The following is a 115,343-nucleotide window of genomic DNA, read 5'->3' as shown; positions in this document are numbered from 1 at the left end:
CCCCGATCCGGCCGCCGCGGCCCAGGCGGTGCTCGACGAGGCGCTCGCCGCCGGGCACGAGGGCGTGGTGGTCAAATCACTTGCCGCCCCGTACGCCGCCGGGCGGCGCGGCGCGCACTGGGTCAAGGTGAAGCCGGTCTTTACCTTCGACCTGGTGGTGCTCGCCGTCGAACGAGGTTCCGGCCGGCGTTCGGGGTGGCTGTCGAATCTGCACCTGGGTGCGCGGGATCCGGAGGGACGGTTCGGCGATCCGGGCGGGTTCGTGATGGTCGGCAAGACGTTCAAGGGCTTGACCGACGAGCTACTGCGCTGGCAGACCGAGTACTTCCCGACGATCGCCGAGGGCGACGACGGATACGTGCTCGCGCTCGAGCCGACGACCGTCGTGGAGATCGCGATCGACGGCGTGCAGCGGTCGAGCAGGTATCCGGGCGGCATCGCCCTGCGGTTCGCGCGCGTCAAGCGCTACCGGATCGGCGACGACGCCAAGCCCCCGAGCGAAGCCGACACTGTCGCCGATCTGCTGCGCAACGCGCCGGGCCCGGCCGGGCTGGCACAATGAGCCGCGTGAACATCCACTCGGCCCGGCCCCGACGACGACTTCTCCGGCTGCTGTCCCTCGGCGCCGCAGGCGCGGTGGCGGCCGGGCTCGCCGCTGCGCCGGCGAGTGCCGACCCGGTGCAGGCCGCTCCCGCCTCGACCCAGCGCGCGCAGCTCCTGGGCATTCCGCTGGCGGCGGGCACTGCGGGTCTGGCGACCGACCTCGCGGTGGCCTACACGCTCGCCGAGCGCGACGCCCGCGCGGCCGGGGTGCCGCTGCGGATCAACTCGGGCAAGCGCAGCCGTGCCGAGCAAGCAGTGCTCTGGCGTGAGGGCCTGCGCATCTACGGAAGTCCCGGCGCGGCGCGCCGGTGGGTCCTGCCGCCGACCGAGTCGACGCACGTCACCGGGGAGGCGATCGACGTCGCACCGCGTGCCGGCGCGGCCTGGCTGCAGCGGCACGGGTACCGCTGGGGTCTGTGCCGCACGTTCGACAACGAGTGGTGGCATTTCGAGCGGCAGACCCTGCCGGGGACCCCGTGTCCACCGCGATGGGCGGACGCCTCGGTCCGGCCCCGCCGGTGATCAGGGACTTTTCCGTGATGGTTCGCCAATCGCCCACATATGCGCAAGGATGTACCGGTGCCTGAATACCTCACTTACGAAGAATTCGGCCGCAACTTCTTCGAGATCGCGGTGACCGAAGCGCGTATCGGTGCCGCTTTCGCGGCGATCGCGGGAGAAGAGTTCCAGGTCGGACCGCTGCCGGCCGGTCCCGGCGGGATGGTCAAGGTGGTGGCGGATGTGAAGATCGCCGAACCGGAGATCTCCCGCGAAGTCGGCGAGCTGATCACGTTCACCGTGCGGCTGCCGCTGGCCATCGGCCTGCTGATCGACCTCAAACTCGATCGTCTGCAGTACGACGTCGACGGTCTCATCACACTGCCGCTGACGGTGCGCTGCGCCGAGCCGCTCGAGCTCCGCATCGAGGTGGATCCGCCGGCGCCGCGCGACGTGTTCGTCGACGTGGCCTCGCGCAACATGCGCGGCGAGATCATCCGCAACCTCGCGCAGGTCGACTCGGAGATCCGCCGGGTGATCGCCAAGACCGTCGCCGAGGAGATCGACAAGCCCGAGGTCCGCAAGGCGCGCTACATCGACGTCGCCGCGGAACTGGCCCGCGCGCTGGAAGGCCCGATTGAGGAGGAGGCCGAGGCGATCGCCGACGTCTCCGGCGATCTCGAGGAGGCCATCGCCGAGGTCTCCGCCGAAGACACGGAGGGCTTCGTCGACGGAACGCTTTCCGGCGACGCCTCCGCCGCCGCACGGAAGTAGTCACTACCCTGGAGTCATGGCGACTCCGGACGATTCCCAGACCAGCGAGCAGGGCGCCTACGTCCTGGCCGACCAGCCGTACGAGCGCGACACCCGCTACATCGAGACGCGGATCACCCGCGACGGCCGCGACGGCTACCCGGTGGAGCCCGGGCGCTACCGCCTGGTGGTCTCGTACGCGTGTCCGTGGGCCAACCGCGCGATCATCGTGCGCCGCCTGCTCGGTCTCGAGCGAGTGATCTCGATGGGCGTCTGCGGGCCGACCCACGACAAACGATCGTGGACCTTCGACCTCGATCCCGGCGGCGTGGATCCGGTTCTGGGCATCCCGCGCCTGCAGGACGCGTACTTCACGCGGATCCCCGGCTACGAGAAGGGCATCACGGTGCCTGCCGTCGTCGACGTGCGCAGCGGCGGCGTGGTGACCAACGACTTCCCGCAGATCACGCTGGACTTCGAGACGGAGTGGGTGGACTATCACCGTCCGGGCGCACCCCGGCTGTACCCGGAGGACCTGCGCGAAGAGATCGACGCGGTCAACGCCGTGGTCTACCGGGACGTGAACAACGGCGTGTACCGGTGCGGCTTCGCCGGATCGCAGGAGGCCTACGACGCCGCCTACGACCAGCTGTTCGCCCGGCTGGACTGGCTGTCCGAGCGCCTGGCCGATCAGCGCTATTTGGTGGGGGACACGCTCACCGAGGCCGACATCCGGCTGTTCACCACCCTGGCCCGATTCGATGCCGTCTATCACGGGCACTTCAAGTGCAACCGGTCCAAGCTCTCCGAGATGCCGGTGCTCTGGGCGTACGCGCGTGATCTCTATCAGACCCCCGGGTTCGGGGACAGCACGAACTTCGACCACATCAAGCGGCACTACTACGAGGTCCACCGCGACATCAATCCGTCCGGGATCGTGCCGAAGGGCCCCGAGCTGGACGGCTGGAACACCCCGCACGGCCGGGAAGCGCTCGGCGGTCACCCGTTCGGCGACGGTGAGCCGCCCGCGCCGCTGCACTGAACCTTCCGCGCTACCGGCGGCGCCGCCGGAATACCCGGAGCGTCCTCGTCGTTGTACTACTTCGGGTAGCAGAGGAGGTCGGCGACGGTGGGATCGGTGCGCAGTCAGACGTTCGCTGCGCTGTCGGTACCCAATTTCCGGATCTACGCCTCCGGAGCCCTGATCTCCAACATCGGCACCTGGATTCAGCGGGTGGCCCAAGACTGGCTGGTGCTGCAGCTCTCCGGCGGTTCGGCGATGGCCGTGGGAATCACCACTGCATTGCAGTTCCTTCCCGCACTGGTGCTTTCGCCGGTCGGAGGACTGCTGGCCGACCGATTCGACAAGCGCAAGCTGCTCATCGTCACGCAGTCGTGGATGGCGCTGTCCGCGCTTCTTCTCGGCGTCCTCGCCGTCACGGGGACGGCCGCCACGATCCACGTCTACGCGTTCGCGTTCCTCTTCGGGATCGGCGCCGCGCTCGACGCGCCCGCACGACAGTCCTTCGTCTCCGAGGTGGCCGGCGCCGATCATCTGACCAACGCGATCGGGCTCAACAGTTCGTCGTTCAACGCGGCGCGCCTGATCGGGCCCGGGATCGCTGGACTCATCATGGCGTGGGCGGGCCCCGGCTGGGCGATCCTCACCAATGCGGTGAGCTACCTGGCCTTCCTCCTGGCACTCGTCGCACTCGACCGGCGCAAACTCGCCCGATCGGTGCCGTTGCCGCGCGCGAGAGGTCAACTGCGCGAGGGTTTCTGGTACGTCTTCCGGCGGACAGACCTGATGATCGCGCTCGGGGTGGCGTTCGCCGTCGGCACGTTCGGGATGAACTTCCAGATGACGAACGCACTCATGGTGCAAGGCGAGTTCCGGCTCGGTGCGGCGGCGTACGGGCTGCTCGGGTCCATCATGGGAGTCGGCACCCTGCTGGGCGCACTCCTCGCCGCCCGCCGGAGCCGGGCGCCGAGCCTGCGCTTCCTCGTGTCGACGGCCATCCTGGTCGGCGTGCTGATCGCGGTGTCCGGGCTGGCGCCGAACTATGTCTGGTACGCGATCAGCTTGCCTGTGGTGGGACTGTCGGTGCTGCTCACCCTGACCGCGGCCAACATGTACATCCAGACCAGTGTCGACCCGCAGGTGCGCGGTCGCGTGATGGCGCTCTACATGACGGTCCTGATGGGCGGCACACCGCTCGGTGCGCCGCTGCTGGGCTGCTTCGCCGAACTGTACGGGCCGCGCGCCTCATTGATCGGCGGGGGAGTGCTTCAGGTGGTCACCATCGGCCTCGTGCTGCTGCTCGCGCTGCGTCGTCGTGCGGCGGAGGGCTCGGACGCCCAGGCGGAATACGACGACGCTCCGCGCGAGATCGAGGAGCCGGTCCGTACCGCTCAGCCGGTGGGAGTCCAGCCGGTGAGCAGGGCGAGGAGTGAGCCGCCGAGCACCACCACGGCCGCCGCCAACGACCACGCCGTCACCAGCACCACCAGCCAGAGCGTCTTGAGGTAGACGGGGGTGAACGCCGCCAGCAGCGGATGCCGCTTCGGGTCGGGCACGACGCGGGAGGTGAACGACGCGACCAACCGGGACATCTGCCAGAGACTGCGCGGCTTCCACACCTTGTCCGGACCGGATGCGATCGCGATCACGTCGGTCAGCTCGGTGCCTGCGCGGACGTCGCCGACGTAGTCTCTGGTCTGCTCGGCGAGGACGCCGGGGCGTTCGATCGCCCGGGTCAGCGGGGCCAGGCGCCGGTGCACCACAAACGGGAGCGTCACCGCGGGCAGACACAGCAGTACCACCACCATCACACCGATCGGGATCCGCCATTGATCGGCATGCCTCCAGATCAGGACTCCGACGACCATCGCCACCAGCCCGACCAGGGCCGCCAGGGTCGCGAGGGTAAAGATCACCAGCCGCAGACCGCGGCCGGTGATCGACAGGGCACGCGCGACGCGCCGCGCGTGCGGAGCATCGTCGAGAGTACGAGCGTGAGAGCGTGCGACGACAGGAGCTCGCGCGGTCGTGTCCTCGGGGCGGGCGCGCGGAGAATCGACCATGGCTCCACTGTAACCGGGCGCAGAAGCTGCCGGGACCGGCGCAGACGCGGCCGGCGGCGGCCCGCTGGTGCATCCCGCGCCGCGCGCCCGGTAGCCTTTCGCGCGTGCCCGGAACTGATGCAACGCCCGTGAACCCGCTGCCGCTCAAGTCGGTCAACGCCCGGATCGCCGAGGAACTCGGCGTCGCCGAGGGGCGGGTCGCCGCCGCAGTGACCATGCTCGATGAGGGTTCGACGGTGCCCTTCATCGCCCGGTACCGCAAGGAGGCGACCGGCAGTCTCGACGACGCGCAGCTGCGCCTTCTCGAAGACCGGCTCACCTATCTCCGTGAGCTCGACGAACGCCGTGCCGCGGTGATCGCCTCGATCGATGAGCAGGGCAAGCTGACCGATCAGCTGCGTGCCGCGCTGCTGGCCGCCGACACCAAGGCGCGGGTCGAAGACATCTACTTGCCGTACAAGAAGAAGCGCCGCACCAAGGCTCAGATCGCGCGCGAAGCCGGCCTGGAGCCGCTCGCCGAGGCGCTGCTCGCCGACCCGGCGCTGGTTCCGGAAGACGCGGCGTCGTCGTACGTCGGCGAACAGGTCCCCGATGCCGCGGCCGCTCTGGACGGCGCCCGCCACATCCTGATCGAGAAGGCATCCGAGGATGCCGAACTGGTCGGTGCCGTCCGCGAGAAGTTCTGGGCCGCAGGACGTCTCGGTACCGAAGTCAAATCCGAGCAGATCGCCGCGACGCCGGCCGCACAGAAGTTCCGCGACTACTTCGACTTCAGCGAGTCGCTGGAGACCATGCCGAGCCATCGGGTGCTCGCGGTGCTGCGCGGCGAGAAGGAAGGCGCACTGGCGCTCTCCTTCGACGGCGGAGAGGACGAGGACTACATCGCACTGGTCGCTCAGAGCCTCGGCATCGATCGCTCGGCGGACGGGCCCGCCACCGACTGGCTCGCCGCCACCGCGCGCTGGGCCTGGCGCACCAAGCTGCTGATCTCGGCGACCATCGAGGCGCGCCTGAAGCTGCGCAGCCGGGCCGAGGAGCAGGCTGTCGCCGTGTTCGCGACCAATCTGAAGGATCTGCTGCTGGCGGCGCCGGCGGGCACGCGCCCGACTCTCGGTCTGGACCCGGGATTCCGGACCGGGGTCAAGGTGGCGGTGGTCGACGGCACCGGCAAGGTCCTCGACACCTGTGCGATCTACCCGCATCAGCCTGCCAACAAGTGGGATCAGGCCAAAGCAGTCCTGGCCTCGCTCGTCGCGAAGCACGACGTCGAACTGGTCGCGATCGGCAACGGCACCGCCTCGCGCGAGACCGACGCCCTGGCCTCGGAGCTGATCGCCGATCTGCGCAAGGCCGGGCGGCCCGGGCCGGCGAAGGCAGTGGTGAGCGAGGCGGGCGCGTCGGTGTACTCGGCGTCGGAGTACGCCTCGCAGGAGCTGCCCGACATGGACGTGTCGCTGCGTGGCGCGGTGTCGATCGCGCGCCGCCTGCAGGATCCGCTGGCCGAGCTGGTCAAGATCGATCCCAAGTCGATCGGGGTGGGCCAGTACCAGCACGACGTCACGCCGGGCACCCTCGCCAAGAGCCTGGACGCGGTAGTGGAGGACGCGGTGAACGCGGTCGGCGTCGACCTGAACACCGCCTCGGTGCCGCTGCTGTCGCGGGTGTCGGGGGTGACGCCGACGCTGGCCCAGGCCATCGTGACGCATCGCGACGGCGTCGGCGCCTTCCCCAGCCGCAAAGCCCTGCTCGACGTCCCGCGCTTGGGGCCCAAGGCATTCGAACAGTGCGCGGGCTTCCTCCGGATCCGCGACGGCGAGGATCCGCTCGACGCCTCGGGTGTGCATCCGGAGGCCTATCCCGTGGTCCGCAAGATCCTGGACCGGACCGGCCTCGCGCTGGGGGAGTTGATCGGCGACACCCGGACCCTGCGCACGCTGAAGCCCGCAGACTTCGCCGACGAACGCTTCGGCGTGCCGACGGTCACCGACATTCTGGCCGAGCTGGAGAAGCCTGGCCGCGATCCGCGTCCGGCGTTCGCCACCGCCACCTTCGCGCGCGGCGTGGAGAAGGTCGGGGACCTGAAACCCGGCATGGTGCTGGAAGGCGTCGTGACCAATGTGGCGGCTTTCGGGGCGTTCGTCGACGTCGGCGTGCACCAGGACGGACTGGTGCACGTCTCGGCGATGAGCGACAAATTCGTCTCCGATCCGCACGAGGTGGTCCGCTCCGGGCAGGTGGTGAAGGTCAAGGTGATGGAGGTCGACGTCGACCGCCAGCGCATCGGGCTCTCGCTGCGGCTGAACGACGAGCCCGGCACCGAGCGCAAGGGCGGCCGCGGCCGGCCGCGCGGCGATCAGCGTGATGATCAGCGCGGGGGTCGTGGCCGCGGTGGGCGAAATCAGCGCGGCAACGATCAGGGCGGCGGCCGGCGCGGAGGCGGTCAGCGGCAGGAGCGGCCGGCCACCGGCTCGATGGCGGACGCGCTGAGGAACGCGGGATTCGGCCGATGAACCGGTGGGCGCACAGATGTTCGAGTAATATGCGTGTATGTCTACTACTGCATTGAAGCTCGCGATGGTCACCGTCGACACCGACGACGCACTCGGCCTCAGCAACTGGTGGCGGGACGCGTTCGACGCCACCGTGCTCGAGGAGAACGAAGGCTGGTTCGTCGTCCTCTCGCTCGGCGAGGGTTCGCCGCTGCTGGCCTTCCAGAAGGTCGACGACCCGACTCCCGGCAAGAACCGGATCCACCTGGACGTGGTCGCGGAGGATCGCGCGGCGACGGTGCAGAAGCTGGTCGATGCCGGAGCGACCCTGATCGCCGAACGGGAGATGCCGGGCATGAGCTGGGTGACCCTCGCCGATCCGGCGGGCAACCAGTTCTGCGTGGCCGCCGCCGCCGATCACTGACACCGCCTCCGACGTCCGGTGTCTGGGCAGGTACGGTGACTGGGCGGCGTACGGCGGCTACAGGTCCTCGGACGAGGTGTACCGCGCGCGGGCCGACAGCAGTTGCATCTCCGGCCGGGACGCCGCGAGACGTTCGACGGCGTCGAGCACGTCCACCGTGTGCGAACGGTCCGCGCTCACGACGGCGACGCCGATCCCGGTGCGCCGGTGCAGATCCCGGTGTTCTACTTCAGCGACCGAGACGTCGAACCGGCGCCGGACCTCGGCGATCAGCGGGCGAACCAGTGAGCGCTTCTGCTTGAGCGAGTGCACGTCACCGAGGAGAAAATCGAGTTCCAGAGTTCCTATCCACATACGGCGAGCAACCCTAGCGCAGGTTCACCCCGGACGGATAGAGGTCCTTGGCCAGATTATGCTTGCGCTCCGTCGCGGCACCGGCGGCCAGTGGTGCGAAGCCCCCGCCGGTGGGGCGGTCCGGCACCGTCTGGCCGTCGGTCAGCAACGTCCAGCGGCTGCCCGCCGAGATCAGCGACGCGTGCTTGGTGTCGTAGTAGTCCGGCTTGGGCACCACCGCGACTCCTGAGTCGCCGGCCGCCGCGGCCAGCAGGTGCGGATGGAACCGGGTCGAGAGCCACACGCCGCCGCGCCCGGTCGGCAGGCCGTCGCGCCAGACGTCCGCGAACGTGAGACGCCGGGCGCCGCTCAGGCGATCACCCATCAGATCGGGCACTGCCATGTCTTTTCCCGGAATCGCCTCGACCACGGTGACCCGGTGTCCGGGCACCTCCCACGCGTCGAGGGTGTCGGTCAGCAGTGCCGCTAGGGCCTGAGCGCCGCGCAGGTCCCCGCGGCGGAAGTCCTCGGTGAGGTCGCTCTGCGCACACAGGATCACTTCGCCGGAGGGGTTCACCGCGGACTCGGGCGCCTGGATGCGCGGCGAGAGCCAGGCGTCGTCGCCGTTCTGCACCGCCCCCGGCGCGCCCGCGATCAGATCGAACGACGGCCGGTCGCGGACGTCGAACACGTCGAACTGCGCGGCGTCGGAGATCAGCCGCTCGCGGGCCGCGCCCTCCACCGGAGGCATCAGGCCCTGTCCGGTGGCGACGGCGCGGGCGCCCGTCACGCGGGAGACCTCGGCGATCGCCGCGATCAATCCGACGTGCTCGGGCCAGATGTCGTTGACGTAGCCGCCGCCCACCAGGTGAATCGTCTTGGCGCGCAGTAGCAATTCGACGCCGGCGCTGGACAGGGGCGCGGGTCCGAATCGGCTGGCCGCCGCGGCGACCCACTCCCACGGGCATTCCGGATCGACCTCGGGGTTGTCCGGTCCGGAGTGCGCGTACCGAGTCAGCTCCCACAGGGTGTCGACGAAGATCGCTCGCGGGTTCGCTTGGCGCAGAATCAGGTTCGCATTGCCTGCGCGACCGCAGTCGACCACGACGGTGGCCAGTGGCCGATGCCGGGCGAAGTACCGAAGCCATGCTTCGGTGATCAGTTCGTCGCCGTAGTTCGGGTACCCGGCCGGGCCGACGAGGTAGATGAGATCGTGGAACTCGAACGCTCGCCGCGCCTTCCGGCGCAGGGCAGAGAGACCCGAATGGGGGTTTCTGGTCACTGTCGCTCGCGTCTCAGTCTTCGGTGTCGCCGAGCAGCGTGGCGACGTGATCCGGCACGAACTTGCTCAGCGACCGCGGCGGACGATGGTAGTTGCCGGTGGTCAGCGGCTTCTTCGGGAGCTTCACCTCGGGGCTCGGCACCGGCGTGTACGGAATCGTCGAGACCAGGTGCGAGATCATGTTGAGGCGCGCGTGCTTCTTGTTGTCCGACTCGACGACGAACCACGGACTCGCCGAGGTGTCAGTGTGCACCATCATCTCGTCCTTGGCGCGCGAGTAGTCCTCCCACCGGTAGATGGACTCCAGGTCCATCGGGGAGAGTTTCCACTGACGCACCGGATCGTCGCGGCGCGCACGGAACCGGCGCAGTTGCTCGGCATCGGAGACCGAGAACCAGTACTTGCGCAACAAGATTCCGTCGTCGATCAGCATCTGCTCGAAGATCGGCGTCTGCCGCAGGAACCGGGTGTGCTCTTCCGGGGTGCAGAAGCCCATCACCTTCTCGACGCCCGCGCGGTTGTACCAGGAGCGATCGAACAGGACGATCTCGCCGGGCGCCGGCAGATGCGCCACGTAGCGCTGGTAGTACCACTGGCCCTTCTCGCGGTCGGTGGGCGCGGGCAGCGCGGCGACACGGCAGATGCGAGGGCTCAGGTACTGCGTGATGCGTTTGATGGCGCCGCCTTTGCCCGCGGCGTCGCGGCCTTCGAAGACGACGACGACCCGAGCTCCCGTGGCGCGTACCCACTCCTGCAGAGCGACCAGTTCGGTCTGCAGCCGGAACAGCTCGGTCTCGTACGCGGCCTTGGAGAGCTTGATTCCCTTGTCGGCCTTCTTCGATTTGCTCATGGAGCAATCCTAGAACGCCCGCCGTCGCGGGCGAGCAGGGTTCACCGCGTACCCGCGGCCGACACGACGGGCTCCGGGCGATCCCGGGCGATTCTGACGGTCTGGGTGAGGACCAGCGGGACGACGGCGACTGCCAGAGCAGCCGCCCACGCAGTCGGCGGCAGGACGGTCAGCCCCAGAATGTCACGTAGGGGCCGGATGCCGAGGGCGGCGGCTTCGAACGCGACGGCGACGACCAGAGCCGTCCACAGGAACGGATTCTTGTGGGCGCCGGCGAATCCGGAGCCCGTCCTTTGACCACGAGACCGGACCGGGGGCGAACCGCCATGCGCTTGGCTGCCGAGTCGAAGGGGATCTCGTCTGTGCGGGGGGACTCCTCACGCAATCGCCGCCAGTCGAGGCCGGCTGCACCGGCTCCGGTGAGCAGCGCGGCCTCTGTCGGGTCTCCGACGGGATCGCCGTCGGGGGCGATGTCCGCGTCGTTGCACAGCGTTGCGGCGGCCCAGAAGTCATGCGCATCGACGCCGTCGCAGAGCCACACGTCGGCGACGGTCATCATGTTGCGGGTGAGCGTGCCGGTCTTGTCGGACGCGATCACCGTCGTGGAACCGAGTGTCTCGACGACCGGAAGTCGCCGGACGAGCGCGTTGCGGCGGGCCATCCGCGCCATGCCGACCGCCAGCGTGAGGGTCGCCACCGCCGGGAGCCCTTCGGGGACGATCGCGACGGCGAGGGCGATCGAAACCTCCAGCACGCCGTCCAGCGGTAGGCCGCGGAGCAGTCCGATCCCGGTGAGTGCGAAGGCCAGCACGATGACGACGACGGTGAGGATGCGGCTGAGACGTTCCAGTCCGGCCTGGAGCGGCGCCTGAGCCTTGCGGGTGCCGCTGGTCAGCTCGGCGATCTGCCCGACGACGGCGCGGGGACCCGTGGCGACCACCACGCCGCGGGCTCGGCCGGCGAGGACGGTGGTGCCCATGTAGGCCATGCCGGAGCGATCACCCAGCGCGGTGTCGGCCTCGACTCGGTCGGTGCCTTTGAGGACCGCCTCGCTTTCGCCGGTGAGGGCGGCTTCTTCGATGCGCAAGTCCTCGGCTTCCAGGAGACGCAGGTCGGCGGGTACGGCGTCACCGGCTTCGAGCGCGACGAGGTCACCGGGTACGAGTTGCTCGGCGTCGACCTCGTCGCGGCGTCCGTCGCGTTCGACGTCGGCGACGGTGCGCGCCATCGCATCCAGCGCCTCGATCGAGCGGATCGCTCGCAACTCCGTCACGAACCCGACGATCGTGTTCGCGACGAGGACGATGAGGACGGCGAATCCCTCGATGGGCTTCCCGATGGCGAAGGCAGCCGCGGCGGCGAGAATCAACAGCACCACGACCGCGCTACGCAGTTGGTCGATCAGGATCGTCCAGCGCGAGGGGCCGTCCGCCCGATCGAGAAGGTTCGCGCCGATCTCCCGGCGCCGGGTCTGCACCTCCTCAGTGCTGAGCCCGTCCTCTTCGTCGACGCCGAGCCGCACCAGCACCTCGGCGGCGGTCATCGCATGAGCGTCGTCCACGCGGCGGGTCAGCGCGTGTCGTGCCGGTTCGGTCATCGTCCTCACGCTCCGGGCTGTGCCCTGGAACGCGGTGCCGGCGAGGCGGACCGAGCCCTCGGGCCGGAAAAAGCGCCCATACGGCAAATATACCGCGCTATGCCCGGGTGAGGCTCCCTCGACAGGACGATCGCCGGGCGTCGATGTCTCCGGGGGTGCCGAGAGATCTCAGGGGGCGCCGAGGGCGTCGACCGCGGCGATCTCGGCCTGGAGTTCGGCGACGGAGGCGTCGATCCGGGCTCGGGAGAAGTCGTTGATCGCCAACCCTTCCACGATCTGCCAGTCGCCCCCCACGGACCGGACCGGGAACGAGCACACCAGGCCCTCGGGCACGCCGTAGGCGCCCGGGGAGACGATCGCGGCCGACGTCCACGAGTCGCCGGGCGTGCCCAGCACCCAGTCGTGCACGTGGTCGATGGTGCCGTTGGCCGCCGAGGCCGCCGACGACGCGCCGCGAGCGGCGATGATCGCCGATCCGCGCTGCGCGACGGTCGGGATGAAGTCGTTCTCCAGCCACTTCCGGTCCGCCGCCAGCTCGGCGCCGGTGCGATCGCCGACCCGGGCGTGGAAGATGTCCGGGTACTGGGTGGCCGAGTGGTTTCCCCAGACGGTGACCCCGGAGATCTCGGTGACCGGCACGTCTGCGCGGTGTGACAGCTGCGCGACGGCCCGGTTGTGATCGAGGCGGGTGAGCGCCGAGAAGCGCTCCCGCGGAATGTCCGGGGCGTGGCGTGCTGCGATGGCGGCGTTCGTGTTGGCCGGATTGCCCACCACGGTGATCCGCACGTCGGGCGCGGCGACGTCGTTCAGCAGCCTGCCCTGCGCGGCGAAGATCGACGCGTTCGCCGAGAGCAGGTCGGCCCGCTCCATTCCCTTGCTGCGCGGTCTCGCCCCGATCAGCAGCGCGTGGTTCACGCCGGCGAAGGCGGCGCGCGGGTCGTCGTACACCTCCACCTCCGCCAGCTGGGGCAATGCGCAGTCGTCGAGCTCCATCGCGATGCCCTCGGCGGCGGCGACCCGGTCGGGCAGTTCGAGCAGTCGCAGGTATACCGGCTGGTCGTGTCCGAGCATGGCGCCCGCGGCGACGCGGAACAGTGCGGCGTAACCGATGGTGCCGGCGGCTCCGGTGACGGTGACGACGACGGGCGGCTTGGGATCGATCATCGCGGGCATGGGAGTCCTTCGCATCGGGGATGGGTCGAGAGCGTTCGGGCGTCAGCCCGTCTTCAGCCGAAGCCCGATCGCGGGGTCGGCGCCGTTGGTCAGGGCGAGCGACTGCCCGTCGATCCGGTAGGTGGCCGCGCCCCGCAGGGTGTCCAGCACCGCCTTCTCGATGCGGTTCACCTCGGGTTCGCAGGCCTTCTTGGTGGTGGCGACCGCCCGGAACTCGATCTTGTTCCCGGTCACCGTGGCGGTCCCGTTGAGGGAGTTGCAGCCGGTGAAGCCGGTGACGGTGCCGTCGGTCCCGAACCTCAAGGTCGGTGTGACGCGCTCGATCGTCGCCGACGACTCGATCCCGGACGAGTGCACGATCGCGTCGACCGTCCAGGTGGGGCCGACCAGGGCCGCGTTCTTGCGCTCGACGAGTTCGACGGTCTCTGCTCCACGCCGAAGGGTGAGTGCGTCGCCGGTGGCCGACCAGGTCAGCGGCTCGGCGAAGAAGTCCGCCAGCCAGGCGTCCGCCCGGCCGCGCTCGCCCGGGCACGCCATCATGGTGGCGGCCAGCTGACCGGTGATCAGCCGGTCGCCGTCGAACGTGACCTCGCCCATGTGCCGGTTGCAGCCCGCAGTGGCGGCGATCCTGCCGGGAGTGAAGCTCACCTCCAGCGGCCCACCGCCGGGTATCGGATCGCCGTCGACGCGCGTCGACAGGAAGGTCTTGTCGTTCAGGACCGAAGGATCGCGCGAGGGCTGCGCCTCACCCGAACCGCAGGCGGTCAGCACGGCGCCGGAGGCCAGAACCGCGACAGCGGTCAGGGCGGTGATCATGCGGTGTGCGCTCACCTGTTCCACGGTAGTCCACCGGCGCGCTGTCTCCGCGGACACGGAGCCGCGTACGGTAGATCACGATTCGCCCCCGGACCGGGCTCGCCGATCGGGGGCCGGGCGATGCAAGGAGTGAGAAAGTCACCGATGGGTAAGTTCTCGAACGCGATGTGGCGCATGCTCGGTGCACAGGCCACCCGGAACCAGTCGAAATCGGTCGAGCTGATCGAGGCGTCTGCCGAGCACGACGAATGGGCCAAGGGTCTGTCCGACGAGGAGTTCGCCGAAGCCGCGGCGGAGTTGGACGTCACCACCGAGGGCGGGCGCGCCAAGTTCCTGGCGCTGGCGCGGGAGGGCGGCGCCCGGGCCCTGGACATGACGCCGTTCGACGTCCAGTTGCAGGGCGCGGTGCGCATGCTCGAGGGCGACGTGGTGGAGATGGCCACCGGTGAGGGCAAGACTCTGGCCGGCGCGATCGCCGCCATCGGCTTCGCGCTGACCGGGCGTTCGGTGCACGTGATCTCGGTGAACGATTACCTCGCCAACCGCGACGCCACGTGGATGAAGCCGCTCTACGACCTGTTCGGCATCGAGGTCGGCGCGCTCTCGGAGAAGTCGACGCGTGAAGAACGCCAAGAGGCTTACGGCTGCGCCGTCACCTACGGCTCGGTCAACGAGATCGGCTTCGACGTGCTGCGCGATCACCTCGCACTGGCCGCTGAAGAACTCGTCGCCCCGACCCCGGATGTGGCCATCGTGGACGAGGCGGACTCGGTGCTGGTCGACGAGGCGCTGGTGCCGCTGATCCTCGCCGGATCCACCCCGGCGGCCATCCCGAACAGCGCCATCTTCGACGTCGTCGCCCGGCTCAAGAGCAAGCACTACGAGGTGGACCCAGACGGCCGCAACGTGCACCTGACCGACGAGGGCGCGCACCTGGTCGAGCGCACCCTGGGCGGCATCAACCTCTACAGCGACGAGCACGTGGGCACCACCCTGGTGCACGTCAACGTCGCCCTGTACGCCTACTACCTGCTCGAGCGCGACGTCGACTACATCGTCCGCGACGGCGGCGTGCATCTGATCAACGCCTCACGCGGCCGCGTCGCCCGGCTGCAGCGCTGGCCCGACGGTGTGCAGGCGGCCGTCGAGTTCAAGGAGGGACTGGAACTGACCGAGGCCGGTGAGGTGATCGACACCATCACCGTGCAGGCCCTCATCCGCCGCTATCCGACGCTGGCCGGGATGACCGGCACCGCGATCGCCGCCGGCGAGCAGTTCCGTCAGTTCTACGATCTCGGCGTCTCGCAGGTGCCGCCGAACACGCCGAACATCCGTGAGGACGAGCCGGACCGCGTCTACGACACCAAGGCCAACAAGGTGGAGGCCGTGGTCTCCTACGTCGCCGAGGTGCACGAGACCGGCCAGCCGATCCTGATCGGTACCCACGATGTCGCGCAGTCCGAGGAGCTCGCCTACTTCCTGGAACGGGCGGGCGTGCAGGCCGTCGTGCTCAACGCCAAGAACGATGCCGAGGAGGCCGCGATCATCGCCGAGGCCGGACGGAAGGGCGCGGTCACCGTCTCCACCCAGATGGCCGGTCGCGGCACCGACATCCGGCTCGGCGGTTCGGCCGGCGACGAGGAGGCCCGCGACGAGGTCCTCGAGCTCGGCGGCCTCTGCGTGGTCGGCACCGGCCGGTACGACACCGAGCGCCTGGACAATCAGCTGCGCGGGCGCGCCGGCCGCCAGGGCGACCCGGGCCGGTCGGTGTTCTTCTCCAGTCTGGAGGACCCGCTGGTCACCAAGAACCTGCCGCACATGCGGGAGATCACCTCGACCGAGCCGGACGGGCTCCTGGGTCAGAAAGGCGTCGAGACCGTCGAGCACGCCCAGCGTGTCGCCGAGGCCGCGATGCTGACGCTCCATTCGAACACCTGGAACTTCAACAAGCAGGTCAACGAGCAGCGCGAGGCGATCGTGCGCCGCCGGATGACGATCCTGAAGACCGACGAGGCGGCCTCCGAACTCAAGGCGCTCGAGTCCGAGCGCTGGGAGGAACTGGCGGAGAAGATCGACGACGAAGTGCTCGTCGACGTCGCACGCGAGATCGTCCTCTACCACCTGGACCGCGCCTGGGCGGACCACCTGGCCTACGTCGCCGACGTGCAGGCCAGCATCCACCTTCGGGCCCTCGGTCAGCAGAGCCCGCTGGAGGAGTTCCACAAGCTGATCTTCGCCGAGTTCACCAAGATCGTGGAAGAGGCGATGACCGCGGCTCGGGAGACCTTCACCACGGTCACCATCACCGAGGACGGCGTGGACCTCGCCGACGCGGATCTGCATCGGTCCACCATGACGTGGACCTATCTGGTGCACCAGAATCAGTTCTCCTCGGGATCGCAGGCCATGCAAGGCATCGCGGGCATCTTCCGGTGACCGTCGAGACCGAGGCTCCTGACCGTTTCTGGACGGTGCCCAACGCGCTGAGCCTGATGCGGCTGGCGCTGATCCCGGTCTTCATCTGGTTGCTGATGGTGGTCGATTCGCCGGGCTGGGCGTTCGTCGTGCTCTTCGTGTCCGGTGCGTCGGATTGGCTCGACGGCAAGCTGGCGCGCTGGCTCGACCAGTCCTCCAAGATCGGCGCGCTGCTCGACCCGGCGGCCGACCGCCTGTACGTGGTGGTGATCCCGGTCTGTTTCGGTCTCAAGGGCTACGTGCCGTGGTGGATCATCGGCGTCGTGATCGCGCGCGACGTGCTGCTGCTGGCCACCGCACCGCTGTTGAAGAGCCGCGGGATCACCGCCCTGCCCACCCTGTACATCGGCAAGGCGGCCACCTTCGCGCTGATGAGTTCGTTCCCGTGGCTGCTCGCCGGTCAGATCGACGGCATCGTCGGCACGATCACCTTCCCGATCGGCTGGGCCTTCCTGATCTGGGGCGTCGCGCTGTACGTCTGGTCGCTGATCCTGTACTGGATCCAGACCGTCGCCGTCGTACGCCGGATGCCCAGGGTTACCGGGGCATAGAGATTTCCCGACCGATAGAGTTCTACCCGTCGCACGCGGGCGTACCGCGCGCGAGATGCCGACCACCCCGGGCTGCCCGGGGCCTGTCTGAAAGGTGAGAACCGTGACTGCGACCCAGGTTCCCGAGGAACTGCGTTACACCGCCGAACACGAGTGGATCCGCAAGGTCGGACCGTCGACCGTGCGCATCGGCGTGACCGATTTCGCGCAGAACGCGCTGAACGAGGTGGTCTTCGTTCAGCTGCCGGAGGTCGACTCCGAGGTGGTCGAGGGCGAGTCCTTCGCCGAGATCGAGTCGCACAAGAGCGTCTCGGACATCTACGGTCCACTGGCCGGCACGGTCTCCGCGGTCAACGACGCCGTCGAGGCCGCGCCGGAGCTGGTCAACTCCGATCCGTACGGGGACGGCTGGCTGCTGGAGATCACGGTCGCCGACGAGGCCGACCTCGACGCGCTGTTGTCGGCGCTGCTCGACGCCGACGGATACCGCGAGGTCATCGCCGACTGAGACCGGCGGACTCGCGGGAAGTAAGATTCGACCCGAACCCGAACGTCGGCGACTCGCTGACGGCGACGGGTGGGAACCGGTAGGTTCTCCAGTGAGAGAACCACCCGCGGACGCACTCAACGGAGAGAAGCGTCTGCTGCCATTTTTGTGCTGAACGGACCGGCCCGAGGGCCGGCGAAGGAGTAGTGGTGAGCGGTAACGACGACGGTTTTGAAGCCCCGGTGGAGACCACCTCGGTCTTCCGCGAAGAGTTCATCAAGGAGATCGACGCGCCGGCGACGAGTCCGGAGCCGGCCGATACCGGCGTCGAGCGTCTGCTGCCCGGTACGGCTCTGCTGGTGGTCAAGCGCGGCCCGAACGCCGGTTCCCGCTTCCTGCTCGACCAGCCGACCACCGCGGCCGGCCGTCACCCGGACAGCGACATCTTCCTCGACGACGTCACGGTCAGCCGCCGCCACGCGGAGTTCCGCCTGTCCGGCAACGACTTCAAGGTCGTGGACGTGGGCAGCCTGAACGGCACGTACGTCAACCGCGAGCCGGTCGACGACGCGACCCTCTCCAGCGGCGACGAGGTCCAGATCGGCAAGTTCCGGCTGGTGTTCCTGTCCGGTCCGCGGGCCGGCGACTGAGCCTCGACACGGTTGTGACGGGCAACGCAGCACGCGCGGACGACGCGCGTCCGCATTCGGGCGACCGGTCGATGTCGATCGGCGCGGTTTTGGCGATCCTGCGCGAGGACTTCCCGGATGTCACCATCTCCAAGATCCGGTTCCTGGAGGCCGAGGGGCTGGTCACACCTGACCGGGCGCCGTCGGGCTACCGCCGGTTCTCGGATGCGGACTGCGAGCGCCTGCGCTTCGTGCTCACCGCGCAGCGGGACCGGTACCTGCCGCTGAAGGTGATCAAGGAGCAGCTCGACGCCATCGACGCATCGGGGGTGCAGGCGCCGAGTACGCGGCTGCTCTCCTCCGCCCGGACCGCGGTGGCTCCGGCCACCGACTTCTCCGAGCGCGGCGGCCGCGTGTCGCGGGAGGCGCTGATCGAGCGGACCGGGGTCGACTCGGCGTTCATCTCGGAACTGATGCGCAACAGCCTGCTGTCGGCCGGGCCCGGGGGCTTCTTCGACGAAGACGCCGTGCGCCTGGTCGAAGCGGCGGCCGCCCTGGCCAACTTCGGTCTGGAGACCCGGCATCTGCGGGCCTTCAAGGTGAGTGCGGATCGCGAGGCCGGGCTCGTCGCGCAGATCGCCAGCCCCATCGCCAAGGGCAAGGGCACCGGTGCGCGTGACCGCGCCGAGGAGCTGATCCGGGAGATGGCGGCGCTGTCGGTGACGCTGCATACTCAGTTGGTGAAGGCCGCCGTGCGCGGCGTCCTCGACTGACCGGTTTCGGGCCGGCCGGCACGACGAGAAGGAGCGAACCATGGGTGAGATGCGAATCGTCGGCATCCGGGTGGATGCTCCGCAGAACCAGCCCGTGCTGCTGCTCCGGGAGGCGGAGGGGCCGCGATACCTCGCGATCTGGATCGGACAGAGCGAAGCGGCGTCGATCGCCTTGCAGCAGCGGGGAATCGAGCCGCCGCGTCCGCTGACGCACGATCTGATCGTGAATCTCTGCGCGGCCTTCGATCAGGAACTCAGCCAGGTCCGGATCGTGGACATGCAGGAGGGCACCTTCTTCGCCGAGATGGTGTTCGATTCGGGCGTCGTCGTCTCGGCACGCCCCTCGGACGCGATCGCCGTCGCGATGCGGGTCGGCGCCGCCATCGTCGCCAGTGAGGAAGTGCTCGCCGACGCCGGTCTCGACATGCCCGAGGAAGACGGTGCCGGCGGTGACGAGGCTCCGACCGAGGAGGAGCTCGAGGCGTTCCGGGAGTTCCTCGATCACGTCTCGCCGGAAGATTTCCTCGGCCCGGAGAACCCCGGCACCTCGTGACCGAGGGTCACGGAGCGGTCTCTGCGCGGTCACCATTGATCTACACCTGAACTTTAGGTTGAGGCTTACCCGCGCGTCGCGTTGTGCCGGACGTGGCGAGTCCCTAGTTTCAAAGGCGACAGTTACCCAGGCCGGAAGCGGAGTATCCTCGAATGAGGGACCCCATCCGCCGGTCCGACTTTTGCGTGAGGGAGACACCGTGGGCGATCAGCCGTCCGATCCGCGTCCGGAGGACCAGACCGCGCTCGAGGATCAGGTCACCGTGCCCGTCCAGGGTGGGCTGGACGAGGTCGCCCCCGGCCTGTTTCCGAACGACACCGTCCCCGACGAACTGGTGGGGTATCGGGTGCCGAGCGCCTGCCAGATCGCCGGGATCACCTACCGTCAGCTCGACTACTGGGCCCGCACTTCGCTGGTGGTGCCGTCCATTCGCGGTGCGGCCGGCTCGGGCAGCCAGCGGCTGTACTCGTTCAAGGACATCTTGATTCTGAAGATCGTCAAGCGCCTGCTCGATACCGGGATCTCGCTCCAGAACATCCGCGTCGCCGTCGACCATCTGCGTCAGCGCGGCGTCGAGGACCTCTCCAAGATCACCCTGTTCTCCGACGGCACCACCGTCTACGAATGCACCTCCGCCGAGGAGGTGGTCGACCTGCTGCAGGGCGGCCAGGGCGTGTTCGGGATCGCCGTCTCCGGCGCCATGCGTGAGCTGACCGGCACCATCGTCGACTTCCCCGGCGAGCGCGCGGACGGAGGCGTCTCCGAGACCGCTCCGGAGGACGAACTCGCCGCACGACGCAAAAACCGGACCCGCCGCACCGGCTAGCACGCACCGGCCGAGCCCCACGCCGCTCCGACACCGCCGAGACCACCCGGTACACTGGGCGCACGTCGCTGCGCTGCGGGAGAGCGTCCCTTCATGGGGCCGCCGAAGGAGCAACACCTCTCCGTCAAACTCTCAGGCACCCGGACCGTGGCAGCTGCCGGCGTCTCTGGAAAGCGACGGGTCCGCCCGTCCGCCCACGGTGAAAGGCGAGGTCGTCGACGGCCGCCGCTGAATCTCTCAGGCATCGCGCTCGCCGCGATAGGACAGAGGGGGAGGGCCCGCATCCGGCGTGCGTCCGGATCTGACCAGCTGCTCGCTGAGCCCAGCTTGCTCTTGAGCCCAGCGTGCTGCTTGAGCCCAGCTTGCTCCTTGAGCCTGTCGAAAGGTCGCCCCATGTCCCCCGACTCCGTGTCGCTTCCCGAATTCGCCGCCCGCCATCTGGGCCCCGACGCCGCCGAGACCGCCCGCATCCTCGAGGTGCTCGGCCTCGACTCGCTCGACGACCTCGCCTCCGCCGTGGTTCCGGCGGCCATCGCCGACCCGGCCGGGGCGCTCGCCGCGCTCGATGCTCCGCTGACCGAAGCCCAGACCACCCGGCGCCTGCGTGAGCTCGCCGAGCGAAACACCGTGGCCCGGAGCATGATCGGCCTCGGCTACTACGACACCTTCACGCCCGCCGTGCTCAAGCGGAACATCGTGGAGAATCCGGCCTGGTACACCGCGTACACGCCGTACCAGCCGGAGATCAGCCAGGGCCGCCTGGAGGCGCTGTTGAACTTCCAGACGATGGTCGCAGACCTCACCGGGATGGAAGTGGCCGGCGCATCGATGCTCGACGAGGCCACCGCGGCCGCCGAGGCGATGACGCTGCTGCGGCGGGCCGGCAAGTCCAAGTCCCCGCGCCTCGTGGTCGATGCCGACCTGTTCCCGCAGACCCGCGCCCTCATCGACACCCGCGCCGAGCCGCTGGGCATCGAGGTGGTCGAAGCGGCGCTGGATCCGTCCGCTGAGGATGCCGGGCTCCCGGACGGTGAGTTCTTCGGCGTCATCCTGCAGGTGCCCGGGGCGAGCGGCCGGATCGTCGACGCAGCCCCGATCATCGCCGCCGCCCACCAGCGCGGCGCCCTGGTCGCCGCAGGGCTCGACTTGCTCGCAGCCACGCTGATCACCCCGCCCGGCGAGCAAGGCGCCGACGCCTGCTTCGGCACCACTCAGCGATTCGGCGTCCCGATGGGCTTCGGCGGCCCGCACGCGGGCTACCTCGCCGTGCACACCAAGCTGACCCGTCAGCTGCCGGGCCGCCTGGTCGGCGTATCCAAGGACGCCGACGGCAACCTCGCCTACCGGCTGTCACTGCAGACGCGCGAACAGCACATCCGGCGGGAGAAGGCCACCAGCAACATCTGTACCGCGCAGGTGCTCCTGGCGGTGCTCGCCGCAATGTACGCGTCGTACCACGGACCGGCCGGTCTCAAGGCGATCGCCGAGCGGGTGCACGGCCGCGCCGCCGAGCTGGCGAACCGTCTCACCGGCGCCGGTCGCACCGTCACGCACGCGAAGTTCTTCGACACCGTGGTGGTCGAGGTCCCCGGCGAGGCCGAGGCCGTGGTCGCCGCGGCCAAGGCGGACAAGGGCATCAATCTGCGGCTGATCGACGCTGATCGCGTCGGCATCGCCTGCGACGAGACCACCACCGAGACCGATGTCGCCGACGTGCTGGAGATCCTGCGCGCGGCGGACGCCGAGCCCGCCGAGTTCGCCGCGCCGATCGCCGACCGCACATCGTCGTACCTGACGCACCCGGCGTTCCACCTGCACCGCACCGAGACCGCCATGCTGCGTTACCTGCGCATGCTGTCGGACAAGGACATCGCCCTCGACCGCAGCATGATCCCGCTCGGCTCGTGCACCATGAAGCTCAACGCGACCACCGAGATGGAGCCGATCACCTGGCCCGAGTTCGGCGGTCTGCACCCCTTCGCGCCGCTGAGCGACAGCGAGGGCATCCGTACGCTGATCACCGATCTGGAGTCCTGGCTGGTCGCGATCACCGGCTACGACCGGGTGAGCCTGCAGCCGAACGCCGGCTCGCAGGGCGAGTACGCCGGCCTGCTGGCGATTCGCAAGTACCACCTGTCGCGCGGCGACGACGCCCGCGACGTCTGCCTGATCCCGTCGAGCGCGCACGGCACCAATGCCGCGTCCGCGGTGATGGCGGGCATGCGCGTGGTGGTGGTCGGCTGCCGGGAGAACGGTGACGTCGACACCGATGATCTGCGGGCCAAGATCGCCAAGCACCGCGACGAGCTCGCCGGCATCATGATCACCTACCCGAGCACGCACGGTGTCTTCGAGGACGAGGTGACCGAGATCTGCGCGGCGGTGCACGACGCCGGCGGGCAGGTGTACGTCGACGGCGCCAATCTGAACGCGCTCGTCGGGCTGGCCCGGCCGGGCCGGTTCGGTGGCGACGTCTCGCATCTGAACCTGCACAAGACGTTCTGCATCCCGCACGGCGGCGGCGGTCCGGGCGTCGGCCCGGTGGCGGTGCGCGAGCACCTGGCCGCCTTCCTGCCCAGCCACCCGCTCGCACCGGAGCTGCCGGACACCGGGATCACCATCTCGGCGGCGCCGTACGGTTCCGCGTCGATCCTGCCGATCACCTACGCCTACATCGCGATGATGGGTGCGGTGGGACTGCGGACCGCGACGCTCACGGCCATCGCCTCGGCCAACTACATCGCGCGACGGCTCGCCGATCACTTCCCGGTGCTCTACACCGACGAGAACGGCTGGGTGGCGCACGAATGCATCCTCGATCTGCGCGATCTGATCAAGGAGACCGGGGTCAGCGTCGACGATGTGGCCAAGCGGTTGGCGGACTACGGATTCCACGCTCCTACGATGAGCTTCCCGGTGGCCAACACCCTGATGGTGGAGCCGACCGAGAGTGAGAACCTGGCCGAACTGGATGCGTTCGTCGATGCGATGACCGCCATCCGGGGCGAGATCGCGAAGGTCGCCGACGGCACCTGGTCCGTGGACGACAATCCGCTGGCCGGCGCCCCGCACACCGCCGAGTGCCTGACCGCCGAGTGGGACAAGGCGTACGACCGGCTCACCGCCGTCTATCCGGCCGGTCTGCCGTCGGCTGGCGCGCGCGCCAAGATCTGGCCGTCGGTGCGGCGCATAGACAACGCTTTCGGCGACCGCAACCTGGTGTGCAGCTGCCCCTCGGTGGAGGCTTTCGCCGAGTAGTCGCGGTACTGGTTTCGACTCGCTGCGCTCGCTCAACCGCCGAGAAGGCGTGGCTCCATGGTCGATGGCTTCGTGTGTAGCTGCCCTTGGGTGGAGGCCTTCGCGGAGTAGTCGCGGTACTGGTTTCGACTCGCTGTGCTCGCCCAACCGCCGGGAAGGCGTGGCCTCATGGTCGATGGCTTTGTGTGTAGCTGCCCTTGGGTGGAGGCCTTCGCTGAGTAGTCGCGGTACTGGTTTCGACTCGCTGTGCTCGCTCAACCGCCGGGAAGGCGTGGCTCCATGGTCGATGGCTTTGTGTGTAGCTGCCCTTGGGTGGAGGCCTTCGCTGAGTAGTCGCGGTACTGGTTTCGACTCGCTGTGCTCGCTCAACCGCCGGGAAGGCGTGGCTCCATGGTCGATGGTTGAGCGAGCGTTCGTGTTTCGATGGTTGAGCGAGCGCAGCGAGTCGAAACCAGTACCGTCAGGCGGCGGAGGTCGCGGCGTCCGACAGCTCGAGGGTCAGTCCGCGGGCGGCGAGCAGCGGCACCACCTCCGTGAGCAGGCGTTCGGTCAGCGCGGCGGGATCGGTGGCGTAGAGCGTTACGCCCGGTGCCACGCGTGCCGCCCAGATGTCCCACAGCAGCCCGGCGAGCGTCGCGGCGGTGCCCGGGTGCACGATCGCCTCGACGCGTGCACCCGGCGACCAGCCGGGGCGCTGCTCGGTGAACGCCAGGAAGGCCTCGTTCACCGAGCCGGCCAGCAGCACGTCGATGTCGACGAACGCCGGGCTCGGGGCGGCAGCGGCCAGACGCGCGGCCTCGGACAGGCTGCCCGAGCGCACCCGGCTGACCTTGTCGGCGGTGTGGCGGGGCGCGGTCAGCTCGGTCCAGCCGTCGTCGTAGTGGACGGCCAGGCGGAGCGGCGGGGGAGTCATCAGGAGGTCTCCTTCTCGAGTCGGTGAAACCGGCTGTGGTGGAACACCAGCGGGGAGCCGGCGGAATCGGTGAGGTTGTAGGCGTCGACGGCGAGAACCACGATGACGTGGTCCCCGGCCTGGACGAACTCGGTGGGCCGGACGGTGAGCGTCGCCAGGGAGTCGTCGACGTGGACGGCGCCCTCGGCGGTGGTGGTCCATCCGGTGCCGGCGAAGCGCTCGTCGCCGGGCAGCCGGAAGCGGTCGGCCACCTCGCGCTGGTGGTCGCCGAGCACACTGAGGCCCCAGTGCGAGTGACGGCGCAGCGCCGGGAAAGTGGTCGACGTGTGCGCGACGTTGACCGCGACCAGCGGCGGATACAGGGACACCGGTGTGAACGTCGCGACGAGCAGTCCCACCGGTCCGTCGTCGTCGAGCGCGGCGACGGTGACCAGACCGGACGGGACGTGCGCGTAGACCTTCCGGAGCGTCATCGGGTCGATCGCCGTGGCGGGGGCGCTCATCGGGCTCCCGCCAGGAACGGCTGTCCGGTGGATGACGCGGCAGGCCGGCCGGCGTCGAACAGCCCGCGCCGGCGCAGTTCGGGGATCACGCCCTCACCGAACCAGTAGAGCTCCTCCAGGTGCGGGTACCCGGAGAGGACGAACTCGGAGATGCCCAGGTCGGCGTACTGCTGGATCAAGTCGGCGACCTCACTGTGGCTGCCGACCAGTGCGGTGCCGGCACCGCCGCGGACCAGGCCCACGCCGGCCCAGAGATTGGGCACCACCTCCAAGGACCGCGGATCGCGCCACGAGCCGTCGGTGCGACGGTCCTCGTGCAGGGCGCGCATCGCGGCCTGGCCGGTGGACTCGCTGCGGGCGAGCCCGTTCTGAACCCCGGCGACGGTGTCGTCGTCGAGTGCGTCGAGCAGACGGCCGGCCTCGGCCCAGGCCTGTTCGGCGGTGTCCCGGGTGATCACGTGCAGGCGGATGCCGAACCGCACGTTGCGACCCTCGTCGGCGGCGAGCGACCGGATCCAGGCGATCTTGGCGGCCACCGCCTCCGGGGCCTCGCCCCAGGTCAGGTAGACGTCGCTGTGTCGCGCCGCGACCGGCCCGGCTTCGGGTGATGAGCCGCCGAAGTAGATGGGCGGGGTCGGCAGCGGGACGGTGGCCAGGTGGGCGGCGTCGACCGACAGGTGCTTGCCGCGGAAGGTGACCGTCTCGCCCCGCCACAGTCCGCGGACGACGGTCAGGAACTCGTCGGTCCGTTCGTACCGGGCCGCCTTGTCGAGGTGATCCCCGTATGCGCGTTGTTCGACGGGCTCGCCGCCGGTCACCACGTTGAGCAGGATCCGCCCGGGGGCGTGCCGGTGGAAGGTGGCCGCCATCTGGGCGGCCAGCGTGGGGCTGACGAGGCCGGGCCGGAACGCGACCAGGAAGCCGAGCCGCTCGGTCTCACGTGCGACCATCGCGGTGGTGAGCCAGGCGTCCTCGCACCAGGCGCCGGCCGGGGTGAGCGCCGCGGTGAACCCGAAGTCCTCGGCTGCGCGGGAGATGGAGGCGAGATAGCCGATCGAGGCATCGCGATCGCCGCCGGCGGCGCCGGCGGGCAGACCGTGGCCGCCCCCGACGATGAACCGCGAGTCACCGTAGGTGGGGAGGAACCAGTGCAGTGTGAGGGACATCTGTCTTTCTCAGCCTTCGCTTGTCGTGTCGGGGCGTTCTACAGGGCGCCGTGTCCGCCCGGCAGGTGCCGGGCCAGCGCCCATCTCCCGAGGTGGTGAAGCTTCCAGCGCTCGGGGTCGTGCAGGGTGTGGGTACGGGCATCGCGCCAGTATCGGGAGAGGTTCGACGACTCCGCGGCGGCCCGGGCGCCGCCGAAGGCGAACAGCTCCGACGCCGCCTGTCGCGCCGCGCGCCCGGCGGCGACCTTGGCGGCCGCGGTGGCCAGGGACGCCTCGCCGATCGCCGCCCGGTCCGGATCGGCGGCGGCGTCCGCGTCGTCGATCCGCTCGGCGGCGACGGCCAGCAGTGATTCGGCGGCGCGCACCGCGAGCTCGGTCTCCCCGGCCTGAGCGAGCAGGAGCGGATCGTCGACGGCGCGGTCCACTCCGGCCTCGAACCACGGGCGGGCGCCGGCGACGGCACCGGCCGCCGCGTCCAGTGCGCCTCGGGCGATACCTGTGTCGATCGCCGCGTGAATGAGCTGGGCCCGTGCGCCGTAGGTGCCGGGTGCCTCCAGCAGCGCCGTGAAGTCGACGAGCCGGTCGCGCTCCACCGGTGTCCGGTCGAAGGTCACCGTACCGCTGCTGGTGGTGCGCTGCCCGAATCCCTCCCAGTCGGTCTCGATGGAGATCCCCGGCGCATCGGCGTCGACGTAGGCGATCACCTTCCGGCCGTCGTCGCCGACCGCGCGGACCGCGAGCACGTCGGCGAACACCGCTCCGGTGCAGTAGTACTTGGTGCCGGACAGTAGCAGGCCGTCCGGGCCGCGGACGATCCGGGTGGCGTCGTCGCGGACCGTCGGCGAGTTCCGTTCCGTCTGGGCGTTCGCCAGCCTCGCCCCGTCGAGCACTCGCCCGAACACCTCCGCCTGGAGTTGCTCGGATCCGGTACGCCCGAGTGCGTCGAGGAACACGAAGTGGCTCTGCGGGATCTGCGCGATGCTCGGGTCGGCGGCAGCGAGGATCGCCACGATGCGGCTGAGGACTCCGGCACCGAGCCCGGGCCCGCCGAAACGTTCCGGCACGGTGATGGTCAGCAGCCCGGATTCGGACAGCGCGGCCACCTCGGCGTATGGCAGGCGGCGATCCCGGTCACGGTCGCTCGCCCCCGCCGCGAGGGCGGGGGCGAGCTTCGCGGCCCGGTCCAGTGCCTGTTCGGCGTCTCCGATCGGCTCCGGCACGGCGACTCCGTTCTTCCTCTCGAGTATCAGCTGTAGAGGCTGAATTGCGGTGCGCGGTGGTTCAGCGTCCAGTCGCCGATCTCACGCGCCTTGTATGCGACCGGATCGTGCACAGTGTGGGTGCGCAGGTTCCGCCAGTGCCGGTCGAAGCCGTACGCGCTGGTGGTGGCGCGGGCGCCCTGGATCTCGAACAGGCGCGACGCGGCCTCCAGCGAGACCTTGGTGGTCAGATACTTCGCCTCGGCGATCGCGATCGCCGCCTCGGCCCGCTGCTCGGCGCTGAGCTCGGGACCGAAGTCGAGCGCCTGCTGGAGGACGTCGCCGGCCCGGTCGGCCAGCAGTGCCGCCGCGGCGATCTGCGAGCGCAGTTCGCCGACCAACTCCAGGATGTACGGGTCGTCCGTGGCCGCCTCCAGGCCCGAGGTCTCCCAGGCGCTCGCGTGCAGGCGGGTCCAGTCGAGGGCCTCGTCCAGCGCGCCCTCGGCCGTGCCGATGTAGAAGTTCGCAAAGGCGAGTTGCCAGTGCGGAGTCACCAGCTGCTGGTAGGCGCTGAGCTCTTTGCCGGTCAGCGGGTCGCTGCCCAGGATCTGATCGCGCGCCACCGGGGTGTCGTCGAACTCCACGCCGCCGGAATCGGTGAGGCGCTGACCGATGTTGTCCCAGTCGCCGAGGGGAGTGAAGCCCTCGACCCCGGCGGGCAGCGACAAGAACACCAGGTCGCCCTCGAAGACGGCCGTCACCGACAACTGGTCGGCGATGCTCGCCCCGGAGGCGAAGGTGCGGCGGCCGTTCAGCCGGAAGCCGTCGCCGTCGCGAGTCAGCTCGAGGGCCGAGCCGCCGCGCGGGTTCTGCACGCCGCCCCAGAAGAGCTTCTCGCTCGCGTTCCGCCGGGAGAGTGCCTCGGCCTGCTCGCGTGTGCCGAACAGGTGCGGAATGCGTTGCTGCGCATAGTGGTAGCCGAGCAGGTGCGCGACCGAGGTGTCGCCGCGGGCGATGCGCCGGGTGAGTTGCTGGGATTGCGCGTAGTTCAGGCCGTCGCCGCCGAGTTCGACCGGCTCGCCGACCTGCAGGAGGTCGTGGGTCCGGAGAAGCTCGACTTCGGCGACCGGCGCGGCATTGGCGCGATCCCGCTCGGCGGCGCTTGCGCGGAGCTCGGCCGCGACCAGGTCGGCGCGGCGTAGGGCGTCGGCGAAGCGGGAGGCGTTGTCGGACGAGGACGGAGTGTCGGCGCCGGGGCGCTGTTCGGTGGTGGTCATGGAAGGGGTTCCTTTCGGGGAGGCGTGGGGAGTGAATGGATGGGGAGTGAATGATCGTGGGTGATCTCGGTACCGCGCGGCTGGGTCTCGATACGGCTCGGCTGGCGCCTCGCCTACTCGACCACCGAGCGGGCGAAACGGATCCGCGAACGACCGGTCTGAGTTGTTGGTCGAGTAGGTCCGAGGCGCTAGCCGAGGGCCGTATCGAGACCCGCGAGAACTCCGTGGCGAGCGAGTTCGGATTCCAGGCGACCGCTGCCGGCGAGATCGGCTTCGAGTTCGCGGACCAGAGGCAGGATCTTCTCACCGAAGTAGGCGACGTCCTCCAGGTAGTGCAGGAAGCCGAGGAGGAAGAGATTCACCCCGCGGGTCTTGTAGGCGACGATCCGCTCGGCGATCTGTTCGGGTGTGCCGATCAGCCCGGTGCGGAAACCGTCGTTGTACTGGACCAGGTCGGCGAGTTCCGAATCCTGCCACATGCCCTTGCCGTCGGCGGCGGACCGGCCGGCCTGCTTCACTGCGGAGCCGAATCCCGCGACTGCGTCGCGGTCGGCCTTGTCGACGATCTCCCGGAGCATGTCGCGAGCCTCGCGTTCACTGTCCCGCGCGATGAGGAATCCGTTCAGACCGAACTTGACGGTCCGGTCGTGCAGGGCGGCCTCGGTGTTGACGTCGATCACCTGCTCGGTGATGCCGTCGAAGTCCTTGCCGTTGCTGAAGTACCAGTCCGACACCCGGCCGGCCATCGCGCGGGCGGCCGTGGAGTTGCCGCCCTGGAAGATCTCCGGGTGCGGCCGCCCGGGAACGTCGACGGGCTTGGGCTTCAGGTCGAAGTCATGGAGGCGGTAGAAGTCGCCGGAGAGCTCGGCGTGGTCGCTGGTCCAGATCTCGCGCAGATAGCCGATGAACTCCTCGGCGCGCCGATAGCGTTCGTCGTGCTCCAGCCAGGGCTCGCCGAGCTTGGTGAACTCGTCTTTGAACCAGCCGCTGACCACGTTCACCGCGGCCCGGCCGCCGGAGAGCTGGTCGGCGGTGGCGATCAGCTTGGCCAGCACACCGGGCTGCCAGAGTCCCGGGTGGACGGCGGCGATCACCTTCAGCCGCTCGGTGGCCAGGAGCAGGGCGAGCGAGAAGCTGGTCGACTCGTGCTGGTAGGCGGCACCGTACGAAGCGATGTACCGGACCTGGGTGAGCGCGTAGTCGAAGCCGTTGTTCTCGGCGAGGACCGCGAGTTCCCGGTTGTAGTCGTAGCCCCAGTCGGTGCGCTGTTCGATCTTCGAGACCACCAGGCCGCCGCTCACATTGGGCACCCAGTAGGCGAACTGGAGCGGTTGATGGGCTGCTTCGAGGCGGGCGTGCGTGGCCGCAGAACTGTTTTCGGGCATGACGGAATAGACCTCCTTGAGGCCGGAGAGGGAAGGGAGCGGATGCGTTGCGGCAGACGCGCCGTCAGGACGACGGCGCAGCGGCTGGCTGACATCGCCGGGATGCGGCGGCGCGGTGCGCGAATGCGGGAAGCATGTCACGAGTGTGCGCCGCAGCCGCCGGCAACGGCAATCGTTGCGCCCAGCATGACCGAAACAAAGCCCGACGACGCGGTCGAGGGGTGAACGGTCGCGAGGTCAGCTCCCGGGGACCGCGGAGGGCAGAACGATCCGGTTGATCGCGACGGTCGCCTGGGGGACGGGTACCGGCAGAGTGTCGCCGAGTTCGCCGAACTTCACCGTCGCCGTGTCTGAGGGCAGGGGACCGGGCCCGCGGAAACCGGACTGGGTGAGCAGTTTCATCTGGTCCGGCTTGCGCGCGAACGCGACGAACTCGGCGATCGTCTTGGTCATCGTGGCGCTCACCTCGCTGCCGGTCAGCGACACGACCGGGTAGTCCAGGACCGGGGTGAGACCGCTCGGAGCGACGACGGCCACCTTCGCCTGGGCGTCGTCCTTGGTGACGGCGTAGAGGCGCTGCTCGCTGATCGGCACGGCCCGGACCGGCGCCGTCGCCGGGTTCGTGGTCTCGGCGATCTCCTTGACGGCCGCCTCGGCGCTCCCGTCGCCGACGCGCGGGGGCGCCGAGACGAGCTCGCGCATCGCGGTCGTCACGGCCGACGATCGAGCCTGCTCGAGCGTCAGCGGTTCCCGCGTGCCGACCGTGGCCGCGGCCACTGCCTGGCCGGTGAGCGACGTCGCGTCGGACTGCGCGCCCTGGGGCATCGCCATCCGCAGCGAGCCCCACGAGCCGTACCCGTAGGCGCGGAGCGAGTTCGCGCGGGTCAGACTCGGCAGGTCGGCCCACGAGATCCCGCTGTCGGCGGCGGCCCGGGCGAGCACCGGCTCGGTCGCGATCCGAACCGGCGAACTGACCAGATGCTCGGGTCGACCGGTGAACTTTCCCGGATCGGCGGCCGCGACGGCGGCGGTCCACACCGAGGACTCGGGGACCCAGGCCGCCGGGTAGACGCCGTACGCGTGAGCGTTCCAGGAGTCGGCGGTCAGCCCTTCCATGATCGTGCGGGCGTCGGCGGGCCGGACCTGCACTTCGACGCAGTAGTCGTCGAGGACGGGTGTCTGCGCGAAGTACGACTTGGCGATCTCCTGCAGGGCCGGCGCGATGGCGGGATCGGCCGCGACGGGTACCACCAGCGGTCCGGCGGGACAGGGCAGGACCTTAGTGGTCGACGTGGCGCGCTTGGGAAAGTTGACGACGGCCACGGTGACGGCGACGACGAGGATGATGAGCAGAATGCCCGCCGTCATGGCGACGGTGTACTTGGTCCGGCCCGTCGTTCCGCTCTGATGCTCGCCCACTCGTATCCCTTCCCCTGCACACCGATGCTCACCTCGTCTATATCAGACGTGTGCGGCACCGTGGGGCGGCCGCGCGATCAGGAGGCGGGAACGGCCGAACGCAGCACGATGCGGTTCGTCGCGATCACCGCTTCCGGCTCGGGCTGCGGCATCTCCTGAGGGACGTCGGGGAAGTCGACGGTGGCGGTGGCCTCCGGCAGCGGACCCGCGCCGCGGAATCCGGCCTGGGTGAGAATCCGCATCTGCTCGGGTTTGCGCGCGAAGGTGAGGAATTCGGCGACCGCATCGGATGCGTGCGCCGGAGTCTCCCCGGCCAGGCGGATCACCGGGTAGTCGAGCATCGGTGTGAATCCGCGTGGTCGGATGATCGCGATGCGCGCCTCGTCGTCGTCTTTGGTGGCCAGATAGAGGCGCTGCTCGCTGATCGGAACCGAGCGAACTTGCGCCGCATCGAGGTTCGGGGCCGAAATGATCGCGCGGACGGCTGCTTCGGCGCTCCCGTCCCCGGCGCGCGGAGGATTGCGCATGAGCTGCCGGAGGCCCAGCTGGATGTTCGGCTTGCCGACACCGTCGACGGTCAGCGGCCCCGCCCCGTCGGGCTCGACGGTGTTGTAGACGTAACCCTGGGCGGCGAGCGACGTCGCGTCGGACTGTGGGCCCTGCGGCATGGCCAGCCGGGCCGAGCCACGAATGGCGGTGTGGCCGTAGGCGGCGAAGGCGTCGGCATAGGTCAGGAAAGGCATCTGGATCCACATCACCCGGCCGCCCGCGGCGGTGGCGAGCTCGGGCCGGACAGCGAACAGCACGGGTGACTTCACCAGCGATTCGGGCGCGCCTTGCAGGGCGTCCGGTTCGGCGGTCTGCAGCGCCGCGACCCAGACGGAGGATTCCGGAATCCACGCGGCGGGCCGGGGACCGCCCGCTTCGGTGTCCCAGGACTGGGCGGTCAGCCCGTCGAGGGTCGCCCGGGCGTCCCCGGGGCGCACGTCCATCTCGATGCAGTAGTCGCGGACCGTCGGACGGAGCGCGTTGTAGCTCTTCGCGATCTCCTGCAGCGCGGGCGCCACACCCGGGTCGGCGATCACCGAGACCTGAGCATCGCCCTCGAGGCAGTCTGCCGAGGTGCTCTGCGTGGTCGCGTCGTCGTCGATCCGGTCGCCCAGCCCGATCCATGCGACCGCACCGGCGACGACGAGAATCACCGCCAGGGCGACGGCCAGCACTGACCGGCTCACCAACTGACTGGTGCGGTTGGAACTGTGTGTTCCCACTGTGCTTCTCCTTGGTTCCTCCGTGACAGCCGAGGCGCCCGCTCGCGCGCTCGTGCCGATCCGTCATCGCTGACGGGCCGAGCCCGGACCTGAGACAGGTCCGGGCTCGGTGACGCGATCATCAGGCGTTGGCGGCCTTGTAGTCGCGGCGTGCCTGGTGCAGCAGCGGCTCGGTGTACCCGCTGGGCTGCGCGGCGCCTTCCAGGATGAGGGCCTTGGCGGCCTGGAACGCGATGTTGGAGTCGAAGTCCGGGGCCATCGGCCGGTAGTCCGGGTCGCCGGCGTTCTGCCGGTCGACCACCGGGGCCATCCGCTCCAGCGCGGCCACGACGTCCTGCTCGCTGACGATCCCGTGCCGCAGCCAGTTCGCCAGCAGCTGGCTGGAGATCCGCAGTGTGGCGCGGTCCTCCATCAGGGCGACGTCGTGGATGTCGGGCACCTTGGAGCAGCCGACGCCGTGATCGATCCAGCGGACAACGTAGCCCAGGATCGACTGGCAGTTGTTGTCGAGCTCTTCGCGCTTCTCCTCGTCGGTCCAGTTCGGATCGGCGGCCAGCGGGATGGTCAGGATGTCCTCCAGCGTGGCCGGATCGCGCTTGGCGATCTCGTCCTGCCGCTCGAACACGTCCACCTCGTGGTAGTGCAGGGCGTGCAGGGTCGCGGCCGTCGGCGAGGGCACCCACGCGGTGTTCGCGCCGGCCTTCGGGTGGCCGATCTTCTGCTCGAGCATGTCGGCCATCAGGTCCGGCATCGCCCACATGCCCTTGCCGATCTGCGCCCGGTGCTGCAGACCCGCGGCCAGGCCGGTGTCGACGTTCCAGTCCTCGTAGGCCTTGATCCAGGTCTGCTGCTTCATGTCGGCCTTGCGGACCATCGGCCCGGCCTCCATCGACGTGTGGATCTCGTCGCCGGTGCGGTCCAGGAAGCCGGTGTTGATGAATACCACGCGCTCGGAGGCGTTCTCGATGGCGGCCTTGAGGTTGGCCGTCGTCCGGCGCTCCTCGTCCATGATGCCGACCTTGAGGGTGTTGCGGGGCAGGCCGAGGACGTCCTCGACGCGACCGAAGAGCTCGACGGTGAAGGCCACCTCGTCCGGACCGTGCATCTTCGGCTTCACGATGTAGATCGAGCCGGTGCGCGAATTCTGCAGGCCCTCGCTGCTCAGCCCGTGGATGCCGATCGCCGAGGTGATCAACGCGTCCAGGATGCCCTCGGGGACCTCGTTGCCGTCGGCGTCGAGGATGGCGGGGTTGGTCATCAGATGACCGACGTTGCGGACGAAGAGCAGCGAGCGGCCGTGCAGCTCCAGCGGCTGACCGTCGCGCCCGGTGTAGACGCGGTTCGGATTCAGCACGCGGGTGAAGGTCTTGCCGCCCTTGGTGACCTCTTCGGCCAGGTCGCCCTTGTTCAGGCCGAGCCAGTTGGTGTAGCCGAGGACCTTGTCGTCGGCGTCCACGGCCGCCACCGAGTCCTCGAAGTCCATGATCGTGGTGATCGCCGACTCCAGGTCGACGTCCTTGATGCCGGCCTTGTCCGTGGAGCCGATAGGCGACTCCGGGTCGAACAGGATGTCGATGTGCAGGCCGTGGTGCCGCAGCAGGATCGACGACGGCGCCAGCGCATCGCCGGTGTAGCCGACGAAGGCGTCGGGGTCGGCGAAGGTGGTGACCTCCGTGTCAGAGCCCGTGGCATCGGGCCCGCTCGCTTCGCTCCCGGCGCCCAGCACGACGTTGACCTTGTCGCCGTCGACCACGTACCGGGTGGCGTCGGCGTGGCTGCCGTTCTCCAGGGGCACGGCCTGGTCCAGGAAGGCCTTGGCGAAGGCGATCACCTTGTCGCCGCGGACCTTGTTGTACGACGAGCCCTTCTCGGCACCGTCGGTCTCCGGGATCGCGTCGGTGCCGTAGAGCGCGTCGTACAGCGAACCCCAGCGCGCGTTGGATGCGTTCAGCGCGAACCGGGCGTTGAGGACCGGGACCACCAGTTGCGGGCCTGCGGTCTCCGCGATCTCGAGGTCGACGTTGTCGGTGGTGATCTCGAAGTCGGCCGGCGGCTCGACGAGGTAGCCGATCTTCTTGAGGAACGCGAGGTACTCGGCCTGGTCCGGGGTCCCGGGGTGGTCGCGGTGCCACTGGTCGAGCTGAGCCTGCAGGTCGTCGCGGACGGCGAGGAGTTCGCGGTTGCGCGGCGCGAGATCGTCGATCACCGAAGCGGCACCGGCCCAGAACGCATCGGCGTCGACACCCGTGCCCGGGAGCGCCTGCTCATTCACGAAGTCGTAGAGGACTTTCGCGACCTGCAATCCATGGACGTTGACGCGTTCGGTCATGGCAACCCTTCTTTCACCTGGCGAACTCCGATTCAGCGACGCTGCTGCCGGAGGTCTCACGCGTGCGCGGAGTGCTCGCGCGCGACACGGCCATGGTACTAGGTGCCGGCCTGGGTCTACTCGTCGGTAGTCGGCGGCTCTGCGGTCGGCAGCAGTGTGCGGCACGCGGCGACGACCCGGGCGCGCAGAGCCGCGCCCCGATCGGCGAGTGCGGTCTGCTGCCGCACGTACTCCGCGCGACCCTCGGGTGTCTCGATCCGGACCGGTGGGTAGCCCAGCGAAGCCAGGTCGTACGGACTGGCGCACATGTCGAGCGTGCGCGCATCCAGGGCGAGTTCGAAGGCATCGGCGAGCAGTTCGCCGGGCACCAGGGGACCGAGTTTGAGGCAGTGGCGGTAGAGATCCATGGTGGCGTGCAGGCAGCCCGGCTGTTCGTGGTCGCGCTGAGCGGCACGGGTGAGTGTGGCCGCATTGCGCGGCGCGGCCTCCGGACTGAAGAAGCGGAACGCGTCGTAGTGGGTGCACCGCAGCGGCATCGACTCGACGACGGCGTCGGTGCCCGCCGCACCGAGGCGCAGGGGCTGCGGGTGCCGGGTGTCCGGGGCGCGGTAGACCATCGCCCATTCGTGCAGACCGAAGCAGCCGAAACGGGCGGGCCGCGACGAGGTGGTCGAGGTGAGCTCGACGATCGCCCCGATGAGCGAGGCGCGGCGGTCCCGGAATCCGTCGGTCACCGCGACGGCACCGTCGGCGGTGCGCGCGTAGCCCTGCAGTGTCAGATACTCGTCGCCGTGCGCCAGTGCGGCGCCGAAACCGGGATGCCAGCGACGCACCTGGACCGGGCGCGCTGAGTAGTACGTGAACAGGAAGTCGATCACTGGGTGCTTGCGGCCGCGTGCGCGCTCGGCCAGGTACGGGCCGACGAGCGACTCGATCCGGGCCGTGTGCGCCTCGGCGCGAGCGCGCCACACCGGTTCGGGCAGGGTCGGCATGTCAGCGGATCCGGTGGGTCGCGTCTCCCAGATTGCCGACGAACGCCTCGGCGAGGTCGGCCAGGGCGATCACGCCGATGATCGTGCCGGTGTGGTCGGTGACGGCGGCCAGATGGGAACTGGCCTTGCGCAGCAGCACACTGGCCTCGTCGAGCGGCGTGTCCGCGGCGACCCGGGGGAGCGGCCGGATCTTGTCGGCGCCCAGGATGCTCTCGCGCCCCAGATTCTCGTCGAGGATGTCGTCGAGTGCATCCTTGAGGTGCAGGTAGCCGATGTACGAGCCGTCGAGGCCGCGCACCGGGAAGCGGGAGTAGCCGGTCTCCCGCACCGCCCGTTCCACCTCGCCCAGGCGCGGTCCGATTCGGCCGGTGCGGGCATCGACGGCGACGGGAACCGTGCGCACCAGTCGCAGCGGGATCATCGCCTCGACCACAGTGCGCTCGATGGTGTGGAGTGCGCGGATCAGACGTTCGTGCTCCTCCGCGTCGAGCAGACCGAGCTCGCGTGATTCGGCGATCATCTGGGCCAGCTCCGTCTCGGTGACAGTGGAGGACACCTCGTCCTTGGGCTCCACACCGCACAGCCGCAAGGTGCCGTTGGCCAGGGCGTTGTAGAACCAGATCACCGGCCGGACGATCCGGATGAACATCAACTGCGCCGGGATCAGCAGCATCGCGGCCCGTTCCGGACCCGCGAGCGCGATGTTCTTCGGCACCATCTCGCCGAGGAGGATGTGCAGGATCACCACCAGGCTGATCGCGATCACGAACGAGATCGGATGCAGCAGGCTGTCCGGGACCGACAGCGCATGCAGCGGCCGCTCGATCAAGTGGGCGATCGCCGGCTCGCCGACGCGGCCCAGCAGGATCGAGCAGATGGTGATCCCCAGCTGCGAACCGGCCAGCATCAGAGACAGCTGCTCGGAGGCCTTGATGACCGTGCGGGCACGCCGCTTGCCGGTCTCCTCGAGCGCGACGAGGCGGTCGCGGCGCGCGGCGATCAGGGCGAACTCGGCACCGACGAAGAAGGCGTTGGCGGCCAGCAGCACGATGGTGAGGACGACGCCCCAGAGGTCACCCACGCGAGGTCACCTCCTCGCCGGTCGCGGTGACCGCGGCGACCGGCTGGATCGGTGTCAGCCAGACAGCGTCGACCCTGCGCCCGTCCATGGCGACGACGGTGGCGCGCCAGGACGCCTCGGGCCGGTCGTCGCCGCCCGTCGTGCGCAGCGGAAGGTCGACGATGTCGCCGACCTGGGGGATGGCGCCGAGCAGGAACATCACCTGGCCTCCGAGGGTCTCGTAGGCGCCCTCCGGCGCCTGGTAGCCGACGGCCTCGGCCACCTCGTCGACGCGCAGCAGACCCGAGCACCGATAGCCGTTGCCGACCCGGCTCACCTCGGACTCCTCGTCGTCGTGCTCGTCGGTCACGTTGCCGAGGATCTCCTCGATCAGGTCCTCGGAGGTCACGATGCCTGCGGTGCCGCCGTACTCGTCGACCACCACGCAGATCTCCAGGCCGTCGGCCTTGATGCGTTCCATCAGGGCGTCGCCGTCGAGGCTGCCGGGTACGCGGGTCACCGGCCGGGCGAGGGTCCGCAGCGTGGTGGTGTCCTGTGCCTGGGGCGGCACCGTGAACGACTGCTTGATGTGCACCACGCCGATCAGATTGTCGAGGTCGCCTTCTTCGGCCACCAGGAACCTGGAGTGTCCGGTGCGCGACGCCGCCGAGACGAGATCGCGGACGGTGTCGCCGGGTTCGAGCGCTTGTACGCGCACACGTGGGGTCATCAGGTCGTCGGCGTCGAGCTGGCCGAAGCGCAACGATCGGTCGACGAGGGTGGCGGTGTCGGGGTCGAGGGCCCCGCGCAGCGCTGAGTTGCGGACCAGCGCACCGAGTTCGGCTGCCGACCGGGCCGAACCCAGCTCTTCAGTCGGTTCCACACCCAGGCGCCGGACGATGGCGTTGGCCGAGTTGTTGAGGCCGAGGATCGCGGGTTTGAACACAGTGGAGAACGCGATCATCGGGCCAGACGTCGCCCGAGCCGTGGCCAGCGGCTTCGTGATGGCGAGGTTCTTGGGAATCAGCTCTCCGAGCACCATCGAGAGCGACGTCGCGATGATCAACGCGAGGGCCAGCGAGATCCCCGAGGCGGTGCCGGCCGACACCGGCAGGTGCCGCAGCACCGGATCAAGGAGCTGGGCCAGCACCGGTTCGGCCAGATAGCCGGTGATCAGCGTCGTGATGGTGATCCCGAGCTGAGCGCCGGACAACTGGAAGGAAAGGGTGCGGTGCGCCTTGTCGACCAGGCGGGACAGGCGGTCACCGCGACGTTCGACGTCGTCGGTGACGGTCGACCGCTCCAGCGCGGTCAGCGAGAACTCGGAGGCGACGAACAGCGTCGTCCCGACGGTGAGCGCCAGAAAGCCGGCCAGTTTGGCGACGATCAGCAGGATCTCCACGGGGGCCGGTCACCAGCCCCCGGGCAGCGGGCGGCCCTCGGCGAATCCGGCTGCCGACTGGACCCCGAGCACGACGTTCTGGTGCAACTCGGCCAGGTCGCGCGCGCCGGTGTACGTCGCGGTGCTGCGCAGACCCGCGCAGATGTGGTCGATCAGGTCTTCGACGCTCGGCCGCTCCGGATCGACCCGGATACGAGAGGCGGAGATGCCCTCCTCGAACAGAGCCTTGCGGGCGCGGTCGTAGGCCTCGTCCGCGGACGAACGCGCGGCCACGGCGCGCTTGGATGCCATACCGAAGCTGACCTTGTACTCGCCGGACGCGTCGGTGTGCAGATCGCCGGGGGACTCGTAGGTGCCGGCGAACCAGGAGCCGATCATCACGTTCGACGCACCCGCGGCGATCGCGAGCGCGACGTCGCGCGGATGACGGACACCGCCGTCGGCCCACACCGAGGCGCCGAGCTCGCGTGCGGTGGCGGCGCATTCGGCGACCGCGGAGAATTGGGGGCGGCCGACGCCGGTCATCATCCGGGTGGTGCACATCGCGCCGGGGCCCACCCCGACCTTGACGATCGAGGCGCCGGCGTCGATCAGGTCCCGGGTGCCCTGCGCCGACACGACGTTTCCGGCGGCGACGGGCACCCCCAGGTCCGCTCCAGCCACCGCGGACAGTGCGGCCAGCATTTTCGCTTGGTGGCCGTGCGCGGTATCGACCACCAGGAGGTCCGCTCCGGATTCGACGAGTGCGCGGGCCTTGCTCACCACGTCGCCGTTGATCCCGACGGCGGCTGCGACGCGCAGGCGGTCGCGGTCGTCCACGTTCGGGCGGTAGATGCCTGCACGCAGGGCGCCGACGCGGGTGAGTACCCCGGTGAGCGCGCCGTCGGCGCCGACCAAGACCGCCAGATCGGCGTTCGCCTCGGTCAGGGTCTCGAAGATGGTGCGCGGCGCGGTCGTGTCGGGCAGCAGCACGGGGATCGGCAGCATCGCCGAACGCAGGTCGGAGAACATGTCCAGGTCCGGTCCCGGTTCGGCGCGGGCGACCAAGCCGATAGGAGTGCCGTCGTCGATCACCACCGCATAGCCGTGCGCCCGCTTGGGGATGAGCGCCTGTGCGTGGGCCATCAGATCGCCGGGACCGAGGACCACGGGCGTGTCGGCGACCAGGTGGCGCGACTTGACGAACGCGATCGTGTCGGCGGCGGCCTGCAGCGGCACGTCCTGCGGGAGTACGACGAGTCCGCCGCGGCGGGCGACGGTCTCGGCCATCCGTTTGCCGGCGATGGCCGTCATGTTGGCCACCACCAGCGGAATCGTCGTGCCGGTGCCGTCGTGCGTGGCGATGTCGACGTCGAACCGGGAGGTGACGTCGGACCGGTTCGGGACGATGAACAGATCGTCGTAGGTCAGGTCGTGGTCGGGCCGGTGGCCTTCGAGGAAGCGCACGTGGTCAGGGGCCTTTCTCGGGTGTCCTGTGTCGGATGGGCCGGATCGCGGCCTCAGTGGCTGAGCAGGCGCGTGAGCTCGGTGAGCCACGGGATGGCGACCGCCAGCGTGGGGACCACCAGCAGCGCCGCGGCGATCGCGTAGGCGGTCAGCGACAGGCGGCGGACGGACTGGGCGGCGGCCGGCTGGTGGGTGAGGCGGCGCACCCGGGTGACGGTGGTCGGGCCGCCCATCGCCATGGCCCCGCGCGGCGCGGTGGCGTCCGCGCAGGCGACCAGTGCGCGGCCGACCGAGCGGCGGCCGCTGACGTTCACGGCCTGGTCGTCGGCGAGTGCCTCGATCAAAAGCCGTACCGCGCTGAGCGCGGACTTGGACCGGACGAAGCGGGGGAAGGCGGCGTGCAGCGCGACGAACGCCTCCAGGACGAGGTCGTGCCGGGCCCGCAGGTGGGCGCGCTCGTGTTCGATCACCGCGGCCAACTCGTCGCGGGAGAGGCGGTTGAGCACTCCTTCGGAGAGGACCACACGCGAGCGGCGGCCCGGGAGACAGTAGGCGAGGGGGGTGGGGACGTCGAGCACTCGGATGTCTGAGCCGCCGGCGCGGCGCAGGTCGGTGCGGTCGACGAGGTCGACGAGGGTGCGATGCGTGCGCCGGCGAGTGCGAGTCCGGAATGCGATCGCCGCGACGGTGGTCGTCAGTCGCAGGCCGATGACGACGGTGGCGGCGAAGGCCAGGACGTACACCGACCAGGTGAACCAGCCGAGGCGGGCGATCTCGGCGGCGGGGCTGGTGGTGGGCACTCCGTCGGGGCCGGGGGCCAGGAGATGGGCGGCGATGGCCAAGCCGGTGCTGAACGCCGAGAGCACCGCGGCCAGCGCGATGGACTGCCAGAGCGCCATCGCCGCCCGCGGCGCGTACAGCGGCCATTCGGCGCGGGCCAGGGCTTCGGGGATGGGACCCACCAAAGCGACGGTGAGGATACCGAACAGCAGCGCGGTCATCGGTCTTCCTCTGGTCTCGTCCGGCGGGCGAGTTCAGGATACGGGTTCGGCCCGGACGTGGGCCACCGGACCGCGTATCCGGGGCGTCATGCTCGTTCGGAGGCCTCGAGCTCGTCGAGCGCCTCCCGGAGCGCGGCGGCCTCGTCTGCGCCGACCCGGCCCACGAACGACACGAGCGCGGCGTGCCGGGATCCGGCCGCATCGGTCGCGCGGAGGGCATCGACCATGATGCTGGCGACCAGATCCTCACGCGGACGGCTGGCCGTGTACCGGTGTGCGCGGTCGTCGCGGATCTGGGTCACCAGGTCCTTCTTGGCCAGTCGTTGCAGCACGGTCATCACGGTCGTGTAGGCCAGGGTCCGGGTCTTGGCGAGTTCGGCGTGGACCTGGCGCACGGTCTGCGGCGTCGGCGAGGCCCACAGGGCGTCCATCACCGCACGTTCGAGATCGCCGAGTCCGTTCATCTTCTTCATCTTACGCCCGCTCCCAGTAACGCTCTTCGGTAGTTCCATCGGTCTAACGACTGATGTGTGCCTTGTGTTCCCGAGCCGCCGACAAGCGTGACGACCAGGGCGATCTCCGATGAGTTGACACCGAAGTAAGGCTAGCCTACATTATCTTTCAAGGATCGCGTGAGAGTCCTGAGGGCTGCAGAGACCCCCGGTCCTTACGGCGAAAGCCCCCGGCGCCACTCGGCGTTCCGGGGGCTTTCGTCGTACCGGCGTGCTCCGCGCGGCTGGGCCGTGGCAGGCTACGGACATGGCACAAGTCGAACTGGAAGACCTCAACGGGAGGGGCCTGGACGGAGTGCTGGGCCTGGAGATGATCGAGTACAGCGGGGACGGGGTCCGCGCGAAACTGGAGATCACTCCGGCCCATCACCAGCCGTTCGGGATCGTGCACGGCGGAACGTACTGCGCCGTCGCCGAGAGTGCTGCGAGCATCAGCGGCTTCGCTTGGCTGCAGGAGAAGGGTTACGGCGGGGCGGCCGTGGGTGCGAACAACAGCACCGACTTCCTGCGCTCGGTCAGCGAGGGCACCGTGCACGTCAGCACCACGCCCATCCACCGGGGGCGCAGGCAGCAGCTGTGGCAGGTCGACATGGTCGACGACGACGGCCGGCTACTCGCCCAGTCGCGGGTGCGTCTGCAGAACATCGAGATGCCCGAGGTCTAGACCCCGGCCATCCCGGATCGGCGCGGTCAGGCCTGTTTGGCCTCCGGGGTGTCGTCTTCGACGCTCTTCTCGAGCGCCTTGGCCACGGCCACCGGATCCTCGCGATCGCGCTCGGCAGCCGACAGACGCAGGCGTTCCAGATAGGACAGTTCCTGCAGCGCCGAGCGGGCGTACACCTGCTGCTCGGTGATCGCGAGCTGCGTGCGTCCGCGCGTGGTGAACGAGAAGAACCAGTTGACCAGCGTGTTCAACCGGTTGCGGTAGCCCACCAGGTACACCAGGTGCAGCGCCAGCCAACCCAGCCACGCGAAGTAGCCCTCGGTCTCGAACTTCTTCTTGGTGCCGGGTATCGGGACCTGCATCACGGCGCTGAACCGGGAGACGGTGGCCATCGAACCCTTGTCGAAGTACTTGAACGGCTTGCGCTCATCCGGCGTCTGGCCGCGTTTGATCTCGGCGAGGATCGCATCCGCCGCGTACCGGCCACCCTGGATCGCACCCTGCGCGACACCGGGCACGCCGTCGACGGCCATCATGTCGCCGACGACGAAGATGTTCCGGTGGCCGGCCACGGTGAGGTCCGGGCCGACCTTCACGCGCCCGGCGCGATCGAGCTCGACGCCGGTCTTGTCGCGCAGCACCTCGCCGAGTCCGCTGGCCTGGACGCCGGCGGACCACACCTTGCACTGGCTCTCGATGCGCCGCTCGGTGCCGTCCTTGTCCCGGACGACGAGGCCGTCGTAGTCGAGGTCGACGACCATCGCGTCGAGCTGGATCTCCACGCCGAGCTTCTCCAGCCGCTTGGCCGCCTTGGTCCCGAGCTTGGGGCCGAAGGGGGCGAGCACGGCCGGGGCGGCGTCGAGCAGGATGACCCGTGCCTTGGTCGGGTCGATGTTGCGGAAGGCGTTCTTGAGGGTCTTGTCGCTCATCTCGGCGATCTGGCCGGCCATCTCCACGCCGGTGGGACCCGCGCCGACCACCACGAAGGTCATCAGCTTCTCCTGCTCGGCCGGATCGTCGGAGAGCTCGGCCTGCTCGAAGGCGCCGAGAATGCGGCCACGCAGTTCGAGGGCGTGGTCGATGGTTTTCATGCCCGGGGCGTACTCGGCGAAGTGGTCGTTGCCGAAGTACGACTGATCGGCGCCCGCGGCGATGATCAGGTCGTCGTACGGGGTCTCGGTGACGCGCTCGAGGAGCTGGGAATAGACCACCTGCTTCTCCACGTCGACGTCGTACACCTCACCGAGCAGGGTGCGGGTGTTCTTCTGCTTCTCCAGCACCACACGGGTGGCCGGCGCGATCTCGCCCTCGGCGACGATGCCGGTCGCGAGCTGATACAGCATCGGCTGGAACAGATGCGTCGTCGACTTGGCGATCAGGGTGACGTCGACGTTCTTGGCCTTCCGGAGGCGCTGCGCCGCGAACAGTCCGCCGAATCCCGAACCGACGATGACGACCTGCCGGCGCCGGGTCGAGTCGGAGGTGGGGGCTGTGGTCATCGATGGCTCCTGTAGGGCTTGGGGGTTCCGGGCGGCGCGGGGTGGTGGCCGTGCGGGTGATGTTCGGACGTTGGCAGTCTCTCACGGCGTGCGCCGAGTGTCAGGCGGTACCGGGGCGAGCTGCCGGGCGGTACCGGGCGGCGGCCGCGAGGGCCCGGCGCGTCAGCCGACCCGTGCCGCCCCGGCGGCGGAGGCGCGGGAGAAGGCTCGGCCGCGACCGGCGTACCAGGTCTCCCGCAGCAGTTCGTACTCGACCAGGGCGTCCGGGCTGCTCAGCTCCACCGCGTCGCTGTCGGCGGCCAGGCGCATCCCGAGGCGCTGCATCACGCGCTGGCTGGCCTTGTTCGCGACGTGTGTGCCCGCGAAGATCCGGGTGGTGTCGGTCTCGACGAACATCATCGTGATCAGCGTGGCCGAGGCCTCGGCCGCGTACCCGTGTCCCCACGAGTCGCGCCGGAGTCGATAACTGAGCTCCAGTTCCGCCCGGCGGCTGTGGCGCGGGGTGCGCAGCTGCGCCCACCCGTGGAAGCGCTCGGGTGCCCGGGCTCCGACGTCGTCGCAGCCGGTCCGGTCCCAGATCAACCACATTCCGGTGCCGTGGTCGCGCTGTTGGGCCTGCATCCGCGGTATCACCCAGTCGGCGACGGTGTCCGCGCTGGTCGCCGTTCCGCCGCTGACGTAACGCATCACCGCGGGATCGGAGTCGAGTTCCACCAGGCGCGGGACGTCGTCGAGCGTGACCGGGCGCAGCGTGAGGCGACGGGTCTGGAGGAGCACCCGGCCCACTGTAGTGGCCGGGTGACCGGGACACGCCGAGCCTGGACTAACGTGCAGGTGGTGTCGGACAAGTCTGCAGTGAACGGTGCTGATCGCGGTCGCTACGTGGTGGAGGTGGCTCTGCGTTGGGGCGACATGGATTCCCTCGGGCACGTGAACAACGTGCAATTCGCACGGCTCTTCGAGGAGGCCCGAGTCCGCGCGATGAACGACTGGTTCGGCGGCGACCGGGGCGACGGCATCGGGATGGTCGTCGCCCACCAGGAAATCGAGTTCGCCGCGCCGCTGTACTACTCGCCTGAGCCGGTGCGCTGCGAGATCTGGGTGTCCCGGATCGGCGAGAAGTCCTTCGACTTCGCCTACCGGCTCACGGCGGCCGACGGGACCGTCGGTGCGATCGGCGAGACGACGCTGACGGTCCTCGACCTGGAGAGCGGTCGGCCCACCCCGCTGCTCGCGAACAGTCGTGACGTCATCGCCGGGCACCTCGGCGAGCCCGCGCCCTTCCGTCGCCGGCGTTGACCGGCATTGTCGGAGCGCGTCGATAGGATCGGCTCCGATCACACCGTGAAGGCGGCGGAAGGGGGTGCACGATGCTGACGGTGCATCGCGCAGAACGGGCCGATGTGCTCGCCGACGTGCTGGCCGGGCAGCTGGCGGTGCCGCCGGCGGATCCGATGGCTCGCGAGACCGTCGCCGTCCCGGCGCGGGGCGTGGAGCGGTGGCTGCAGCAGCGGCTCGCTCTGCGGCTCGGCGGCACCGGGCGATCCGACGGCATCGCCGCCAACATCGACTTTCCCTCCCCAGAACGTCTGCTCCGCCAGGTCGTGCTGGCTACCGCCGACGATCCCGACGCCGCTGAGCCCTGGTATTCCGACCGTCTCGTGTGGCCGGTGCTGCACGTGCTCGACGACGAGATCGGCGATCCACGGCTCGCGGTGCTCAGGAACCACCTCGGGGGCGAGGACCGGCGCGGGCGGCGCCTCGCCGCCGCGTCGGTGATCGCCGGTCTCTTCGCCGGGTACGGATGGCAGCGTCCCGCGATGCTCGTCGAGTGGGCCGCCGGGCACGACACCGACGGGACCGGCGGCGCCGACGGGCCCGGACGTCCGCTGCCGGAAGGCTTCACCTGGCAGCCCTGGTTGTGGCGCCGGGTCCGGGACCGCATCGGGCAGCCGCATCTGGCCGAGCAGCTCGACGCCGTCGCCGCGCGACTCGCCGCCGAGCCCGCCCTGGTGGAGCTGCCCGAGCGGTTGGCCTTCTTCGGTCCCACCCGGATACCGGAGTCGCTGCGGCGGTTGCTGGGCGCGCTCGCCGCCGGTCGCGACGTGTCCCTGTTCCTGCCGCATCCCTCGGAGGCGCTGTGGCGCGCCGTCGCCGAGACCGCCGGCCCGGTTCCGCGTCCCCGCGACCGGCGCACCGGTCCGCGGCCCGAACATCCCTTGCTGGCGGTGCTGGCCCGCGACGTCTGCGAACTGCAGGAGGTGCTGGGCCCGCTGCGGGCCCGGGAGGTGTATCACCCGCTGCCGGCAGCCGACGCGACGTCGTCCACGGTCCTGGCCGCGGTCCAGGAGGGACTGCGGTGCGACCGTCTGGAGACCGTGCCCGGCGCCGTCGCCGACGACTCCCTCGAAGTCCATGCTTGTCACGGACCAGAACGCCAGGTGGAAGTCCTCCGGGACCGACTGCTGCGGCTCTTCGACGATCATCCGGAGCTGCAGCCGCGCGACGTGGTGGTGATGTGCCCGGACGTGGAGACCTTCGCACCGCTGATCGCGGGAACGTTCGGGCAGGCCGGCCGCGACCATCCGGGGTACTCACTGCGCGTCAAGCTCGCCGACCGCGGTCTGCGCGAGACCAACGAGGTCCTCGACGTGCTCGCCGCCGTGCTGGATCTGGCGGCAGGGCGGGTCCGTTCCGGGGATCTGCTCGATTTGATCGCGCAGCCGGCGGTCCGGCGCTGCTTCGAGCTCACCGACGACGACCTCGAGCTCCTCGCCGGGTGGGTCGAGCGGGCGGGAATCCGCTGGGGGATCGACGGCACGCAACGGGATCGTTTCGGGCTGGCCGGCTTTCCGCAGGGCACCGCCGTCGCCGGTCGGGACCGGGTGCTGCTGGGGGTTCTCGCCGAAGAGACGTCCAACGAGTGGCTCGGCGTCGGGCTGCCCCTCGACGGGATCGAGTCGACCAAGATCGACCTTGCGGGTCGCTTCGCCGAGTTCGTCGACCGTCTCGGCGCGCTGCTCGCCGCGATGGACACGCCGCGACCGGCGCCCGAATGGGCGCAGCTCCTGGTCGAGGCGGTCGACCGGCTGACCGCGGCCGGGCGCGAGACCCAGTGGCAACGGGCCCAGGCCGTCGAAATGATCGGCGAGTCGCTCGGTTCGGCCGGCGCCCGGGGCGTCACGCTCGCGCTGGCGGATCTGCGCGACCTCATGGACGGCCTGCTCGCCGCGCGCCCGACCCGCTCCAACTTCCGCACCGGGGAGCTGACAGTGTGCACGCTCACGCCGATGCGATCGGTGCCTCACCGTGCGGTGGTGCTGCTAGGTATGGACAGCGGCGCGTTTCCGCGCGGCTCGGCGGTCGACGGCGACGACGTTCTCGCCCGGCTGCCGCTGATCGGAGAGCGGGACCGGCACGACGAAGATCGGCAGGTCTTCCTCGACGCCCTCACTGCAGCGCAGGATCACCTGTTGGTCTTCTACACCGGCTCCGATCCGGTGACCGGGGGAGACGTGCCGCCGCCGGTGGTCGTGGAAGAGCTGATCGACACGGCGGGACGGATACTCGGCGGGAGCGCGCCGGGTGTGGTGATCAGACACACGCTGCACCCGTTCGACGAACGCAACTTCCTCGTGGGCCGCGACGGCGGCCCGCGTAGCTATGACGCCCGGTTGCTCCACGGCGCCCGGGAGCTCGCCCGGCTGAACGCGTCCGGGGCGCCGGGCTCCCGGCCCGCACTTCTGCGGGACGCCGTGCTCCCGCCGCGCGGGGACGCCGACGACATCGACCTCGCCGCGCTGATCGACTTCTTCGCCGCCCCGACCGAACGGTTCGTTCGACAGCGTCTCGGCGCGATGCTGCCGCGACGCGACGAGACGCATCCGGACCAACTCGAGGTGGATCTGGACGGTCTGGCGCAATGGAAGATCGGCGACCGGCACCTGCGCGGGTTCCTCGGCGGCGAGGACCCGCGGGTGCTGGGCGCCGCCGAATTGCGGCGGGGCTCGCTGCCGCCGTTCGCGATCGGAGCGGCGCTGCTGGCCCCGATCGAGGAGAAGGCGCAGGCCATCGGTCAACTCGCCCAGACTCATCGTGCACATGACCACGGCGACACCGTCGACGTCCTCCACGAACTGCCCGACGGGCGGCGGTTGTACGGCACCGTCGGCGACGTGTTCGACGAGCAGCTCGTCGCGGTGACCTACTCGCGGCTGAAGCCGGGCCACAGGTTGTCGGCGTGGATCAGGCTCCTCGCGATCGCGGTCGGCGCGTCGCGGACCGTCACCGAGGCGGTCGTGGTCGGCGGGGGCCGGGGCCGTCGGGCCGAGATGCGCCGGCTGCGCCTGCCGGACGATCCGGGAGAGATCCTGCGGAGACTGATCGCCGTGCGCGACGCCGGCCTTCGGGCGCCCCTGTGGCTGCCGCCCGCCGCGGCCGAGGCGGCCGCGCGCGGCTATGCCTCGGGCCGGCCGGCGATAGCGCTCAAGGCCGTCCGCGGGCTGGGCAGGTGGGAGTTCAAGGACCCGTACGCCGGACTGGTCCTGGACGACGATCCCGACCCCGAGCGGGTTCTGCCGGTCGATGCGCTGATCGGCATGGCGGGCGCCGCGCCGTTCGTCGAGCTGGCGCCCGAGCTGCCCGAGGTCGTCGAACACGACGGTCATACCCCGGCCGGACAGAGCTTCGTACGGTTGGCCCGCGCGGTGTTCGGACCGCTCCTGGCGGAAGAGAGCCAGCGATGACGGCGATCGTTCCCTTCGACCCGTGCGGCGACCTGCCCGCCGGCACCGTGGTCCTGGAAGCCAGTGCCGGAACGGGCAAGACCTATGCGATCGTGTCGCTCGCGTTGCGCTACCTGGCCGCCGGCACCCCGGTCGATCGGCTTTTGATGGCGACGTTCTCGAACGCGGCCTCCGACGAACTCCGCGAGCGCACCCGGGAACGGATCGGCACGGCGCTGAACGCGCTCGACGATCCGGCCGGCACGCGCGCCGACCCGGCGGCCGACGACGTGCTGCGTCTGCTGTGCTCGGGTACCGAGGCGGACATCGCCGAACGACAGCGGAATCTCGCGGTCGCGATGAGTGACTTCGACGCGGCCGTCGTGGCCACCACGCACACCTTCTGCAACCGGATGCTGTCGGCACTGGGTTTCCTCGGCGACCGGGAGCAGCGGTTCCCGATCACCGAGAACGTCGACGAGTTGGTCGACGAACTCGCCCGCGACATGTACCTGCGCCGCTTCGCCGGTGGCGCGGACGGCGCGCCGGACCTGGCGACCGTGATCACGGTCGCCCAGGACGCCGTCGCCCAGTCGGCGGCGCGCCTGGCGCCCGACGGCGACGAATGCGACGAGCCCGCGGCACTCCGGGTCGAACTGGCGGCCCGGGCGCGCACCGAGATCGAGTTCCGCAAACGGCTGGCACGCGTGCGTACCTACGACGACCTCCAGAACGTGCTGCATCGCATCGTCACGGACCCGCTGGTCGGGGCGGCCGCTCGGGCCCGGATCCGCGAGCAGTTCTCCGTCGTGCTGATCGACGAGTTCCAGGACACCGACCCGCAACAGTGGGCGATCGTGCGCGAGTGCTTCCACTCCGGCGCCGACGGCGACGCGAGCGCCCGCATCCCGTTGGTCCTGGTGGGCGACCCCAAGCAGTCGATCTACGCGTTCCGTGGCGCTGAGGTGACCAGCTATCTCGACGCCGTGCACGACGCCTCCGAGCAGCGCCGGCTGAGCACCAATCGGCGTAGCGACGGCCCGCTGGTGCGCGCGCTCGGCGGAGTCTTCGCCGGAACCGCCTTCGGTGATCGGCGCATCGCCTATCAGCCGGTCGATGCCGCGCAGCAGACCTCGCGACTACACGCCGGACCGGGTACGCCGGAGTCTGCCGGACCGACGGATTTCGCAGCGCCGCTGCGCCTTCGGGCCTTCCTCACCTACGACTTCGGCGGAGACGGACTGCCGTCGGTCGCGGCGGTCCGCCAGCGGGTCACGCAGGATGCCGCCGACGACCTCGCAGCCTTCCTGTCCTCGGGGGCGCTCGTCGATTCCGGCGACGGGCGCGGTCTGCGTGCGGTGGAGCTGGCCGATGTCGCGATCCTGGTCCGGAAGAACGGTTCGGTGGAGCCGCTCCAGGCGGCGCTGGCCGAACGCGGCATCTCGTCGGTCGTGCGGTCGGGGACGTCGATCTTCAAGACGCCCGCGGCACGGCACTGGTGGTATGCGCTGGCGGCGATCGAGCAGCCGTCGGCGTCGACGAAGGTCCGACTCGCCGCGCTGACCCCGTTGCTGGGCGTGTCCGCCGCCGACCTGGACGCGGGCGGCGACGAGAAGGTCGGCAGTCTGGCGGCGGCGCTGGCCGATCTGGCCCGGTCGTTCGCCGACGGCGGGTTCGCCCTGATGTCGTCACGCCTGTTCGACGAGTTCGCCACCGAACGGCGCCTGCTGGGACAAGAGGGCGGCGAGCGCTTGCTGACCGACCTCCGGCAGTTGGCCGACCTGTGCAATCGACACGCGGCTTCCGGGATCGGTGGGCTGGCCTCGCTGGTGGCCTGGCTCGCCGAGCAGATCGCCGACCCGTCGAACATGCGGCACGGCGGAGCCCAGACTCGGCGGCTCGACCGGGACACGCGTGCGGTGTCGATCATGACCGTGCACGCCAGCAAGGGCTTGCAGTTTCCGATCGTCTACCTGCCCTTCGGCTGGGACGGCGCCCGCATGCCGGAGCAGGAGACCTTCGTCTACCACGACGAGTCCGGCGCACGTCGTCTGGACGTCGGCGGTCTCGCCGCGCCGGGTCGTCCGCACCGGGAAGAGCGGCACCTGGTCGAGGAGGCAGGGGAGGATCTGCGCCTGCTGTACGTCGCGATGACGCGGGCCCGGTCCCAGGTCGTCGCCTGGTGGGGGCCGTCGGTGCCGACGAGGCAGGGCGCACTGCATCGATTGCTCTTCACCGCGGCGGAGCGCCGGGCGGCGGTGGAAGCCGGAGTGGAGAGCATCGCGATCCCGCCCTACGTCGAAATCCCCGGCACCGACCACGAGGTGATCGGCGGGCTGCAACAGGTGGCCGCGTCGGTGACTCCGGGCCTGATCAGCGTGGAACCGGCGGGACGCCATGCGGCCGGACTGCGCTGGCGGCCGGCGCCGAGGATCGACGGCACGCCGGAATTGGCCGCGGCGGTCTTCTCCGGGCACATCGACCAGGATTGGCGGCGCACCTCGTACTCGGGCATCGTGCGTGAAGCGCATGCGGCCGCCCACGCGGGCCCACTCGCGAGCGGGGTCGAGACAGAACCCGAGGACGGCCTGCTCGATGACGAGCCCGAGCCCGGTGACGAGTCGCCTGCCGTCGGCGCCGAGAACGCTGCGGGTACACCGTCGTTGATGAACGGCCTGCCGTTCGGGGCCGCGTTCGGCACGCTCGTGCACGAGGTCCTCGAGCACGTCGACACCTCGGCGCCGGACCTGTCCGCGCACGTGCGGCTGCGGACGGCCGAGGGCGCCGAACGTCGCGGCGTCGACATCGACGTCGACCGGCTGGCGGGGGCACTGATGGGCGTGCTCACCACGCCGCTGGGCTTCGGAGACCTGGCGAGCATCGGCCCGCGGGACCGGCTGGCCGAGATGGAGTTCGAACTTCCGCTGGCCGCACCGGGATTCACGCTCGACGAGGTGGGAGAACTGCTCGCGGCGCATCTCCCAGAAGACGACCCGTTGCGCGATTATGCGGAGACGGTCCGGACGGTGTCCACCGAGCGGTTCCGGGGTTATCTCACCGGAAGCATCGACTCGGTGCTGCGGACGACCCAGGGGAGGTTCGTGGTGGTCGACTACAAGACCAACAGGTTGCGGCCCGGGGACCTGAACGTCGAGGACTTCGGCACGGCGGCGATGGCCGAGGAGATGGCGGCGTCGCACTATCCGCTCCAGGCGCTGCTGTACTCGGTGGCGCTGCACCGGTATCTGCGATGGCGGCTGCCCGGCTACGATCCGGCGCAGCACCTGGGACCGGTGCAGTATCACTTCGTGCGCGGCATGTCCGGGCCGGATAATCCACCGGGCTGCGGCGTGTTCGAGTGGCGACTGCCGACGGCGCTCGTGACAGACATGTCCGACTTGCTTGCGGGCGTGCGGTCCGGTGCGACCACGGAGGAGGACGCGCTTTCTCGTTGGTCGAGCGGAGTCGAGACCACAGAGGACGGGCCTTCTCGTCGGTCGAGCGGAGTCGAGACCACAGAGGACGAGCCTTCTCGTCGGTCGAGCGGAGTCGAGACCACAGAGGCCGAGCAGTGAGCGGGCAACTGGTGACGGCCGAGACAGGCGTGCTCCGCGTGTTCAACGACGCCGGGGTGTTCGCGGCGGCGGACGTGCACGTCGCGCGCCGGGTGGCCGCGCTCAGCGGCGCCGCGATCGGCGACGACGAACTGGTGGCCACCGCGCTCGCCGTCCGGGCGGTGCGGACCGGGTCGACGTGTGTCCGGCTGAATGAGATCACCGCGATCACCGCCGAGCGCCCCGACGATCCGGCCGACGACGGACCGGCAGAGCCGGAGCCGCTGCCGTGGCCGGAGCCGGCGGCGCTCGTCGATACGCTGCGGCGTTCACCACTGGTCACCGGCTGTCCGAGCGGCCCGCTGCGGCCGCTCGCGTTGGTGGATTCCGAATCCGGGCCGTTGCTGTACCTGCGCAAGTACTTCCGGCAGGAGCAGAGCATCCGCGCGATCCTGGATCGTCGCCGGTCGCGGCGTCCCGTAGTGGATGCGGACCGGCTGGGGCGCGCGGTCGACGCAGTCTTCGCCGAGGCCGGTGAACACTACGACCGTCAACGGGCGGCCGCGGCACTGGCGGCCACATCGTGGACGACGGTGCTCGCGGGCGGCCCGGGAACCGGCAAGACCTACACGGTGGCGCGGATCCTCGCGGTGATGGAGCAGCTTCTCGGTGAGAACGCGCGGATCGGACTGTGTGCCCCGACCGGCCGGGCGGCGGCACAGATGCAGGCGTCGATCAACGACTACCGCACGGGCGGTCACCGGCTGCATCACGCCCCGGTCGCCACCACGGTGCACAAGATGCTCGGCTCGCGGCCGGACGGCTCGTTCTGGCGCGGTGCGGACAACCGGCTGCCCTACGAGGTGGTGGTGGTCGACGAGACCTCGATGCTCTCGGTCACCCTGATGAGCCGGCTGCTGGAGGCGCTGCGACCGGACACCCGGCTGATCCTGGTCGGTGATCCGCACCAGCTCTCGTCCGTCGACGCGGGAGTCGTGCTGGCCGACCTCGTCGACCGGGCTGGGCGGGTCGAGACCGGCCTGCCCGAGGAGTTCCTCGCGGTGGCGCCGCCCCCGGAGGGAGAGTTCACCGAGGCTGAGCGACTGGCGCTGGCCGACGGGGTGATCACGCTGACGCGCGGGCACCGGTACGGCGGACAGATCTCGGCGGTCGCCGCTGCGATCCAGGCCGCGGACGGTCCGGACGGCGCCGCCGAGGTGGTCGACCTGATCACCGGCGAGGGTGCCCAGCGCTTCGCTGCTGACACTCTCGGCCGCGTGGTGCTGGTGGACCCGGAGCGGACCGATCCCGTTCGGGCCCAGGTGATCTCGTGGGCGCGGGCACTGCACGACGCCGCAGGAGCGGGCCGGGACCGCGATGCGCTCGCCGCGCTGATGCGGCACCGGGTGCTCTGCGCGCACCGGGACGGGCGGTACGGCGTGTCCGGCTGGTCGCGGCGGATCGTCGACTGGATCAACGAGGATCTCGGCGGAGCGATCCCGCCGACCGGGAACTACGTGGGCGAGCCGCTGCTGGTGAACAAGAACGACGTCGCCCACCGCATCTTCAACGGCGACTCGGGAGTGGTGATCGCCGACGGAGACGGCCGGACGGTGGTCTTCGAACGCGGTGACGAGGTGATGCGGCTGCACCCGAGCCAGGTCGCGGACGCGTCGCCGGTGTACGCGATGACGATCCACCGCAGTCAGGGCAGCCAGTTCGGCGCGGTGACCGTCGTGCTGCCGGGCGTGGACGCGCAACTGCTCACCAAGGAGCTGCTGTACACCGCGGTGACGCGCGCCCGGGAGACTGTGTACATCGTCGGCACCGAAGCCGAGCTGATCGCCGCGGTGAACCGCCCGGTCCAGCGAGCCAGCGGTCTGGGCCTGACCGTCCGCGAGCTGTAGCGTGCATCATGATGCCGGATTCCGTTCCGGCTGCCGAGTTCCTCTGCCGCTGCTGCGTTAACCCGGCAGCCGATAGCGAATCCGGCAGTCGGAGGTGTGTTCGGACCGCCCGGATGGAACCGCGCCCGGTTCCGCTGCGTCTAAGGACCGTGGAGTTCTACACAGATCGGCACGGAGTGATCAGGCGGGCCGCTGCGCTCAAGCAGGGATACACCGACGCTCAGCTCCATGCGCACGTCAAGAGCGGTCGGCTGCTGGATCTCGGCGAGGGAGCGTACCTGCTGCCCGGAGCCCTTCCCGTCGGGTCGGAACGGGGCGACGCGCACTACCGGATGCGATGCATCGCGTTCGGCTCGGCAGGCCGCGGCGCTGCGCCGGTGCTGGGTCACCAGTCCGCGGCCGCGCTGCACGGACTGAAACTGCTGAAGCCCGACCTGGACCGAGTCCACGTGTTCAGCGGCCGTCGTGGCGGAGGACATATGCGGAACCGCCGACACGTGCATCCCGGAAAGATCGACGACGCCGAGGCCGTCGCTGTCGACGGAGTTCTCGTCACCTCGGTGGCGAGGACCGCCGTCGACATCGCCTGCTGCGGGGACTTCGCTCAGGCGCTGACCGCACTCGACGGCGCGCTCCGCCTGGGAGCGACGGTGGACCAGCTCAAGGCGGAGCTCGAAGCCCGACGCCGGACCGGCTCCGCGATGGCGACGCGTGCATTGACGTTCGCCGACGGAGACTCCGAGTCTGTCGGTGAATCGTGGAGCCGAGCACAACTCATCCTCGCCGGACTCCCCGTGCCGTCGCTGCAGGTCTGGTACCCGGGTCGGAAACGGCGCCACCGCGTCGACTTCGACTGGGGAGGGCGACTGATCGGCGAGTTCGACGGACTCCGCAAGTATCAACGCGACCTCCGGCCGGACGAGACCGTGACGCAGGCGGTGATGCGGGAGAAGGCCCGGGAAGACGAGTTGCGGGCGCTTGGGTTGATGGTGATCCGCTGGATCTGGGCAGACCTGGAGGCCGGCCGGGTGGTGCCGCTGGTCCGGGAGTGGATCGCCCGGCTGCACCTCGCGTGAACCTGGGCGACCAGGTGCTGCCGGGTTCCGTTCCGGCAGCCGGGCTGGGCTGCTGCTGCCGGGTTAACCTGGCAGTCGGAAGCCAATCCGGCAGCCTGTTGGAGGTGCTCGACCCGTGCGGCCGGATCAGACCAGGTCGCGGCCGCCGGGAACCAGGTCGCGACGACGATAGGCCTCCCAGCCGAGGAACAGGCGCTGCATGTCCTTCGGGAGGGTCATGAAGTGCTGCATCGAGCCGCTGCGTGCGAGTTCGGTCCGGTGCGAGGTGATCGCGCGGACCTTCTCGCCCAGCCGGTGCTGCAGGTCCAACTTCACGCTGACCAGGTCGGGGGCGGTGCCGGCGATGTGGATCTTCGAATCGGCCAGCAAGTGTGGGCGCAGGGTTTCCACGGTGGCCTTGGGCAGGGTCGCGAAGTACAGGGAGGAGGTCTGCCACGGATCGCCGAGCTCCGGGGCGTAACTGCCGATGGCGGCGACGTCGGCCGCAATCACCGCGAGCCGGTGCGCATGCATGTGATCGGGATGCCCGTAGATCCCGTACGCGTTGTAGGTGACGATCACCGACGGCCGCAGCCGCCGGATCTGTTCGACGATCTGGCGTACGGCGTCGTCGAACGGCACGTCGATCAGGCGCGGCGCGCCGGGGGCCGACTCGGGGACGAAGCAGTCCGCGTACCCGAGCATGATCGGCGGCTCGTGCATCCCGAGCGCCGCCGTCGCGTCGAGCAGCTCCCGGTGCCGGGAGGTGCCCTCGGCCCAGGTGCAGGTGATCAGCGTGGTCGGCGCGCCACGGGCCGAGAGATCGGCGATCAGACCGCCCGTCCACAACGACTCGTCGTCGGGGTGGGCGTGAACGAACAGGGCGCTGGGCGCGTCGGTCCGGAGAGTGTCGGGCACGGACCTGAGACTACGCGTTCGGCGCGCCGGTAAAGTGGTCTCGCGCACCACCCGGTGCCCGCGACACCGATTTCACCGACTGATTGGGGAGCACTCCGTCATGACATCGCAAGTCCACGAGTTCCAGGCCGAAGCGCGGCAACTGCTGGATCTGGTCGTCCACTCGATCTACTCCAACAAGGACAGCTTTCTGCGGGAGCTGATCTCTAACTCGTCGGACGCGCTGGACAAGGTGCGGATCGAGTCGCTGCGCAATAAGGACCTCGTCGTCGACACCGACGACCTGCATGTTCAGCTGATCCCGGATGCGGAGGCGCGCACTCTCACCGTCGCCGACAACGGCATCGGGATGAACCGGGACGAGGTGATCGAACTGATCGGCACCGTCGCCAAGTCCGGGACGGCCCAGTTGCGCCAGGCGCTGGCCGAGGCCGGCGACTCCGCGGCCTCCGAGGAGCTGATCGGCCAGTTCGGCATCGGCTTCTACTCGACGTTCATGGTCGCCGACCGCGTGAGCATGGTCACCCGCAAGGCCGGCGAGGCCGTCGGCACCCGCTGGGAGTCCACGGGCGACGGCACCTACACCATCGACGACGTCGACGATGCGCCGCAGGGCACGGCGATCACCCTGCACCTCAAGCCGGTGGACGAAGAGAACGCCGTGCACGACTACACCGATCCGGCCGTGCTGCGCCGCCTGGTGAAGAAGTACTCGGACTTCATCGCGTGGCCGATCCGGATGGCGGAGGTGGTCTCGACAAGCTCGACCGGCGAGGGCAGCTCGACCGGCGAGGGCAGCTCGACCGGCGAGGGCAGCTCGACCGGCGAGGGCAGCTCGACCGGCGAGGGAGGCTCTGAGGAGAGCGGCGAGGCGACGGTGGAGACCGTCGATGTGACGCTCAACTCCCAGAAGGCGCTGTGGGCCAAGAGCAAGGACGAGGTCTCCGACGAGGAGTACGCCGAGTTCTACCGGCACATCAGCCACAACTGGGACGCGCCGCTGGAGACCATCTCGCTGCACGCGGAGGGGACCTTCGAGTACCAGGCGCTGCTGTTCCTGCCCTCTCAGGCGCCGTTCGACCTGTTCATGCGCGAGCGCAAGAGCGCCCTGCACCTGTACGTGCGCCGGGTGTTCATCATGGACGACTGTCCCGAACTGATGCCCGAGTATCTGCGCTTCGTGCAGGGCGTCGTCGACGCGAACGACCTGTCGCTCAACGTCTCTCGCGAGATCCTGCAGCAGGACCGGCAGATCCGGGCGATCCGCCGTCGTCTGGTGAAGAAGGTCATCGGCACGGTCCAGGAACTGCAGGACCGGCGCCCGGACGACTACAAGACCTTCTGGGGCAGCTTCGGCCGGGTGTTCAAGGAAGGCCTGGTGAACGATCAGGACAACTTCCAGGCGATCCTGAAGGCCTCGGTCTTCGACTCGACGCATTCCGACGACGAGCCCACCACCCTCGCCGACTACCTCTCCCGCTGCTCGGCCGACCAGGACGTCATTTACTACATGACCGGTGAGACGCGGCAGCAGATCGAGCGCTCGCCGCACCTGGAGGGCTTCCGCGCCAAGGGCATCGAGGTGCTGCTGCTCTCGGATCCGGTCGACGAGATGTGGACCTCGGCCATGCCGGAGTTCGAGGGCAAGCGCTTCGTGTCGGTCGCCAAGGGAGAGGCCGCTCTCGATGACGAGGATTCCGAAGACGACGCCGAGCGGGACGCCGAATTCGCCGACCTGCTCGCTTGGCTCACCGAGGTCCTCGACGCCGACGTCAGCGAGTCGCGGCTCACCAAACGCCTCACCGAATCGGCGGCGTGCCTGGTGGGCGACGCGTTCTCGATGTCGCCGCAACTGGAGAAGCTGTACCGGGCGTCGGGGCAGCCGGTGCCGCACATGAAGCGGATCCTCGAGCTCAACCCGGAGCACCCGCTGGTCACCGGGCTGGCCAAGGCGCACACGGAGGCCGGCGACGACCGCGCTGCCCTCGAACCGACCGCCAAGCTGCTCTATTCGATGGCGCTGCTGGCCGAGGGCGGAGAACTGGCTGACCCCGCCGAGTTCGCCAAACTGCTCTCGGACACCCTCGTCGCCGGTCTGAAGTGATCCGATGGGCCTCCTGACACCGCTCGCGGTGCGCGTGGGATCGATTTCCTGGCTGCCGCATTATCTGCCGTGGATCGTCAAGGTCGACGACGGCATCCAGAAGGTGTCGGGAGGCCGGGTCGACCTGCTGACCATCGCCGGCCTGCCCAGCGTCACCATGCTCATCCCCGGCCGCAAATCCGGAATCCTGCGGAGTACGACGGTGCTCGCCGCGCCGGTGGGGGCGGAGTGGATCGTGGCGGGGTCGTACTTCGGCAATCCCAAGATGCCGGTGTGGGTGTACAACCTGCGCGCCGCGGACACGATCGAAGTGGAGTTCAAAGGCCGACACGTGCCGATGCGCGGGCGAGAACTGTACGACGACGAGCGCGCCGAAGCCTGGCAGGAACTACGCAGGGTGTGGCCGAACTTCGACCTCTACGAGCAGCGCACCGATCGGGTGATCCCGGTGTTCCGGCTGTCACCGGCCTGACTGCGCAGGCGCACCGAAGCTCGACCCGAGAGTCTCACCGGTGATACTCTCGGGTGATGGCGAAGACCGTGACGGTGCGAGATCTGCGCAACAACGGTGGCGACGTGCTGCGGAGAGTTCAGCGCGGTGAGAGGCTCGTCGTCACTCGGGACGGCGAGCCCGTGGCCGAACTGCGTCCCGTGCCCACGGGGCGGACATCGCCGAGTGAGTTGATCCGTCGGCGCCGTCACCTGGCGCATGTCGATCCGGCGCAGCTTCGCGCGGACATCGACGAAGTGCTGGACTCTTCGCTGTGAGCGCCGGAGACGACGGGCGCGGGTTGCTCGATACGTCGACGGTGATCTTGCTCGGCCGTTTGGACGACGCAGAGCAACTGCCGGAGGTCGCGCTGATCAGTGCGGTGACTCTGGCTGAGCTCTCGGTCGGGCCGCATGTCGCGCGGGACCCGGTCGAGCGGGCGGCGCGCCAGCAGCACCTGCAGCAGGCCGAAGCGGACCTCGACGTCGTGCCCTTCGACGCAGAGAGCGCGCGTGCGTTCGGCGCGGTCGCCGCGGCACTCCGATCCTCCGGTCGGAAGCCGGCGGCACGCGCCTACGACGCCTTGATCGCCGCCACGGCGATTGCACACGGACTGCCGCTGTACACGGGGAATCCCCAGGATTTCGACGGCATACCGAATCTCGATGTGCGGCCGGTGACGCGCTGGACCTGAAAGCGCGACACACCGTAGCCGTGCCGGGGTCTCGACTTCGCTCACCAGCGAACCGGCTGGACCAGCGAACCGGCTCGACCAGCGCTATTCGCCGGCGAACTCCGGCGGACGCTTCTCGAAGACCGCGGTGATCGCCTCGGTGAGGTCCTTCGACGGCAGGAAGGCGGCGTTCCACGCGGCGACGTAGCGGAGGCTGTCGTCGACCCGGGCCGAGCGCGAGTGGTCGAGCACGTCCTTGATGCCCTGGACCACCAGGGGCGGGTTCGCCGCGATCTCGGCGGCGAGGGTGCGGGCGGCGTCGAGTGCGGCCTCGCGGTCGTCGTAGACGTCGCTGACCAGTCCGATCTTCTCGGCCCGGGCGGCGTCGATGTCTTTGCCGGTCAGCGCCAGTTCGCGGGTATGGCCCTCGCCGACGATCAACGGCAGCCGGGCCAGGGAACCCATGTCGGCGACGATCGCGACCTTCACCTCGCGGACGCTGAACTTGGCGTCGGCGCTCGCTACTCGGATGTCGACGGCGGTGATCAAGTCGACGCCGCCCCCGATGCACCATCCCGCGATCGCCGCGATCACCGGCTTGCGGCAGTCTGCCACGGCGTTGATGCCGGCTTGCATGCGCTTGATCATGCCGTGGAAGTCCGTGCGCGCCTTGGCTTTCGCATCGTCGGCTAGCACCGACCCGAAGCCGCCGGACATCGCGGGCAAGTCCAGTCCGTAGGAGAAGTTCTTCCCCGAGCCGGTCAGCACCACGGCCCGCACGTCAGGGTCCGCGTCGATCCCGGTGAAGATCGGCACCAGCTCCGACCAGAAGGCCGGACCCATCGCGTTGCCGCGCCCGGGACCGATGAGGGTCACCTCGGCGACGTGGTCGGCGACGCTGACCTCGAAGGCCTCGTAATCGGCGGTGCGGTAGCTCATCTGGGACTCCCTGAAACGGAAACGGATCGAACGTTCACTCCGGACTCTATCTCTCGGGTCAGTCGCGGGTGAGGCGGGGGATCAGCTTCGCCGTCTTCTCGGGCGTCCAGCCCTCCGGCGTCAGGATCCACGCCCACGCTGCCGGAATCGCCGCCAGGTACGTGTGACCATGACCGTCCGGGACGTTGGCCGCCACCGCCATGTCCGCCGACACCTGGAGGAACGTGACGAACGGGATCCAGCGCGTGGATGCGAGGACGTCGGGACCCCGTTGCTCCCGGAGCCAGTCGGGTTTGTTCAGGATCAGCTCCGGCGACCACCAGGAGATCGGGTCCGAGGCGTGCTGGACGTAGACGACGCGCGTGTCGTGCGGCTGTCCGTCGACTTCGGGAAGGTCGCCGCCCTCGGCGATGAACCGTACCTGGTCGCCGTAGCGGTAGACCGGCTGCCACTCGGGTGAGCCGGGTCGGCGGTCGCGGGTGACGTCGTTCCAGAGCGTGTTGCTGAACGTCGGGCCGCTGAACAGGGCGCCGTCGGTCCGCGCCAGCAGGGTCGGCATCGACCCGAACGGCGCCTCGCCGCCGAAGGAGCCCAAACTCTCGCCGAACACGACCACCAGAGGACGTTCGGCCTCGGGGATGCGCCGGAGACGGATGTCGATCGCCTCGAACAGTGCGACACCGGCCTGTCGGGCGCGTTCGGTGTCGACCAGGAACGAGAGCCAGCTCGGCAGCATCGAGTACTGCATGGATGCCATCGCGGTGTCCCCGTTGTACATGTACTCCAGGGAGTCGACGGTCGCCCGGTTGATCCAGCCGGTGCCGGTGGTCATGCCGATGCCGATCAGCTCGCGGTCGAAGGCTCCGGTGCGTTCGAGTTCGTCGGCGACGAGCTGGGCGGTGGCGAGCGGGCCGTCGGCCGACTCCAGTCCCGCGTAGACGCGGATCGGTTCGGTCGCCGGTTCGCCGTTGAACTCGGTGAGCTGCTCGACGGTCGGGCCGGTGGAGACGAAGGCCCGGCCCATGCGGCCCAGGCTCGGCCAGCTGACCTTCGACTCGGGCCCGCCGGAGCGGAGAGTGGACGTCGGCGGCTCGGAGTCGGGTGTGCTCTCGCCGTTGAGCGCGGCGAACGACGAGTTGAGCGCCCGCATGCCGTAGTCGGCGACGACGCCGTTGACGAGGAACACCGTGACCACGATCGCGACCGCCGCCGCGGTGACCGCCGAGATGCGCGGCGGGATCCTCCGGTTCAGCCGGGCGGTGAGAGCGCGGACCCCGGCCCCCCACAGTTGGCCGATCACCACCAGCAGGACGAAGAAGATCACACCGATCACGACGATGAGCGGGTAAGCGGACCAGGAGAGATGCTCCACGCCCATCAGGTCTCGGATCTGGTTCTGCCAATACCCGTACAGGTAGAGCATGCCGACCGTGCCGAGCGCGGCGACGGCGGCGAGCCCCGACCACCACTTGGCGCCGGCCCGGGGCCAGGGCTCGTCTCGGGAGATCATGTAGCGAGCCAGGAATGCGATGAACGTGCCGAGCGCGTAGCCGACGGCGGCCGCGCCGCCGGCGACGACGCCTTGGAAGAACGGGCCGCGGGGGAGCAGGGACGGGGTGAACGAGAGCCACATCATCAAGGTCCCGACGACCGCGCCGGCGTACGAGAAGTGCGTGATGTTGGTCTGCCACCACACGCCGAGCCGATACAGCCGTCCCGGCTCGGCACGGCCGACGCCTGTCTCCGGGAGGGCAGTGCCGTCGTCGGCTTCCGCGACGACGACGGTATCGCCTGGGGCGACGCCGGTTTCAGACTCGGACATGGGACTCCCTTCGAAGGATGCGTCAAGCGTAATTGTCCGGTGATTCTCAGGCACGATGCCGCCTTCACCCTTCGCCGGCTCCACTGCTCGCTGGGCCATTCTTCCGCCGCGAGGGACCGCCGGCGGCACGGCCGGCGTGTGTCACGATGGCGGCATGCGCACAGATCCGCTCAGCCTGTCCGACGTTCTGGTGACCGTGCCCTCGGGGCGAGGTGCCGAGGCCGGGGCCGCGTACACCGCGCTGCTCGGCGATCCGGTCTCAGAAGTGCGGTGGCCGGCGGCGAACGGCTCGCTGGTGCTCGGCGGCGACGAGGCGTGGGCCGCGTTCGAGGCGGCCGACCTCGCGGCCGCGGCGCAACTGGCGGCGCGACGTGGCGTCTCGTTCGACGAGGCCTCCGGGCCCGACGGCGCGCGACGGGCGACGCGGGTCCCGGCGATCGGGCTGACTGCCTCGGCTGGCTCGGTCGCCGGGCGGCCGGCACTCGACCATGTCGTGTTCACGGCACCGTCGGTGGACGCGGCCGTGGCGCTGTTCGCGGGGCGACTGGGGTTGGATCTGCGGCTGGAGCGGGCGTTCGGCGGCCTCACCCAGATGTTCTTCCGCACACGTTCGGTGATCGTCGAGGTGCTGGCCGGGGGAGAGGCGGCACCGGAGTTCGCACTGTGGGGGCTGGCGTGGCGGTGCGCCGATCTCGACGCCGAACACGCCAGGCTGACCGGTCTCGGGCTGACCCTCAGCGAGGTGCGCGCCGGCCGCAAGCCAGGCACGCGGGTGACGACGGTGCGCGAACCGTCGCTGGGCACCCCGACGATCCTGATCGAGCAGACGGCGCGGTGATCGCGGCTCATTCCAGGGGTGTGCCGTCGGCGCGACGGCCGGTGCGCCGTTCGGCGTCGAGCATCTGTTCGCGCAGGGAGTCGTAGACCGGCGGCGAGCGCAGTGCGGAGGCGACGATCACCGCGAACGCCGCGGTGACGACCATCGAGATCGAGACGGTGGTGATCGCGCACATCTCCATCACCAGCACGATGCCGGTGAACGGCGCCCGGACTGAGGCCGCGAACAGGCCCGCCATCCCGGCGATCATCAGCGTGACCCGGGTGTCAGCGTCGATCGGTACACCGGACAGTTCGGCGAGGCGGGCGAAGAACACGCCGCCGAGGGTGCCGAGCGCGAGCATCGGCGCGAACAGGCCGCCCGGACTGCCCGCGGCATAGGAGAGCGGACCGGCGCAGAAGCGCAGCGCCAGGTAGAGCGCGAGCATCCAGAAGGCCACTTCGCGGCCGTCGAGCATCGACTGCGCGAGCGCGTCGCCGCCGCCGACCGCCTCCGGGACGTAGACCAGGCCGAGGCCGATTACCGCGCCGATCGCCGCGCCCGTGCCGAACGGCGGCACGACGCGGACCGCCGTCACACGGGCGAGGGTCCGCGTGACGGCGTAGTTGTACCCGACGGCGAGCAGCCCGAGGCACAGGCCGAACACGGCGAACAGCGGCAGCGTCGCTACCGCGGGCTCGGCGAGTGCGAGGACCCGGAAGTCGGGGTGATCGCCGAGGACCACGCGTGAACAGGTGACTGCGGCGGCCACCGCGACCAGCGTCCAGATCACGTAGCGGATCCGCACCTTGTGCGCGACCTCTTCGAAGACGAAGATCGCACCCCCGATCGGGGCGTTGAACGCGACGGCCAGACCGGCGCCGGACAGGCAGGTCTGCAGGACGCGGATCTCGTCGCGGGTGGCGCGGCCGATCCGTGCGACGAGCGCCCCCAGCGTCGCCCCCATGTGCACGGTCGGTCCCTCCCGACCGAGCACCATTCCGGCCACACCGATCGACAGCAGACCGCCGACGAACCGCGCCGGAACGGTGCTCGCCGGCGCCGGAACGTCCTGGTCGCGTTCGACGGCCTCGACGTGCTGGATTCCGCTGCCGCCGGACATCTTCCAGCGGTGCCCGATCCAGGTGGCCAGGCCCGCCGCCAGGGCGCTGACCGCGACCGGGACCAGCGGTCCCCAGGGGCCGTGGCCGTGGGCCCATTCGACCAGATCGGTCCGCAGGGCCTCGGTCTCGACCAGTAGCTTGCGGAACGCGCCCCCGACGAAGCCGGTCAGGATCCCGGCGACCAGAGCGAGAAAGGTGAGGTACCAGAGCGTGCGTGCACCGGGGAAGTCGGAGTCGGCGGCGGACCCGGGACCCTCGGGCGAGGCTGCGCCTTCCCGGTCGTCGTCGTGCATCGGTCCTCCCCGGCTCCGCGTCGGCCCCCCGAGCTCTGTTGTACCGCAACGACAATGACCCCGGCACCAGTTACGGTTCCGGGGTCATCGTGTGGTGTCCGAGGGGGGACTTGAACCCCCACGTCCGTTAATAGGACACTAGCACCTCAAGCTAGCGCGTCTGCCATTCCGCCACTCGGACTCAATTGTGTGCGGACCGCTCGTCGCGGTGCGCCGTGTAACTCTAACCAACCTGTGCCGGGTATCCCAAATCCGCCGGAAATCGGCTTGAATGGGGTGGTGACTTCCCCCCGTGCGACCGACGAAGTGGTGGATCTGGTGAGCCGGCTGATCCGGTTCGACACCTCGAACACCGGAGATCTGGAGACGACCCGCGGCGAGGAGGACTGCGCCAAGTGGGTCGCGCAGCTCCTCGAGGAGGTCGGGTACGTCACCGAGTACGTCGAGTCGGGGCAGCCGGGCCGCGGAAACGTGTTCGCGCGGCTGGCGGGACCACCCGACAGCGACCGGGGAGCGTTGCTGGTGCACGTGCATCTGGACGTGGTCCCGGCGGCCGCCGAGGATTGGAGCGTCGACCCGTTCTCCGGTGCGATCCGCGACGGCTACATCTGGGGCCGCGGCGCCGTGGACATGAAGGACATGGCGGGCATGGTCTTGGCGCTGGCGCGTCAGTTCAAACGCGACGGCGTGGTGCCGCCCCGGGAGATCGTCTTCGCCTTTCTGGCCGACGAGGAGGCCGGGGGCACCTGGGGCTCGCACTGGCTGGTCCGGCACCGGCCCGATCTGTTCGACGGCATCACCGAGGCCGTCGGAGAGGTGGGCGGGTTCTCGTTGACCGTCGATCGGCCCGACGGCGAGGTCCGGCGCTTGTATCTGGTGGAGACTGCGGAAAAGGGTCTTGCCTGGATGCGCCTCACCGCCGAGGGCCGTGCCGGCCACGGATCATTCCTGCACGATCACAACGCCGTCACCGAGGTGGCGTCGGCGGTGGCGCGGATCGGTGCACACACCTTCCCGTTGGTGATGACCGAATCGGTCGCCGAATTTCTGACCGCGCTGTCGGAGGAGACCGGGCTGGAGTTCAATCCGGATACTCCGGATCTGGAGACGGCGCTGTTCAAGATCGGCAACCTGGCCCGCATCATCGGCGCGACGCTGCGCGACACCGCGAACCCCACGATGCTCAGTGCCGGGTACAAGGCGAACGTGATCCCGCAGCGCGCGGAGGCGGTGATCGACTGCCGCGTGCTTCCCGGGCGTCAGGCCGAGTTCGAAGCGACCATCGACGAGCTCATCGGCCCGAATGTCAAGCGCGAGTGGATCACTCACTTGGATGCGGTCGAGACGACGTTCGACGGCCACCTCGTGGACGCGATGAACGACGCGATCCTGGCGCACGACCCCCAGGGACGCACGGTCCCGTACATGTTGTCCGGCGGCACCGACGCCAAGGCCTTCGCCAAGCTCGGCATTCGCTGCTTCGGCTTCGCGCCGCTGCGACTGCCGCCGGAACTGGACTTCGCCGCGCTCTTCCACGGGATCGACGAGCGTGTCCCGGTCGACGCGGTGCTGTTCGGCACCGACGTGCTGGAGCACTTCCTGCTCCATTCCTGAACGGAGGCCGAGCGCGGACGCAGCATGACGGGTAAGGATGAGGCTGACAGGCGTTCGGACGAAAGGACCATGCTCGTGACCGACTACAACCCGTACGACGACCTCCCGGCCCTCCCGGAGATCACCGTCACCTCGGAGACCTTCTCCGACGGGCAGACGCTGCCGCTGCCGCAGGCCTCGGCGATCTTCGGTGCCGGCGGGCAGGACGAGTCGCCGCAGCTGAGCTGGGCCGGCTTCCCGGCCGAGACCAAGAGCTTCGCGGTGACGGTGTACGACCCCGATGCGCCCACCGCGTCGGGCTTCTGGCACTGGGCGGTCGCCGACCTCCCGGCGTCGGTCACCTCGCTGCCGCTCGGCGCCGGTTTCCCGGACTCCGGTGCCCTGCCCGACCAGGCGGTCACGCTGCGCAACGACGCAGGACTGGCGCAGTTCGTCGGCGCGGGCCCGCCTCCCGGGCACGGTCCGCACCGGTACTTCTTCGTCGTGCACGCCGTCGACGTCGAATCGCTGGACCTTCCGGACGGCGCCTCGCCGGCGTTCCTCGGTTTCAACCTCTTCTCGCACGCGATCGCGCGCGGCACCCTCGTGGGTGTTTTCGAGCAACCGGGCGACGAATAGCCTTCGGTAGCACTCGCCTGCACCGCGGCCGGCCGTCCTTCGTTCGGAGGACGGCCGGTGGGCCGCGTTCTTCGGGTTCAGCGCTTCTGTGACGCTCTTCAGCCAAAGCGTGCCAGCGCCCCGGCGAGTCTCCAGCGCCGTCATGCGACCGCGGGTTGAGTAACGCATCGTCACAGTGTTCTCGTCTGAGGAGTTGATCGGCCCATGGAAGTCGTGCGTACCATCGTCGAGATCCTGCTATTCCTGATACCGCTGGCGATCGCGGCCAAGTACGGCCCGCTGGCGCTGATCGGCGCCTCCGGCGTGTCGGTCTTCATCATGGTCGAGGTATTGCGGCTGCAGCCCGGATCGCCGCCGGTCACCGCGATTTTCATCATCCTCGCGGTGATCGTGGCCTCGGCGGCGATGAGCGCCGCCGGCGGCATGGAGTTCCTGGTGCGCATCGCGGGCCAGGCGATGAGCAAGCACCCGAAGGCGATCCCCGTGGTGGGGCCGCTGATCGTGTGGCTGTTCACCGTGATGTCCGGCACCGGCAACATCACCTTCGCCCTGATCCCGATCATGTATCGCGTCTCGTACTCGGCGAAGATCCGGCCGGAACGGATTCTGGCTACCGCCAACGCGGTCTGCCAGTTGGCGCTGATGTCGAGCCCGGTGGCGGCGATCACCTACGTGTTCCTGAACATCGCCGAGGCCGGTGGCCAACCGACGACGCTCGCCAAGCTGTTGTCGGTGACGGTGCCGGCCTCGCTGATCGCCACCGTGCTGACCTCGATCGTCATGTCGCGGTACGGCAAAGACCTCGACAACGATCCCGAGTACCAGCGTCGCCTGGCTGCCGGCGAGGTGGAGCCGCCGGCCCCGCTGGTCGACGACGACCTGCCGCCGTTGCGCGAGCGCGCCTCCTGGAGCGCGTATATCTTCCTGGTCGCGGTGGTGATCGGAGTGGTCCTCGGCTTCTTCGAGAGCCTCCGCCCCACGTACGCCAAGTCGTTGGCCGACGGTTCCGTGGTGGAGGCCCACGTCTCGATGAGCTTCATGATCCCGATCGTGATGTTCGCCGCGGCGGGCGTGATCATGGTGCTCTGCCGGGTCAAGACCCCGCAGGTGATGGGGGAGTCGATCATCGGGACCGGCATGATCGCGGCATTGCTTCTGCTCGCGGTGCCCGTGCTGGCCGGCACGATCATCAACGACCACACCGAAGAGATCAAGAGCTTCGTGGAGAGTTCGATCGGGGTCTCGGTGGCGCTGTTCGCGGTGCTCCTGTTCCTGCTGGCCGCCCTGATCCAGAGTCAGGTCGCCTCGATCACCATTCTGATGCCGATCTCGATGGCGGCCGGGCTCGGCGTCGGGCCGATGGCCGGCATGCTCGGCGCCGCAGGCGGCAACAATCTGCTGGCTTCCATGGGCGGTCTCGGCCAGGCCTGCATCATGACCGACAAGACCGGCTCCACCAAGCAGGGGTCCATCCTGGTCAACAGCTCGTTCGTTCCGCCCATGTTGATCTCTTCGGTGCTAGCCGTGCTCGTGGGCCTCGGCATGCAGTACCTCGTCTTCTGACCCACACCGTCTTCTGACCCACACCGTCTTCTGACCCACACCGCCTCCTGACCCACGCTCTTCGAAAGGACCTGCCATGCCCGATCTGAAAGACCTCTACATCGACCTGCATGCTCACCCGGAGCTGTCCGGGCAGGAGGAGCGGACCTCGGGCATCGTCGCCGCGGCGCTGCGGGAGAGCGGTTACGAGGTGATTGAGCACATCGGCGGATACGGTGTGGTCGGCATCCTCCGCAACGGCGAAGGACCCACCGTCTGGCTGCGGGCCGACATGGACGCTCTTCCGGTCAAGGAGGCCACCGGCCTGGACTACGCCAGTGACGTGGTGGTCGAGGGCGCCGACGGAGTTCCCACGCCGGTGATGCACGCGTGCGGGCACGACATGCACGTCACCGCGCTCGTCGGCGCCACAGCGACACTGGCCGGGTCCACCGACGAATGGAAGGGCACCGTGGTCGCGGTGTTCCAGCCGGCCGAGGAGAATCTCTCGGGTGCGCGGGCCATGATCGACGACGGACTCCTGGACAAGGCCCCGCACCCGGATGTGGTGCTGGGTCAGCATGTGGCACCCGGTCCGGCCGGCATGGTGTTCTATCACCCGGGCGCCACCCTCGCCGCCAGCGATGCGCTGGAGATCAAGCTCTTCGGCCGGGGCGGGCACGGCTCGCGTCCGGAGACCACGGTCGACACGGTGGTGCTCGCGGCCGCGGTGATCACACGCCTGCAGACCATCGTGTCGCGGGAGGTCGCGGCGGGCGACGAGGCCGTGGTGACCGTAGGCCGCGTGGAGGTCGGGACCAAGAACAACATCATTCCGGGCGAGGGCGTCCTGGAAATGTCGGTGCGCACGTACACCCCCGAGGTCCGCGAGAAGGTGCTCGCCGCGATCAAGCGCATCGTCGACGGTGAGGCGGCCGCCGCCGGCGCGGACCGGATGCCGGAGATCCGCACCGTCTACAACTCGCCGCCGACCGTCAACGACGACGCCGCGACCACCCGGGTGATCGATGCGTTCGAGACGGCCTTCCCCGGCCGCGTGCTCCCGGTTCCGGCAGGCACCGGCTCGGAGGACTTCGGCATCCTCGGGTCCGCAGCGGGCGCGCCCTCGGTGTACTGGTTCCTGGGCGGCGCCGACCCGAAGCTGTTCGCACCGCCCGCGGACCTGATGACGGTGCTCGGCCAGATCCCGTCGAACCATTCGCCCGAGTACGCTCCAGTGATCGAACCGACGACGACGATGGGCGTGGCTGCTCTGGTCACCGCCGCCCGGGCGTGGCTGTCCGCCTGAGTTCTCGCGACGCTCAGGCGGGCGCCGAGCCGACCGCCTCGGCGAGGCTCCCGAAGCCGCCGGCCCGAAGGCGGGCGGCGATGCCGTCGTTCAGTTCTTGCAGCCATACCGGGCCGCCGTAGATGAAGCCGGTGTACACCTGCAGCAGGCTCGCGCCTGCGCGGATCCGCTCCCAGGCGTCGTCGACCGTCTCGATGCCGCCGACGCTCACCAGCGTCACCCGGCCCCCGACCCGCGCGTGCAGGCGGCGCAGCACCTCGAGTGAGCGTGCCTTGACCGGACGGCCGGAAAGTCCGCCGGGCCCGCACTCCTCGACCTCGGCCGGAGGGGTGCGCAGGCCCGAGCGGCTGATCGTGGTGTTGGTGGCGACGATGCCGGCGAGCCCGAGTTCGACGGCCAGGTCGGCCACCGCATCGACGTCCTCGTCGGACAGGTCCGGCGCGATCTTCACCAGCACCGGAACCCCGGCGACTTCCTGCACAGCGGCGAGAATCGGCCGGAGCGACTCGACGGCCTGCAGATCGCGCAGACCCGGCGTGTTCGGGGAGCTGACGTTTACGACCACGAAGTCGGCCAGCGGCCCCAGCAGACGCGCGCTGAGCCGATAGTCGGCGATCGCTTCGTCCACGGGCACGACCTTGGTCTTGCCGATGTTCGCGCCGATCGGGACGCGGCGGGGGCCGGGCCGCGGTTCGGCGAGCTTCAGCGCCGCCGCCTCGGCGCCCGGATTGTTGAAGCCCATCCGGTTGATCAGGGCGCGATCGGCGGGCAACCGGAAGAGGCGGGGCTGCGGGTTCCCCGGTTGCGCACGCCCGGTGATGGTGCCGATCTCGGCGTAACCGAAACCCAGCTGGCCCCAGACGTTGACCGCCTCGGCGGACTTGTCGAACCCGGCGGCCAGCCCGATCGGTGCGGGGAAGTCGACCCCGAACGCCCGGGAACGGAGGATGTCATCGCGTGGCGCCAGGACCGCGGCGACCAGTGCGTGGACCCCGGGGGTCTTCCCGGCGAACCGCAGCAGTCCGGCGATGATGCGATGGATCCGCTCCGGCGGCACCAGGAACATCAGTTTCAGCAACGGCGGATAGAGGAACCGGTTGAGCACCTGCAGGATGCGGCCGGTCGGGCGCGGGGCGGGGGGAGCTGTCATCTCGGGTCTCCTGGTGGTCAGCGGGTGCCGGCGTCTTCCGGGGTGACGGCCTGCAGGCCGTCACCGCGCGCGGAGACGAGGTAGAGGATGCGGCTCGTCGGGTCGACGGCCATCGAGGACACCTGGCCGACCGTGGTGATCCTGGCCCGCAATCGCGGTTCTCCGCTCGACAGGTCGTAAGCCAGCGCCTGATTGTCGCCGGTGGTCGAGACCCAGACGAGGTCCTTGATCGGGTCGTAGGCGAGCGCGTACGGGCTGTGCGCCACCGGGAAGCGGAACCGCATGATGATCGGCTGTCCGAAGAACCCGAGGATCTCGTCGTCGCGGGTGTTCGACGCGACGACCCGCCCGTACTCGTCGACGACGGCGTCGGCCACCCCGTTGCCTGCGCGCAGTGCGGCCTTCAACTCGCCGGTGTCGACGTCGACCGGGGTGATGCTCGACTGCGCGCGGTCGATCACGGTGACCTGACCCGGCACCTCCGCGCTCTCCGGCGCCACCAGGATCTGATCCACCCGGACGAAGGAGTGGATGTCGCGCTGCAGGGTGCCGTCGGGGTCGAGCACCAGGAGGCGGCCGTGCGCGGTGCCGACCAGGTAGCGGCCGTCGTTCGCGACCGCCACGCTGATCGGGTCGTTCAGGCCGACGGCCACGTGCCTGGCGGGTCCGTCGACGGCCACCAGATCGAGCCCGGCCGGGGAGACGGCGAGGAAGCCGCCGCCGTGGGCGACCACCGCGGTGGGGCCGCGGTCGGCGAGCTCGGTGCGCGGGTCCTGCGCGCCCGGTGTGCGCAGGTGCAGGCCCTCGCGGTCGAGCACCGCGACGGTTTCGCCGGCCACAGCGACCGTGGCCGGCCCAGGGGCGACGGCCATCGGCACCAGGCCGCCGGTCAGCTGCCCGGACTGCGGTGGAGACGCCGCCGGGGTGGCCGGCTCGACGGTGGCGACGTCCCCCGGGCCGTCGTCCGTCGTCACTGCGTCGTCGTTGCCGCACGCGGCCGAAGTGAGGGCGATCACGGCGGCGGCCGCCGCCGCGGTGAGTCGGGTTCGCACACGCATGCTTCCATCTTGTCCGATCTCGACTTCGCTCGATCAGCGGGGCTGGCGCTCGATCAGCGGGGCCGGCGACCGATCGGCGGGGCCGGCGACCGATCGGCGGGCCGGTGAGGCCGACTGTCGTCGGTCGGCCGGTACAGTGGGCGCTCGTGACCGACATGACCTGGGCCCAGTCCATCGTCCTCGGAGCAGTCCAAGGGCTGACCGAGTTCCTGCCGATCTCGTCGTCCGCGCACATGCGGATCGTGTCGGAGCTGTGGTTCGGCAGCGACGCCGGGGCGTCGTTCACCGCGGTGACGCAACTCGGTACCGAACTGGCCGTCCTGGTGTTCTTCGCCAGGGACATCGGCCGCATTCTGGCCGCTTGGTTCCGCGGCCTCGTCGACAAGGACGACCGCGGGCTCGACTACAAGATGGGCTGGTATGTGATCCTGGCGACCATCCCCATCGTGGTGCTGGGTTTCCTGTTCACCGACCAGATCCGCACGGCCGGACGCAACCTCTATCTGATCTCGATCATGCTGATCCTGTTCTCCTTCGTCTTCGTGGCGGCCGAACACTGGGCGACGCAGAAGCGCGGGATGGACAAACTGACCCTGCGCGATGCGATCGTGATGGGCTTCGCGCAGTGTCTGGCCCTGATTCCCGGAGTCTCGCGCTCGGGTGCGACGGCCAGCGCGGGCCTGTTCCTCGGACTGAACCGGCAGGCCGCCTTCCGGTTCTCGTTCCTGATCGCCATCCCCGCGGTGCTCGGCTCGGGCCTGTACAGCCTCAAGGACGCGTTCGAGCCGTCGGCGGGCGTTCAGGCCTCCGGCGGCCAGATCCTGCTCGCCACGGTGATCGCCTTCGTCCTGGGCTACGCGTCGATCGCCTGGCTGCTCAAGTTCGTCAGCGGACACTCGATGATCTGGTTCGCCGGATACCGGGTGATCCTGGGCAGCGTGATCCTGATCCTGCTCGCGACCGGTGTGGTCGCCGCCAACTGAGCGGCGAAATCACTGCCGAGCGTGCGCGCACGACCCTCTAGGCTGGCAGCCATGACGGTGATCCTGGTCCGGCACGGACGATCCACGGGCAACACCTCGGGCGTGCTGTCTGGGCGGAGCCCGGGTGTGGGCCTCGACGAGCACGGGCTGGCTCAAGCCGCCGAGCTCACCGGGCGGTTGGCCGGCGTGCTCGATCAGCTGACCGCGGTGGTCCGGTCGCCGATGGAGCGATGCGCCGAGACCGTCGCGCCGCTGCTGACGGCGCTGCGGGAACAGCCCGGCCGGGATGTTCCCGAGGTGGTGGACGAAGGTCTGGTCGAAGTCGACTACGGCGACTGGACCGGCCGCAAGCTCGCCGACCTGGTGCGGGAGCCGTTGTGGAAGGTGGTGCAGGAGCAGCCCTCGGCGGCAGTGTTCCCCGGCGGTGAGGGCCTGGCCGACGTGTCCCGGCGAGCGAGCGCCACAGTCCGGGCGCTCGACCGGATCCACGGCGGCGACGACGGCCGGGGCCTCTGGCTGGTGTGCTCGCACGGTGACGTCCTGAAGTCGGTCCTCGCCGACGCTCTCGGCATGCATCTGGACGCGTTCCAGCGGATCGTCGTCGAACCGGCCTCGATCAGCGTGGTGCACTACGGCTCGGCCCGACCGTACGTGCACACGGTGAACAGCAACGGGGTGCTGACGCCGCCGCCGCGGCCGGCGCAGGCTGCGGCGGTCGGCGGTGCGACGGGTACCCCCTGACGCGCGCGAGCGCGGGCTCGCGCGGGTAGCGTGGGGGCTGCGCCACAGCGGCGGTCCGCGACCAGGAGTGAGGTGAACGATGGCACGCAACATTCATGAGTTCCGGGAGCCGGAGCGCTTCGTCGCGGGGACCGTCGGGCAGCCCGGCGACCGCACCTTCTTTCTGCAGGTGACCTCCGGCGCGCAGACGTTGAGTGTGCAGATCGAGAAGCAGCAGGTATTGATCCTCGCCGACCGGCTCGGCTATCTGCTCGACGAGGTCGCCCGCCGGTTCGGCACGGCGGTGCCGCCGGAGCTCAGTGAGGCCGCCGACACCTCTCCACTGGAGATGCCTATCGACGCCGAATTCCACGTCGGCTCGATGGGGCTCGGCTGGGACGCCGAATCGGCCGCCGTCGTCGTCGAACTGCTCGCGGTGACCGACGAGCCGATCGATGAGAGCGTGATCCTCGACGACACCGCGGAGGGGCCCGACACCGTCCGCATCTTCCTGACTGCCGAGGCCGCCCGGGAATTCTCCGCCCGTTCGATGCGCGTAGTCGCCGCGGGGCGCCCGCTGTGCCCGCTGTGCAGTCAGCCCCTCGACGCCGACGGCCACATCTGCGCCCGCAGCAACGGCTACAAGCGTGACACCGAGTTCAGCCGATCACTGGAGTTCGTCGACCCCGAGGTGCTCGGCATGCTCGGTCGTCTGGTCCCGGGCATCGACACGTCGTTCGAGGCCGCCGATCCTGACGACGACCAACCCGACTCCGACGAGTCCGACGAGGACCGGTGACCGCAGTCGGCGCCCCGCGGGACGTCCGGCGCCTGCTCACCGACGGCCGCCTCGCACTGCTCGGACAGATTCCGGCAGCGAGCAATCTGACGCTGGTCTGCCAGGCGGAGCTCGACGACGAGTCGCTGCGCTGCGTCTACAAACCGGTTCGCGGCGAGACGCCGCTGTGGGACTTCCCGGACGGCACGCTCGCCGGGCGCGAGGTGGCCGCACGGCTGGTCGACGCCGCGCTGGGCTGGGACCTGATTCCGGAGACGGTGCTGCGCGCCGAGGGGCCGCCGGAAGCCGAACTGGGTCCGGGAATGCTGCAAGTCTGGATCGACCAGCCGAGCGACTTCGCCGGACCCGACCCGGTGGAGATCTTCGACGCCGGCGCGGTCCCGGCGCATTACGCTCCGATCCTGCGGGCGCACGACGACGACGGCTCCGTCGTGGCGCTGGCCCACGCGAGGGACGATCGGGTGCAGCGGCTAGCCGTCCTCGACGCCGTGCTGAACAACGCCGACCGCAAGGGCGGGCACATCCTTCTCGATCCGGCGGGCCGGCTGTTCGGGATCGACCACGGCCTCACGCTGCACGCCGAACCCAAGCTGCGGACGGTCCTGTGGGGCTGGGCCGGCGAGCCCGTCGACGATCGGCTGTGTGGTGATCTGGAAGCCCTCCACGTGCGTCTCACCGAAGACCATGCGTTCGGAGAAGTGTTGCGCGAGTTGATCTCCGCGGCCGAGGTGGATGCGCTGACGGCGCGGGTAGCGGCGTTCGCCGGGGGCGCGGTGATGCCGAGCCCGCCTTACCAGCGCGCGATCCCGTGGCCGCCCTTCTGAGCTTGCGACGGCCTGGTTAGAGTCGAGTCATGCATTCCTGGCCGTCGCCCGTCCTGCCCGAACTGCCCGGCGCCGGTCCCGCGCTGCGGCTGTACGACACGGCAGACGCTCAAGTGAAGCCGGTCGCGCCGGGGCCGGTCGCGACCATGTACGTCTGCGGCATCACCCCCTACGACGCGACCCACCTCGGCCATGCCGCGACCTACCTTGCCTTCGACACCGTGCACCGGGTCCTGCGCGATCAGGGACACGACGTGCATTACGTGCAGAACATCACCGACGTCGACGATCCGCTCTTCGAACGCGCCGAGCGTGACGGTGTCGACTGGCGCGACCTGGGCACCCGCGAGATCGATCTGTTCCGGGAAGACATGGCGGCGCTGCGGGTGGTGCCCCCGCGGGACTACATCGGGGCCATGGAGTCCGTGGACGAGGTGATCACGGCGGTCTCGGAGCTGCTGGAGAAGGGCGCGGCGTACGTCGTCGACGACGATGAGTTCCCGGACGTCTACTTCCGCGCCGGCGCCACCGGGGTGTTCGGCTACGAGTCGAACTACGACCGCGCGACGATGGAGCGCTTCTTCGCCGAGCGCGGCGGCGACCCGGACCGCCCGGGCAAGGAGGATCCGATCGACGCGCTGCTCTGGCGTGCGGCGCGACCGGGAGAGCCGTCGTGGGAGGCCCCCTTCGGCGCGGGCCGGCCGGGCTGGCACATCGAGTGCTCGGTGATCGCGCTGAACCGACTGGGCACGGCCTTCGACATCCAGGGCGGCGGCAGCGACCTGATCTTTCCGCACCACGAGTACTCGGCGGCGCACGGCGAGGCGCTCGCCGAGCAGCGGCGGTTCGCCCGCCACTACGTGCACACCGGGATGATCGGCCTCGACGGCGAGAAGATGTCCAAGAGCCTGGGCAATCTCGTCCTGGTCTCGCGTCTCCGGTCGTCGGGGGTCGATCCGCGCGCGATCCGGCTGGGTCTGCTGAGCGGTCACTATCGTGCCGACCGGATGTGGACCGACGCGACGCTCGCCGAAGGCGGAGACCGGCTGGCGTGTTGGCGCCGCGCCGTCTCGGCGGAGGCCGGCCCCGATGCCGTTGCGACGATCGCCCGGGTGCGTGCCCACCTCGCCGACGATCTGGACACGCCGAAGGCGCTCGCCGCGGTCGACGGATGGGCGGGCGACGCACTCGACGGGATCGGTCGCGACACGGGTGCACCCGCGGCGATCGCCGATGCCGTCGACGCACTGCTCGGGGTGGACCTGCGGGCATGAGGCGCCGCACCACCGCGGCCCGGCGGGTCGGATAGGCTGCACGCGTGGTTCGGGTGCAAGAGATTCCGGCGGATGCCGCCGACGGAGTGTTCACGATCGTGACGCACACCTCGACCTATCTGATCGATCTCGCGGAGAAGACGCTGCTGCGCGCTCCCGGGGTCGGCCGTGCCGGGGATGTATCGGGAGACGATCACGGCTCGACGTGGGAGGTGAGCGAGCTGCGGCGCGATTCCCAAGACATTCCGCTGCTCGGCGTCCGCGCCTGCCGGGTGGGCGAGCCCGCTCAGTTCTGGGTGAGCGCCGTCGACGACCCCGACGTCCGCACCTGGCGCATCACCACGCCGGTGATCGAGATCGAGCGCATCGGCTGACCCGCGCGCTACTCGCTCCGGCGGCGCAGGTACTTCTCGAACTCGGCGGCCAGGGTGTCGCCGTCGACTTCGGTGAGCGGGGCGTGCGGCGGGGGATCGTCGTCCTCGCGCTGCTCCAGCTCGCGCACGTAGCCGGCCATGTCTTCGTCTTCGGACATCATCTCGGAGATGGTCTCCTCCCACTGGACCGCCTGCTCCGGGAGGACGCCGACGGGGATCGAGAGCCCGGTCACGTCCTCGAGTCGGCGCAGCAGCGCGAGCGTGGCCTTCGGGTTCGGCGGGTGCCCTATGTAGTGCGGCACGGAGGCCCAGAGCGCGACTGCGGGCACCCCGGCCTGGATGAACGCGTCCTGCAGGACCCCGGTGATGCCGGTCGGGCCCTCGTACTGCGCCTTCGACAGGCCGTACCGTTTCGCCGAGTCGGCATCGTGCGCAGCGCCGCTGATCGGCACTGGGCGGGTGTGCGGGGTGTCGGCCAGCAGAGAACCGAGCACGATGGACAGCTCGACGTCGAGGGCCAGCGCCACGTCGACGATCTCCCGGCAGAAGGCCCGCCACCGCAGATTCGGCTCGAGGCCGAGCACCAGAACGAGGTCGTGCGGCGCCGACGGGATCCGGCAGTACGAGATCCCGGTGGACGGCCACTCGAGTCGCCGGGCGACCCCGTCTGACTGGTGAACGACCGGCCGGGACGACTGGTAGTCGTAATACTCGTCCGGATCGATCTCGTAGAGCTCGGCGGCGTCCCAGGTCAGGGACAGATGCTCGATCGCCGCGGACGCGGCGTCGCCCGCGTCGTTCCACCCGCCGAAGGCCGCCAGCAGGATCGGGCGGCGCAGCGTGGGCAGGGCATCGCGCGGTTCTCCGGTCACATCGACCAGCCTACGGACAGGCCGATTCCGGGGCGAACTACCCTGGTGGACATGCCGATCACCCCTCCTGACGCCTCGCAGTACGACACGACCTTCCTCGAGGCGATGTCGCGACGCGTATTGATCGGCGACGGAGCCATGGGAACCATGCTCCAGGCGGCCGACCTGACCGTCGACGGCGACTTCCTGGGTCTCGAGGGCTGCAACGAGATCCTGAACGAGACCCGACCCGACGTGCTGGCCGACATTCACCGAAGCTACTTCGCCGCGGGCGCCGATGCGGTCGAAACGAACACCTTCGGCTGCAACCTCTCGAACCTCGGCGACTACGACATCGCCGACCGGATTCAGGAACTTGCCTACAAGGGCACCGCGATCGCGCGGGGCGTGGCCGACGAACTGGGACCGTCCGCCGACGGCACCGCGCGCTTCGTGCTGGGCTCGATCGGGCCGGGCACCAAGCTCCCCAGTCTCGGGCACACCACGTTCGCGGTGATCCGCGACGCCTACGTCGAATGCGTCCTCGGGATGCTCGAGGGCGGTGCCGACGCCATCCTGATCGAGACCTGCCAGGACCTGCTGCAGCTCAAGGCCGCGGTCGTCGCGGCCCGCCGCGCCATGGAGCAGACCGGTCGGCACCTGCCGATCATCACTCACGTCACGGTGGAAACCACCGGCACCATGCTGGTGGGTTCGGAGATCGGCGCCGCGCTGACGGCGATCGAGCCGCTCGGCGTGGACGTGATCGGCCTCAACTGCGCGACCGGTCCGGCGGAGATGAGCGAGCACCTGCGCTACCTGTCCAAGCACGCGCGGCTGCCGGTCTCGGTGATGCCGAACGCCGGGCTGCCTGTGCTCGGGCCCAACGGTGCGGAGTACCCGCTGACTCCGCCGGAGATGGCCGACGCGCTGTCCGGGTTCGTCGCCGAATTCGGCCTGCAGTTCGTCGGCGGCTGCTGCGGCAGCACGCCCGAGCACATCCGTCAGGTGGCCGAGGCCGTCAGGCGGGTCACCCCGGCCGAGCGCACCCCGGACCACGAGTCGGAGACGTCGTCGCTGTACACCGCGGTGCCCTTCGACCAGGACGCCAGCTTCCTGGTGATCGCCGAGCGCACCAACTCCAACGGTTCCAAGGCGTTCCGGGAGGCGATGATCGCCGAGGACTACCAGACCTGCCTGGAGATCGCCAAGGAGCAGACGCGCGACGGCGCGCACATGCTCGATCTGAACGTCGACTACGTCGGCCGGGACGGGGCCGCCGACATGACGGCACTGGCCGGCCGGCTCGCCACCGCGTCCACACTGCCGATCATGATCGACTCCACCGAGCCGGACGTGATCCGCGCCGGGCTGGAGCATCTGGGCGGACGGTGCGCGGTGAACTCGGTGAACTACGAGGACGGCGACGGACCGGATTCGCGCTTCGTGCGGATAATGGAGCACGTCAGCGAGCACGGTGCGGCCGTGGTCGCTCTGACGATCGACGAGGAAGGGCAGGCACGCACCGCCGATCACAAGGTCGCGATCGCCGAGCGCCTGATCACCGACCTCGTCGGGAACTGGGGGCTGGAGCAGGAGGACATCATCATCGATGCCCTCACGTTCCCGATCTCCACCGGTCAGGAGGAGGTCCGGCGCGACGGCATCGAGACCATCGAGGCGATCCGCCGTCTGCACGAGAAGTATCCGCAGATCCACTTCACCCTGGGCATCTCGAACATCTCGTTCGGCCTGAACCCGGCTGCCCGGCAGGTGCTGAACTCGGTCTTCCTGCACGAGTGCGTGCAGGCCGGATTGGACACGGCGATCGTGCACGCATCCAAGATCCTGCCGATGGCGCGGATCCCGGACGAGCAGCGCGAGGTGGCCCTGGACCTGGTGTACGACCGCCGCCGCGAAGGCTACGACCCGCTGCAGCGCCTGATGGAGCTCTTCGAGGGCGTCTCGGCGGCGTCTGCACGCGAATCGCGCGCGGCCGAACTGGCGGCGATGCCGCTGTTCGAGCGGCTGCAGGCCCGCATCGTCGACGGCGAACGCAACGGTCTGATCGACGATCTCGACGCTGCGCGCGCCGAGGTCCCGCCGCTGGAGATCATCAACGACCACCTGCTGGCCGGCATGAAGACCGTCGGCGAACTCTTCGGATCGGGGCAGATGCAGCTGCCGTTCGTGTTGCAGTCCGCCGAGGTGATGAAGGCGGCCGTGGCGCACCTGGAGCAGTTCATGGAGGCCACCGGCGAGGACGGCAAGGGCAGGATCGTGCTCGCCACGGTCAAGGGCGACGTGCACGACATCGGCAAGAACCTGGTGGACATCATCCTGTCTAACAACGGCTACGACGTCGTCAACATCGGCATCAAACAGCCGATCGCCACCATCCTGTCGGTGGCCGAGGAGCACAACGCCGACGTGATCGGCATGTCCGGCCTGCTGGTGAAGTCGACGGTGGTGATGAAGGAGAACCTCGAGGAGATGAATGCGCGGGGCAAGAGCGAGTTCCCCGTGCTCCTCGGCGGCGCCGCGTTGACCCGGACCTACGTCGAGAGCGACCTCGCCGACATCTACGAGGGCGACGTCCGCTACGCGCGCGACGCGTTCGAAGGACTCTCGCTGATGGACGAGCTGATGGCGCTCAAACGCGGCGAGGGGCCCGACCCGGACAGCGAGGAGGCCAGGGCGGCCGCCGCGAAGGTGGCCGAGCGCAAGGCCCGGCGCGAACGGTCCAAGCGCATCGCCGAGAAGCGGAAGGCGGCCGAGGCCCCTGTCGAGGTGCCCGCGCGCTCGGACGTGGCCGACGACAACGAGACGCCCACCCCGCCGTTCTGGGGGACCCGGATCGTCAAGGGCATCCCGATCGCCGACTATTCGACACTGCTCGACGAGCGGGCGCTGTTCCTGGGCCAGTGGGGCCTGCGCGGCACTCGCGGGGACGGCGGCCCCGACTACGACGAACTGGTCGAGACCGAGGGCCGCCCGCGGCTGCGCTACTGGCTGGACCGGCTCGCGACAGCGGGGATCCTGGCGCACGCCGCCGTCGTGTACGGGTACTTCCCGGCGGTCAGCGAAGGCGACGTGGTCCACGTCCTCACCGAGCCGCGACCCGACGCGCCGGTGCGGTACAGCTTCGAGTTCCCGCGCCAACAGCGGCCGCGGTTCCTCTGCATCGCCGACTTCGTCAAGTCCCGCGAGCGGGCCCTCGCCGAGGGCACGGTCGACGTGCTGCCGTTCCAGCTGGTCACCATGGGGCAGCCGATCGCGGATTTCGCGAACGAGCTGTTCGCGGCGAACTCGTATCGTGACTACCTGGAGGTGCACGGCATCGGCGTGCAGCTCACCGAGGCACTGGCCGAGTACTGGCACCAGCGGGTGCGCAGCGAACTGAAGTTCGTCGGCGGCAGCGCGGCCGACGACGACCCAGACGCCGCTCAGGGCTTCTTCGATCTGGAGTACCGCGGTGCGCGCTACTCGTTCGGCTACGGCGCATGCCCGAACTTGGAGGACCGAGCCAAGATGATCGATCTCCTGGAGCCCGGCCGCATCGGGGTCGAACTGTCCGAAGAGCTGCAACTGCACCCGGAGCAGTCCACGGACGCCTTCGTCCTGCACCATCCCGACGCCAAGTATTTCAACACCTGAGCCCGGATCCGCGCCGTAGCGGCGTCGCAGGCGTGCCGATGGCGGTCCGCAGCAGTCGGGGATGCTTAGATTCAAGACGACTGTGTCCTGACTAAGAGGAGTATCCGACGTGCACGTGACCTGGGAGTCGGCCTTGGCGGTCGGGCTCGCGCTGCTGGCGGCCCTGCTCTTCGCGGTGGCCGCCGTGCTCCAGCAGAAGGGCACCGAGGGCATGTCCGACAAGGATGCCGTCGGTGCGGGCTTCCTGGTGAAGCTCGCCAAGCGGAAGGTGTGGGTGGCCGGGATCGTCGCCGACACGCTGGGCTTCGTCGCGCAGGCCGGTGCGCTCGTCTTCGGCAGTCTGCTGCTGGTACAGCCGCTGCTGGTCACCACGCTGCTGTTCGCGCTGCCGCTGGCCGCCTACGGCAACCGCCGCAAGCTCACCCTGCGAGAGTGGTCGTGGGCGTTGGTGCTGATGGTCTCGCTGATCGTGTTCATGGTGCTGGGCGAGCCGACCGAAGGGATCAACGATCCGTCGGGTAAGAGCTGGATCGTTCCGATCGCGATTCTGATTCCGGTGGTGGCGTTCTGCGTGGTCCGCGGATCCCGGATGCCGCACGGCACCGGACGCTCGCTGACCCTTGCCGTGGCCGCGGGGCTGCTGCTGGGCTACTCGGCACCGTTCACCAAGACGGGCATCGACGGCTTCGCCCACGGCCTCCTCGGCGGGCTGGCGAGCTGGGAGTTCTGGGCGATGGCGATCACCGCCACCCTCGGCACCCTGTGGCAGCAGTCGAGCTACCAGGCCGGCGACGTCCAGACCAGCCTTCCGACAGTGACCGTGCTCAAGCCGGTGGTGGCGATGGTTCTGGGCCTGACTATCTACGGGGAGCACCTGAAGGTGGGACATGTCGGCGACGCGATCGTGATCGCCGCACTGGTCGTCATGTTCGTGGCGGCCTTCGCGCTCGGCCGCCTCGGTGCGCCTCCGGACGCCCCGGATCCCGCCGCCGCCGGCGCGGCGCCGAAACCCGCGTCGTCGTGAGCGCCGCACGCTTGCCCGCAGCCGTCCTGTGGGACATGGATGGCACCCTGCTCGACACCGAGCCGATCTGGGACGTCGCCATGGAGCAATTGGCCCATCGGCACGGCGTCGAGATGACCGAGCAGCTGCGGCAGGCCACGCTGGGCAACAGCACCGTCGACGCCCTCACCAAAGTGTTCGACGCGGCTCAGGTCCCGGAGTCCGGCCGCGATTTCGAGGCCGTCGAGGCCTGGATGATCGGCCTCGTGGTGGAGTTGTTCGACAGCGAGTTGCCGTGGCGACCCGGGGCGCGGGAGTGCCTCGACCTGGTCGGGGCCGCGGAGATTCCGATGCTCCTGGTGACCAACACCCAGCGGGAGGTCGCTGACATCGCGATCGCCACCCTCGGCCGGGAGCGGTTCGCGGCCACGGTGTGCGGCGACGAGGTAGCGGCAGGCAAGCCTGCTCCCGACATCTATCTGCGGGCCGCCGAGTTGGCCGGGGAACACCCGCACGCCTGTCTGGCGATCGAAGACTCGCCGACCGGGGCAACCGCCGCTCACGCAGCCGGCATCCCCCACCTCGTCGTGCCGTCGCAGATTCCCGTGCGCCCGGCCGCCCGGCGGGTGTTCCGCGACACGCTCGAGAGCCTCACCCTGGACGACCTTGCCGGCATCTTCGCCGCGGCGCGCACCTGACCCGCCGCGGCCGCGCCGCGCGGGGAGTCACCGGGGGTCAGACCGCGAGGCGGTGGGCGTCGCGCAGCCGGCGCGCGAATGCCTCCCCGCCGCATTCGACTGCCTGCAGGCGGGGGAGTGCGAGGAGGTCGTCCGCGGCGACGGCGGCGACCGGCCTGCTGGTGCACGCGATCTCGATTCCCGCCCGCCGGACTGCGCTGCGTGCGGCCGCGTCGTTCCGGCCATAAGGGAACGAGAACCGGGTGACGGCCTCACCGGTCAGCTCGCGCAGGCGCCGCCGCCCGCGGTCGATCTGCCGGAACTGTTCCTCGGGGGACAGGTCGGTCAATGATGCATGGTCCATCGTGTGACTGCCGATCGCGATCAGCGGGTGGGCGTGCAGGACCGCGAACTGCTCCTCGGTCAGGGCGGGCCGCGGCGGCGGGGCGCCCACCGGCTGTCCCGCCCAGTCGAGAAGACAATCGACCGCGTCGTCCTGTTCGTCGGGCTCGAGCACCACGATCGTGTCCCAGAGGTCACGGAAGAGCTGCTGGCGGTCGCAACTGGGACCGTCGACGTCGGCTCGCCAGGTCCGCGTCTCGGCGGCGTCGGCGGGGTCGTCGTCGATCCGGAAGGTGCGGCTCGCCCCAAACGGGAAGCGCAGGTATCCCGGCAGCACCTGGTCTCCGAGGATCGCCCGCTCGAGCCCGTCCCACCAGAATTCCCGGGTGCGGCCGAGCGCCGAGCCGATCACGAAGACGGTCGCCGGGATCGCGTGCCGTTCCAGGATCGGCAGCGCCGCGGTCAGGTTGTCGGCGTAGCCGTCGTCGAAGGTCACCGCGACGCGAGCGCCGTCTCCGCGATACGACGACGCATCGGTGAACTCCCCGAGATCGGCGGCGAGGCGGTGCTCGGCCAGGACGGCCATCTGCTCGTCGAACGCCGACGGGCTCACGCAGATGCCCCACGGGTCCACGGTGGTCTCGGCGATGCAGTGGTACATGAGGATGCCGGCGCGCCGTCGATACCTCCGGGAGCGGGCACCGAGTCGGCCGGCGAGTGCGCGTCCGGGGGTCACGGTGCTCTGGTCGCCCGGACGCCGAGGATCACCGGGTATTCGGGATCGACGACGTCGAGATCGGCGGGGTCCATCTCCTCCAGGCTCACACCGTGCAGGAAGGCGGTGGCGGCCAGCACGTTGCCGTGCACGGCGACGTTCACCCGGTCCGCTCCGAACTCGTCGTCGAACAGCCGCTGTGCCGAGTACTGGGTGAAGTTCCAGTACCACTGCGCCGCCCAGCGGGGGTCGCCGAGCTGGCTGAATCCGGGCATCGTGCACAGTACGGTGCCGCCCGGCTTGAGGATCCGGTGCAGGGTGGCGGTCACTGCCTGGACGTCGTAGATCAGTTGCAGGGTCTGCGTGATGACGACGCAGTCGTAGGTGCCGTCGGGGATCTGCGGCGCATCGGTCAGGTCGGCGACATAGGTCGCGTCGGGGATGTCGAAGTAGTTGCACATGTCCGATTCGGCGACGTTCCGGCCGAACTGCTCGGTGTAGAGCCGCTCGCCGACCTCCAGGACCCGGCCGGTGATGAGCGTCGCGTCCGCGGCCATGAAGCTCTCGATGTAGTAGCGGTCCAGCGGATGGCCGCGGAAGTTTCCGAATTCGCGACAGATCGGCTCGGTGCCGGCCAGGTCGCCGAAGTCGACTCGGCCGATGCGCGGGCGCTGGCGGCTGCGGGTGTAGCGCCTGATGAGGCGCTGGTAACGGTTCTCGCCGAGCACACCCTTGACCAGGGCGGTCCGCTTCTCCTGCAACGTGGTCATGCTGGCTTCCCTCTTTGGCGACACTAAATAAGGATAGGGTGACCTTAGTTGATGCTGGGTGTCTGCTGTCAGTCCGGGAGGTGTGATCTTGCTTCCGCCCGCACGGGTCGACAGCCTGCGCGGCGAGCCGCGGAGTCGGCGTGCGAAAATGGACAACCGTGAAAACCTTCGACGAACTCTTCGCCGAGCTGGCCGAGAAGGCAGCGACCCGACCGGCGGGCAGCGGCACCGTCGCCGCGCTCGACAAGGGCGTCCATACGCTCGGCAAGAAGATCATCGAGGAGGCCGGCGAGGTGTGGCTGGCTGCCGAGCACGAATCGGACGAGGCGCTCGCCGAAGAGATGAGCCAGCTCCTGTACTGGCTGCAGGTCATGATGATCAAGCGCGGCCTGCAGCCCGAAGACCTGTACAAGTTCCTGTAATCCAGACGATCGAAGAGAGCCTCGCCATGCTGCGCGTCGCCGTGCCCAACAAGGGCGCACTGTCCGAAGCCGCCTCCGGGATCCTGTCCGAGGCCGGCTACCGCAAACGCTCGGATCCCAAGGACCTGAACGTGATCGACGTCGAGAACGACGTCGAGTTCTACTTCCTCCGGCCTAAGGACGTGGCGATCTACGTCGCGTCAGGGCGGCTCGACGTGGGCATCACCGGTCGTGACCTGGCCGCCGACTCCGGCGCCGAGGTGAGCGAAGAAGTCGCTCTGGGCTTCGGCTCGTCGACCTTCCGGTATGCGGCGCCGGCCGACGAGACGTGGAGCGTCGAGGATCTCGCGGGCAAGCGCATCGCCACCTCGTATCCCAACCTGGTCCGCCGGGATCTGGGCGAGCGGGGGATCGACGCCGAGATCATCCGCCTCGACGGCGCTGTGGAGATCTCCATTCAGCTCGGCGTCGCCGACGCGATCGCCGACGTCGTCGGCTCCGGGAGGACCCTGCGCCTGCACGGACTCCGGGCCTTCGGCGAGTCGCTCTGCGACTCCGAGGCGGTGCTCATCCGCGGCGTCGACGGGCGAGAGCCCTCCAAGGCGGCCCAGCGTTTCATCGCCCGAGTCCAAGGCGTGGTGTTCGGTCAGCAGTATGTGATGATCGACTACGACTGCCCCAAGTCTCTGCTCGAACGCGCGTCGGCGCTGACCCCCGGCCTGGAGTCTCCGACCATCTCGCCGATGGCCGATCCGGACTGGCTCGCCGTGCGCGCCATGGTGCCGCGCAAGCGTCACCAGCAGCTGATGGACGAGCTCTCCGAGCTCGGTGCCCGAGCGATCCTCGCCAGCGACATCCGCTCCTGCCGCTTCTGAATCGAGAAGCCCGCCACCCGTTCGCTCGGCCGAAATCAGACCGTCGGACGTCCGGCGGGAGCGGGTTGTCCACAGCCTGCGCGAGCAGTCGCGCGTGACTGGGGATTCCCGGGTCGACATCGTCGTGGATGTGGGCGAGCCTTGATGCATGCCCGCGTATGTGTACATCCTTAAGTGTTCTGACGGATCCTACTACGTAGGCAGTACGCGACACGTGGAGTGGCGCGTGAATCAACATAACGCCGGAAACGGTGCTGCGTATACGCGCCGCCGTCTTCCCGTGACGCTCATGTGGTGCGCCGAGTTCGAACACATAGGGGAGGCGTTTGCGATGGAGAAGCGAATTCAGGGCTGGTCGCGGGCCAAACGGGAGGCGTTGATCGCGGGCGAGTTCGACAAGCTGCCAGGCTTGTCGAAGCGCGGGTACCGACCGAGTGCGCACGGGGAGGTCGGCGACGAGTGATTTCGACTCGCTTCGCTCGCTCAATCATCGAACGGGAGGTCGGCGACGAGTGATTTCGACTCGCTTCGCTCGCTCAATCATCGAACGGGAGGTCGGCGACGAGTGATTTCGACTCGCTTCGCTCGCTCAATCATCGAACGGGAGGTCGGCGACGAGTGATTTCGACTCGCTTCGCTCGCTCAATCATCGAACGGTAGGTCGGCGACAGGTGATTTCGACTCGATTATCGAGCGGTGCTCGGGGTGAGGAGCACGGTCTGGGCGGAACGACCGAGGAAGCCGTTCGCGTCGTACAGGTCGGCGAAGCTGGCCCCGTACCCACGACTGCCGCCGGCCATCGACGAATCGATGCCGATCCACGGACCGGACGGCGGTGCCACCAGGTGCACCGTGGTGTCGGTGTTCATCCACGACCACTCCCGCGGGTCGAGCATCGCGCCGAGGCCGTTGGCGACGTCGATCACGGTGAACGCCGATGCCAGATCGCTGGTCTCCTCGCCGGCCACCAGCGGAAGCAGCGGCCGTAGCCAGACCGCGGGGGTATCGCCGTTGCGACCGGACTGACCGGCGATCTCGACCGTTCCGATGAACCCGACCTTGCCCCAGGCCACCGAGACGCCGTCGATCTCGGGGAACCCGACCATCCGGGGCAGTTCTTCCGGCGAGGCAGGCAACGGCGGATGCGGAGTCTTCGCGATCGCCGACGAGTCGCCGGTCTTGAGTCGCCATGCGACGGCGCGCGCCGCCGTGCGCCACGTCCCGTTCGGCGCGAGCACGTCGAGTTCGGCGGCGATCTGGCTGATCTGGCGACCGGGCCGCGGCTGGAAGACGCGCACCCGGTTCACGCCGAGGCCGACGGGCCCGAGGATGTCCATCGTGACGCGGCTGAAGGCCTGCCCGTCTGCGGCGCCGACGGCGTTCTCCATGGTCCGGACCAGCAGCCCGGTGGGCGGGCCCCCGTGCTGGATGTCGGCCGACCACACGCTGACGGTCGCTCCGGTGGGCTGGAAGTACTCGTATCCGGGGTCTGCGCCTTCCGGTGAGGTCGGCTCGTAGTAGGCGCCGTACTCGCGGGCGTCGGACTGATCGAGGTTGATTGCGGGGGCCATAACCGCACTCTAGGTCACGCCGGGTGAGCGCTCGCTCACCAGGTGGTGTGACAAGCTGTAGGCCGCAGGCCCGCCACGGGGGCGAGCCGACCGGGAGAAAGCGAAGCACACTTCACGATGGCGACCACCGGGCCCTTCGCCGAGGGCGACCGCGTTCAGCTCACCGACGGCAAGGGACGCAAGTTCACCGTCGTCCTGGAGCCGGGCAAGCAGTTCCACACCCACCGCGGCGCGATCGCTCACGACGATCTGATCGGCGCCGACGAGGGCAGCGTGGTCGCGGCCACGAGCGGCACCGAGTATCTGGCGCTGCGCCCGCTGCTCACCGACTACGTGGTCTCGATGCCGCGCGGCGCTCAGGTGATCTACCCGAAGGACTCGGCCCAGATCGTCGCCGAAGGCGACATCTTCCCCGGAGCCCGGGTGATCGAGGCCGGTGCGGGATCGGGTGCTTTGACGCTGTCGCTGTTGCGTGCGGTGGGCGAGAGCGGCTCGGTGCTCTCGTACGAGATCCGTGACGACCACGCCGAGCACGCGGTCAGGAACGTGGAGACCTTCCTGGGCGGTCGGCCCGCCAACTGGGAACTGCGCGTCGGCGACCTGGCCGAGCACGACCCCGCCGAGCAGGCGGACCGGATGATCCTCGACATGGTCGCACCCTGGGAGTGTCTGGACACAGTCAAGGCCACTCTCCGGCCAGGCGGCGTGCTGATCGTCTACGTCGCCACCGTCACCCAACTCTCCCGGGTGGTGGAGGCGCTGCGCGAGCAGACGTGCTGGACCGAGCCGCGCGCCTGGGAGTCGATGGTCCGAGACTGGAGCGCCGTCGGCCTCGCCGTGCGACCCGAGCACCGAATGCAGGGGCACACCGCGTTCCTCGTCACGGCGCGACGGCTCGCCGACGGACAGCAGACGCTGCGCGTCCAGCGCCGCCCGACGCGCGGCTGAGGCGGGCGGATAAGCTGGTAAGCAGAACCTAACCGGTCGCGGATCTCGCGCCGGGAGGCCGGTTTCGATCTCGAGGGAGCAGTGCGCATGACATCGCCAGACCGCCCGACCAGTCGCAGCGCCGGAACTGCGGAGTTGACCGAGCGCGTCGAACAGCTCACCAAGCGCAACGAGAAGCTGCTCGACACGCTCAAGGATGCTCGTCAGCAACTGATCGCGCTGCGCGAGGAAGTGGACCGTCTCGGCCAGCCGCCGAGCGGGTTCGGCGTGCTCCTGGAGGTGTGCGACGAGGGCACCGTCGACGTGTTCACCTCCGGCCGCAAGATGCGCCTGACGCTCTCGCCGAACATCGAGACCGAGACCCTGCACCGCGGGCAGAGTCTGCGCCTCAACGAGGCGCTCACCGTGGTCGAGGCGCTGGGCTACGACGCAGTCGGTGAGATCAGCACCATGCGCGAGCTGCTGGGCGACGGCAGTCGTGCGCTCGTCGTCGGACATGCCGACGAGGAGCGGGTGGTCAAGCTCGCCGAGCCTTTGATCCACGCCGACGACGGCGGCCCGGCCGAGCGGCGGCTGCGGCCCGGCGACTCGCTCCTGATCGACTCCAAGGCCGGGTTCGCGCTCGAGCGGATCCCCAAGGCCGAGGTGGAGGATCTGGTCCTCGAAGAGGTGCCGGACGTCGACTACGAGGACATCGGTGGCCTCCGACGGCAGATCGAGCAGATCCGCGACGCGGTGGAACTGCCGTTCTTGCACGCGGAGCTGTTCCGCGAGTACAGCCTGCGGCCGCCCAAGGGCGTGCTCCTGTACGGTCCGCCCGGCTGCGGCAAGACGCTGATCGCCAAGGCCGTCGCCAACTCGCTGGCCAAGAAGATCGCCGAGGCCCGTGGCGACGACGTCCGCGAGGCCAAGAGCTACTTCCTGAACATCAAGGGGCCGGAACTGCTCAACAAGTTCGTCGGCGAGACCGAGCGGCACATCCGGCTGATCTTCCAGCGTGCGCGGGAGAAGGCCTCTGAGGGCACACCGGTGATCGTCTTCTTCGACGAGATGGACTCGATCTTCCGGACCCGCGGCTCCGGTGTGTCCTCGGACGTGGAGACCACCGTCGTGCCGCAGCTGCTCAGCGAGATCGACGGCGTCGAGGGACTGGAGAACGTGATCGTGATCGGCGCCTCCAACCGCGAGGACATGATCGATCCGGCCATCCTGCGCCCCGGTCGGCTGGACGTGAAGATCAAGATCGAGCGTCCCGACGCCGAATCGGCGATCGACATCTTCTCCAAGTACCTCACCACCGAACTTCCGCTGCACCCGGACGACCTCGCCGAGTTCGGCGGGGACGCGCAGGCGTGTGTCGCCGCCATGATCGAGCGCATCGTGGAGCGGATGTACGACGAGACCGACGACAACCGCTTCCTCGAGGTGACCTACGCCAACGGCGACAAAGAGGTCATGTACTTCAAGGACTTCAACTCCGGTGCGATGATCCAGAACGTCGTCGACCGGGCGAAGAAGTTCGCAATCAAGGAGCAGCTCGACACCGGCCGGGGTGGCCTGCGGATCGGGCACTTCCTGGATTCGATCCTCGACGAGTTCGCCGAGAACGAGGACCTGCCGAACACCACCAATCCGGACGACTGGGCCCGCATCTCCGGCAAGAAGGGGGAGCGGATCGTGTACATCCGGACGCTGGTGACCGGTAAGAACAGCGGTGCAGCCCGGGCGATCGACACCGAGAGCAACACCGGTCAGTACCTGTAACGACGGCGTGCCGACGGGCGGGCGCTAGAGTTGCCGGTGATGAACCGACCTGAGCCGACTCCGCTGCAGATCCGTATCGACTCGGGGCAGGTCCACGTGGTCACCGCCTCGCCGGCGACCCTGGGCCGCACACCCGAGAACACGGTGACGCTGAACCATCCCCTGATCTCGCGCACCCATCTGGCCTTCGAGTGGACGGCGGCCGGCTGGGTGGTCACCGACAAGGGCAGCACCAACGGCTTCTTCGCCGCGGGAGTGAAGGTGCCGCAGGTGCCGGTCCGCGGAGTCACCGTGATTCGGCTGGGCGACGCTCAGCACGGCCCGGTGCTGGAGTTGACCCCGCAGGCGGCGTCGTCCCGCCCGCTGCCTACTCAGCGGCCAGGCGTGGCCGCACCGCCGTCGCGGCCGATCGCGGCGCAGAGCCCGCCGGCGCTGCCGCCGCACGGACACCGGCCGCCGCCCGCGCCGCCGTCGCGTCCGATACCGGCGCAAACGGCCCCGCCGTCTCGTCCGGTGCCGTCACAGCCGATCGCGTCGTCGCCGGCGCCCGGACAGCGGCCGGCTCCGCAGCAACCCGCCGCGTTCGGCAAGCTGCCGAACGCCCCGCACCTGGCGGCGCTGCATCACAACGCGTCGGCGATCTTCGAGGTCCCGGGCGAACTGCGGGGAGGCCGCGAGCGGATCTCGTTGAGCGGCGTCAAGACGATCGGCCGCACCCCGGACAACGACATCGTGGTCAGCGACGTGCTGGCGTCCCGGCACCATGCGCGGCTCACCGCCGGCGGCACCGGGCTGTTCATCGAGGACCTCGGGAGCGTCAACGGGACCTTCGTCAACGGGCACCGGGTCCGCAGGCACCCGCTGAACGAGAACGACGTCGTCACGATCGGCAACAGCGACTTCGTGGTCTCCGACGGAAACCTGGTGCGCGGCCGCCCGAAGGCGGCGATGAGCGGCGGCCTCGAGGTGGACGGCGTCGGCCTCACCGTCGACGGCGGCAAGGTCCTGTTGAACGACATCTCGTTTCAGGCGGGCCCGGGCACGCTCACCGCCATCATCGGCCCGTCGGGAGCCGGCAAATCGACGGTCAGCAAGATCGCCGCGGGCCTCAACAGCCCTACCATCGGACGGGTCTCGTTCGAGGGCCGCGATGTGCACGACGAGTACGAGGCGCTCCGCAACCGCATCGGGATGGTGCCGCAGGACGATGTGCTGCACAGCAAGCTCACTGTCCGCCAGGCGCTGCGCTACGCCGCTGAGCTGCGGTTGCCGGCCGACCTCTCGACGGCCGATCGCGACCAGGTGATCGACGGCGTGCTCGCTGAGCTCTCCCTCACCGAGCACTCGCAGACCCGCATCGACAAGCTGTCCGGCGGTCAGCGCAAGCGTGCCTCGGTCGCGATGGAGCTGCTGACCGGCCCGTCGTTGCTGATTCTGGACGAGCCCACCTCGGGCCTGGACCCGGCGCTGGACCGTCAGGTGATGAAGACCCTGCGCGATCTCGCCGACGCCGGCCGTGTGGTGCTGGTAGTGACGCACTCGGTGGCACATCTGGAGACCTGTGACCAGGTGCTGCTCCTGGCTCCCGGGGGCAAGACCGCCTACTGCGGCGAGCCCAAGGGCAAGAAGGCCGAGCTCGGCTCCGACGACTGGGCGGAGATCTTCGAGAACGTCACCCGGAATCCGGATCTGGTGTGGGACAACTACCGGCGACGGCACCCGCACCGCCCGGCGCCACCGGCGCAGCCCACCGGACCGCCCGTGGTGGTTCCGCAGGCGTCGGCGGGCAGGCAGTTGTCGACAGTCGCCCGCCGCCAGTGGCGGCTGATCGTCTCCGACCGCGGTTATCTGGCCTTCCTCTTCTTGCTGCCGGTGGTCCTGGGTCTGCTCACCCTGGTGATACCGGGTGACACGGACTTCGGCATCACCGAGACCAAACCCGGCTTCGCCCCCGGCACCACCGTTCCGAAGGATCCGGTGGAAGCGGTGCAGCTGTTGGTGGTGCTGGTGATCGGCGCGGCCTTCATGGGGGCGGCCCTTACAGTGCGGGACCTCGTGTCCGAGCGTGCGATCTTCGAACGCGAGCGCGCGGTCGGTCTCCGCCCGGGCGCCTACCTCAGCGCCAAGACCGTCGTGTTCTTCGTGCTCGCCGCGGTGCAGAGCGCGATCATGCTCGGGATCACCTTCGGCCTGCGTGGGATTCCCGAGCACGGCGGGGTGTTCCTGCCGCCCCCGGCGGCGCTCTTCGTCGCGATCGCGGTGCTCGCCTGTGTGAGCTCGCTGGTGGGCCTTGCGATCTCGTCCCTGGTGAAGTCGAACGAGCAGACCATGCCTCCGCTGGTCATCGTCGTAATGGTGCAGCTGGTGTTCTGCGGCGGGCTGTTCCCGATCACCGGCGCCGTCGTCTCTCAGCTGTCGTGGATCTTCCCAGCCTATTGGGGCTACACCGCGGCGGCGCAGGCCGTGGACCTCCCGCAGATCAATCCCGAGGCGAGCCAGATCAAGCACGCCCAGGGCGAGGAGCCGAAGTACCCGCTGTGGGAGCCGACCGTCACGCACACGCTGATCGCGTATGGCGTCCTCGTCGGCATGGGTCTGCTCCTGTTCCTGCTGATCTACAGCCGCCTCCGCCTGAAGAAGCGCTGATCCGCGCGGAGGTGGTCTCGACGTCGCTCGACCAGCGGGGGGCTCGACCAGCGGGGGGCTCGGCCGGCGGGGGGGGGCTCGACCGGCGGGGGGGCTCGACCGGCGAGGCGCCCGACTGGTGAGGGGTGCCCTCCCGATGGTCGAGCGAAGTCAAGACCGGCCTAGGCTGGCAGGCATGGATCGCATCATCGGCACCGAGGTCGAATACGGCATCTCCGCACCGGGCGACCGGACCGCGAACCCGATCATGACGTCGACGCAGGCGGTGCTCGCCTACGCTGCTGCCGCGAAGGTGCCGCGGCGCGCGCATCGCACGCGCTGGGACTACGAGGTGGAGTCGCCCATGCGCGATGCCCGCGGCTACGACTTGGGCGGCCACCGAGGGCCCGCCCCGATCATCGACGCCGACGAGATCGGTGCGGCCAACATGATCCTCACCAACGGCGCACGCCTGTACGTCGACCACGCCCACCCCGAGTATTCGGCCCCCGAGGTGCGGGATCCGCTCGATGCGGTGATCTGGGACAAGGCCGGCGAGCGGGTGATGGAACAGGCCGCGGAGTTCGTGGCCAGTGTGCCCGGGTCCACTCGGCTGCAGCTGTACAAGAACAACATCGACGGCAAGGGTGCGTCGTACGGGACGCATGAGAACTACCTGATGGACCGGCGGACCTCGTTCGACGCCGTCGTCACCGGACTGATGCCGTTCTTCGCATCCCGGCAGGTGGTCTGTGGATCGGGGCGCGTGGGTATCGGCCAGTCCGGCGAGGAGGCAGGCTTCCAGCTGAGTCAGCGCGCCGACTACATCGAAGTGGAGGTCGGGCTGGAGACCACCCTCAAACGCGGCATCATCAACACCCGCGACGAGCCGCACGCTGAGCCCGACAAGTACCGCCGCCTCCATGTGATCATCGGCGACGCGAACCTCGCCGAGACCTCCACCTACCTCAAGGTGGGGACGACGGCGCTCGTGCTCGACCTGATCGAGGCCGGTGTCGACCTCTCGGACTTGAGTCTGGCCTGGCCGGTGCACGCGGTGCACACCATCAGCCACGATCCGACGCTGAGCGCGGTGGTGGCCCTGGCCGACGGCCGCGAACTCACCGGTCTGGCTTTGCAGCGCGAGTACCTGGCGCGGGTCAGCGCTTTCCACGACGCCCACCACAGCGACGACGACCGCGCCGCGCACGTCATCGCCACCTGGGCGGACGTGCTCGACAAGCTGGAGCGCGATCCGATGGAATGCGCCGACCTGCTCGACTGGCCGGCCAAGCTGCGCCTGCTCGAGGGGTTCCGCCAGCGCGAGGGCCTCACTTGGTCGGCGCCCCGCCTGCAGCTGATCGACCTCCAGTACTCCGACGTCCGCCTCGACAAGGGGCTGTACAACCGCCTCGTGAGCCGCGGCTCGATGCAGCGCCTGGTCACCGAGGATCAGGTGCGTCACGCCGTGCATCACCCGCCGGAGGACACGCGCGCCTACTTCCGGGGCCGATGCGTCAGCAAGTTCGGCGCGGACGTGGCCGCCGCGAGCTGGGATTCGGTGATCTTCGACCTGGGCGACGATTCGATGATCCGGATCCCCACACTCGAACCGCTGCGCGGGACCAGGGAGATGGTCGGGGAGCTGCTCGAGTCCGCCGAGACGGCCGCGGAATTGGTTGAGGCGCTCACCGAATAGCGGCACCCGCCCCGGTAGGGTGGGTGAACGAGCCGAGCTGAGGAGACGACGATGGCGCAGGAGCAGACCACACGCGGCGGTGGCGGCGGAGACGACGACGCGATCGGCGGGGGTGATGCGGCCGGTCAGGAACGTCGCGAGAAGCTCGCCGAGGAGACCGACGACCTGCTCGACGAGATCGATGATCTGCTCGAATCCAACGCCGAGGACTTCGTCCGGGCCTACGTCCAGAAGGGCGGCCAGTGACCTCTGGTGCCACTCCGGACATCTCATCGTTCACCGAGTACCTGCGCGTCAGCGCGCCTGATCGGCTGCCGGGTTCCTTTCGACAAGCTCAAGGGGCTTCGTCGGCGCCCGGAGCTTCGTCGGCGCCCGGAGCTTCGTCGGCACAAGGGGCGTCCTGGGCGGTGCGGGGCGAGGTGAGCGACGTCGCGCCGCACGGCACCACGATCGTGGCCGTCGCCTATCCGGGCGGGGTGATCCTGGCCGGTGATCGTCGTTCGACGATGGGCAATCTGATCGCCACCCGCGACGTGCGGAAGGTGTTCGTCACCGACGACTATTCGGCCGCCGGGGTCGCCGGCACCGCCGGGATCGCGTTCGAGCTGGTGAAGCTCTTCACCGTGGAATTGGAGCACTACGAGAAGATCGAGGGCGTCCCGCTGACCCTGGACGGCAAGGTGTCCCGGCTGGCGAGCATGGTCCGGGGCAATCTCGGTGCAGCCCTGCAGGGTCTCAGTGCGTTGCCGCTGCTGGTCGGGTACGACCCGAGCCGGACGGGGTCCCGGCCCGGTTCGACCGAGGACTCCGGTGCGGCCGGCCGGGGCCGGATCTTCTCCTTCGACGTGGCCGGGGCGCGGCACGAGGAACTCGCCGGGTACGACGCCATCGGATCCGGAGCGCTGTTCGCCAAGTCGTCGCTCAAAAAGCTCTATCACCCCCGTCTGGAGCCCGCCGAGGCGCTCGGCCTGGTGATCGAGGCGCTCTACGACGCGGCGGACGACGACGCGGCCACCGGCGGCCCGGACCTGATCCGGCAGATCTTCCCGACCGCGGTGCGCGTCGACGACGCCGGCGCCGCCGAGGTGACCGAACAGGAGATCGCCGCGGCCGCCGAAGCGGTGATCACCCGGCGGACCGCCGAAGACCGGAAGGCTGAGGGCCGATGACCTTCCCGTATTACGCCAGTGCCGAACAGATCATGCGCGACCGTGCCGAACTCGCGCGCAAGGGCATCGCGCGCGGCCGCAGCGTCATCGCGCTGACGTGCGCGGAAGGCGTCCTGTTCGTCGCCCACAATCCGTCGAACACACTGCGCAAGGTCAGCGAGATCTACGACCGCATCGGCTTCGCCGCGGTGGGCAAGTACAACGAGTTCGAATCGCTGCGGCGGGCCGGCATCCAGCTGGCCGATCTGCGCGGCTACAGCTACGACCGCGCCGACGTCACCGGGCTGTCGCTGGCGACCGCCTACGCGACCACGCTCGGCACGGTCTTCACCGAGCAGCCCAAACCCTACGAGGTGGAGTTGTGCGTGGCGGAGGTGGCGCAGCCTGGGCGCGACACGCCGTCGCAGCTGTACAAGATCTCCTATGACGGCGCAGTGATCGACGAGAGCTCATTCGTGGTGATGGGCGGTGCCACCGAACCCCTCGTCACGGCCATGAACAGCACCTATCAACCCGGCCTCCCGCTGGCGCAGGCACTGTCGGTCGCCCTGGCGGCGCTGTCGACATCCGGGGGGCCGAGCGGCGGAGCGTCGAACGGCGACAAAGATGCGCCGGCCCTGGCCGCCGGCGATCTGGAGGTGGCGCTGCTCGATCGTGCGCGGCCGCGGCGTGCGTTCGTGCGGCTCGCCGAGGCCCGCGTGGCCGGACTACTGGAAACGGAGTAAAGCGTCGATGGAACGCCGGATCATGGGGATCGAGACCGAGTTCGGGGTCACCTGCACTTTCCAGGGGCAGCGGAGGCTGAGCCCGGACGAGGTGGCGCGCTATCTGTTCCGGCGCGTCGTCGCTTGGGGCAGGTCGTCGAACGTCTTCTTGCCCAATGGATCCCGGCTGTACCTGGACGTCGGTTCGCACCCGGAGTACGCGACCGCGGAGTGCGACTCGATCGAACAACTGGTGACGCACGACCGCGCAGGCGAGCGGATTCTGGAAGACCTGCTGCTCGACGCCGAACAGCGCCTCGCCGACGAGGGCATCGGCGGCGACATCTATCTGTTCAAGAACAACACCGACTCGGCCGGCAACTCGTACGGCTGTCATGAGAACTACCTGGTCTCCCGGACCGGTGAGTTCGGCCGCGTCTCGGACGTGCTCCTGCCGTTCCTGGTGACCCGCCAGCTGATCTGCGGCGCGGGCAAGCTGCTGACCGTCGGCGCCGAGAGCCGCTACTGCCTCTCGCAGCGCGCCGACCACGTCTGGGAAGGCGTCTCCTCGGCCACCACCCGCTCCCGCCCGATCATCAACACGCGCGACGAGCCGCACGCCGACGCCGAGAAGTACCGGCGGCTGCACGTGATCGTCGGCGACTCCAACATGTCCGAGACCACGACCATGCTGAAGGTGGGCTCGGCGCTGCTGGTGCTGGAGATGATCGAGTCGGGGATCAGCTTCCGGGACTTCGCTCTGGACAACCCGATCCGCGCGATCCGCGACATCAGCCACGACGTCACCGGACGGCACGAGCTCCGGCTGGCCTCGGGGCGGACCGCGACGGCGCTGTCGATCCAGCGCGAGTATCACGCCTGCGCCGTGAAGCACCTGGCCGGCCGCACGCCCGACGCGACCATGGACCGGGTCGTGGACCTGTGGGGCCGCATGCTCGACGCGGTGGAATCCGGGGACTTCAGCGCGGTCGACACCGAGGTGGACTGGGTGATCAAGCGCAAGCTTCTGCAGCGCTACCAGGATCGGCTGGGGATGGGACTCGACGATCCCAAGCTCGCCCAGCTCGACCTGGCCTATCACGACATCCGGCGGGGCCGGGGCGTGTTCGACCTGCTGGCTCGCAAAGGGCTGGCGGCCCGAGTCACCACCGACGAAGCGATCGATCAGGCGGTCGACCTGCCTCCGCAGACCACGCGAGCCAAACTGCGCGGCGAGTTCATCAGCGCGGCCCAGGCCGCCGAGCGCGACTTCACCGTCGACTGGGTACACCTGAAGCTCAACGACCAGGCTCAGCGCACCGTGCTGTGCAAGGATCCGTTCCGCAACGTCGATGAGCGCGTCGAACGCCTGATCGCCTCGATGTGATTTAGGCTCCTGGGAGTGGCCACTTCGAAGAACGAGCGCCTGCTCAACCTCGTCATCTGCCTGATGTCGGCGCGCAACTACGTGACGGCGGAGTATCTGCGTAAGAACGTGGTCGGATACAGCGACGCCGAGCAGACCAAGGAATCGTTCAAGCGCATGCTCGAGCGCGACAAGAGCGAGCTCCGCAGCCTGGGTGTTCCGCTGGAGTCCGGCGCGGACCCCCTCGGCGGGGACGAGGGCTACCGGATCAAGCCGGAGAACTACGCGCTCACCGACATCAGCCTCGACGCCAAGGAGGCGGCGGCGGTGGCGGCGGCGGCCGCCGTCTGGCACGACCCCGACGTGGCGGTCGAGTCCCAGACCGCGGTGCTCAAACTGCGTGCGGCGGGCATCGAGGTGACGCCGCCCGAGGAACTCGGATTCGGCCCGGCCGCGGGCGGGCGGACGATGGGCGACGAACGCGTCATCCGGGAGCTGCTCGCCGCGATCGGCGACGGCCGCGCCGTGACCTTCGTCCACACCACCGGCGGCCGTCCGGCGCAGCGGGTGCTGGAGCCGTGGGGCGTGGTGAGCGACTCGGGCCGGTGGTACGTCACCGGACACGACCGGGACCGCGGAGAAGTGCGCACCTTCCGGGTCTCCCGGATCTCCGGCGTGGAGGCGCTCGGCCACGCCGGCGAGGTGGTCCGACCGCCCGACGTCGATCTGCGGGCGTTGGTCGCCGACGCGGTCAGTCGCGGCAGGCAGACCGAGCCGACGAGCGCCCGGCTGTGGCTGGCCGACGGCCGGGCCCATGCGCTGCGGCGCGGCGCCGTCGAGGTGGTCGAGGCACCCTTCCGCGGAGAGCTGGGGCAGGAGGTGGTGGTGCCGGTCGCCGAGCGGTCTTCGCTGGTGCGTGCGGTGCTCGCCGCCGGCCGGGACGTCGTGGTGCTCGATCCGCCCGACCTGCGTGCTGCGGTGATCGCCGAGCTGGAGGCGCTGGCCGACTCGGCCGGAGAGGGGACGCTCTGATGGCCGCTCCATCCCGCTTCTCACGACTGCTCGCTATGGTCCCGTACTTTCAGGCGCGCCCGGGCATCGAACTGTCGGTGGCCGCGGCAGAACTCGGACTCACCGAGAAGCAATTGACGAAAGACCTCGAGCAGCTGTACGTCTGCGGGCTGCCCGGGCATGCCGGCGGCGACCTGATCGACATCCAGTTCTGGGACGGCTACGTCAACGTGGTGTTCACCGCAGGCATCGACCGCCCGATGCGGCTGACCGGCACCGAAGCCAGCGTGCTGCTGGTCGCCCTGCGGATGCTGCTCGACGCCCAGGGCGCGCTCGACCCCGATGCGATCCGCCGCGCCATCGCCAAACTCGAGGAGGCGGCGGGATCGTCGTCGGTGGTGCACGACGACGCCGCCCCGGGCGACCTGCCCGCCTCGGCCCCGATCCGGGATGCGGTCGCTGCCCGCAAGGCGCTGCGCATCCGCTACTTCACGCCCAGTCGCGACGCGGTGACCGATCGGGTCGTCGATCCGATCCGGGTGCAGGTGATCGACGGCAACAGCTATCTCGATGCCTGGTGCCGCGAGTCCGGCGGGCGCCGCAACTTCCGGTTCGACCGGGTGCAGGAGGCGCAGGTGCTCGACGAGCCCGCGCGGCCGCCCGCCCAGGTGGCCGCCGAGCCGATCACCATGCCGACGCAGGATGTGACGCTGCCGGTCGCACAGATCGAGATCGATCCGGATGCCCGCTGGGTGATCGAGTACTACGAGGCCCGACCGTTGGCCGATCCGGTGGACGGGGAGCCGCTTCCCGCCGAGCTGGCCTACGCCTCGCCCGAGTGGCTCGCGCGCTGGATCCAGGGTTTCGGCGGGCGGGTGCGCCTGGTGTCCGACGACGAGCGGAGCCGCCGGGTGCGCGCGCTGGTCGCGCAGGAGGCCAGGGCCGCCCGGGCCCGCTACGCCTGAGAGCGCGCGCGGCGGGCGGCACGGGTAGCATGGGCTTGTTGACAACAACCGGGGCGCTGCTGCCGAGATCCCCGGAGTGACTCGGAGGTTTGACTCGTGGGTGCAATGCAACCCTGGCACTGGATCGTCGTCATCGTCGTGGTGGTGATCCTGTTCGGCTCGAAGAAGCTCCCCGACGCCGCGCGTGGTCTCGGCCGTTCGATGCGGATCCTGAAGTCGGAGATGGGTGAGATGACCGGCGACGGCAAGAAGGACGAAGCGGAGCAGCCGCGGGAGCTTCCGCCGTCGGACCCGGCACCGGGCGCCGGACCGGGCGCCGAAGCGCGGCGTGCCGCCGACAAGCACGCGGACTCCTGATCCGCCCCTTCTGACGCACGAGTGCGCATCCCCGCAGCCCTGCGCCGGCTGGATCCCCGGCAACGGCGCAGCAAGGTCAACCCCGACGGCTCCATGCCGATCGCCGAGCATCTCTACGAGCTCCGCGACCGGCTGATCGTCGCCATCGCCGCGATCCTGGTCACCACGACCCTTGGCTTCTTCTGGTACAACCACGGCGTCTGGTTCGTCCCGTCGCTGGGTGAACTGCTTCGGCAGCCCTACTGCGACCTGCCGCCGGAAGCCCGGGTTCCGGTCGGTGAGGGTGGCGAGTGTCGTCTCCTGGCGACCGGGCCGTTCGACCAGTTCATGCTGCGCCTGCAGGTCGCGCTGACCGCCGGTGTGGTGCTGGCCTGCCCGGTCTGGCTCTACCAGCTCTGGCAGTTCGTGACTCCGGCGCTGCACAAGAACGAGCGCCGGTACGCGGCGACCTTCGTCTCCGTCGCGGCGCTCCTGTTCGTCGGCGGTGTGGTGCTGGCCTACTTCGTGGTGGGCAAGGCCTTCGAGTTCCTGATGACGATCGGCAACGAGGTTCAGGTCTCGTGGCTGACCGGTGGCGAGTACTTCAACTTCGTGCTGCAACTGCTGGTCATCTTCGGCGTCAGCTTCGAGCTGCCGCTGCTGATCATCGCGCTCAACCTCGTCGGCGTCCTCAGTTACGACCGGCTCAAGAAGTGGCGGCGCGGCCTGATCTTCACGATGTTCGTCTTCGCCGCGGTGGTGACCCCGACCGGTGACCCGTTCACGATGACGGCGCTGGCCGCGGCGCTGTGCCTGCTGCAGGAGTTCGCGATCCAGTTCGCGCGGATCCACGACAAGCGCAAGGCCAAGCGGAACCCGGACTGGCTCGACACCCCTGACGATGCCGCGTCTCCGCTGGACGCGGGCGGCGGCACCGAGCGCCCGGCTCCGGTCGGCAGACCAGACCCGATCGGCCGCCCCGAGCCGGTCGGCGCGCCGCGACAGCGGTCGTCAGTGCGCGATGCGACCGCCTACGACGAGGTGCTCTGACGCCGAAGCATCCGGACCGCGGCGCGGGAGAGAAGACCGGTGGCGGCGACATGACAAGCTGTAGACGATGAGCACCGAATCCGAACTCCAGCGTTTCACCGGCACGCTCGCCTTCCCCCTCGATCCGTTCCAGCGTGACGCGTGCGAGGTCCTGGCGGACGGCGGCGCCGGGAACGAAGTGAGCGGGCCGAGTGACTCCGGCGCCGGGAACGAAGTGAGCGGGCCGAGTGGCTCCGGCGCCGGGAACGAAGTGAGCGGGCCGAGTGACTCCGGCGCCGGGAACGTAGTGAGCGGGCCTCATGATTCCGGCGCCGTTCTGGTGTGTGCGCCGACGGGGGCGGGTAAGACGGTGGTCGGGGAGTTCGCCGTCTTCCTCGCACTCGCCCGCGGCGGGAAGTGCTTCTACACCACGCCGATCAAGGCGCTGAGCAATCAGAAGTACCACGACCTGGTGGCAGCCCACGGCGCCGCGAACGTCGGACTGCTGACCGGTGACAACTCGATCAACTCGTCGGCGCCGGTGGTGGTGATGACCACCGAGGTGCTGCGCAACATGATCTACGCCGAGTCGAGTGCGCTGACCGGGCTCTCGTTCGTCGTGATGGACGAGGTGCACTTCCTCGCCGACCGGTTCCGCGGTGCGGTGTGGGAAGAAGTGATCCTGGGCCTGGATCCGTCGGTCTCGGTGGTCTCGCTGTCGGCGACGGTCAGCAACGCCGAGGAATTCGGCGACTGGATCACCACCGTGCGCGGCGACACCGAGGTGATCGTCGACGAGCACCGCCCCGTGCCGCTGCACCAGCACATGCTGGTCGGCAACCGGATGTTCGAGCTCTTCGATCCGCGTGCTTCGGGGCCCGGCAAGAAGCCGGTGAATCCAGAACTGATGCGCTACATCAAACATCGCGCACTCGGCGTCGACGAGCCCTCGGGTGCGCGTGGTCCTCGCGGGCGTACGGACCGTCGTCGTCGTTCGTCGGGAGTGCCGCGGCCGCGATTGATCCGTCTGCTGGACGAGCACGGGATGCTCCCGGCGATCGACTTCATCTTCTCCCGCAAGGGCTGTGAGGACGCGTTCACACAGTGCCTGCGCAGCGACCTCAACCTCCTCGACGGTCAGGAGGTGGCGCGGGTCGACGCGATCGTGGAACGGCACCTGGCGGAGCTCTCGCCCGGCGACGCGGCGGTCCTCGGTGTCGACGACTGGCGAGCGGGGCTGCGGCGCGGATTCGCCGCGCATCACGCGGGACTGCTGCCGCTGTTCCGGCATGCGGTCGAAGAACTGTTCGTCGAGGGTCTGATCAAGGTGGTGTTCGCCACCGAGACCCTGGCGATGGGCATCAACATGCCGGCGCGGTCGGTGGTGCTGGAGCGCCTGGTCAAGTACAACGGCGAGGCGCACGTCGATCTCACCCCCGGTGAGTACACGCAGCTGACTGGCCGGGCCGGGCGGCGCGGCCTCGACGTCGAGGGCAACGCGGTGGTGGTCTGGACGCCGGAGGTTCTGCCCGAGCGGGTCGCCGGACTGGCCGGAGCGCGGACGTTTCCGCTGCGCAGCTCGTTCACCCCCGAGTACAACATGGTGCTCAACCTGATCGACCGGCTCGGTGTGGACGGTTCACGCGACCTGCTGCGACGTTCGTTTGCGCAGTTCCAGACCGACCGGACGCTGGTCGGGCAGGCCCGCCAGCTCGACCGCGCGCGCCGGAAGCTGCGCGACGCCGATCGCGAGCTGATCGCGGCAGCCGAGAAGCTGGGCATCGATCCCGGGATCTCGCTCGACCAGGTGCCCGGCGATCGGAACGCCTACGAGGGGTTCCTGGGCTACCTGCAGCTGCGCGAGGACATCCGCACCCTCGAGCGGGAGGCCCGGTTCGTGCGCCGCCAGCAGAGCGAGACCGCGGTGACCGATGACCTGGCGGCGCTCAAACGGGGCCAGGTGATCGCGGTCGGTTCTCGGCGGCACCGCGGGCTCGCCGTGGTCCTGGAGGCGGCGCAGTACTGGAACGACCCGCGGCCGCTGGTGCTGGTCGATGACGGGTGGACCGGGCGCGTCGGTGCGGAGGACTTCGTCAATCCGCCCGAAGTGCTGGGCAATCTGCGGATCCGCAAAGACGTCGACACCCGGACCGGGAAGGGTCGCCGGCGGCTCGCCGAGGCGCTGCGTGCCAGCGGGATCGCGCGCCCGATCGGGCGCACGCGCAAGCATCGGAACGACGACGGCCCCGATACGGAGTTGACACGCCTGCGCGAGCTGCTGCGGGCGCACCCGGCGCACCCCACCGGCGGTTCCGGAGGCCGGCGGAAGCAGGGCGCCGAGCAACTGTTCCGGATGGGGGAGAACCGGAACCGGCTGGTGCGCGAGGTCGAGAGCCTGGAGCGATCGATCAGCGAACGCAAGTCCAAGCTGGAGGTGGACTTCGACGTGGTGACCGAGGTGCTTCGCGAACTCGCGTACCTGGAGCCCGACGCCGCCGGAGGCCTGCGGGTGACGCCCACCGGGGACGTGCTGCGGCGCATCTACTGTGAGACCGACCTGCTGGTGGCCGAGTGCATCCGGGCGGGCATCTGGGACCACCTCGCGCCGCCCGAACTGGCGGCCGTGGTCTCGGCGATGGTCTACCAGTCCCGGCGCGACTTCGGCGGTGGCGTCGACACCATGCCGGGCGACAAGCGAGTGCGGGACGCGCTCACCGAGACGGTCGCGGTCTGGCAGGCGCTGGTCGCGGTGCAGGCACAGCACGCCGGCGGGTCCGAGGCGCTGCTGACACGCGAACCCGACACCGGCTTCTGCGCGCCGATCTCGGTCTGGGCGGCGGGGCGCTCGCTGGAGGAGGCGCTGACTGCGGCGTCCGCCGGCGGCCAGACGCTGTCGCCGGGCGACTTCGTGCGGTGGAACCGTCAGGTGATCGATCTGCTGGAGCAGATCCGGAACGGGGTGGACCCGGAGGCGCCGCTGGCAGGCGCTGCGCGCCGGGCTGCGAAGAGTCTGCGACGCGGCGTCGTGGCTGCCGACCTGGAATGATCGGCTGCGGTACCGTGACGGCGAACCGCAACGCCACCCCGGGAGGACCCCACCATGACCGGTCCGGACGATCGTCAGCCGCCGCCTGTCGGGGGCCCTCGGCAACCGCGTCACGCCGCACCCGGAGCACCGCCTCCCACCCGAGTGCGGGAGTCCCGGCACGGCCGGCCGGGCCCGCCGCCGCAGGGTCCGCCGCCGCAGGGTCCCCCCGGCCCGGGCGGGGTCGGGCAGGGCCCACCCGGGCCTCGTCCACCCGGCGCCTACGCGCCCGCACCGCATCCGCCGGGGCCGCTGCCGGCCGGGCCGCCGCGCGGTGTGCCCCCGCGAAACGGTCCCGTACCGCGGGGGAATCCCGTGCCGGGCGGTCCGGTTCCGGGCCCGCCACCGGGTCAGATCCGGCACTCGCGCCCGCCCGGGCCGCCGCCGGGCGGCGCGGCACCCCTCCGGCACGCCGACCTGCCCGCCGAACGGCCCCGTCGGCGTCCTCCGCGCCGTACCGCTCACGGCGAACTCGTCGGCCCGGACGATCGTGTGCCGACCGGGCAATCCCCGTACGCGGCCGCAGCGCCCGCGCCGGTGCCGCCGCATCCAGACCAGGGCGACCGCAGTGACCGTCCTGGCGCGTACGCCGGCGAGTCCGGGGCCGGAGCGGAGTCCGGGACCACCGTCGAGCCGGTGGTCCCGGACTCCCGCGGCCGACGCAGGCCACGGCGGATCGCCGCGGCCGGCGACGGCGGGCGATCGCCCGCCCGTGGACGTTCGCGCGCGGCGCTCGGGGCCGCGCTCGGCGGCGCCGTCCTCGTGATCGCGGCGCTGGTGGCGCTGTCGGCGTTCGTCTGGCCGGGATGGGTCACCAAGACGCTGTCGCAGACCAGCGTCGAGCAGGGCGTCGAACGTCTGCTCACCGCCCCGGTCGATCAGGACGGTTACGGCCTCGACGACGTGTCCGAGGTGAGTTGCCCGTCCGGGATGAAGGCACAGGCCGGTGTCCAGTTCACGTGTGCGGTGAAGATCGCCGGCGAGAACCGGCGCGTCACCGTGACGGTGCTCAACGACGACGGCGACTACGACGTGTCCCAGCCGGGGAACTGACGTTTCGCGGGCTGGCTGCGTTACGCCCGGTGCGCCAGGTGGTCTGGGCGCGGCGCGGCTGCTGCGAACGGCTCGCGCAGCGCGTTCGATACCGCGTTGAAGACGACGAAGAGGTTGCTGCGCGGGTAGGGCGTGATGTTGCCAGAGGATGCGTGCATGCAGTTCGAGTCGAAGTAGAGCGCCGATCCGGCCGGTCCGGTGATCAGGTCGATCCCGAACTCGTCGGCGAGGGCGGTCACGTCTGCTTCGTCCGGCGTGCCGAACGCTGGACGATACGAGACGAGCGATTCGCGGTGATAGCCCTCCGGGGTCTCGCCGACGCACGGCACGAACCGCTTGTGCGAGCCGGGGATGATCATCAGGGCGCCGTTGCTGCTGTAGTTCGGCGTCAGTGCCAGTGAGACGCTGAGCGCGCGCGGCGCGGGCATGCCGTCCTCGGCGTGCCAGGTTTCGAAGTCCGAATGCCAGTAGAAGGGGCCGCCGGAGAAGCCCGGCTTGAGGTTGATCCGGCTCTGATGGATGTAGACGTCGTCGTCGAGGATCTGCCGGGCGACACCGGCGATCTCGTCGCGGGCGAAGATCTCGGCGATCGCCTCGCTCAGCTGGTGGATGGCGAAAACCGAGCGGACCTCGCCGTTGGAGCGCTCGCGGACGATGCGCTCGTCGTCGCCCAGGCGACGCGTCACCGAGTCGACCTCGCCGAGACAGCGCGCGATGTCGCTGTCGCCGAGAACCGACTGAGCGGTGTGAAAGCCGCGCTCGCCATAGGCGGCCAGCTGCCGGCCGGTGAGGGGACCCGGTGCTTGGTCGTTCCACACGGTGGGATCGGGCCGGGTCACGACCTCGGAGACTTCGGGCAGCCGGGTGCGGTAGGTATCGGCGATGCTGATGGTCACGTGCTCCTCCTTCTGACGGGAACCCTTCTCGCTGAGGGCCGTGCGCGGTGCACGGCCACTGCTCCGGAGGGTACCCGCGGGCACCGACGGTGTGCCATGTCCGATGCCGCGGGGGTGCGCCGGAAGGAGGGCCCGATGCGCTACCAGCCGAGCGCGGACGACAGGCGCTGAACGCTGGCGTCGATGCCGAGCTCGGACACCAGTGCGGCGAGGCCGTCGGCGTCGTCCGGCCCGGCGGGCAGGGTGTCGTCGTCGCGGCTGAAGCCGACAGGAGCGTCGGTGCGGACCGCGACGACGGTGCGGGCGGCGCGCAGGTAGTCGGCGGACTGCTCCAGCGCCCCGGCGATGCGTGGCGAGATTCCCGATCCCGGTTCGCGTGCGGCCTCCTCCAACGCCGTCAGATCGCCGTACGTCCTGATGAGCTTGGCGGCTGTCTTGTCGCCGATCCCCTTGACGCCGGGCAACCCGTCTGACGGATCGCCGCGCAGGATCGCCATCTCGGCGTACGCGGCTCCGGCCCGCTCGATCGGGAGGGCGTACTTCTCGGCGACCTCGGCGGGTCCCATCAGCTCGGCCCGGGCCAGCCCGCGGCCCACGTAGAGCACGCGCACTGCGACCGGATCGTCGGCGACCACCTGCAGTAGGTCGCGGTCGCCGCTCACCACGAGGACGTCGTCGTCGGTCTCCTCGAAGGCGAGAGTGCCCAGGACGTCGTCGGCCTCGCACCCCGGCGCCCCTGCGGTTTCGATGCCTGCGCATCGGAGTGCCTCGAGGATCATGTCGACCTGCGGGGTGAGTGTGTCCGGGACCTCCTCGGCCAGCCCGTCGCCCCCTTCGGCGACGCGGTGCGCCTTGTACGACGGAATCAGCTCGGTGCGGAAGGCCGGTCGCCAGTCCAGATCCAGGCACACCACCAGCCGGGTCGGCTGGTGTGCCGTGACCAGGGCGGCGATGGTGTCGAGGAAGCCCCGCACCGCGTTCACCGAGCGGCCGTCCGGTGCGGTCATCTTCTCCGGGAGCGCGTAGAACGAACGGAACCAGAGACTCGCGCCGTCGAGGAGCATCACCTTTCCCATGGGGTCACTGTTCCACATCGGCGGGACGGGACGCCGGGAGCACGGTCAGTCCGTGCGGACGCGTGTTCACCGGTTCGGCGCCGTCGTCGGTCAGCACGACGATGTCTTCGATGCGGGCACCCCAACTCCCGGGGAAGTACACGCCCGGTTCCACCGAGAACGCCATACCCGGCCGCAACGGTTCGGTGTTGCCCTCGACGATGTACGGCTCCTCGTGCACCGACAGGCCGATGCCGTGTCCGGTGCGGTGTATGAAATGCTCGGCCAGACCGGCCTCGGCCAGGACCAGGCGGGCGGCGGCGTCGACGCTCTCGGCGGTGGCACCCGGGCGGACCGCGGCGACGGCGGCGGCCTGTGCGCGCTCCAGCGCGTCGTAGGCCGCGGCCACTTCCGGCTCCGGCGGGCCGAAGCAATAGGTCCGGGTGGAGTCGGAGTTGTACCCTGCGCCCACCGGGCCGCCGATGTCGATCACCACCACGTCGTGCGGCTCGATCACCCGGTCCGAGTGCTCGTGATGCGGATCGGCGCCGTTCGGGCCCGAGCCGACGATGACGAATTCAGCACGGGTGTGACCCTCCTCGACGAGGGCCGCGGCGAGGTCGGCGGCCACGTCGGTTTCGGTGCGCCCGGGCCGGAGCCACTGCGCCATCCGCGCATGGACCCGGTCGATCGCGGCCCCGGCGGCGCGCAGTGCATCGAGTTCGGCGGCGTCCTTGATCATTCGGAGTTCCCGCAGCACCGGGGTCGCGAGACGGACCGGAACGCCTGTCCGGTCGGCCAGCGGGATCACGTGCAGTGCGGGCAGCGCATCGGAGACGGCGAGCGCGGGATCGGCGCCCAGATCGGCGAGGGCGAGCGCATAGGGGTCGGCGCCGTCGACCCAGTCCCGGACCGGAACACCGAGATCGCCGATGGCCGAGGCGCGGACTGATGCGAGTTCCAGGCGCGGGGTCACCAGGTGCGGACGTCCCGACGCCGGGACGATCAGGGCGGTGAAGCGTTCGAAGGTGTCGGCCTCCATGCCGGTCAGATAGCGCAGATCGGGGCCGGTGCCCACGACGATCGCATCGAGTCCGGCCGCGGCGGTGAGTTCGGCCGCCCGTGCCAGACGTCCGGCGTAGACCTGGGATTCGAATCGGGAGCCGTCGACATGAGCCATGTCGTCAGCCTAAGACATCCGACGGTCCCGGTGAGACGACGTGATACCAGTGTCCCGGCGGGCGTCAGGCGCGGAACATTCCGGCCGAGCCGAGAGCCCGAGCGAGGTCCACCTCGATCACCACCCGTCGGGGATTCGGCCGGGGTTCGCGGTAACGCTGCGCGTATCGGCGCTCGGCGTCGTGCACCAGCTCCGGTTCGCGGCGGACCCGTGCCGGTCCCTCCAGCGTGAGCCAGCGCGGGCCGTCGACGTGCGTCAGCGCCGCATAACCCCCGCGCTCCACGTTGCGCACCTTCTGGCTGCCGTCGAACGTGATGACCCGGGCCTTGCCGGCCTCGCCGTCGAAGGTGAATCCCACGGCGACGACGTGCGGCGTGCCGTCGGCCCGCAGTGTCGCGAGCGAGGCGAGGTGGTACTCGCCGAGCAGGGCGAGGGCTTCCGGGCTGAGATCGTCGACGGTGCGCGCCATGGGACCGAATGTAGTCCGGAGGGCGGGTGAGATACTGCACGGGTGGGAACGATCGTGGTCTTCGGCGGACGCAGTGAGATTGGGGTGGCGACCGCGGTGCGTCTCGCCGCGGGCAGACGGGTGGTCCTCGCGGCGCGCCGCCCAGACGATTTGGCGGCCGAGTCGGCGGAGTTGGTGGCTGCCGGCGCCGCCGAGGTGATCCCGGTGGCGTTCGACGCCGACGACGTGGCCTCACACCCGGCGCTGGTGCGCAGTCTGACCGAGGACCACGGGCCGATCGAGACGGCGATCGTCGCCTTCGGGATCCTGGGCGATGCCGCGCGTGCCGAGACCGACGTCGCACATGCGCTGCAGATCGCGCACACCGACTACTACGCGCAGATCAGTGTGATCACGTTGCTAGTCAATGCATTACGTGCGCAGCCCAGCGACTCCACGGTGATCGTGTTCTCATCCGTCGCGGGGGTACGGGTGCGGCGGGCCAACTACGTCTACGGCTCCACCAAAGCAGGTCTCGACGGATTCGCGAGCGGACTCGCCGATGCGCTGCACGGCAGCAACGTCCGCATCCTGCTCGCGCGCCCCGGGTTCGTGATCGGGAACATGACCAAGGAGCTCATGGCGTCGGGAACCGAACCGGCGCCGATGTCGGTGACGGCGGATCAGGTGGCCGATGCGGTGGCGGCGGCGCACAGGAAGGGGCGGGGCGAGGTCTGGATCCCCGGCCGCCTGCGCCCGGTGTTCTTCGTCATGCGGCTCCTGCCGCGGGCGATCTGGCGGCGGTTGCCGCGATGACCCACTTCGTCGTCGTCGGAATCGGAGCCGACGGATGGGACGGGCTGAGCGGACACGCACAGGCCGAGCTGCGCAGCGCCGAGCGGATCCACGGCTCGGCCAGACAACTAGCCCTGTTGCCGGACGGTGTTGCGGCGGAGACGATTCCGTGGGAGTCGCCGATGTCGGAGCACCTGGATCGAGTGCTGGCCGACGAGTCCATGGACACCGTGCATCTGCTGGCGAGCGGTGACCCGATGTTCCACGGGCTGGCGGCGAGTGTGGTCCGGGCGATCGGCGCCGACCGGGTGACCGTATTCGGATCGTCGTCGTCGGTGTCGCTGGCGGCGGCCCGGCTGGGTTGGGACCTGGCTCGGACAGAGGTGCGCAGCCTGGTCACCGGGGAGGCGGAGAGCCTGATCCCCGCGCTGACCGACGGCGCGCGGATCCTGGTGCTGTCGAGAAACGCGGAGTCGCCCGATCAGGTCGCAGGACTACTGCGGCGCAAGGGCTTCGGCTGGTCCACTCTCACCGTCCTCGGCGATCTCGGGGGAGTGGACGAGTCGGTGGTGCGCGGCCTGGCCCGTAGCTGGAACGTGCCCGAGGTGCCCGCTCTGAACATTCTGGCGATCGAGTGCGTCGGCCCCGCCCGCACGCGTGCGCCGGGCCTGCCGGATGCGGACTACGTCAACGACGGGCAGCTGACCAAACAACCGATTCGCGCGATCACGGTGTGCGCCTTGGCTCCTGCTGACGGGCAACTCCTCTGGGACGTGGGCGCGGGATCGGGGAGCGTCGCGATCGAGTGGCTGTTGCAGACGCGGAGCGGCCGCGCGATCGCCTTCGAGTCGCACCCCGAGCGCGCCGACCGGATCCGGGTGAACGCGCGCGAACACGGCGTCGCCGAGCGCCTCACGGTCGCCGGCGCGGCGCCGGCGGCGCTGTACGGAGCGCCCGACCCCGACACGATCTTCCTCGGCGGCGGACTGGACGCGGAACTCCTGGACACGTGCTGGGAGGCGCTCTCTGCGGGCGGCCGGCTGGTGGCGAACGCGGTGACCCTGGAGACCGAGCGGCTTCTGGTGGCGGCTCGCGAGGAACGCGGCGGCGAACTGGTCCGGCTGAGCCTCGAGCGCGCCGGCGCACTCGGTTCGATGACCGCCTGGCGGCCTGCGCTCCCGGTGGTGCAGTGGACGGTGGACCGGTGACCGTCTACTTCATCGGTGCCGGTCCCGGTGCTGCGGACCTGATCACCGTGCGTGGCGCGCGACTCCTGGCCAGGTGCCGGACCTGCCTCTACGCCGGGTCGCTGGTTCCGGCGGAGTTGCTCGACCTGCTCCCCGACGGGGCCGTGGTGATCGACACCGCCCGGATGCCGCTCGACGAGATCATCGCTCATCTGACGGCGGCCGACGCCGCCGGTCACCACGTCGCCAGGCTGCACTCCGGCGATCTGGCCGTCTATTCGGCGCTCAGCGAGCAGCAGCGCCGGCTGACCGCGCTCGGCATCGACTACGAACTGGTGCCGGGGGTTCCGGCGTTCGCCGCGGCCGCCGCGGCGCTCGGCAGTGAACTGACGGTCCCGGGAGTCGGGCAGAGCCTGCTGATCACGCGGGTGTCCACGCTGTCGACTGACATGCCTCCGGGCGAGGATCTGGAGACTCTCGCCCGCAGCGGGGTGACTTTGGCGTTGCACCTGGCTGCGCACCGTGCCCGGCAGATCGTCACGGCACTGGTGCCGCACTACGGCGCGGACTGTCCGACCGCCACCGTCGCGTTCGCCTCCCGCGCAGAGGAGCAGATCGTGCGCGCACCGCTGGGTGGGCTCGCGGAAGCTCTCGGCGAGGCGGGGATCACCAAGACCGCGGTGATCTTCGTCGGGCGCGTCCTGGATCCGTCGTCGTCGAACGTCACCGACAGCTATCTGTATTCGCACGCGCGGATGACGAAACTGCGTGAGGACTCCCGCCGCCATGACTGACCGGTCCGTGCTCGTTCTCGGCGGCACCGGCGAGGCGCGCGCGCTCGCGGAGGAACTGGTGGCGGCAGGTGTGCCGGTGATCAGCTCACTCGCGGGGCGCGTGCAGAACCCCCGTCTGCCTGTCGGCGAGGTGCGCATCGGCGGGTTCGGCGGCGTCGACGGTCTCGCCGCCTGGTTGCGCGACGAGCGAATCCGCGCCGTGGTGGATGCGACGCACCCGTTCGCGGCGCAGATCACGGGGAACGCGGCTGCGGCCTGCGCGCGCGCGGGAGTTCCGCTGCTGAGGTTGCTCCGCCCGGGATGGAGTCCGGACGGGGACGCCCGGTGGACCCGGGTACCCGACATCGTCGCCGCGGCCCGGATCGTCGCCGACCGTGGCGGGCGAGTGCTTCTGACCACCGGGCGTCAGGACGCTTCCGCGTTCGCCGCTGTGGAGAACGCCTGGTTCCTGATCCGCGTGGTCGATCCGCCCACCGGACCGCTGCCGCCGCGGCACCGGATCCTGGCGTCGCGTGGGCCGTACAACCTGGCCGGTGAGCGGAAGCTGCTGGCGGACAACGAGATCGCCCTCCTGGTGACCAAGAACAGTGGCGGTGACCTCACCCGCGCCAAGCTGATCGCCGCGGCTGAGGCAGGCATCGAGGTGGTGATGGTGGACCGTCCCGCCGAGCCCGCGGGCCTGGACCGGGTGGAATCGGTCGAGGCTGCGCGGCACTGGGTCTGCGGCACCGGGTCTGCGCTACCGGGGCCTGCGGCACCGGGCCGGTCGCCCGGGTAGCTGATCCGGCGGTCGTGTCCGGATCGGCGCGGCGTCAGGGCACGATCACGCCGTCACGGCACGATCACGAGGTTGCCGACTTTGCGGCCGGAATCCACCCGCCGGTACGCCTCCGCGGCCGAGTCGAGTCCTCCGACCACGGTGGTCAGCGGGTCGAACGCCCCCTTCGCCACGAGATCGAGCACATACCGGAAGTCCTCCGGGCGCTCCCGGACGGTCCCGGCGATCACCCGGCCGCGGGCCAGGATCGTGTCGGCCAGATCTGCCACTGCGAGGACCAGTCGACCGTCGTCCGTGCAGAGCCGGGCGGCGTCGGCGCGCGTGAGATTCCCGACCGCATCCAGGACGACGTCGAACCGCTCGGAGACACCGGACAGCGGTGTGGCGGTGTAGTCGATCACCCGATCCGCCCCGAGTCGGGTGACGAGCGCGGCGTTACCTGCGCTGGTGACGGCCGTGACGTCGGCGCCGAGGTGCTTCGCCAGCTGGACGGCGGCGCTGCCGACCGATCCGGACGCGCCGTTGACCAGGATGCGCTCACCGGCGCCGAGGTTCGCCTTCTGGCGCAGCAGATACAGCGCCGTGGAGCCGCCGAACATCGCGGCCGCGGCGTCCTCCGAGCGCACCTCGCGGGGGATCGGGGCGGTCGACGACGACGGCGCCGCCAGCAACTCCGCATGAGCGCCCATCCGGACTCCGTTCAGGCCGGCGACCCGATCACCGGGCGCCGCGTCCTCGACGCCGTCGCCGCATTCGACGACGCGACCGGCGAAGGCACCGCCCAGCACCGGCCTGCGCGGCCCGCGCACGCCGAGCACCAGCCTGCCGGGAATCGTGAAGCCACGGGGAAACCGGCCGCTGCGAATCCGGGCGTCACCGGAGGAGACCGCGGCCGCCTCGACGTGGATCAACATCTGCCCCTTCTTCGGGGCCGGGCGGGGGAGGTCGACGATCTGTACGCAGTCGGGCGGACCGTAGTGCGGAATGCTGACGGCTCTCATCGGGACTCCTTACGCCTGTAAGTCGGTGGGTTCTACGGTAGCCTTACGGGTGTAAATCGGGCAAGAGGAGGGTTCGTGGCGCGGGTACCGCTGACCGTCGAACGAGTGATCGATGCGGCCGTCGCGGTGGCGGACCGCGGCGGATTGTCCGCGGTCAGCATGCGCAACGTCGGCAAGGAGCTCGGGGTGGAAGCGATGTCGCTCTACCACCACGTCGCCAACAAGGACGCGCTGCTCGACGCGCTCGCCGACCGAGTGTTCGCGCAGATCGAACTGCCTGAGCCGGACGACGACTGGCGGCGGGGGATGGAGCGTCGAGCCTCGTCGGCGCGGGCGGTGCTCAACGCCCACCCGTGGGCGCTCGCGCTGATGGACTCGCGGAGTGTGCCGGGACCTGCGCTACTGAAGCACCATGACGCGGTGATCGGCTGCCTGCGCCGCGACTGCTTCTCGAATGCCTTGACGGCTCGGGCATTCTCGGTCATCGACGCCTACGTGTACGGGTTCGCACTCATCGAGCAGAACCTGCCGTTCGACTCGGCGGGCGACGGGGCCGTCGGCCTCGCCGCGGACGTGTCCGTGATGCTCGCGCCGTATCCGCACATGGCCGAGTTCGTCGCCGAGATCGCTTCTCCCGGCGACTACACGTACGCTGCCGAGTTCGACCACGGCCTGGCCATCATCCTCGATCAGCTCGCCGTGTTGCGTGCGTCGTCGTAGGAGGCGAGGAGGACGGTACGCCCGCGCTCAGGTGCCCGTCGGGTACGTCCGCGGGGTGTACACCAGGTCGCCGCCCGCACGACGGACGATCCGGGTCTGCGACGAGCCGACGATCAGGAGAGTGCGCATGTCGACGGTGGACGGATCGAACTCGGCGACGGTCAGCAGGCGCAGCTGCTCGCCAGAACCGCCGACGTCGCGTCCCTGCACCAGCACGCGGTCGGCGGGGACCAGCTCGGCGAGCAGGTCCCGGAAAGCCACGATCTGCTCGGTCCGTTTGGTCGAGGCCGGGTTGTACACCGCGAACACCAGGTCGGCGGCGACCGCGTGCTGGATACGGTCCTCGATCACCGACCACGGCTTGAGCAGGTCCGAGAGCGACAGGATCGCGAAGTCGTGTCCGATCGGCGCGCCGACGGCGGCCGCGACTGCCTGAGCCGCGCTGACGCCGGGGACCACGCGGACTGGAACGTCGTGATGGGCCGGATCCGCGGCGGCCTCGACGACGGCGGTGGCCATCGCGAAGACCCCGGGGTCGCCGGACGAGACCACCGCGACTCGCGCGCCGCGTGCGGCGAGATCGAGGGCGAACTCGGCCCGCTGAGCCTCGACGCGGTTGTCGCTCGCGTGGATTCGCTGGCCGGGTCGCGGCGTCAGCCGGCGCAGGTACGTGTCGTATCCGACGAGGTCGGTGGCGGCAGCCAGTTCCGCGGCCACCTGCGGAGTGGTCTGGTCGGCCGGGCCGGGACCGAGACCCACGACGACCACCTCGCCGGGACGCGTTTCGACACGGTTCGTCACTGCGTTCCTCACCGGCTCAACGAGCGGGGTTGGGGTGTCGGTGGTCGCGGCATGCTCCGGCTCTGTGCGCGGAGGGGGCGTGTCGGTGGTCGCGGTGTGCTCCAGCTCCTTGAGCCGGTCCGAGGCGCTAGCCGAGGACCGCGTCGAAAGGACCCCCGCCAGTGGATTGTTGCGCCGGCCGGGAACGACGATCAGCGAGAAGTACGGCACCGTCTCCGGATCGACGTCGACCACCTTCTCGATGCGCTGACGGCTCGTCGACGCGCGCTCGACGTACCATGCCTCGTCGATGCGACCCGCCTCGATCAGGGCGTCGTACACCTTGCCGAAGGTCCGGCCGAGCTTCATCACCGCGAGGGCCTCACCCGACCTGAAATGCGCGATCAGCTCGGCGGAATCGGCAGTCCCGGGCAGCACCGTGAGCGTTTCTTCGCCCTCTACCAGCGGGATGCCTAGCGCCGCCGAGGCGGCACTGACCGAGGTGACGCCGGGCACGATCTCCGCCTCGAAGCGATCAGCAAGGCGCTTGTGCATATGCATGTACGAACTGAAGAACAGCGGATCGCCCTCGGCCAGCAGCACCACGTCGCGACCGGCGGCCAGATGTCCGGCCAGTAGTTCGGCGCTCTCGGCGTAGAAGTCGGCCATGGCGCCCGGGTACCCGCCGGGATGGTCAGTGGTCTCCACCGTGAGCGGGTACATCAGCCGCTCCTCGATCTGGCCGTCTCCCAGGTAGGGTGCAGCGACTGATCGGGCGATCGAGTTACCGTGGCGCGCACAGTGATAGGCGACCACAGGTGCGGCGGAGATGATCCGTGCGGCCTTGACGGTCACCAGCTCGGGATCCCCGGGCCCAAGGCCGATTCCCCAGAGC

The 115,343-nt window shown here is 69.6% G+C and carries 102 protein-coding genes, 1 tRNA gene and 2 riboswitches (2 of these 105 cut by a window edge); of the genes, 61 read left to right on the top strand and 42 right to left on the bottom strand.

What is annotated here, in order from left to right; genetic code table 11:
• The 5 genes from C6V83_RS11845 to C6V83_RS11825 all read left to right on the top strand — a co-directional run.
• Positions 1-562 carry the 3' portion of an ATP-dependent DNA ligase gene (locus C6V83_RS11845; RefSeq protein ID WP_234353702.1) on the top strand. Its footprint begins 1,031 nt before the window's first position, so 562 of the gene's 1,593 nt are visible here — the last part of the coding sequence; its start codon lies off the left edge, out of view; the stop codon is at positions 560-562.
• A gap of 11 nt (positions 563-573) precedes the next feature.
• Positions 574-1,125: a M15 family metallopeptidase gene (locus C6V83_RS11840; protein ID WP_234353995.1), complete on the top strand. Its 552-nt coding sequence runs from the start codon at positions 574-576 to the stop codon at positions 1,123-1,125.
• A 57-nt stretch (positions 1,126-1,182) separates the two neighbouring features.
• The gene (locus tag C6V83_RS11835; RefSeq protein ID WP_199832504.1) at positions 1,183-1,875 is read left to right on the top strand and encodes a hypothetical protein; all 693 of its coding nucleotides are present in this window, start codon (positions 1,183-1,185) and stop codon (positions 1,873-1,875) included.
• A 16-nt stretch (positions 1,876-1,891) separates the two neighbouring features.
• A complete protein-coding gene (locus tag C6V83_RS11830) occupies positions 1,892-2,896 on the top strand; it encodes a glutathione S-transferase family protein (protein WP_105942562.1) in 1,005 nt (334 codons plus the stop codon).
• Between the two features lie 87 nt (positions 2,897-2,983).
• On the top strand, positions 2,984-4,384 hold the full coding sequence (locus C6V83_RS11825) for an MFS transporter (protein ID WP_105942561.1): 1,401 nt from the start codon (positions 2,984-2,986) through the stop codon (positions 4,382-4,384).
• Here the strand turns inward: C6V83_RS11825 and C6V83_RS18365 are convergent.
• Positions 4,267-4,938 (bottom strand): hypothetical protein, encoded by a 672-nt coding sequence (locus tag C6V83_RS18365; RefSeq protein ID WP_159067508.1) that lies wholly within the window; start codon positions 4,936-4,938, stop codon positions 4,267-4,269. The two genes, C6V83_RS11825 and C6V83_RS18365, sit on opposite strands and share 118 nt — an antisense overlap.
• Before the next feature lie 104 nt (positions 4,939-5,042).
• Between C6V83_RS18365 and C6V83_RS11820 the strand changes: the two genes are divergently transcribed.
• Together C6V83_RS11820 and C6V83_RS11815 are read left to right on the top strand one after the other, a co-directional pair.
• Positions 5,043-7,448, top strand: coding sequence for a Tex family protein (locus C6V83_RS11820; RefSeq protein WP_105942560.1), 2,406 nt, complete (start codon positions 5,043-5,045; stop codon positions 7,446-7,448).
• Between the two features lie 37 nt (positions 7,449-7,485).
• Complete coding sequence (locus C6V83_RS11815) at positions 7,486-7,851, top strand: VOC family protein (RefSeq protein WP_105942559.1); 366 nt, start codon at positions 7,486-7,488, stop codon at positions 7,849-7,851.
• A 57-nt stretch (positions 7,852-7,908) separates the two neighbouring features.
• On the opposite strand, the gene C6V83_RS11810 is transcribed toward C6V83_RS11815, so the two are convergent.
• From C6V83_RS11810 to C6V83_RS11785, 7 genes are all read right to left on the bottom strand, one after another.
• Complete coding sequence (locus C6V83_RS11810) at positions 7,909-8,205, bottom strand: DUF503 domain-containing protein (RefSeq protein ID WP_105942558.1); 297 nt, start codon at positions 8,203-8,205, stop codon at positions 7,909-7,911.
• Positions 8,206-8,218: 13 nt separating this feature from the next.
• Entirely contained in the window at positions 8,219-9,466 is a 1,248-nt protein-coding gene (locus tag C6V83_RS11805; protein ID WP_105942557.1) for a polysaccharide pyruvyl transferase family protein, read from the bottom strand.
• Between the two features lie 13 nt (positions 9,467-9,479).
• Positions 9,480-10,316 carry a polyphosphate kinase 2 gene (gene ppk2 / locus C6V83_RS11800; protein WP_105942556.1) on the bottom strand — a complete coding sequence of 279 codons (837 nt, stop codon included), beginning with the start codon at positions 10,314-10,316 and terminating at the stop codon, positions 9,480-9,482.
• Between the two features lie 41 nt (positions 10,317-10,357).
• Positions 10,358-10,555, bottom strand: coding sequence for a hypothetical protein (locus C6V83_RS19090; protein ID WP_407646282.1), 198 nt, complete (start codon positions 10,553-10,555; stop codon positions 10,358-10,360).
• The gene (locus tag C6V83_RS11795; protein WP_105942555.1) at positions 10,486-11,913 is read right to left on the bottom strand and encodes an HAD-IC family P-type ATPase; all 1,428 of its coding nucleotides are present in this window, start codon (positions 11,911-11,913) and stop codon (positions 10,486-10,488) included. The genes C6V83_RS19090 and C6V83_RS11795 overlap by 70 nt, the downstream gene beginning before the upstream one ends.
• A 168-nt stretch (positions 11,914-12,081) precedes the next feature.
• On the bottom strand, positions 12,082-13,077 hold the full coding sequence (locus tag C6V83_RS11790) for a malate dehydrogenase (RefSeq protein WP_105943903.1): 996 nt from the start codon (positions 13,075-13,077) through the stop codon (positions 12,082-12,084).
• Positions 13,078-13,128: 51 nt separating this feature from the next.
• A complete protein-coding gene (locus tag C6V83_RS11785; RefSeq protein ID WP_159067507.1) occupies positions 13,129-13,917 on the bottom strand; it encodes an META domain-containing protein in 789 nt (262 codons plus the stop codon).
• A gap of 129 nt (positions 13,918-14,046) precedes the next feature.
• On the opposite strand from C6V83_RS11785, the gene secA2 reads away from it, so the two are divergent.
• The 8 genes from secA2 (at position 14,047) to gcvP (ending at position 23,454) form a co-directional block, all read left to right on the top strand.
• Positions 14,047-16,338, top strand: a complete 2,292-nt coding sequence (gene secA2 / locus C6V83_RS11780) for an accessory Sec system translocase SecA2 (protein WP_105942553.1) — start codon at positions 14,047-14,049, stop codon at positions 16,336-16,338.
• Positions 16,335-16,928, top strand: coding sequence for a CDP-alcohol phosphatidyltransferase family protein (locus C6V83_RS11775; protein ID WP_267893952.1), 594 nt, complete (start codon positions 16,335-16,337; stop codon positions 16,926-16,928). The genes secA2 and C6V83_RS11775 overlap by 4 nt, the downstream gene beginning before the upstream one ends.
• 103 nt (positions 16,929-17,031) lie before the next feature.
• Positions 17,032-17,436, top strand: coding sequence for a glycine cleavage system protein GcvH (gcvH, locus tag C6V83_RS11770; protein ID WP_105942552.1), 405 nt, complete (start codon positions 17,032-17,034; stop codon positions 17,434-17,436).
• A 185-nt stretch (positions 17,437-17,621) separates the two neighbouring features.
• Positions 17,622-18,065: a glycogen accumulation regulator GarA gene (gene garA / locus C6V83_RS11765; protein WP_199832503.1), complete on the top strand. Its 444-nt coding sequence runs from the start codon at positions 17,622-17,624 to the stop codon at positions 18,063-18,065.
• 14 nt (positions 18,066-18,079) lie between these two features.
• Positions 18,080-18,817, top strand: coding sequence for a transcriptional regulator FtsR (gene ftsR / locus C6V83_RS11760; protein WP_448223659.1), 738 nt, complete (start codon positions 18,080-18,082; stop codon positions 18,815-18,817).
• 40 nt (positions 18,818-18,857) lie between these two features.
• Positions 18,858-19,370 carry a bifunctional nuclease family protein gene (locus tag C6V83_RS11755; protein ID WP_105942551.1) on the top strand — a complete coding sequence of 171 codons (513 nt, stop codon included), beginning with the start codon at positions 18,858-18,860 and terminating at the stop codon, positions 19,368-19,370.
• 199 nt (positions 19,371-19,569) lie between these two features.
• On the top strand, positions 19,570-20,196 hold the full coding sequence (locus C6V83_RS11750; RefSeq protein WP_199832502.1) for a MerR family transcriptional regulator: 627 nt from the start codon (positions 19,570-19,572) through the stop codon (positions 20,194-20,196).
• A gap of 66 nt (positions 20,197-20,262) precedes the next feature.
• Positions 20,263-20,354, top strand: a riboswitch (glycine riboswitch).
• Positions 20,355-20,473: riboswitch (glycine riboswitch) on the top strand.
• Positions 20,474-20,589: 116 nt separating this feature from the next.
• Positions 20,590-23,454, top strand: a complete 2,865-nt coding sequence (gcvP, locus tag C6V83_RS11745; protein ID WP_105942549.1) for an aminomethyl-transferring glycine dehydrogenase — start codon at positions 20,590-20,592, stop codon at positions 23,452-23,454.
• Between the two features lie 460 nt (positions 23,455-23,914).
• On the opposite strand, the gene C6V83_RS11740 is transcribed toward gcvP, so the two are convergent.
• The 15 genes from C6V83_RS11740 to C6V83_RS11670 all read right to left on the bottom strand — a co-directional run bounded on the left by C6V83_RS11740 (position 23,915) and on the right by C6V83_RS11670 (position 41,290).
• A complete protein-coding gene (locus C6V83_RS11740) occupies positions 23,915-24,367 on the bottom strand; it encodes a hypothetical protein (RefSeq protein WP_105942548.1) in 453 nt (150 codons plus the stop codon).
• On the bottom strand, positions 24,367-24,870 hold the full coding sequence (locus C6V83_RS11735) for a flavin reductase family protein (RefSeq protein ID WP_105942547.1): 504 nt from the start codon (positions 24,868-24,870) through the stop codon (positions 24,367-24,369). The genes C6V83_RS11740 and C6V83_RS11735 overlap by 1 nt, the downstream gene beginning before the upstream one ends.
• Positions 24,867-26,036: an LLM class flavin-dependent oxidoreductase gene (locus tag C6V83_RS11730; protein WP_105942546.1), complete on the bottom strand. Its 1,170-nt coding sequence runs from the start codon at positions 26,034-26,036 to the stop codon at positions 24,867-24,869. Before C6V83_RS11730 ends, C6V83_RS11735 begins: the two co-directional genes overlap by 4 nt.
• A gap of 38 nt (positions 26,037-26,074) precedes the next feature.
• Positions 26,075-27,256 carry an SfnB family sulfur acquisition oxidoreductase gene (locus C6V83_RS11725; RefSeq protein WP_105942545.1) on the bottom strand — a complete coding sequence of 394 codons (1,182 nt, stop codon included), beginning with the start codon at positions 27,254-27,256 and terminating at the stop codon, positions 26,075-26,077.
• Between the two features lie 26 nt (positions 27,257-27,282).
• Complete coding sequence (locus C6V83_RS11720; protein WP_105942544.1) at positions 27,283-28,512, bottom strand: acyl-CoA dehydrogenase family protein; 1,230 nt, start codon at positions 28,510-28,512, stop codon at positions 27,283-27,285.
• Positions 28,513-28,700: 188 nt separating this feature from the next.
• A complete protein-coding gene (gene sfnG, locus C6V83_RS11715; RefSeq protein WP_105942543.1) occupies positions 28,701-29,897 on the bottom strand; it encodes a dimethylsulfone monooxygenase SfnG in 1,197 nt (398 codons plus the stop codon).
• Between the two features lie 237 nt (positions 29,898-30,134).
• Positions 30,135-31,316 carry a type 2 periplasmic-binding domain-containing protein gene (locus C6V83_RS11710; RefSeq protein WP_105942542.1) on the bottom strand — a complete coding sequence of 394 codons (1,182 nt, stop codon included), beginning with the start codon at positions 31,314-31,316 and terminating at the stop codon, positions 30,135-30,137.
• Positions 31,317-31,393: 77 nt separating this feature from the next.
• Positions 31,394-32,587 carry a substrate-binding domain-containing protein gene (locus C6V83_RS11705; RefSeq protein WP_105942541.1) on the bottom strand — a complete coding sequence of 398 codons (1,194 nt, stop codon included), beginning with the start codon at positions 32,585-32,587 and terminating at the stop codon, positions 31,394-31,396.
• A 121-nt stretch (positions 32,588-32,708) separates the two neighbouring features.
• Entirely contained in the window at positions 32,709-34,916 is a 2,208-nt protein-coding gene (locus C6V83_RS11700; RefSeq protein WP_105942540.1) for a malate synthase G, read from the bottom strand.
• A gap of 116 nt (positions 34,917-35,032) precedes the next feature.
• Positions 35,033-35,908, bottom strand: a complete 876-nt coding sequence (locus C6V83_RS11695) for a 3-methyladenine DNA glycosylase (protein WP_105942539.1) — start codon at positions 35,906-35,908, stop codon at positions 35,033-35,035.
• Between the two features lies 1 nt (position 35,909).
• On the bottom strand, positions 35,910-36,989 hold the full coding sequence (locus C6V83_RS11690; protein WP_105942538.1) for a hemolysin family protein: 1,080 nt from the start codon (positions 36,987-36,989) through the stop codon (positions 35,910-35,912).
• The gene (locus C6V83_RS11685) at positions 36,982-38,370 is read right to left on the bottom strand and encodes a hemolysin family protein (protein ID WP_105942537.1); all 1,389 of its coding nucleotides are present in this window, start codon (positions 38,368-38,370) and stop codon (positions 36,982-36,984) included. The genes C6V83_RS11690 and C6V83_RS11685 overlap by 8 nt, the downstream gene beginning before the upstream one ends.
• Before the next feature lie 9 nt (positions 38,371-38,379).
• Complete coding sequence (guaB1, locus tag C6V83_RS11680) at positions 38,380-39,816, bottom strand: GMP reductase (RefSeq protein WP_105942536.1); 1,437 nt, start codon at positions 39,814-39,816, stop codon at positions 38,380-38,382.
• 53 nt (positions 39,817-39,869) lie between these two features.
• Positions 39,870-40,817 carry a M56 family metallopeptidase gene (locus C6V83_RS11675; protein WP_105942535.1) on the bottom strand — a complete coding sequence of 316 codons (948 nt, stop codon included), beginning with the start codon at positions 40,815-40,817 and terminating at the stop codon, positions 39,870-39,872.
• Positions 40,818-40,903: 86 nt separating this feature from the next.
• On the bottom strand, positions 40,904-41,290 hold the full coding sequence (locus C6V83_RS11670) for a BlaI/MecI/CopY family transcriptional regulator (RefSeq protein ID WP_105942534.1): 387 nt from the start codon (positions 41,288-41,290) through the stop codon (positions 40,904-40,906).
• A 286-nt stretch (positions 41,291-41,576) separates the two neighbouring features.
• On the opposite strand from C6V83_RS11670, the gene C6V83_RS11665 reads away from it, so the two are divergent.
• Positions 41,577-41,993, top strand: coding sequence for a PaaI family thioesterase (locus tag C6V83_RS11665; protein WP_105942533.1), 417 nt, complete (start codon positions 41,577-41,579; stop codon positions 41,991-41,993).
• A gap of 26 nt (positions 41,994-42,019) precedes the next feature.
• On the opposite strand, the gene C6V83_RS11660 is transcribed toward C6V83_RS11665, so the two are convergent.
• Positions 42,020-43,492, bottom strand: coding sequence for an NAD(P)/FAD-dependent oxidoreductase (locus C6V83_RS11660; RefSeq protein WP_105942532.1), 1,473 nt, complete (start codon positions 43,490-43,492; stop codon positions 42,020-42,022).
• A gap of 162 nt (positions 43,493-43,654) precedes the next feature.
• Complete coding sequence (locus C6V83_RS11655) at positions 43,655-44,269, bottom strand: GNAT family N-acetyltransferase (RefSeq protein WP_105943899.1); 615 nt, start codon at positions 44,267-44,269, stop codon at positions 43,655-43,657.
• Between the two features lie 60 nt (positions 44,270-44,329).
• Between C6V83_RS11655 and C6V83_RS11650 the strand changes: the two genes are divergently transcribed.
• From C6V83_RS11650 to C6V83_RS11630, 5 genes are all read left to right on the top strand, one after another.
• Entirely contained in the window at positions 44,330-44,791 is a 462-nt protein-coding gene (locus C6V83_RS11650; RefSeq protein WP_234353701.1) for an acyl-CoA thioesterase, read from the top strand.
• A gap of 71 nt (positions 44,792-44,862) precedes the next feature.
• Positions 44,863-48,237: an exodeoxyribonuclease V subunit gamma gene (gene recC / locus C6V83_RS11645; protein ID WP_105942531.1), complete on the top strand. Its 3,375-nt coding sequence runs from the start codon at positions 44,863-44,865 to the stop codon at positions 48,235-48,237.
• Entirely contained in the window at positions 48,234-51,791 is a 3,558-nt protein-coding gene (locus tag C6V83_RS11640; RefSeq protein ID WP_105942530.1) for a UvrD-helicase domain-containing protein, read from the top strand. Before recC ends, C6V83_RS11640 begins: the two co-directional genes overlap by 4 nt.
• A gap of 11 nt (positions 51,792-51,802) precedes the next feature.
• Positions 51,803-53,677, top strand: a complete 1,875-nt coding sequence (gene recD, locus C6V83_RS11635) for an exodeoxyribonuclease V subunit alpha (protein ID WP_234353700.1) — start codon at positions 51,803-51,805, stop codon at positions 53,675-53,677.
• 113 nt (positions 53,678-53,790) lie between these two features.
• Positions 53,791-54,753, top strand: coding sequence for a type IV toxin-antitoxin system AbiEi family antitoxin domain-containing protein (locus tag C6V83_RS11630; protein ID WP_105942528.1), 963 nt, complete (start codon positions 53,791-53,793; stop codon positions 54,751-54,753).
• A 126-nt stretch (positions 54,754-54,879) separates the two neighbouring features.
• Here C6V83_RS11630 and C6V83_RS11625 read toward each other — a convergent pair whose 3' ends face one another.
• Positions 54,880-55,650 carry a PIG-L family deacetylase gene (locus C6V83_RS11625; protein ID WP_234353699.1) on the bottom strand — a complete coding sequence of 257 codons (771 nt, stop codon included), beginning with the start codon at positions 55,648-55,650 and terminating at the stop codon, positions 54,880-54,882.
• Positions 55,651-55,750: 100 nt separating this feature from the next.
• Between C6V83_RS11625 and htpG the strand changes: the two genes are divergently transcribed.
• The 4 genes from htpG to C6V83_RS11605 are packed head-to-tail and all read left to right on the top strand — an operon-like array spanning position 55,751 to position 58,938.
• Entirely contained in the window at positions 55,751-57,754 is a 2,004-nt protein-coding gene (gene htpG, locus C6V83_RS11620; protein ID WP_105942527.1) for a molecular chaperone HtpG, read from the top strand.
• A gap of 4 nt (positions 57,755-57,758) precedes the next feature.
• Positions 57,759-58,226, top strand: a complete 468-nt coding sequence (locus C6V83_RS11615) for a nitroreductase family deazaflavin-dependent oxidoreductase (protein WP_105942526.1) — start codon at positions 57,759-57,761, stop codon at positions 58,224-58,226.
• 56 nt (positions 58,227-58,282) lie between these two features.
• Positions 58,283-58,522 carry a type II toxin-antitoxin system Phd/YefM family antitoxin gene (locus C6V83_RS11610; RefSeq protein WP_199832501.1) on the top strand — a complete coding sequence of 80 codons (240 nt, stop codon included), beginning with the start codon at positions 58,283-58,285 and terminating at the stop codon, positions 58,520-58,522.
• Positions 58,519-58,938 (top strand): type II toxin-antitoxin system VapC family toxin, encoded by a 420-nt coding sequence (locus C6V83_RS11605; RefSeq protein WP_105942525.1) that lies wholly within the window; start codon positions 58,519-58,521, stop codon positions 58,936-58,938. Before C6V83_RS11610 ends, C6V83_RS11605 begins: the two co-directional genes overlap by 4 nt.
• 84 nt (positions 58,939-59,022) lie before the next feature.
• Here the strand turns inward: C6V83_RS11605 and C6V83_RS11600 are convergent, their stop codons facing one another.
• Positions 59,023-59,856 carry a crotonase/enoyl-CoA hydratase family protein gene (locus C6V83_RS11600; RefSeq protein WP_105942524.1) on the bottom strand — a complete coding sequence of 278 codons (834 nt, stop codon included), beginning with the start codon at positions 59,854-59,856 and terminating at the stop codon, positions 59,023-59,025.
• A gap of 58 nt (positions 59,857-59,914) precedes the next feature.
• Positions 59,915-61,678, bottom strand: coding sequence for an alpha/beta hydrolase (locus C6V83_RS11595; RefSeq protein WP_105942523.1), 1,764 nt, complete (start codon positions 61,676-61,678; stop codon positions 59,915-59,917).
• 154 nt (positions 61,679-61,832) lie between these two features.
• On the opposite strand from C6V83_RS11595, the gene C6V83_RS11590 reads away from it, so the two are divergent.
• Positions 61,833-62,516 (top strand): VOC family protein, encoded by a 684-nt coding sequence (locus tag C6V83_RS11590; RefSeq protein WP_105942522.1) that lies wholly within the window; start codon positions 61,833-61,835, stop codon positions 62,514-62,516.
• Between the two features lie 7 nt (positions 62,517-62,523).
• Here the strand turns inward: C6V83_RS11590 and C6V83_RS11585 are convergent, their stop codons facing one another.
• Positions 62,524-63,912 carry a ClC family H(+)/Cl(-) exchange transporter gene (locus tag C6V83_RS11585; RefSeq protein ID WP_105942521.1) on the bottom strand — a complete coding sequence of 463 codons (1,389 nt, stop codon included), beginning with the start codon at positions 63,910-63,912 and terminating at the stop codon, positions 62,524-62,526.
• Between the two features lie 92 nt (positions 63,913-64,004).
• Positions 64,005-64,093, bottom strand: a tRNA-Leu gene (locus C6V83_RS11580).
• A gap of 98 nt (positions 64,094-64,191) precedes the next feature.
• Between C6V83_RS11580 and C6V83_RS11575 the strand changes: the two genes are divergently transcribed.
• The 4 genes from C6V83_RS11575 (at position 64,192) to C6V83_RS11560 (ending at position 68,995) form a co-directional block, all read left to right on the top strand.
• The gene (locus tag C6V83_RS11575) at positions 64,192-65,526 is read left to right on the top strand and encodes a M20/M25/M40 family metallo-hydrolase (protein WP_105943895.1); all 1,335 of its coding nucleotides are present in this window, start codon (positions 64,192-64,194) and stop codon (positions 65,524-65,526) included.
• A gap of 75 nt (positions 65,527-65,601) precedes the next feature.
• A complete protein-coding gene (locus tag C6V83_RS11570) occupies positions 65,602-66,144 on the top strand; it encodes a YbhB/YbcL family Raf kinase inhibitor-like protein (protein ID WP_105943894.1) in 543 nt (180 codons plus the stop codon).
• A 204-nt stretch (positions 66,145-66,348) separates the two neighbouring features.
• Positions 66,349-67,707 carry an anaerobic C4-dicarboxylate transporter family protein gene (locus C6V83_RS11565; RefSeq protein ID WP_105942520.1) on the top strand — a complete coding sequence of 453 codons (1,359 nt, stop codon included), beginning with the start codon at positions 66,349-66,351 and terminating at the stop codon, positions 67,705-67,707.
• A gap of 76 nt (positions 67,708-67,783) precedes the next feature.
• Positions 67,784-68,995: an amidohydrolase gene (locus C6V83_RS11560; protein WP_105942519.1), complete on the top strand. Its 1,212-nt coding sequence runs from the start codon at positions 67,784-67,786 to the stop codon at positions 68,993-68,995.
• A gap of 13 nt (positions 68,996-69,008) precedes the next feature.
• Here C6V83_RS11560 and C6V83_RS11555 read toward each other — a convergent pair whose 3' ends face one another.
• Positions 69,009-70,145, bottom strand: a complete 1,137-nt coding sequence (locus C6V83_RS11555) for a quinone-dependent dihydroorotate dehydrogenase (RefSeq protein ID WP_407646160.1) — start codon at positions 70,143-70,145, stop codon at positions 69,009-69,011.
• 17 nt (positions 70,146-70,162) lie between these two features.
• Positions 70,163-71,203 carry a YncE family protein gene (locus tag C6V83_RS11550; RefSeq protein ID WP_105942518.1) on the bottom strand — a complete coding sequence of 347 codons (1,041 nt, stop codon included), beginning with the start codon at positions 71,201-71,203 and terminating at the stop codon, positions 70,163-70,165.
• A gap of 146 nt (positions 71,204-71,349) precedes the next feature.
• Here C6V83_RS11550 and C6V83_RS11545 point away from each other — a divergent pair, with 146 nt between their 5' ends.
• The 6 genes from C6V83_RS11545 (at position 71,350) to C6V83_RS11520 (ending at position 76,177) form a co-directional block, all read left to right on the top strand.
• Complete coding sequence (locus tag C6V83_RS11545; RefSeq protein ID WP_105942517.1) at positions 71,350-72,186, top strand: undecaprenyl-diphosphate phosphatase; 837 nt, start codon at positions 71,350-71,352, stop codon at positions 72,184-72,186.
• 51 nt (positions 72,187-72,237) lie between these two features.
• On the top strand, positions 72,238-72,927 hold the full coding sequence (locus C6V83_RS11540; protein ID WP_105942516.1) for an MSMEG_4193 family putative phosphomutase: 690 nt from the start codon (positions 72,238-72,240) through the stop codon (positions 72,925-72,927).
• Positions 72,928-73,006: 79 nt separating this feature from the next.
• Entirely contained in the window at positions 73,007-73,705 is a 699-nt protein-coding gene (locus C6V83_RS11535; protein ID WP_105942515.1) for a DUF3090 domain-containing protein, read from the top strand.
• A complete protein-coding gene (locus C6V83_RS11530; RefSeq protein ID WP_105942514.1) occupies positions 73,702-74,529 on the top strand; it encodes an SCO1664 family protein in 828 nt (275 codons plus the stop codon). The genes C6V83_RS11535 and C6V83_RS11530 overlap by 4 nt, the downstream gene beginning before the upstream one ends.
• A 29-nt stretch (positions 74,530-74,558) precedes the next feature.
• Entirely contained in the window at positions 74,559-75,803 is a 1,245-nt protein-coding gene (gene mshC / locus C6V83_RS11525) for a cysteine--1-D-myo-inosityl 2-amino-2-deoxy-alpha-D-glucopyranoside ligase (protein WP_105942513.1), read from the top strand.
• Between the two features lie 44 nt (positions 75,804-75,847).
• The gene (locus C6V83_RS11520; protein ID WP_105942512.1) at positions 75,848-76,177 is read left to right on the top strand and encodes a hypothetical protein; all 330 of its coding nucleotides are present in this window, start codon (positions 75,848-75,850) and stop codon (positions 76,175-76,177) included.
• Between the two features lie 8 nt (positions 76,178-76,185).
• Here C6V83_RS11520 and C6V83_RS11515 read toward each other — a convergent pair whose 3' ends face one another.
• Entirely contained in the window at positions 76,186-77,049 is an 864-nt protein-coding gene (locus tag C6V83_RS11515; RefSeq protein WP_105942511.1) for a PAC2 family protein, read from the bottom strand.
• A gap of 51 nt (positions 77,050-77,100) precedes the next feature.
• Here C6V83_RS11515 and metH point away from each other — a divergent pair, with 51 nt between their 5' ends.
• The 3 genes from metH to C6V83_RS11500 all read left to right on the top strand — a co-directional run bounded on the left by metH (position 77,101) and on the right by C6V83_RS11500 (position 82,386).
• Positions 77,101-80,685, top strand: a complete 3,585-nt coding sequence (gene metH / locus C6V83_RS11510) for a methionine synthase (protein ID WP_105943892.1) — start codon at positions 77,101-77,103, stop codon at positions 80,683-80,685.
• A gap of 109 nt (positions 80,686-80,794) precedes the next feature.
• The gene (locus tag C6V83_RS11505) at positions 80,795-81,709 is read left to right on the top strand and encodes a DMT family transporter (RefSeq protein ID WP_234353698.1); all 915 of its coding nucleotides are present in this window, start codon (positions 80,795-80,797) and stop codon (positions 81,707-81,709) included.
• Complete coding sequence (locus tag C6V83_RS11500) at positions 81,706-82,386, top strand: HAD family hydrolase (RefSeq protein ID WP_267893951.1); 681 nt, start codon at positions 81,706-81,708, stop codon at positions 82,384-82,386. The genes C6V83_RS11505 and C6V83_RS11500 overlap by 4 nt, the downstream gene beginning before the upstream one ends.
• Before the next feature lie 37 nt (positions 82,387-82,423).
• Here the strand turns inward: C6V83_RS11500 and C6V83_RS11495 are convergent, their stop codons facing one another.
• Both C6V83_RS11495 and C6V83_RS11490 read right to left on the bottom strand, forming a co-directional pair.
• Positions 82,424-83,443: a polysaccharide deacetylase family protein gene (locus C6V83_RS11495; protein ID WP_234353697.1), complete on the bottom strand. Its 1,020-nt coding sequence runs from the start codon at positions 83,441-83,443 to the stop codon at positions 82,424-82,426.
• Positions 83,440-84,192, bottom strand: coding sequence for a class I SAM-dependent methyltransferase (locus C6V83_RS11490; RefSeq protein ID WP_105942509.1), 753 nt, complete (start codon positions 84,190-84,192; stop codon positions 83,440-83,442). Before C6V83_RS11490 ends, C6V83_RS11495 begins: the two co-directional genes overlap by 4 nt.
• Positions 84,193-84,350: 158 nt before the next feature.
• Between C6V83_RS11490 and C6V83_RS11485 the strand changes: the two genes are divergently transcribed.
• The 3 genes from C6V83_RS11485 (at position 84,351) to C6V83_RS11475 (ending at position 85,952) form a co-directional block, all read left to right on the top strand.
• Positions 84,351-84,614 carry a phosphoribosyl-ATP diphosphatase gene (locus C6V83_RS11485; RefSeq protein ID WP_105942508.1) on the top strand — a complete coding sequence of 88 codons (264 nt, stop codon included), beginning with the start codon at positions 84,351-84,353 and terminating at the stop codon, positions 84,612-84,614.
• 26 nt (positions 84,615-84,640) lie between these two features.
• Positions 84,641-85,489 carry an ATP phosphoribosyltransferase gene (gene hisG, locus C6V83_RS11480; RefSeq protein WP_105942507.1) on the top strand — a complete coding sequence of 283 codons (849 nt, stop codon included), beginning with the start codon at positions 84,641-84,643 and terminating at the stop codon, positions 85,487-85,489.
• A 148-nt stretch (positions 85,490-85,637) separates the two neighbouring features.
• Entirely contained in the window at positions 85,638-85,952 is a 315-nt protein-coding gene (locus tag C6V83_RS11475) for a GIY-YIG nuclease family protein (protein ID WP_105942506.1), read from the top strand.
• A 223-nt stretch (positions 85,953-86,175) separates the two neighbouring features.
• On the opposite strand, the gene C6V83_RS11470 is transcribed toward C6V83_RS11475, so the two are convergent.
• Entirely contained in the window at positions 86,176-87,060 is an 885-nt protein-coding gene (locus C6V83_RS11470) for a thioesterase family protein (RefSeq protein ID WP_105942505.1), read from the bottom strand.
• A gap of 117 nt (positions 87,061-87,177) precedes the next feature.
• On the opposite strand from C6V83_RS11470, the gene C6V83_RS11465 reads away from it, so the two are divergent.
• From C6V83_RS11465 to C6V83_RS18360, 14 genes are all read left to right on the top strand, one after another.
• Positions 87,178-88,008, top strand: coding sequence for a tRNA (adenine-N1)-methyltransferase (locus C6V83_RS11465; RefSeq protein WP_105942504.1), 831 nt, complete (start codon positions 87,178-87,180; stop codon positions 88,006-88,008).
• 87 nt (positions 88,009-88,095) lie between these two features.
• Complete coding sequence (gene arc / locus C6V83_RS11460; protein WP_105942503.1) at positions 88,096-89,772, top strand: proteasome ATPase; 1,677 nt, start codon at positions 88,096-88,098, stop codon at positions 89,770-89,772.
• A gap of 39 nt (positions 89,773-89,811) precedes the next feature.
• Positions 89,812-92,418 (top strand): FHA domain-containing protein, encoded by a 2,607-nt coding sequence (locus C6V83_RS11455; protein ID WP_105943889.1) that lies wholly within the window; start codon positions 89,812-89,814, stop codon positions 92,416-92,418.
• Between the two features lie 175 nt (positions 92,419-92,593).
• Positions 92,594-94,096 carry a depupylase/deamidase Dop gene (gene dop, locus C6V83_RS11450; RefSeq protein WP_105942502.1) on the top strand — a complete coding sequence of 501 codons (1,503 nt, stop codon included), beginning with the start codon at positions 92,594-92,596 and terminating at the stop codon, positions 94,094-94,096.
• A gap of 51 nt (positions 94,097-94,147) precedes the next feature.
• Positions 94,148-94,342 carry a ubiquitin-like protein Pup gene (locus tag C6V83_RS11445; RefSeq protein WP_105942501.1) on the top strand — a complete coding sequence of 65 codons (195 nt, stop codon included), beginning with the start codon at positions 94,148-94,150 and terminating at the stop codon, positions 94,340-94,342.
• Positions 94,339-95,265 (top strand): proteasome subunit beta, encoded by a 927-nt coding sequence (gene prcB / locus C6V83_RS11440; protein WP_234353696.1) that lies wholly within the window; start codon positions 94,339-94,341, stop codon positions 95,263-95,265. The genes C6V83_RS11445 and prcB overlap by 4 nt, the downstream gene beginning before the upstream one ends.
• Positions 95,262-95,990 carry a proteasome subunit alpha gene (gene prcA / locus C6V83_RS11435; protein WP_105942499.1) on the top strand — a complete coding sequence of 243 codons (729 nt, stop codon included), beginning with the start codon at positions 95,262-95,264 and terminating at the stop codon, positions 95,988-95,990. Before prcB ends, prcA begins: the two co-directional genes overlap by 4 nt.
• 7 nt (positions 95,991-95,997) lie before the next feature.
• Complete coding sequence (gene pafA, locus C6V83_RS11430) at positions 95,998-97,356, top strand: Pup--protein ligase (protein WP_105942498.1); 1,359 nt, start codon at positions 95,998-96,000, stop codon at positions 97,354-97,356.
• A 15-nt stretch (positions 97,357-97,371) separates the two neighbouring features.
• Entirely contained in the window at positions 97,372-98,367 is a 996-nt protein-coding gene (locus tag C6V83_RS11425) for a helix-turn-helix transcriptional regulator (protein ID WP_105942497.1), read from the top strand.
• A complete protein-coding gene (locus tag C6V83_RS11420) occupies positions 98,367-99,311 on the top strand; it encodes a helix-turn-helix transcriptional regulator (protein ID WP_105942496.1) in 945 nt (314 codons plus the stop codon). Before C6V83_RS11425 ends, C6V83_RS11420 begins: the two co-directional genes overlap by 1 nt.
• 96 nt (positions 99,312-99,407) lie before the next feature.
• The gene (gene tatA, locus C6V83_RS11415; RefSeq protein ID WP_105942495.1) at positions 99,408-99,668 is read left to right on the top strand and encodes a Sec-independent protein translocase subunit TatA; all 261 of its coding nucleotides are present in this window, start codon (positions 99,408-99,410) and stop codon (positions 99,666-99,668) included.
• A 21-nt stretch (positions 99,669-99,689) separates the two neighbouring features.
• On the top strand, positions 99,690-100,697 hold the full coding sequence (gene tatC / locus C6V83_RS11410; RefSeq protein WP_407646157.1) for a twin-arginine translocase subunit TatC: 1,008 nt from the start codon (positions 99,690-99,692) through the stop codon (positions 100,695-100,697).
• A 67-nt stretch (positions 100,698-100,764) separates the two neighbouring features.
• A complete protein-coding gene (locus C6V83_RS11405; protein ID WP_105942494.1) occupies positions 100,765-103,722 on the top strand; it encodes a DEAD/DEAH box helicase in 2,958 nt (985 codons plus the stop codon).
• 531 nt (positions 103,723-104,253) lie between these two features.
• Positions 104,254-104,814: a DUF4333 domain-containing protein gene (locus tag C6V83_RS18360; RefSeq protein ID WP_159067506.1), complete on the top strand. Its 561-nt coding sequence runs from the start codon at positions 104,254-104,256 to the stop codon at positions 104,812-104,814.
• Between the two features lie 20 nt (positions 104,815-104,834).
• On the opposite strand, the gene thpD is transcribed toward C6V83_RS18360, so the two are convergent.
• From thpD to C6V83_RS11380, 4 genes are all read right to left on the bottom strand, one after another.
• Complete coding sequence (thpD, locus tag C6V83_RS11395; RefSeq protein ID WP_105942492.1) at positions 104,835-105,710, bottom strand: ectoine hydroxylase; 876 nt, start codon at positions 105,708-105,710, stop codon at positions 104,835-104,837.
• A 140-nt stretch (positions 105,711-105,850) separates the two neighbouring features.
• Positions 105,851-106,774: a 5'-3' exonuclease gene (locus C6V83_RS11390; RefSeq protein WP_105943887.1), complete on the bottom strand. Its 924-nt coding sequence runs from the start codon at positions 106,772-106,774 to the stop codon at positions 105,851-105,853.
• A gap of 16 nt (positions 106,775-106,790) precedes the next feature.
• Positions 106,791-107,945 (bottom strand): M24 family metallopeptidase, encoded by a 1,155-nt coding sequence (locus tag C6V83_RS11385; protein WP_105942491.1) that lies wholly within the window; start codon positions 107,943-107,945, stop codon positions 106,791-106,793.
• 64 nt (positions 107,946-108,009) lie between these two features.
• Complete coding sequence (locus C6V83_RS11380; protein WP_105942490.1) at positions 108,010-108,414, bottom strand: pyridoxamine 5'-phosphate oxidase family protein; 405 nt, start codon at positions 108,412-108,414, stop codon at positions 108,010-108,012.
• 42 nt (positions 108,415-108,456) lie between these two features.
• On the opposite strand from C6V83_RS11380, the gene C6V83_RS11375 reads away from it, so the two are divergent.
• The 4 genes from C6V83_RS11375 to C6V83_RS11360 are packed head-to-tail and all read left to right on the top strand — an operon-like array spanning position 108,457 to position 111,947.
• On the top strand, positions 108,457-109,209 hold the full coding sequence (locus C6V83_RS11375; RefSeq protein ID WP_234353695.1) for an SDR family NAD(P)-dependent oxidoreductase: 753 nt from the start codon (positions 108,457-108,459) through the stop codon (positions 109,207-109,209).
• Positions 109,206-110,396: a precorrin-6y C5,15-methyltransferase (decarboxylating) subunit CbiE gene (gene cbiE, locus C6V83_RS11370; protein ID WP_105942489.1), complete on the top strand. Its 1,191-nt coding sequence runs from the start codon at positions 109,206-109,208 to the stop codon at positions 110,394-110,396. Before C6V83_RS11375 ends, cbiE begins: the two co-directional genes overlap by 4 nt.
• Positions 110,393-111,169: a precorrin-4 C(11)-methyltransferase gene (gene cobM / locus C6V83_RS11365; RefSeq protein ID WP_105943885.1), complete on the top strand. Its 777-nt coding sequence runs from the start codon at positions 110,393-110,395 to the stop codon at positions 111,167-111,169. Before cbiE ends, cobM begins: the two co-directional genes overlap by 4 nt.
• Positions 111,162-111,947: a cobalt-precorrin-6A reductase gene (locus tag C6V83_RS11360; RefSeq protein WP_105942488.1), complete on the top strand. Its 786-nt coding sequence runs from the start codon at positions 111,162-111,164 to the stop codon at positions 111,945-111,947. Before cobM ends, C6V83_RS11360 begins: the two co-directional genes overlap by 8 nt.
• 53 nt (positions 111,948-112,000) lie before the next feature.
• Here the strand turns inward: C6V83_RS11360 and C6V83_RS11355 are convergent, their stop codons facing one another.
• Positions 112,001-112,948, bottom strand: coding sequence for an NAD(P)-dependent alcohol dehydrogenase (locus C6V83_RS11355; RefSeq protein ID WP_105942487.1), 948 nt, complete (start codon positions 112,946-112,948; stop codon positions 112,001-112,003).
• Positions 112,949-113,023: 75 nt separating this feature from the next.
• On the opposite strand from C6V83_RS11355, the gene C6V83_RS11350 reads away from it, so the two are divergent.
• Complete coding sequence (locus C6V83_RS11350) at positions 113,024-113,668, top strand: TetR/AcrR family transcriptional regulator C-terminal domain-containing protein (protein ID WP_105942486.1); 645 nt, start codon at positions 113,024-113,026, stop codon at positions 113,666-113,668.
• Between the two features lie 27 nt (positions 113,669-113,695).
• Here C6V83_RS11350 and C6V83_RS11345 read toward each other — a convergent pair whose 3' ends face one another.
• On the bottom strand, positions 113,696-115,343 hold the 3' portion of the coding sequence (locus C6V83_RS11345; RefSeq protein ID WP_105942485.1) for a precorrin-2 C(20)-methyltransferase. Its footprint extends 26 nt past the window's final position; the window shows 1,648 of its 1,674 coding nt (coding positions 27-1,674); the start codon falls outside the window, past its right edge; it ends in the stop codon at positions 113,696-113,698.

The sequence above is a fragment of the Gordonia iterans genome (assembly GCF_002993285.1).
GTDB classification, from domain to species: domain Bacteria; phylum Actinomycetota; class Actinomycetes; order Mycobacteriales; family Mycobacteriaceae; genus Gordonia; species Gordonia iterans.
This window is presented reverse-complemented; position numbering and strand designations above follow the sequence as displayed.

Excerpts from the sequence above, each read along its gene's own strand:
- C6V83_RS11355 (WP_105942487.1), bottom strand. The coding sequence starts at position 112,948 with ATGAGAGCCGTCAGCATTCCGCACTACGGTCCGCCCGACTGCGTACAG.
- C6V83_RS11590 (WP_105942522.1), top strand. The coding sequence starts at position 61,833 with ATGCGCACAGATCCGCTCAGCCTGTCCGACGTTCTGGTGACCGTGCCC.
- C6V83_RS11560 (WP_105942519.1), top strand. The coding sequence starts at position 67,784 with ATGCCCGATCTGAAAGACCTCTACATCGACCTGCATGCTCACCCGGAG.
- C6V83_RS11390 (WP_105943887.1), bottom strand. The coding sequence starts at position 106,774 with ATGCTCCTCGACGGCGCGAGTCTCTGGTTCCGTTCGTTCTACGCGCTC.
- C6V83_RS11615 (WP_105942526.1), top strand. The coding sequence starts at position 57,759 with ATGGGCCTCCTGACACCGCTCGCGGTGCGCGTGGGATCGATTTCCTGG.
- C6V83_RS11755 (WP_105942551.1), top strand. The coding sequence starts at position 18,858 with ATGGGTGAGATGCGAATCGTCGGCATCCGGGTGGATGCTCCGCAGAAC.
- C6V83_RS11445 (WP_105942501.1), top strand. The coding sequence starts at position 94,148 with ATGGCGCAGGAGCAGACCACACGCGGCGGTGGCGGCGGAGACGACGAC.
- ppk2 (WP_105942556.1), bottom strand. The coding sequence starts at position 10,316 with ATGAGCAAATCGAAGAAGGCCGACAAGGGAATCAAGCTCTCCAAGGCC.
- pafA (WP_105942498.1), top strand. The coding sequence starts at position 95,998 with ATGGAACGCCGGATCATGGGGATCGAGACCGAGTTCGGGGTCACCTGC.
- C6V83_RS11695 (WP_105942539.1), bottom strand. The coding sequence starts at position 35,908 with ATGCCGACCCTGCCCGAACCGGTGTGGCGCGCTCGCGCCGAGGCGCAC.
- sfnG (WP_105942543.1), bottom strand. The coding sequence starts at position 29,897 with ATGCCCGAAAACAGTTCTGCGGCCACGCACGCCCGCCTCGAAGCAGCC.
- C6V83_RS11470 (WP_105942505.1), bottom strand. The coding sequence starts at position 87,060 with ATGGCCCCCGCAATCAACCTCGATCAGTCCGACGCCCGCGAGTACGGC.
- C6V83_RS11700 (WP_105942540.1), bottom strand. The coding sequence starts at position 34,916 with ATGACCGAACGCGTCAACGTCCATGGATTGCAGGTCGCGAAAGTCCTC.
- C6V83_RS11550 (WP_105942518.1), bottom strand. The coding sequence starts at position 71,203 with ATGCGTGTGCGAACCCGACTCACCGCGGCGGCGGCCGCCGCCGTGATC.
- secA2 (WP_105942553.1), top strand. The coding sequence starts at position 14,047 with ATGGGTAAGTTCTCGAACGCGATGTGGCGCATGCTCGGTGCACAGGCC.
- C6V83_RS11720 (WP_105942544.1), bottom strand. The coding sequence starts at position 28,512 with ATGACCACCACCGAACAGCGCCCCGGCGCCGACACTCCGTCCTCGTCC.
- C6V83_RS11490 (WP_105942509.1), bottom strand. The coding sequence starts at position 84,192 with ATGACCACGTTGCAGGAGAAGCGGACCGCCCTGGTCAAGGGTGTGCTC.
- C6V83_RS11540 (WP_105942516.1), top strand. The coding sequence starts at position 72,238 with ATGACGGTGATCCTGGTCCGGCACGGACGATCCACGGGCAACACCTCG.
- C6V83_RS11595 (WP_105942523.1), bottom strand. The coding sequence starts at position 61,678 with ATGTCCGAGTCTGAAACCGGCGTCGCCCCAGGCGATACCGTCGTCGTC.
- C6V83_RS11405 (WP_105942494.1), top strand. The coding sequence starts at position 100,765 with ATGAGCACCGAATCCGAACTCCAGCGTTTCACCGGCACGCTCGCCTTC.
- C6V83_RS11630 (WP_105942528.1), top strand. The coding sequence starts at position 53,791 with ATGGAACCGCGCCCGGTTCCGCTGCGTCTAAGGACCGTGGAGTTCTAC.
- C6V83_RS11385 (WP_105942491.1), bottom strand. The coding sequence starts at position 107,945 with ATGGCTCATGTCGACGGCTCCCGATTCGAATCCCAGGTCTACGCCGGA.
- C6V83_RS11795 (WP_105942555.1), bottom strand. The coding sequence starts at position 11,913 with ATGACCGAACCGGCACGACACGCGCTGACCCGCCGCGTGGACGACGCT.
- C6V83_RS11555 (WP_407646160.1), bottom strand. The coding sequence starts at position 70,145 with ATGACAGCTCCCCCCGCCCCGCGCCCGACCGGCCGCATCCTGCAGGTG.
- C6V83_RS11735 (WP_105942547.1), bottom strand. The coding sequence starts at position 24,870 with ATGAGCGCCCCCGCCACGGCGATCGACCCGATGACGCTCCGGAAGGTC.
- C6V83_RS11380 (WP_105942490.1), bottom strand. The coding sequence starts at position 108,414 with ATGGCGCGCACCGTCGACGATCTCAGCCCGGAAGCCCTCGCCCTGCTC.
- C6V83_RS11465 (WP_105942504.1), top strand. The coding sequence starts at position 87,178 with ATGGCGACCACCGGGCCCTTCGCCGAGGGCGACCGCGTTCAGCTCACC.
- C6V83_RS11600 (WP_105942524.1), bottom strand. The coding sequence starts at position 59,856 with ATGAGCTACCGCACCGCCGATTACGAGGCCTTCGAGGTCAGCGTCGCC.
- metH (WP_105943892.1), top strand. The coding sequence starts at position 77,101 with ATGCCGATCACCCCTCCTGACGCCTCGCAGTACGACACGACCTTCCTC.
- dop (WP_105942502.1), top strand. The coding sequence starts at position 92,594 with ATGGATCGCATCATCGGCACCGAGGTCGAATACGGCATCTCCGCACCG.
- C6V83_RS11815 (WP_105942559.1), top strand. The coding sequence starts at position 7,486 with ATGTCTACTACTGCATTGAAGCTCGCGATGGTCACCGTCGACACCGAC.
- C6V83_RS11730 (WP_105942546.1), bottom strand. The coding sequence starts at position 26,036 with ATGTCCCTCACACTGCACTGGTTCCTCCCCACCTACGGTGACTCGCGG.
- gcvP (WP_105942549.1), top strand. The coding sequence starts at position 20,590 with ATGTCCCCCGACTCCGTGTCGCTTCCCGAATTCGCCGCCCGCCATCTG.
- C6V83_RS18365 (WP_159067508.1), bottom strand. The coding sequence starts at position 4,938 with ATGGTCGATTCTCCGCGCGCCCGCCCCGAGGACACGACCGCGCGAGCT.
- C6V83_RS11565 (WP_105942520.1), top strand. The coding sequence starts at position 66,349 with ATGGAAGTCGTGCGTACCATCGTCGAGATCCTGCTATTCCTGATACCG.
- C6V83_RS11675 (WP_105942535.1), bottom strand. The coding sequence starts at position 40,817 with ATGACCGCGCTGCTGTTCGGTATCCTCACCGTCGCTTTGGTGGGTCCC.
- C6V83_RS11455 (WP_105943889.1), top strand. The coding sequence starts at position 89,812 with ATGAACCGACCTGAGCCGACTCCGCTGCAGATCCGTATCGACTCGGGG.
- C6V83_RS11665 (WP_105942533.1), top strand. The coding sequence starts at position 41,577 with ATGGCACAAGTCGAACTGGAAGACCTCAACGGGAGGGGCCTGGACGGA.
- C6V83_RS11475 (WP_105942506.1), top strand. The coding sequence starts at position 85,638 with ATGCCCGCGTATGTGTACATCCTTAAGTGTTCTGACGGATCCTACTAC.
- mshC (WP_105942513.1), top strand. The coding sequence starts at position 74,559 with ATGCATTCCTGGCCGTCGCCCGTCCTGCCCGAACTGCCCGGCGCCGGT.
- htpG (WP_105942527.1), top strand. The coding sequence starts at position 55,751 with ATGACATCGCAAGTCCACGAGTTCCAGGCCGAAGCGCGGCAACTGCTG.
- C6V83_RS11640 (WP_105942530.1), top strand. The coding sequence starts at position 48,234 with ATGACGGCGATCGTTCCCTTCGACCCGTGCGGCGACCTGCCCGCCGGC.
- C6V83_RS11790 (WP_105943903.1), bottom strand. The coding sequence starts at position 13,077 with ATGATCGATCCCAAGCCGCCCGTCGTCGTCACCGTCACCGGAGCCGCC.
- C6V83_RS11740 (WP_105942548.1), bottom strand. The coding sequence starts at position 24,367 with ATGACTCCCCCGCCGCTCCGCCTGGCCGTCCACTACGACGACGGCTGG.
- C6V83_RS11670 (WP_105942534.1), bottom strand. The coding sequence starts at position 41,290 with ATGAAGAAGATGAACGGACTCGGCGATCTCGAACGTGCGGTGATGGAC.
- C6V83_RS11810 (WP_105942558.1), bottom strand. The coding sequence starts at position 8,205 with ATGTGGATAGGAACTCTGGAACTCGATTTTCTCCTCGGTGACGTGCAC.
- arc (WP_105942503.1), top strand. The coding sequence starts at position 88,096 with ATGACATCGCCAGACCGCCCGACCAGTCGCAGCGCCGGAACTGCGGAG.
- C6V83_RS11420 (WP_105942496.1), top strand. The coding sequence starts at position 98,367 with ATGGCCGCTCCATCCCGCTTCTCACGACTGCTCGCTATGGTCCCGTAC.
- C6V83_RS11660 (WP_105942532.1), bottom strand. The coding sequence starts at position 43,492 with ATGACCACAGCCCCCACCTCCGACTCGACCCGGCGCCGGCAGGTCGTC.
- C6V83_RS11360 (WP_105942488.1), top strand. The coding sequence starts at position 111,162 with ATGACTGACCGGTCCGTGCTCGTTCTCGGCGGCACCGGCGAGGCGCGC.
- recC (WP_105942531.1), top strand. The coding sequence starts at position 44,863 with ATGCTGACGGTGCATCGCGCAGAACGGGCCGATGTGCTCGCCGACGTG.
- C6V83_RS11585 (WP_105942521.1), bottom strand. The coding sequence starts at position 63,912 with ATGCACGACGACGACCGGGAAGGCGCAGCCTCGCCCGAGGGTCCCGGG.
- cbiE (WP_105942489.1), top strand. The coding sequence starts at position 109,206 with ATGACCCACTTCGTCGTCGTCGGAATCGGAGCCGACGGATGGGACGGG.
- C6V83_RS11535 (WP_105942515.1), top strand. The coding sequence starts at position 73,007 with ATGGCACGCAACATTCATGAGTTCCGGGAGCCGGAGCGCTTCGTCGCG.
- hisG (WP_105942507.1), top strand. The coding sequence starts at position 84,641 with ATGCTGCGCGTCGCCGTGCCCAACAAGGGCGCACTGTCCGAAGCCGCC.
- C6V83_RS11610 (WP_199832501.1), top strand. The coding sequence starts at position 58,283 with ATGGCGAAGACCGTGACGGTGCGAGATCTGCGCAACAACGGTGGCGAC.
- C6V83_RS11830 (WP_105942562.1), top strand. The coding sequence starts at position 1,892 with ATGGCGACTCCGGACGATTCCCAGACCAGCGAGCAGGGCGCCTACGTC.
- prcA (WP_105942499.1), top strand. The coding sequence starts at position 95,262 with ATGACCTTCCCGTATTACGCCAGTGCCGAACAGATCATGCGCGACCGT.